The sequence below is a fragment of the Agromyces sp. Y558 genome (genome assembly GCF_059445415.1).
Genome location: NZ_JCAIUH010000002.1, coordinates 282,647 through 374,649, shown reverse-complemented (window position 1 = coordinate 374,649; position 92,003 = coordinate 282,647). Strand labels below are relative to the sequence as shown.

At 68.2% G+C, this 92,003-nt stretch carries 84 protein-coding genes, 4 tRNA genes and 1 other RNA gene (1 of these 89 cut by a window edge); 25 read left to right on the top strand and 64 right to left on the bottom strand.

The window, feature by feature from the left end; translation table 11 throughout:
* Window positions 1-200: 200 nt before the first annotated feature.
* The 16 genes from AC1C2T_RS13555 to AC1C2T_RS13480 all read right to left on the bottom strand — a co-directional run bounded on the left by AC1C2T_RS13555 (window position 201) and on the right by AC1C2T_RS13480 (window position 23,375).
* Complete coding sequence (locus tag AC1C2T_RS13555; RefSeq protein WP_495385660.1) at window positions 201-1,325, bottom strand: D-alanine--D-alanine ligase family protein; 1,125 nt, start codon at window positions 1,323-1,325, stop codon at window positions 201-203.
* Window positions 1,225-2,364, bottom strand: a complete 1,140-nt coding sequence (locus tag AC1C2T_RS13550) for an NAD(P)H-dependent glycerol-3-phosphate dehydrogenase (RefSeq protein ID WP_495360464.1) — start codon at window positions 2,362-2,364, stop codon at window positions 1,225-1,227. The genes AC1C2T_RS13555 and AC1C2T_RS13550 overlap by 101 nt, the downstream gene beginning before the upstream one ends.
* The gene (locus AC1C2T_RS13545) at window positions 2,354-3,130 is read right to left on the bottom strand and encodes a lysophospholipid acyltransferase family protein (RefSeq protein ID WP_495385659.1); all 777 of its coding nucleotides are present in this window, start codon (window positions 3,128-3,130) and stop codon (window positions 2,354-2,356) included. The genes AC1C2T_RS13550 and AC1C2T_RS13545 overlap by 11 nt, the downstream gene beginning before the upstream one ends.
* A gap of 7 nt (window positions 3,131-3,137) precedes the next feature.
* Complete coding sequence (gene murA, locus AC1C2T_RS13540) at window positions 3,138-4,508, bottom strand: UDP-N-acetylglucosamine 1-carboxyvinyltransferase (RefSeq protein WP_495360466.1); 1,371 nt, start codon at window positions 4,506-4,508, stop codon at window positions 3,138-3,140.
* Window positions 4,505-5,125 (bottom strand): 3-isopropylmalate dehydratase small subunit, encoded by a 621-nt coding sequence (leuD, locus tag AC1C2T_RS13535; protein ID WP_495353612.1) that lies wholly within the window; start codon window positions 5,123-5,125, stop codon window positions 4,505-4,507. Before leuD ends, murA begins: the two co-directional genes overlap by 4 nt.
* A gap of 2 nt (window positions 5,126-5,127) precedes the next feature.
* Window positions 5,128-6,711, bottom strand: coding sequence for a 3-isopropylmalate dehydratase large subunit (gene leuC / locus AC1C2T_RS13530; protein WP_495385658.1), 1,584 nt, complete (start codon window positions 6,709-6,711; stop codon window positions 5,128-5,130).
* 165 nt (window positions 6,712-6,876) lie between these two features.
* Window positions 6,877-7,380: an FHA domain-containing protein gene (locus AC1C2T_RS13525; RefSeq protein ID WP_495360468.1), complete on the bottom strand. Its 504-nt coding sequence runs from the start codon at window positions 7,378-7,380 to the stop codon at window positions 6,877-6,879.
* Window positions 7,381-7,423: 43 nt separating this feature from the next.
* Complete coding sequence (locus AC1C2T_RS13520; protein WP_495385657.1) at window positions 7,424-9,946, bottom strand: transglutaminase TgpA family protein; 2,523 nt, start codon at window positions 9,944-9,946, stop codon at window positions 7,424-7,426.
* Window positions 9,943-11,256 carry a DUF58 domain-containing protein gene (locus tag AC1C2T_RS13515; RefSeq protein ID WP_495385656.1) on the bottom strand — a complete coding sequence of 438 codons (1,314 nt, stop codon included), beginning with the start codon at window positions 11,254-11,256 and terminating at the stop codon, window positions 9,943-9,945. The genes AC1C2T_RS13520 and AC1C2T_RS13515 overlap by 4 nt, the downstream gene beginning before the upstream one ends.
* Window positions 11,253-12,221 carry an AAA family ATPase gene (locus AC1C2T_RS13510; RefSeq protein WP_495360471.1) on the bottom strand — a complete coding sequence of 323 codons (969 nt, stop codon included), beginning with the start codon at window positions 12,219-12,221 and terminating at the stop codon, window positions 11,253-11,255. Before AC1C2T_RS13510 ends, AC1C2T_RS13515 begins: the two co-directional genes overlap by 4 nt.
* 26 nt (window positions 12,222-12,247) lie before the next feature.
* Window positions 12,248-17,569 carry an Ig-like domain-containing protein gene (locus tag AC1C2T_RS13505; RefSeq protein WP_495385655.1) on the bottom strand — a complete coding sequence of 1,774 codons (5,322 nt, stop codon included), beginning with the start codon at window positions 17,567-17,569 and terminating at the stop codon, window positions 12,248-12,250.
* 165 nt (window positions 17,570-17,734) lie between these two features.
* Window positions 17,735-18,451: a hypothetical protein gene (locus tag AC1C2T_RS13500; protein ID WP_495360473.1), complete on the bottom strand. Its 717-nt coding sequence runs from the start codon at window positions 18,449-18,451 to the stop codon at window positions 17,735-17,737.
* Window positions 18,448-20,115, bottom strand: a complete 1,668-nt coding sequence (locus tag AC1C2T_RS13495) for a serine/threonine-protein kinase (RefSeq protein WP_495385654.1) — start codon at window positions 20,113-20,115, stop codon at window positions 18,448-18,450. Before AC1C2T_RS13495 ends, AC1C2T_RS13500 begins: the two co-directional genes overlap by 4 nt.
* Window positions 20,115-21,353, bottom strand: a complete 1,239-nt coding sequence (locus AC1C2T_RS13490) for an FHA domain-containing protein (protein WP_495385653.1) — start codon at window positions 21,351-21,353, stop codon at window positions 20,115-20,117. Before AC1C2T_RS13490 ends, AC1C2T_RS13495 begins: the two co-directional genes overlap by 1 nt.
* The gene (locus AC1C2T_RS13485) at window positions 21,334-22,227 is read right to left on the bottom strand and encodes a PP2C family protein-serine/threonine phosphatase (protein ID WP_495385652.1); all 894 of its coding nucleotides are present in this window, start codon (window positions 22,225-22,227) and stop codon (window positions 21,334-21,336) included. Before AC1C2T_RS13485 ends, AC1C2T_RS13490 begins: the two co-directional genes overlap by 20 nt.
* 110 nt (window positions 22,228-22,337) lie before the next feature.
* Window positions 22,338-23,375 (bottom strand): TerC family protein, encoded by a 1,038-nt coding sequence (locus AC1C2T_RS13480; protein ID WP_495360477.1) that lies wholly within the window; start codon window positions 23,373-23,375, stop codon window positions 22,338-22,340.
* A gap of 250 nt (window positions 23,376-23,625) precedes the next feature.
* Between AC1C2T_RS13480 and AC1C2T_RS13475 the strand changes: the two genes are divergently transcribed.
* Window positions 23,626-24,315, top strand: a complete 690-nt coding sequence (locus AC1C2T_RS13475) for a TIGR00645 family protein (protein WP_495385651.1) — start codon at window positions 23,626-23,628, stop codon at window positions 24,313-24,315.
* Window positions 24,316-24,457: 142 nt separating this feature from the next.
* Here AC1C2T_RS13475 and AC1C2T_RS13470 read toward each other — a convergent pair.
* Window positions 24,458-24,530 (bottom strand) — tRNA-Glu (locus AC1C2T_RS13470).
* A 98-nt stretch (window positions 24,531-24,628) separates the two neighbouring features.
* Window positions 24,629-25,531: a diacylglycerol/lipid kinase family protein gene (locus AC1C2T_RS13465; protein WP_495360479.1), complete on the bottom strand. Its 903-nt coding sequence runs from the start codon at window positions 25,529-25,531 to the stop codon at window positions 24,629-24,631.
* 60 nt (window positions 25,532-25,591) lie between these two features.
* Between AC1C2T_RS13465 and AC1C2T_RS13460 the strand changes: the two genes are divergently transcribed.
* Window positions 25,592-26,227, top strand: coding sequence for an MBL fold metallo-hydrolase (locus AC1C2T_RS13460; RefSeq protein ID WP_495385650.1), 636 nt, complete (start codon window positions 25,592-25,594; stop codon window positions 26,225-26,227).
* Here AC1C2T_RS13460 and AC1C2T_RS13455 read toward each other — a convergent pair whose 3' ends face one another.
* From AC1C2T_RS13455 to AC1C2T_RS13435, 5 genes are all read right to left on the bottom strand, one after another.
* On the bottom strand, window positions 26,228-27,697 hold the full coding sequence (locus AC1C2T_RS13455; RefSeq protein WP_495385649.1) for a serine hydrolase domain-containing protein: 1,470 nt from the start codon (window positions 27,695-27,697) through the stop codon (window positions 26,228-26,230).
* Window positions 27,698-27,795: 98 nt separating this feature from the next.
* Window positions 27,796-30,168 (bottom strand): transglycosylase domain-containing protein, encoded by a 2,373-nt coding sequence (locus tag AC1C2T_RS13450; RefSeq protein WP_495385648.1) that lies wholly within the window; start codon window positions 30,166-30,168, stop codon window positions 27,796-27,798.
* 199 nt (window positions 30,169-30,367) lie between these two features.
* Window positions 30,368-30,442: transfer RNA gene (locus tag AC1C2T_RS13445), tRNA-Gln, on the bottom strand.
* A gap of 96 nt (window positions 30,443-30,538) precedes the next feature.
* Complete coding sequence (gene gltX / locus AC1C2T_RS13440) at window positions 30,539-32,053, bottom strand: glutamate--tRNA ligase (protein ID WP_495360483.1); 1,515 nt, start codon at window positions 32,051-32,053, stop codon at window positions 30,539-30,541.
* 11 nt (window positions 32,054-32,064) lie between these two features.
* On the bottom strand, window positions 32,065-33,006 hold the full coding sequence (locus AC1C2T_RS13435) for a LysR family transcriptional regulator (RefSeq protein ID WP_495385647.1): 942 nt from the start codon (window positions 33,004-33,006) through the stop codon (window positions 32,065-32,067).
* A gap of 82 nt (window positions 33,007-33,088) precedes the next feature.
* On the opposite strand from AC1C2T_RS13435, the gene AC1C2T_RS13430 reads away from it, so the two are divergent.
* Window positions 33,089-34,165, top strand: coding sequence for an aminotransferase class V-fold PLP-dependent enzyme (locus tag AC1C2T_RS13430; RefSeq protein WP_495385646.1), 1,077 nt, complete (start codon window positions 33,089-33,091; stop codon window positions 34,163-34,165).
* A 58-nt stretch (window positions 34,166-34,223) separates the two neighbouring features.
* Here the strand turns inward: AC1C2T_RS13430 and AC1C2T_RS13425 are convergent, their stop codons facing one another.
* On the bottom strand, window positions 34,224-34,943 hold the full coding sequence (locus AC1C2T_RS13425) for a helix-turn-helix transcriptional regulator (RefSeq protein ID WP_495385645.1): 720 nt from the start codon (window positions 34,941-34,943) through the stop codon (window positions 34,224-34,226).
* Complete coding sequence (locus AC1C2T_RS13420) at window positions 34,924-35,394, bottom strand: group III truncated hemoglobin (protein ID WP_495360488.1); 471 nt, start codon at window positions 35,392-35,394, stop codon at window positions 34,924-34,926. The genes AC1C2T_RS13425 and AC1C2T_RS13420 overlap by 20 nt, the downstream gene beginning before the upstream one ends.
* A 106-nt stretch (window positions 35,395-35,500) precedes the next feature.
* On the opposite strand from AC1C2T_RS13420, the gene AC1C2T_RS13415 reads away from it, so the two are divergent.
* A complete protein-coding gene (locus tag AC1C2T_RS13415; RefSeq protein WP_495385644.1) occupies window positions 35,501-36,004 on the top strand; it encodes a hypothetical protein in 504 nt (167 codons plus the stop codon).
* A 57-nt stretch (window positions 36,005-36,061) separates the two neighbouring features.
* On the opposite strand, the gene AC1C2T_RS13410 is transcribed toward AC1C2T_RS13415, so the two are convergent.
* The 4 genes from AC1C2T_RS13410 to AC1C2T_RS13395 form a co-directional block, all read right to left on the bottom strand.
* A complete protein-coding gene (locus AC1C2T_RS13410; protein ID WP_495360490.1) occupies window positions 36,062-36,832 on the bottom strand; it encodes a fumarylacetoacetate hydrolase family protein in 771 nt (256 codons plus the stop codon).
* A 46-nt stretch (window positions 36,833-36,878) separates the two neighbouring features.
* Complete coding sequence (locus AC1C2T_RS13405; RefSeq protein WP_495360491.1) at window positions 36,879-37,994, bottom strand: branched-chain amino acid aminotransferase; 1,116 nt, start codon at window positions 37,992-37,994, stop codon at window positions 36,879-36,881.
* 25 nt (window positions 37,995-38,019) lie between these two features.
* A complete protein-coding gene (locus tag AC1C2T_RS13400) occupies window positions 38,020-39,081 on the bottom strand; it encodes a 3-isopropylmalate dehydrogenase (protein WP_495385643.1) in 1,062 nt (353 codons plus the stop codon).
* Window positions 39,082-39,160: 79 nt separating this feature from the next.
* The gene (locus tag AC1C2T_RS13395) at window positions 39,161-40,714 is read right to left on the bottom strand and encodes an MFS transporter (RefSeq protein WP_495385642.1); all 1,554 of its coding nucleotides are present in this window, start codon (window positions 40,712-40,714) and stop codon (window positions 39,161-39,163) included.
* Between the two features lie 104 nt (window positions 40,715-40,818).
* Here AC1C2T_RS13395 and AC1C2T_RS13390 point away from each other — a divergent pair, with 104 nt between their 5' ends.
* Window positions 40,819-41,394 carry a TetR/AcrR family transcriptional regulator gene (locus tag AC1C2T_RS13390; protein ID WP_495360494.1) on the top strand — a complete coding sequence of 192 codons (576 nt, stop codon included), beginning with the start codon at window positions 40,819-40,821 and terminating at the stop codon, window positions 41,392-41,394.
* On the opposite strand, the gene serA is transcribed toward AC1C2T_RS13390, so the two are convergent.
* The 14 genes from serA to AC1C2T_RS13320 form a co-directional block, all read right to left on the bottom strand.
* Window positions 41,384-42,973, bottom strand: coding sequence for a phosphoglycerate dehydrogenase (serA, locus tag AC1C2T_RS13385; RefSeq protein ID WP_495385641.1), 1,590 nt, complete (start codon window positions 42,971-42,973; stop codon window positions 41,384-41,386). The genes AC1C2T_RS13390 and serA overlap by 11 nt on opposite strands.
* A gap of 120 nt (window positions 42,974-43,093) precedes the next feature.
* Window positions 43,094-43,465, bottom strand: coding sequence for a hypothetical protein (locus tag AC1C2T_RS13380; RefSeq protein ID WP_495385640.1), 372 nt, complete (start codon window positions 43,463-43,465; stop codon window positions 43,094-43,096).
* Complete coding sequence (locus AC1C2T_RS13375; protein ID WP_495385639.1) at window positions 43,462-43,923, bottom strand: DNA polymerase III subunit gamma/tau; 462 nt, start codon at window positions 43,921-43,923, stop codon at window positions 43,462-43,464. Before AC1C2T_RS13375 ends, AC1C2T_RS13380 begins: the two co-directional genes overlap by 4 nt.
* A gap of 25 nt (window positions 43,924-43,948) precedes the next feature.
* Window positions 43,949-45,196: a hypothetical protein gene (locus AC1C2T_RS13370; RefSeq protein ID WP_495385638.1), complete on the bottom strand. Its 1,248-nt coding sequence runs from the start codon at window positions 45,194-45,196 to the stop codon at window positions 43,949-43,951.
* Window positions 45,193-45,933 carry a copper homeostasis protein CutC gene (locus tag AC1C2T_RS13365; RefSeq protein WP_495385637.1) on the bottom strand — a complete coding sequence of 247 codons (741 nt, stop codon included), beginning with the start codon at window positions 45,931-45,933 and terminating at the stop codon, window positions 45,193-45,195. The genes AC1C2T_RS13370 and AC1C2T_RS13365 overlap by 4 nt, the downstream gene beginning before the upstream one ends.
* Before the next feature lie 25 nt (window positions 45,934-45,958).
* A complete protein-coding gene (locus tag AC1C2T_RS13360; RefSeq protein ID WP_495385636.1) occupies window positions 45,959-47,839 on the bottom strand; it encodes a 5'-nucleotidase C-terminal domain-containing protein in 1,881 nt (626 codons plus the stop codon).
* Window positions 47,840-48,203: 364 nt separating this feature from the next.
* Window positions 48,204-49,232, bottom strand: coding sequence for a ketol-acid reductoisomerase (gene ilvC / locus AC1C2T_RS13355; protein WP_495360501.1), 1,029 nt, complete (start codon window positions 49,230-49,232; stop codon window positions 48,204-48,206).
* Between the two features lie 109 nt (window positions 49,233-49,341).
* On the bottom strand, window positions 49,342-49,851 hold the full coding sequence (gene ilvN, locus AC1C2T_RS13350; RefSeq protein ID WP_495353574.1) for an acetolactate synthase small subunit: 510 nt from the start codon (window positions 49,849-49,851) through the stop codon (window positions 49,342-49,344).
* 3 nt (window positions 49,852-49,854) lie between these two features.
* On the bottom strand, window positions 49,855-51,660 hold the full coding sequence (locus tag AC1C2T_RS13345; RefSeq protein ID WP_495385635.1) for an acetolactate synthase large subunit: 1,806 nt from the start codon (window positions 51,658-51,660) through the stop codon (window positions 49,855-49,857).
* Between the two features lie 44 nt (window positions 51,661-51,704).
* On the bottom strand, window positions 51,705-53,399 hold the full coding sequence (gene ilvD, locus AC1C2T_RS13340) for a dihydroxy-acid dehydratase (protein WP_495360503.1): 1,695 nt from the start codon (window positions 53,397-53,399) through the stop codon (window positions 51,705-51,707).
* Window positions 53,400-53,408: 9 nt separating this feature from the next.
* Window positions 53,409-55,655, bottom strand: coding sequence for a bifunctional alpha,alpha-trehalose-phosphate synthase (UDP-forming)/trehalose-phosphatase (locus AC1C2T_RS13335; protein WP_495385634.1), 2,247 nt, complete (start codon window positions 55,653-55,655; stop codon window positions 53,409-53,411).
* Between the two features lie 106 nt (window positions 55,656-55,761).
* On the bottom strand, window positions 55,762-57,708 hold the full coding sequence (locus AC1C2T_RS13330) for a YhgE/Pip family protein (RefSeq protein ID WP_495385633.1): 1,947 nt from the start codon (window positions 57,706-57,708) through the stop codon (window positions 55,762-55,764).
* A complete protein-coding gene (locus AC1C2T_RS13325; RefSeq protein WP_495385632.1) occupies window positions 57,705-60,590 on the bottom strand; it encodes an MMPL family transporter in 2,886 nt (961 codons plus the stop codon). The genes AC1C2T_RS13330 and AC1C2T_RS13325 overlap by 4 nt, the downstream gene beginning before the upstream one ends.
* A gap of 8 nt (window positions 60,591-60,598) precedes the next feature.
* Window positions 60,599-61,198, bottom strand: coding sequence for a TetR/AcrR family transcriptional regulator (locus tag AC1C2T_RS13320; protein WP_495385631.1), 600 nt, complete (start codon window positions 61,196-61,198; stop codon window positions 60,599-60,601).
* A gap of 97 nt (window positions 61,199-61,295) precedes the next feature.
* Between AC1C2T_RS13320 and AC1C2T_RS13315 the strand changes: the two genes are divergently transcribed.
* From AC1C2T_RS13315 to AC1C2T_RS13295, 5 genes are all read left to right on the top strand, one after another.
* Window positions 61,296-61,484 carry a hypothetical protein gene (locus tag AC1C2T_RS13315; RefSeq protein WP_495360508.1) on the top strand — a complete coding sequence of 63 codons (189 nt, stop codon included), beginning with the start codon at window positions 61,296-61,298 and terminating at the stop codon, window positions 61,482-61,484.
* Between the two features lie 102 nt (window positions 61,485-61,586).
* A complete protein-coding gene (locus AC1C2T_RS13310; protein ID WP_495385630.1) occupies window positions 61,587-62,108 on the top strand; it encodes a hypothetical protein in 522 nt (173 codons plus the stop codon).
* Window positions 62,109-62,282: 174 nt separating this feature from the next.
* Complete coding sequence (locus tag AC1C2T_RS13305; RefSeq protein ID WP_495385629.1) at window positions 62,283-62,996, top strand: biotin transporter BioY; 714 nt, start codon at window positions 62,283-62,285, stop codon at window positions 62,994-62,996.
* A complete protein-coding gene (locus AC1C2T_RS13300) occupies window positions 62,993-63,673 on the top strand; it encodes an energy-coupling factor ABC transporter ATP-binding protein (RefSeq protein WP_495385628.1) in 681 nt (226 codons plus the stop codon). Before AC1C2T_RS13305 ends, AC1C2T_RS13300 begins: the two co-directional genes overlap by 4 nt.
* Before the next feature lie 28 nt (window positions 63,674-63,701).
* A complete protein-coding gene (locus AC1C2T_RS13295; protein ID WP_495385627.1) occupies window positions 63,702-64,295 on the top strand; it encodes an energy-coupling factor transporter transmembrane component T family protein in 594 nt (197 codons plus the stop codon).
* Between the two features lie 82 nt (window positions 64,296-64,377).
* Here AC1C2T_RS13295 and AC1C2T_RS13290 read toward each other — a convergent pair.
* Window positions 64,378-64,450, bottom strand: a tRNA-Lys gene (locus AC1C2T_RS13290).
* A 141-nt stretch (window positions 64,451-64,591) separates the two neighbouring features.
* Between AC1C2T_RS13290 and AC1C2T_RS13285 the strand changes: the two genes are divergently transcribed.
* The 3 genes from AC1C2T_RS13285 (at window position 64,592) to AC1C2T_RS13275 (ending at window position 67,022) form a co-directional block, all read left to right on the top strand.
* Window positions 64,592-65,446, top strand: a complete 855-nt coding sequence (locus tag AC1C2T_RS13285; protein WP_495385626.1) for an inositol monophosphatase family protein — start codon at window positions 64,592-64,594, stop codon at window positions 65,444-65,446.
* Between the two features lie 2 nt (window positions 65,447-65,448).
* Entirely contained in the window at window positions 65,449-66,372 is a 924-nt protein-coding gene (locus AC1C2T_RS13280) for an LLM class F420-dependent oxidoreductase (RefSeq protein ID WP_495385625.1), read from the top strand.
* Between the two features lie 125 nt (window positions 66,373-66,497).
* Entirely contained in the window at window positions 66,498-67,022 is a 525-nt protein-coding gene (locus AC1C2T_RS13275) for a septum formation family protein (RefSeq protein ID WP_495360531.1), read from the top strand.
* A gap of 57 nt (window positions 67,023-67,079) precedes the next feature.
* Here the strand turns inward: AC1C2T_RS13275 and AC1C2T_RS13270 are convergent, their stop codons facing one another.
* The gene (locus AC1C2T_RS13270; RefSeq protein WP_495385624.1) at window positions 67,080-68,003 is read right to left on the bottom strand and encodes a DMT family transporter; all 924 of its coding nucleotides are present in this window, start codon (window positions 68,001-68,003) and stop codon (window positions 67,080-67,082) included.
* A gap of 81 nt (window positions 68,004-68,084) precedes the next feature.
* On the opposite strand from AC1C2T_RS13270, the gene AC1C2T_RS13265 reads away from it, so the two are divergent.
* Window positions 68,085-68,996 (top strand): LysR family transcriptional regulator, encoded by a 912-nt coding sequence (locus AC1C2T_RS13265; protein WP_495385623.1) that lies wholly within the window; start codon window positions 68,085-68,087, stop codon window positions 68,994-68,996.
* 56 nt (window positions 68,997-69,052) lie between these two features.
* On the opposite strand, the gene ssrA is transcribed toward AC1C2T_RS13265, so the two are convergent.
* Window positions 69,053-69,424, bottom strand: a transfer-messenger RNA (tmRNA) gene (gene ssrA / locus AC1C2T_RS13260).
* A 180-nt stretch (window positions 69,425-69,604) separates the two neighbouring features.
* Here ssrA and AC1C2T_RS13255 point away from each other — a divergent pair.
* Window positions 69,605-70,288 carry an SIMPL domain-containing protein gene (locus AC1C2T_RS13255; protein WP_495385622.1) on the top strand — a complete coding sequence of 228 codons (684 nt, stop codon included), beginning with the start codon at window positions 69,605-69,607 and terminating at the stop codon, window positions 70,286-70,288.
* 38 nt (window positions 70,289-70,326) lie between these two features.
* On the opposite strand, the gene AC1C2T_RS13250 is transcribed toward AC1C2T_RS13255, so the two are convergent.
* The 5 genes from AC1C2T_RS13250 to prfB all read right to left on the bottom strand — a co-directional run bounded on the left by AC1C2T_RS13250 (window position 70,327) and on the right by prfB (window position 74,892).
* Entirely contained in the window at window positions 70,327-71,064 is a 738-nt protein-coding gene (locus AC1C2T_RS13250; RefSeq protein WP_495360535.1) for a tyrosine-protein phosphatase, read from the bottom strand.
* 83 nt (window positions 71,065-71,147) lie between these two features.
* Window positions 71,148-71,624, bottom strand: a complete 477-nt coding sequence (gene smpB, locus AC1C2T_RS13245) for an SsrA-binding protein SmpB (protein ID WP_495360536.1) — start codon at window positions 71,622-71,624, stop codon at window positions 71,148-71,150.
* Between the two features lie 118 nt (window positions 71,625-71,742).
* The gene (gene ftsX / locus AC1C2T_RS13240; protein WP_495385621.1) at window positions 71,743-72,654 is read right to left on the bottom strand and encodes a permease-like cell division protein FtsX; all 912 of its coding nucleotides are present in this window, start codon (window positions 72,652-72,654) and stop codon (window positions 71,743-71,745) included.
* Window positions 72,651-73,706, bottom strand: coding sequence for a cell division ATP-binding protein FtsE (ftsE, locus tag AC1C2T_RS13235; RefSeq protein WP_495360538.1), 1,056 nt, complete (start codon window positions 73,704-73,706; stop codon window positions 72,651-72,653). Before ftsE ends, ftsX begins: the two co-directional genes overlap by 4 nt.
* 79 nt (window positions 73,707-73,785) lie before the next feature.
* Window positions 73,786-74,892, bottom strand: a complete 1,107-nt coding sequence (gene prfB / locus AC1C2T_RS13230; protein ID WP_495360539.1) for a peptide chain release factor 2 — start codon at window positions 74,890-74,892, stop codon at window positions 73,786-73,788.
* A 109-nt stretch (window positions 74,893-75,001) separates the two neighbouring features.
* Here prfB and AC1C2T_RS13225 point away from each other — a divergent pair, with 109 nt between their 5' ends.
* Window positions 75,002-76,303: an MFS transporter gene (locus AC1C2T_RS13225; RefSeq protein WP_495385620.1), complete on the top strand. Its 1,302-nt coding sequence runs from the start codon at window positions 75,002-75,004 to the stop codon at window positions 76,301-76,303.
* A 102-nt stretch (window positions 76,304-76,405) separates the two neighbouring features.
* Here the strand turns inward: AC1C2T_RS13225 and AC1C2T_RS13220 are convergent, their stop codons facing one another.
* The 9 genes from AC1C2T_RS13220 to AC1C2T_RS13180 all read right to left on the bottom strand — a co-directional run bounded on the left by AC1C2T_RS13220 (window position 76,406) and on the right by AC1C2T_RS13180 (window position 81,766).
* A complete protein-coding gene (locus AC1C2T_RS13220) occupies window positions 76,406-76,699 on the bottom strand; it encodes a hypothetical protein (protein ID WP_495385619.1) in 294 nt (97 codons plus the stop codon).
* A gap of 3 nt (window positions 76,700-76,702) precedes the next feature.
* The gene (locus AC1C2T_RS13215) at window positions 76,703-77,101 is read right to left on the bottom strand and encodes a PPOX class F420-dependent oxidoreductase (protein WP_495360542.1); all 399 of its coding nucleotides are present in this window, start codon (window positions 77,099-77,101) and stop codon (window positions 76,703-76,705) included.
* 78 nt (window positions 77,102-77,179) lie between these two features.
* On the bottom strand, window positions 77,180-77,617 hold the full coding sequence (locus tag AC1C2T_RS13210) for a pilus assembly protein TadG-related protein (protein ID WP_495385618.1): 438 nt from the start codon (window positions 77,615-77,617) through the stop codon (window positions 77,180-77,182).
* Between the two features lie 8 nt (window positions 77,618-77,625).
* Window positions 77,626-78,093 carry a TadE family protein gene (locus AC1C2T_RS13205; protein ID WP_495360544.1) on the bottom strand — a complete coding sequence of 156 codons (468 nt, stop codon included), beginning with the start codon at window positions 78,091-78,093 and terminating at the stop codon, window positions 77,626-77,628.
* The gene (locus AC1C2T_RS13200) at window positions 78,068-78,496 is read right to left on the bottom strand and encodes a TadE/TadG family type IV pilus assembly protein (RefSeq protein ID WP_495360837.1); all 429 of its coding nucleotides are present in this window, start codon (window positions 78,494-78,496) and stop codon (window positions 78,068-78,070) included. The genes AC1C2T_RS13205 and AC1C2T_RS13200 overlap by 26 nt, the downstream gene beginning before the upstream one ends.
* A complete protein-coding gene (locus AC1C2T_RS13195) occupies window positions 78,493-78,660 on the bottom strand; it encodes a hypothetical protein (RefSeq protein ID WP_495360545.1) in 168 nt (55 codons plus the stop codon). The genes AC1C2T_RS13200 and AC1C2T_RS13195 overlap by 4 nt, the downstream gene beginning before the upstream one ends.
* A gap of 75 nt (window positions 78,661-78,735) precedes the next feature.
* Window positions 78,736-79,689 (bottom strand): type II secretion system F family protein, encoded by a 954-nt coding sequence (locus AC1C2T_RS13190; protein ID WP_495360546.1) that lies wholly within the window; start codon window positions 79,687-79,689, stop codon window positions 78,736-78,738.
* Window positions 79,677-80,537, bottom strand: a complete 861-nt coding sequence (locus AC1C2T_RS13185) for a type II secretion system F family protein (protein WP_495385617.1) — start codon at window positions 80,535-80,537, stop codon at window positions 79,677-79,679. The genes AC1C2T_RS13190 and AC1C2T_RS13185 overlap by 13 nt, the downstream gene beginning before the upstream one ends.
* A complete protein-coding gene (locus tag AC1C2T_RS13180; RefSeq protein WP_495385616.1) occupies window positions 80,534-81,766 on the bottom strand; it encodes a TadA family conjugal transfer-associated ATPase in 1,233 nt (410 codons plus the stop codon). Before AC1C2T_RS13180 ends, AC1C2T_RS13185 begins: the two co-directional genes overlap by 4 nt.
* A gap of 139 nt (window positions 81,767-81,905) precedes the next feature.
* On the opposite strand from AC1C2T_RS13180, the gene AC1C2T_RS13175 reads away from it, so the two are divergent.
* The 3 genes from AC1C2T_RS13175 (at window position 81,906) to AC1C2T_RS13165 (ending at window position 83,538) form a co-directional block, all read left to right on the top strand.
* Window positions 81,906-83,183 (top strand): acyltransferase family protein, encoded by a 1,278-nt coding sequence (locus tag AC1C2T_RS13175; protein ID WP_495385615.1) that lies wholly within the window; start codon window positions 81,906-81,908, stop codon window positions 83,181-83,183.
* Between the two features lie 16 nt (window positions 83,184-83,199).
* Window positions 83,200-83,281 (top strand) — tRNA-Leu (locus AC1C2T_RS13170).
* 107 nt (window positions 83,282-83,388) lie between these two features.
* Window positions 83,389-83,538: a hypothetical protein gene (locus AC1C2T_RS13165; protein ID WP_495360550.1), complete on the top strand. Its 150-nt coding sequence runs from the start codon at window positions 83,389-83,391 to the stop codon at window positions 83,536-83,538.
* A gap of 2 nt (window positions 83,539-83,540) precedes the next feature.
* On the opposite strand, the gene AC1C2T_RS13160 is transcribed toward AC1C2T_RS13165, so the two are convergent.
* Together AC1C2T_RS13160 and AC1C2T_RS13155 are read right to left on the bottom strand one after the other, a co-directional pair.
* The gene (locus AC1C2T_RS13160; RefSeq protein WP_495385614.1) at window positions 83,541-84,407 is read right to left on the bottom strand and encodes an LLM class flavin-dependent oxidoreductase; all 867 of its coding nucleotides are present in this window, start codon (window positions 84,405-84,407) and stop codon (window positions 83,541-83,543) included.
* Between the two features lie 10 nt (window positions 84,408-84,417).
* Window positions 84,418-85,632 (bottom strand): FAD-dependent oxidoreductase, encoded by a 1,215-nt coding sequence (locus AC1C2T_RS13155; protein ID WP_495385613.1) that lies wholly within the window; start codon window positions 85,630-85,632, stop codon window positions 84,418-84,420.
* Between the two features lie 76 nt (window positions 85,633-85,708).
* Here AC1C2T_RS13155 and AC1C2T_RS13150 point away from each other — a divergent pair, with 76 nt between their 5' ends.
* The 5 genes from AC1C2T_RS13150 to AC1C2T_RS13130 all read left to right on the top strand — a co-directional run bounded on the left by AC1C2T_RS13150 (window position 85,709) and on the right by AC1C2T_RS13130 (window position 89,792).
* The gene (locus AC1C2T_RS13150; protein WP_495385612.1) at window positions 85,709-86,182 is read left to right on the top strand and encodes a MarR family transcriptional regulator; all 474 of its coding nucleotides are present in this window, start codon (window positions 85,709-85,711) and stop codon (window positions 86,180-86,182) included.
* 76 nt (window positions 86,183-86,258) lie between these two features.
* A complete protein-coding gene (locus tag AC1C2T_RS13145) occupies window positions 86,259-86,912 on the top strand; it encodes a biliverdin-producing heme oxygenase (RefSeq protein WP_495385611.1) in 654 nt (217 codons plus the stop codon).
* Window positions 86,913-87,090: 178 nt separating this feature from the next.
* Window positions 87,091-87,831, top strand: coding sequence for a DedA family protein (locus tag AC1C2T_RS13140; RefSeq protein WP_495385787.1), 741 nt, complete (start codon window positions 87,091-87,093; stop codon window positions 87,829-87,831).
* Window positions 87,832-87,889: 58 nt separating this feature from the next.
* Window positions 87,890-88,567, top strand: a complete 678-nt coding sequence (locus AC1C2T_RS13135) for a helix-turn-helix domain-containing protein (RefSeq protein WP_495385610.1) — start codon at window positions 87,890-87,892, stop codon at window positions 88,565-88,567.
* 10 nt (window positions 88,568-88,577) lie between these two features.
* The gene (locus tag AC1C2T_RS13130) at window positions 88,578-89,792 is read left to right on the top strand and encodes an epoxide hydrolase family protein (protein WP_495385609.1); all 1,215 of its coding nucleotides are present in this window, start codon (window positions 88,578-88,580) and stop codon (window positions 89,790-89,792) included.
* 73 nt (window positions 89,793-89,865) lie between these two features.
* On the opposite strand, the gene AC1C2T_RS13125 is transcribed toward AC1C2T_RS13130, so the two are convergent.
* Window positions 89,866-90,786, bottom strand: coding sequence for a cation diffusion facilitator family transporter (locus AC1C2T_RS13125; protein WP_495385608.1), 921 nt, complete (start codon window positions 90,784-90,786; stop codon window positions 89,866-89,868).
* 80 nt (window positions 90,787-90,866) lie between these two features.
* Window positions 90,867-91,802, bottom strand: coding sequence for an NAD-dependent epimerase/dehydratase family protein (locus AC1C2T_RS13120; RefSeq protein WP_495385607.1), 936 nt, complete (start codon window positions 91,800-91,802; stop codon window positions 90,867-90,869).
* A 98-nt stretch (window positions 91,803-91,900) separates the two neighbouring features.
* Between AC1C2T_RS13120 and AC1C2T_RS13115 the strand changes: the two genes are divergently transcribed.
* A protein-coding gene (locus AC1C2T_RS13115; RefSeq protein ID WP_495385606.1) for an RNA polymerase sigma-70 factor crosses the window boundary here: on the top strand, window positions 91,901-92,003 show its beginning. Its footprint extends 818 nt past the window's final position; 103 of the gene's 921 nt are visible here — the first part of the coding sequence; it begins with the start codon at window positions 91,901-91,903; its stop codon lies off the right edge, out of view.

Sequence of the window (92,003 nt, the reverse complement as noted above, 5' to 3'; positions counted from 1 at the left end):
CGTCTGCAGGTTGAGCCCGCCGAAACCCACCTGACGTCTGCAGGTTGAGCCCGCCGAAACCCACCTGACGTCTGCAGGTTGAGCCCGCCGAAACCCACCCGGGCGTCTGCAGGTTGAGCCCGCCGAAACCCACCCGGGCGTCTGCAGGTTGAGCCTGCCGAAACCCACCCGGGCGTCGACGGGCTCAACCCTCGACGCCGCTACCGACTGCCGCGCGCGTGGCCTCCATCGATCAGTTCGGCGATCAGATCGGTGTAGCTGAGTCCCGTCTGCTGCCAGCACGTCGGGAACATCGAGATCGGAGTGAAGCCCGGCATCGTGTTGATCTCGTTGACCACGTACCCCTCACCCGTGAGGAAGACGTCGACACGTGCGAGCCCTTCGGCGCCGATCGCCTCGAACGCCCGCCGCGCGGTGCGCTGCAATTCAAAGAGCTCACCGTCGCCGAGATCTGCCGGGCAGATCAGCTCGACGCCCGGGGCGTCGAGGTACTTCGCGTCGAAGTCGTAGAACTCGCGGCCGCTGACGACGACCTCGCCGGCGACGCTCACACGAACGGATGCTCCGCCGCCGCCGCCGCCGCCGAGCACACCGCACTCGATTTCGCGGCCGACGACCGCCGCCTCGACGAGCACGGTGCCGTCTTCGGCGAAGGCGACCTCGAGCGCGTCGTCGAGGCTCGCCCAGTCGCTCACCTTGGTGACGCCGACGGACGAGCCTGCACGGGCGGGCTTGACGAACACGGGCAGGCCGAGCGCCTTGGTGCGACGCTCCCAGAGCTCACGGTCGTCGTTCCATGCCGGCCGGGTCAGCGTGACCCACGGCGCCACAGCGATGCCAGCGCCCTCGAGCACCGTCTTCGTGAAGTGCTTGTCCATGCCGATCGCCGAGGCGAGCACGCCGTTGCCGACATACGGCAGGCCGAGCAGCTCCAGCAGCCCCTGGATCGTGCCGTCTTCGCCGAACCGCCCGTGCAGGATGGGGAAGACCACGTCGACGTCGCCGAGCGAGCGCTCGCCTGAAGAGGCAGTCCCACTGAGCTCCGTCGAAGTGTCCGTCACCCGCAACTCTCGCGACGACGCGCTCTCTGGCCAGTGCACGCGGCTTCCATTGTCGGCGACCTCCGGCAGGCGCGCCGGATCGAGCGCGAAGCGATCGGGGTCGTCGGACTCGAGCACGAAGGCGCCGTCACGGGTGATGCCGACCGGGATCACCTCGTAGCGACTACGGTCGATCGCCCGGAGCACTCCGCCCGCCGTGGCGCAGCTGATCGAGTGCTCGCTGGAACGCCCGCCGAACAGGAGAACCACCCTGAGCTTGTCCATCGATCGTCCTTTCGCCTTGCGGCTCGTCATCGGTCGTGAGGTGGGGCGCGATGTCCTTCGGGTCGAGGGTGCCCGCGAGCACCTGTCGCACCTGTTCGACGATGGGCATCTCCACGCCCATCGCTCGCGCCAGTTCGAGGATCGGCCCGACGGATGCGAGCCCCTCGGTGGTCTGCTGCATCTGATTGACGACGTCGTTCAGGTGGTACCCCTGGCCGAGGAGCCGGCCCGCCGTGTTGTTTCGCGAGAGCGGTGACTGGCTCGTCGCGATGAGGTCGCCGAGCCCGGCGAGCCCCGCGAGAGTCTCGGGGTGCGCTCCGTAGGCGACCGCGAAGTCCGTCATCTCGACGAGACCTCGGGTGATGATCGAAGCCTTCGTGTTCTCGCCGTAGCCGACGCCGTCGACGATGCCGATCGCCACGGCGATGAGGTTCTTCAGCACGCCGCCGAACTCGGTGCCGATCACATCGGTGTTCACGAACGAGCGGAAGTAACGGTTGCGGGCGACGGATGCCACGGCCTGCGCCGTCTCGAGACTCGTCGAGGAGACCACGGCCGCCGTCGGCTGCTCCTTCGCGATCTCGAGTGCGAGGTTCGGCCCCGAGATCACGGCGATCTGCGACGGTTCGATGCGCAGCACCTCGGCGATGACCTCGCTCATGCGCTTGCCCGTCGACTTCTCGACGCCTTTCATGAGCGAGACGACGGTGGATGCCGCGTGCAGGTGCGGCGCCATCGTGGTGAGGTTCTCGCGCAGCGACTGGCTCGGCACCGAGATGTACACCTGCTCGGCCCCCGCAAGCGCGAGGTCGAGTCGACTCGTCGCCCGCAGGCCGAGCGGCAGGTTGACCCCCGGGAGGTAGTCGCTGTTGCGCTTGGCCTCTTGGATCTCCCGCGCGAGTTCTGGGCGCCGCGCCCAGATGACGACGTCGGCACCGCCATCGGCGAGAATCTTCGCGAACGTGGTTCCCCAGCTGCCCGCGCCGAGCACCGCGACGCGCTTGCCTGCGGTCTTCCTGGCCGGAGTTCTAGTCTTCAATGCGACCTGTCTCCTTCTGGCCGTGCGCCGTCGGATCCCAGCGCTGCTCGGGAGCAGCTTCACCGCGCACTTCGGAGAGGAGCTCCGCGATGGCGTTCATCAGCTGCTCGGTGGCCGCGAGCAGCGTGCGCTGGTCGAGCGGCTTGCCGCGGTACGCGCTGAGGTCGAGCGGTTCGCCGATGATGACGTCGATGGTATTGCGGGGGAAGACGCTGATCTTCTTGCTGTAGCGCGGCATGAGCCCCTGCGTGCCCCAGTGCGCAGCGGGGATGATCGGGATGTCGCGTTCGAGCGCGATGCGCACCGCGCCGGTCTTGCCCCGCATCGGCCAGAGATCGGGGTCGCGAGTCAGCGAGCCCTCGGGGTAGACGACGACCAGCCGCCCCTTCTCGACGAGCTCTTCGGCCGCACGGAGCGCCGTGTGGGTCTTGCCGCCCGCGCGCTCCACGGGGATCTGGCCGGAGGTGCGCAGAAGCCAGCCGAGCACCGGGTTCTTGAACAACGAGGCCTTCGCGAGGAAGCGCGGCGCTCGGCCGAGCTTCCATGCCGCAGCACCCATCACGAGCGGGTCGATCTCGCTGTAGTGGTTCGGCGCCAGCACGAAGGCGCCGGACTGCGGCATCCGCTCGGGGTAATGGAACCGGAAGCGGGTCGCGAGGTTCAGCGGTGGCAGCGCGATGCCGGCGAGGAGCCAGAAGAACGAGGGGCGGCGGGTCTCCGAACGTGCCTTCACCGAGGTGTTCGAAGACGGGTCGTCGTGTGGCACTCCCCCATTATCCTTCGAGTTCGAAATCCGCCCCGAGCAACTCGAGCTTCGTGATGAAGTCCTCGTAGCCGCGCGCGATGATTCCGACGTTCGACACGGTCGACCGGCCTTCGGCGGTGAGCGCCGCGATGAGGTGGCTGAAGCCGCCGCGCAGGTCGGGCACCTCGATGTCGGCTCCGGTGAGCTTCGTCGGGCCCGAGATGACCGCGGAGTGCTTGAAGTTGCGCTGACCGAATCGGCACGGGCGGCCGCCGAGGCACTCTTTGTGCACCTCGATCGATGCACCCATCTCGACGAGCGCGTCGACGAAGCCGAAGCGCTGCTCGTAGACCGTCTCGTGCACGATCGAGACGCCCTTCGCCTTCGTGAGGGCGATCACGAGTGGCTGCTGCCAGTCGGTCATGAACCCGGGGTGCACGTCGGTCTCGATGATGACGGGCGAGAGTTCGCCGCCGGGGTGGAAGAAGCGGATGCCGTCTTCCTGGATCTCGAAGTCGCCGCCGACCTTGCGGAAGACGTTCAGGAAGGTGAGCATCTCGGCCTGGCGCGCACCGCCGACGAAGATGTCGCCGTCGGTGGCGAGGGCGGCCGCGGCCCAGCTCGCGGCCTCGTTGCGGTCGAAAAGCGCTCGGTGCGTGTATCCGTCGAGTTTCTCGACGCCCTCGATACGGATGACGCGGTCGGTGTCGACCGTGATGATCGCACCCATCTTCTGCAAGATGTTGATGAGATCCATGATCTCGGGCTCGATGGCCGCGCCAGAGAGTTCGGTGATGCCGTCGGCGAGCACCGCGGTGAGCAGCACCTGCTCGGTCGCACCGACGCTCGGGTACGGCAGCGACACCTTCGCCCCGTGCAGACCGCCGGGGGCGGACATGCGGATGCCACTCGGCAGCTTCTCGACGATGGCGCCGAAATTGCGCAGCACCTCGAGGTGGAAGTCGATCGGGCGGTCGCCGATGCGGCAGCCGCCGAGATCGGGGATGAACGCCTCGCCCAGACGGTGCAGGAGCGGACCGCAGAACAGGATCGGGATGCGCGAAGAACCCGCGTGCGCGTCGATGTCGGCCATGTGCGCCGTCTCGACCGCAGACGGGTCGAGGATGAGCTCGCCTTCGACGGGGCCGTCGGTGACGGTCACGCCGTGCACCTCGAGGAGGCCTCGTACGATGCGCACATCACTGATGTTCGGAACGTCTTTCAACACGCTGGGGGTGTCGCCGAGGATCGCTGCCACCATCGCCTTGGTGACGAGGTTCTTCGCGCCCTTCAACTCGATGCGGCCGCGAAGCGGTTTGCCTCCGTTGATCGTGATCTTGTCGACGTTCAACCCGACTGCCGTTCCGTGGTTCTTTGCATCCTGCCCGATCGTGTTCACAGACTCCCTGATTCCGCCGGCTCCCGGATGGGGAGCGTTTTCGGCCGCCACGATTCTCGATGAGACTCGAATTCGGCGATTGCTGGTTCATCTCTGAGGGTGAGCCCGATGTCATCGAGCCCCTCGAGCAGCCTCCACCGAGTGTAGTCGTCGAGGTCGAACGGCACTCTGAGCGACCCTACGGCCACAGTTCGCTCAACGAGATCGACCGTCACGGCTATTCCCGGATCGGCCTCGACGACCTCCCAGAGCCGTTCGACGTCTTCGTAGGCGACTTGCGCTGCGAGGAGGCCTTGCTTGCCCGAGTTGCCACGGAATATGTCGCCGAATCGCGAGCTGATGACGACGTCGAAGCCGAAGTCGCGCAGCGCCCACACGGCGTGCTCGCGACTCGAGCCCGTGCCGAAGTCGGGGCCCGCGATGAGCACCCTCGCTCCCTGGAACTCGGGGCGGTTCAGCACGAACTCGGGGTCTTGACGCCAGGCGTGGAAGAGCGCGTCTTCGAAGCCGGTCTTCGTGACGCGCTTCAGGAACACCGCGGGGATGATCTGGTCGGTGTCGACGTTCGAACGGCGCAGCGGGGCTGCAGTGCCCGTGACGGTGGTGATCTTCTCCATGACTACGCCTCGTTCTCTGAGTTCGCTGAGCTCGCTGAGCTCGCCGAAGCTGAGCTCCCTTCGCTCCCCAGCGGCACCGCAGCCACGTCGCTGCGCGACGCGCCGGAACCGGCCACTGTGGGCCCAGGCTCAGGGAACTGCTCGGCGAGATCCCACGGGCTCGACAGGGTTCCCCGGATCGCCGTGGCCGCAGCGACGAGCGGGGACACGAGGTGGGTGCGGCCGCCTTTGCCCTGCCGGCCCTCGAAGTTCCGATTCGAGGTCGAGGCGCAACGCTCGCCGGGGGCGAGTTGGTCGGGGTTCATGCCGAGGCACATCGAACAGCCCGCGAAGCGCCATTCGGCCCCGAACTCGGTGATGATCTTGTCGAGACCCTCGGCCTCAGCCTCGAGGCGTACGCGGGCCGAACCCGGCACGACCATGACGCGCACGCCGTCGGCCTTCTGCTTGCCCTGGATGATCGAGGCGAATGCACGCAGGTCTTCGATGCGGCTATTGGTGCACGAGCCCATGAAAACCGCGTCGACCCTGATCTCTTTCAACGGAGTGCCCGGCTCGAGAGCCATGTATTCGAGCGCACGCTCGGCTGCCGCACGTTCGTGCTGGTCGGCGATCGCCGCGGGGTCGGGAACCGCTTCTGAGAGCGCGACGCCCTGGCCGGGGTTCGTGCCCCACGTGACGAACGGCTCCAGCGCGTCGGCGTCGATGAAGACCTCCGCGTCGAATTGCGCGCCCTCGTCGGTCGCGAGGGTCTCCCAGTATTCGACGGCCGCCTGCCAATCGGCGCCTTCCGGCGCGTGGGCGCGACCCTTGAGGTAGTCGTACGTCGTGGCATCCGGTGCGACCATACCGGCGCGTGCACCCGCCTCGATCGACATGTTGCAGATCGTCATGCGACCGTCCATCGAGAGGGCGCGGATCGCGCTCCCTCGATATTCGAGCACGTAACCCTGCCCGCCGCCGGTGCCGATCTTCGCGATGACCGCGAGGATGATGTCTTTCGCGGTGACGCCCGGGCGCAGAGCCCCCTCGACGTTGATGGCCATCGTCTTGAACGGCTTCAAGGGGAGGGTCTGGGTGGCGAGCACATGTTCGACCTCGCTCGTGCCGATGCCGAAGGCCATCGCACCGAATGCGCCGTGCGTCGACGTGTGCGAGTCGCCGCACACCACCGTGATGCCGGGCTGCGTGAGACCGAGCTGCGGCCCCACGACGTGGACGATGCCCTGCTCCTTGTCGCCGAGCGAGTGCAGGCGGATGCCGAACTCGGCTGCGTTGCGTCGCAGAGTCTCGATCTGCGTACGGCTCGTGAGGTCGGCGATCGGCTTGTCGATCTCGAGAGTCGGCGTGTTGTGGTCTTCTGTGGCGATCGTGAGATCGGGCCGGCGCACCGGGCGACCGGCCACTCGCAAGCCGTCGAAGGCCTGGGGGCTCGTGACCTCGTGCACGAGGTGCAGGTCGATGTAGATGAGGTCGGGAGTGCCGTCTTCGCCCTGCGTGACCAGGTGCGCGTTCCAGACCTTCTCGGCCAGGGTGCGCGGGCGCTCGCCCGTCGCGATGGCGCTGTTCGAGCGTGCTGCATTCATGCGATCTTCTTCCTCAGTTCCAAGGGTCAGCCGACGACGAACTCCGCGACGGGGAAGGCCTTAGAACGAGGCCCCATCGCGGCACCGAAGGAGAAGAAGTCGTCGTGCGCGCACCACTTCAGGCTAACACTTCGGAATCGCCGGGCTCGCCACGCACGACACCGGTCACGCTCGGTCGATCGTCACCGCGAACGACCCGAGATCGACGCGGGAACCGGGCGCCAGCACGACGCGTTGGCCGGGAGCGAGGTCGTGTTCGATGCCGTGCGGGTCGGTGAAGAGCACGCCGTTCGTCGAATGCAGGTCGGTGATCGAGAGTTCGGCACCCTCGAGGTCGATGATCGCGTGGGTCTTCGAAACCGACTTCGCGGGATCGACGACGGGCACGAGCGCGGCGTGCGGCCGCACCGCAACGGGCGATGGGTCACGACCCAGTACGAGCGACCCACCGACCTGGAACCGCTGCCCGTCGGCGAGGCTGAGCACCCACGGCCCGTGCGGAGTCGCCTCGGCGGCGGGCACGACCGGGTCAGGGGGCGCAGTCGGGGCGCCCGCGGGTACGAACACGGGGAACTTCGCCGACCGCACCGTCTGGGCAGGATCGGGCGCAACCTCGACCGGGGCAGGGATCAGACCGGGAGGCGGAACGATGAACCCCTCGTGTTCCACGACACCACTCTAAGCGAGCTTGTCAATCCTCACGGTGAGCATTTCACCCTGTTGCGGGCGCAGCGGGTGGTGCTGTCGCGGGGTTCGCGCCCTTCGTGCCCTTCGCCCTCTTCGCCGGCTTCGCACCTGAGATGTCGACCTTCGACCAGTCGCGTTTCGAACGGATGCGGAACCGGCTGAAGAATCGTCGCAAGCGACCGGATGCCGCGCGCGCAAGCCCGACAGATTCGAGCGCCTCGTTCCAGCTCTGCTCCACGACGGCCTCGTCGACGACCTGACCGCCGAAGACGGCGCGATCGGTGGCGTCGGCCAACGGCGTGACTCGGATGCTGCTCGCCGGTGAATCTGCCCGCACCACACGTACCGGACCCGTGTCCGTGTGTGCTGCTCGCGCATCGCCGAGTCCCTGCTCTCGCAGCTGCCGTTCGATCGAAGCAGCGACCTGCCGGCGACTACCGATGCGCGGCACCTCGAAGCCGAGCTCGGCGAACTCATCGGTCAATTCGTCCCACGCACCGGCGGCGCGCCGATCGCCCGGTCCGCGAGTGCGACGACGCCGACGACGACGCGTCTTGATCGCGGCGATGACGAACATCGTTCCGAAGAAGAGGAGGAGCGGGATGCCCACTGCGCCGGCGGTGACCCACGCCCACGCCGGGATCACGAAGCCCTGGTCCTTCTTCTCGTCGTCGCTGTCGTCGATCTCCACAGCCGTCAGCAGGTCTTCGTCCTCGTTGTCGCTGCGCGGGGGCTGGCGCACCTGCGGCTGCGGCTCGGACTTCGGCTTCGGCGTCTGATCCTGCGGGATGTCGGTCTCATCGGGTGTCGGGTGGAATGCCACCCAGCCTGTCTTGTCGAACGCGACCTCGACCCAGGCGGTGACGTCGTCGCCGACGACCTCGACCGATTCGGCGTCTTCGCCCACTGCGGGGGCGAAGCCCATCACCACACGAGACGGGTATCCGAGATACCGCGCCATCAACGCCATCGCCGAGGCGTACTGCTCTTCGTCGCCGACCATCTGCGATCGGGTGAAGAGCTCGATCATGCGGTCGGCGCCGTGGCCAGCGCGTGACGGCACCGAGTCCGAGGCGAGGCCGTGGCTGAGGAAACCCTGCGTCTTCAGGGCGGTCTCGATGGCGCGGAGCTGCTCGATCGGCGTCTCGGCCGTGCCCGCGAACTCCTGAGCCTTCGCGACGACGACGTCGGGCGTGTTCTCGACGGGCGCCAGGTCGATCTGCGCGGGTGGCGTGTTGATCAGGTCTTCATCGTCGATGCTCCGCTGCACGGTCGCGTCGATCGAATACCGGTACCCCTCGGTGACCCCGCTCGTGAGCACCGCCGTTCCCGTGGCCGGGTTGTACCGGAGGTCGCCGGCCCGGTCGGAACTCGTGCGGTCGTCGAAGACCAGGCGGGTCGGGTACCCGACCCCCGGCAGCCACACGTCGTCGTAGGCGCTGACCTCGACCTCTGCCCGACGTTCGCCACCCTCCCGCATGAGCCCCGGCAACGGGATGCTCTCGCCGACGAGCGTGAATCCGCCGTCGGTCGAGGTCATGTCGTCGGGTCCGGCGACGTTCCAGAGCTTGCCGTCGTACGAGTCCATGCTCGCGAGCCGGATGACATCACCGGGCTCGAGACCGGTCGCGGTGAAGAGCGGCGTGTCGGCGAGGTCTTTCGTGTACGCGCGGAAGCCCGCGAGGGGGCTCGGGAAGGCCAGCGGGTCGAACGGGGGCGTGATCTCCTCCCTGAGCACGAAGCGGTCGGGCTGCGTCGGCGCGAGCGCCGTGCCGGCGAGTGCGCCGACGAGCACGGCGCCCGTGACGAGGATGCCCGTTCCCATGACCTTGCGCCGGCGCAGCCGGGCGGCACCCTCGTCGTTCGCCGACGGCGCGGCATGCCGTCGCCATCCGAGCCAGATGAGTGCGATCACCGCGAACGCGACACCGCGAACGCCCGCGAAGTACGCCTCGTCGGTGCCGAGCAGAATGCCCGACAGGAAGAGCAACGCCGGACCGATGAGCAGCACGCTCGCTCGAAGCGGCGTGCGCCGCTCGACGAGCCAACGGCTCGCGAGCATCGTGCCGACCAGCGCGACGAGCCAGGTCGCGAAGTACGGCACGACCGGAATGTAATAGGGCGCCTCGACGGGTGTCTGCAGGGTGACGATGTCGGCCCAGCCCCAGACCGCGCCGAGCGCGAGCCCCGCGAGGCTCTCGAGGCTCGGCACGAAGCCGAGCAGCGACTGGCCAGACATGGTGAGTACGCTGCCGAAGAGGAAGTAGCCGAGCAGCGCGGCGAGCACGTTCGTCACGACGCCGAGCCGCAGTATGTAGCCGAGCACGCCGAATGCGGTGCCGACGACGAGTCCGCCGATCCCGGCGATCAGGAAGTTGTGGTCACCGAACGACGTCTCGTAGCCGATGACGCCGAGGAGCGAGAGGATCGAGAGGAACGCGACATCCGGCCAGGCACGCACCGGGAACGCACGGGTGGCCTTCTCGGTCGCGGGCGATGGCGAGGGCGCGCCGGGCACGGCCGGCGCGGGAGTCAGGGTCTCGGTCACGGCCGCACCCTTCGCAGCACGCGAGGCAGATCGCCGATCTGTCCGATCGTGACGACCGTGAGCCCGGATACCTTCGCGATGCGCGACGGTGCGCCGAACTCGGCGCGGAACCCGATGGTCTGCGTGTCGAGTCCGAAGACCGTCTCGGCTGCGCGGAAGTCCGCCAGCGGCACCAAGGAGCCGCCCACGATCATGACGACGCTCGGCGAAGGCAGTCGCTTCGTCGCGTCCCGCGTGAAGTCGCGCAGATTCGCGTGGTCGCCGGATGTCTCGGTGAGCCGCGACGAGTCATCGAGCAGTGCCATCGGGGTAGCAGTGGAGAGGGGCATCCGTTCGCTCACGATGCTCATGTTCGTGCCGTCGCGCACCACCTGCACGCCGATGGACGCGGTAATGGAGATGGCGAGCTCGAATTCGTCTTCGGAGGCGTATGCCGCGCGGTCGGTCGTGTGCACGATGGTGAGCTGTGAGCGGCGCGTCTCTTCGAACTGACGCACCATGAGCTGGCCGGTGCGCGCCGAGGTGCGCCAGTGCACGTTGCGCAGCGCGTCACCGGGCTCGTACGAGCGCAGCGCGTGGAAGGAGATGTCGTCGTTCGTGATGGTCTTCGTGATCTCCCCTTCGAGGTCGCGCACGAGGCCCGACGCGCTGGGGGCGAGGCGCGCGGTCACGGGGTGCACGAAGAGCTCGACCTCATCGGTCCAGCGCACGGTTCGGCGCAGCAGCCCGAGCTGGTCGCCGCGAACGGTGATCGCCGGTCCGGCGACGATGACGGCGCGCCGATGCGTGGGCACGGCGAAGAGCTCGTCGTGCTCGGTGTTCGGGGCGAGCACTGGGATGACGAACTCGGCGGTCGCACCGCCGACCGGCAGTTCCATGCGCGAGGGGATGGACGAGTTCGCGGCCACGTTGGTCACGACCATTCGGCCGAGTGCCCGCTCCCCCGCGACCACGCGGCGCGGATTCAATTCGATGCGCACGCCGAAGTTCGTGCGGCCGAAGACGAAGGCGACCGCCACGAGGAGCGCGGCGATGAGCGTCGCGCCGACGTAGCCGAACTCGACCCAACCGAAGATGCGGCTGAGAGCGAATGCCACGACGGCGCCGGCGAGCACGAGCCAGCCGGTCGGTGAGACGACCCTGGTGACGGGCGCAGCGAAGCCGAAGACGCGCGCGAGCGCTTGTCCGGCCAGACGCACGGCGTTGCTCGCGCCGCCGACGATGGCGCGCCACAGACCCCGCACCGCGATGGCGGTCTGCGATGGCGTGCGCGGTGGAGCGTCCGGGCGTTCGGCGGCGTTGCGACTCATGCCGCGCGGTACGCCGGGGGTTCGATGTCGACCAGCACGCGGCTCACGATGTCTTCGGCGGTCACCCCGGCGAAGTCGGACTCGGGGTCGACGATGATGCGGTGCGAGAGCACCGGCACCGCGAGTTCGCGAACGTCGTCGGGGGTCACGTAGGTGCGCCCCTGCGAGAGGGCCCAGGTCTTCACCGCACGGGCGAGGGCGAGGGCGCCGCGCATGCTGACGCCGAGGGTGGAGTCTTTGTGACTGCGCGTCGCGGTCACGATGTGGTTCAGGTAGGCGAGCACGGATGCGTCGACGAACACCTCTGAGGCGAGCTGTGCCATGGCCGACACCGAGCCGGGGGCGATGATCGGCGCTACCTTCGACGCGCGGGCACGGTTCGAGGAGTCGAGGAGCAGGGCGACGGCGGTGTTGTGGTCGGGGTAGCCGAGCGAGGTCTTGATCAGGAAGCGGTCGAGCTGGGCTTCGGGCAACGTGTAGGTGCCAGCCTGCTCGACGGGGTTCTGCGTCGCGATGACCATGAAGGGGCTGCCGACGTCGTGGCTCACGCCGTCGACGGTCACTCGAGCCTCTTCCATGACCTCGAGGAGTGCAGACTGCGTCTTCGGGCTCGCACGGTTGATCTCGTCGGCGAGCACGATGGACGCGAAGATCGGCCCCTTGTGGAACTCGAAGACGCCCTTGCCCTGGTCGTAGATCGTCACACCCGTGACGTCGGAGGGCAGCAGGTCGGGGGTGAACTGGATGCGCGAGTTCGTTCCGTCGAGCGTGTTCGCCAGTGCCTTGGCGAGCACGGTCTTTCCGGTGCCCGGCACATCCTCGAGCAGCACGTGACCGTCGCTCAGGAGCGCCATCACGACGAGCCTGATGACGTCGCGTTTGCCGAGGATCGCCTGGTCGACGTTGTCGACGAGCTTCGCGAAGGCGTCGGAGAACCAATCCGCCTGTTCTTGGGTCACTGCCATCGGGTCATCTCTCTGTATCAGGGGTTTCAGGGTTTGCCGCCGCGAACCGGAAGGCCGTCCCAGTTGCTCGTGCTGGCGGAGTACTTCGTCGCGCCGCCGCCGACCGGGCTGAATCGGACGCGGATCGAATCACTGTTGCGTTGGCCGAGTCCGTTCTCGAGCACGAGCGAGCCCGAGCTGCCGAGGTTGTAGCGGCCGACGTAGAAGGAGTCGGAGCTGCCGTTCACCTCGGTGACGACGTCGTAGGTGCCCGCGGTCAGATTCGAGAAGTCGACGCCGACATAGTGGCACCCGGAGCAGTACGACGCCGAGCCGGCCTTGAACACGTCCGCCGAGAACTGCGGCGGTGGCTTGCTCTCAACACCGAACGTCGTACTTGCAACTGGGCCCGTGCTCCCGCTGCCGTTGTTCTTCGCCTGCACTTCGACGGTGTGATTGCCTGCAGCGAGATTGCTGAAGGTCTTCGATTCACCGCTCTGGTATCCCGACCAGCCGCCACCGTCGAGCCTGGTCCTGTACACCACCGCGCCACCGCCCGTGTCGGACGGCGCATTCCAAGTGACGGAGACGTCGGCCGGCGCATAGCCGATCGAACCGTGACCGACGCTGCGCGGCGCGGTCGGTTTGCCATACGGCGTCTCGCTCTTCGAGTTGGACGCATCGGATGTGCCCTTCTCGTTCACTGCTCGGACCGTGAAGCTGTACGCGGTGCCGTTCGTGAGCCCAGTGATGGGCTGAGTGGTGCCCGCAGCATCCGCACCGAAGTTCCACGGTCCGCCTGCTGCCGGCGAAGCCGACACGATGTACCCGGTGATCGGTGAGTTGTTCGTGGCGTTGGCCTTCCACGCCAATCTCACGGAGCTGTCGCCGCTCGAGATGCTCGTGATGCTCGGCGCGTCGGGCCGGTCGCGAACGATCACGGTAACCCTGCCTGTCACCTCGCGCAACGGGTCCTTCGTGCCGTCTTGCACACGGTAGACGACGCTCAACTCGCCCGTGAAGCTCGGGCCGGTCTTCACGGTGATGCCCGTCGACGTGAAGGTCACATTCGCCGTCGAACCCACCGACGCCTGGTCGATCTGCGCGTCGATGACGCGGAGCGGCGTGCCCTCGGCCTCGAACGGGTTGATGTCGTTGGCGAGCACATCGATCAGCTTCGACTTCGCGGGCTCCATCTCGAACGGACCGTCGTCACGGGCCTGCGCCTTCGGCCGCGACGAGCTCACGACCTCGACGTCGATCGAACCGGGAACCGAGAACTCCTTGTAGTCCACCGTGAACGTCAGCGTCGTCTTCGTACCGGGTTGCACGCCGAGCGGCGAACCCACCGTCAACATCGAACCGCCGATACCGGCGTTGAAATCGGCACTCTGCCCCTGCAACCCGTTGTACGAGAGCTCCTGCAGCACCTTGTCGCTCGGGTGGCCGCTCGATTGACGCAGATCGATCTCCTGCGCGGCCTCGCCGGCCTCAACCTTCACCGTGCGCGGAGTGAAGGTCGGCGGCACGTCTTCGAAGTTCGGATCGCCGACCGTGACCGGAATCGTCAGGAACGCCTTCCTGCCCTTCGGGTCGTTGGCGTTCTCTCCGTCGGTGACCTCGAACGTCACTGCGGATTGTCCACGGAAGTCCTTCGCCGGGGTGTAGGTCAGCGTCGAGGCATCCGTCATCGCGGACGACCCGTCGCCGTTGGTCGAGGTCGCCGAGAGGATGCGTGCGGGCTTGCCCGACGGCACGATCACGATGTCGCCCACGCTCCACGAGATCGTGCCGTTCATGCGCACGATCTGCGGGCCGAGCTCGGCGAGGTAGGGCGGCGGGAAGGCCTCCTCCTCTGCCTTCTCGTCGTCGTCGGGGTCGGTGCTCGGGGGAACGATGATGAAGGCCATCGCCGAGAGTTCGTCGATTTCGTTCGTGAGACGGTAGGCGATCGCCTGGCGCTTCGAGGTCGGCGTGACCTTGACGGTGCCGTCGGTCTTGACCTCGGCGTTCCCGGCATTGGGCCCCTCGAGGCTCACCACGAGATCTTCGACGAGCCCGCCGGGATTCTGCGCGTCGCTCAAGGGGTCGACGGTCACGGTGGCCTTGTCGACGACCTGTTTCGGCTCGACGACCTGATCATGCGCGGTCGGCGGCTCGATCTTCGCATCTTCGGTCACGAGCACCTGGATGAACGCACCATCGGCGCCGCCGTGGCCGTTCGTGATCTCGTAGCGCACCGAGTTGCCGCCCTCGGCGTCGGGTGCCTCGACCAGCACCCGATTGTTCTTCACGCTCGCGGTGAGGCCCTCACCGACCTCGGGCAGCTTATTCTGCACCTTGATCGGGTAGCCGCTCGGATCGGAGTCGTTCGCGAGCACGTCGATCGCCGCACGGCGACCCGGACGAAGCTCGACGACATCATCGACGGCGTTCGGCGGAAGCGTCTCGGTCGGTCGCGGGATCACGCCGATGCGGATCGTGCCCGTCGCCGACTTGCCGCCCGTGTCGGCGAGCTCGTATGCGAACGACTCGGTGCCCGCCGAACCGGCATATGCCTCGTAGCTGATGTGCGTGCTGCCGATGTCGACGATCTTGCCGAGTGACGGCGGCGTCGTGATGCCGACGAGAGAGACGGAATCGCCGTCGGGGTCGAGACCGTCGAGCGGGATGTCGATCTTCACCGCGGTGCCCTCGAAGGTGCGCGAGGTCAACGGAAGCGGGAGGGGCGCGCGATTGTTCTTCGCGTCGGGAGCCACGACCGTGAAGCGCACCGCGGCAGTCGCCGACTGCTCGTAGTCATCGGTGACGCGGTACGAGACGGAGTACACGCCTGGTTCGTCGGGCGCCTGGAAGCGCACCGTGTCATCGGCGGCGAAGGCGAGGCCACCGGCGCCGCCGACTTCGACTTCGACGAGCTCGGGGTCGAGGGTGAGCGGTGCGGCATCGGGGTGGTAGTCGTTGTCGAGCACCGGCACGGTCACGATGTCTCCGGCGCGCACCGTGACCGCGTCATCGGTGGCGACGGGCGGTTGGTGCTTGACGAGCGGCGGCACGGGCACGACCGTCACGGTCGTCGTCGAACTCGCGATGCCGTCGGAGACGGTGTATCCGAACTGGAGCTGCTCGGTGAGCGCCTCGGACGCCGTGATGCGGGCGACCGAGTTGTTCAGCACCTCGACCGAGAGGAGGTCACCGGATGCCTCGGTGTCGACCGTCTGCACTGCGAGCACCCGACCGCTCGGCGACACGTCGTTGGTCAGCATCGCGAGCGTCGTCGGCTCGCCCGGGCGAAGGTAGGCGGTGTCTTTCACGGCGATCGGCGGCGGCGACTCCTTGGGCGCCTCTTTCACGTCGACCCGTACGAGACCCACGCTCGTCGAGGCCCCGGCACCCAGGTTGTAGATGAAGATGTGACTGCCGACCTGGTCGGAGGAGAAGGCGATGGCCCCGCGCTCGAGGTTCGGTGCAACCGATGCCCCCGTCGGCGTCTGCTCGATGCCGAGCAGCGCCAGTGGTTCGCCCGAAGGGCTGAGATCGTTGACGAGCGGCTCGATCATCACCGTCTCGCCGGCGAACACCTCGGCGAAGTCGGGAGTGCCGACCGGGTTCAACGCACCCGTCTCTTTGACATCGACCGTCAGCACCCCGGCAGACGTCACGGTGCCATCGGAGACGACGAACTGCACCTCTTTCGTGCCGAGTTCGCCGGTATTGTGCTCGAAGGTCACGAACCCATCGGGCGCGAACCGCACCGAGTCGCCGCTCGTCGGCGACGCGCTCACGAGGTACACGTCGTCGCCGTCGGGGTCGAGCCAGTCGCTGAGCACGTTGTAGCCCATCGACTTGCCCTGCTCGACACTGATCGCGCCCTCACGCAGCGCGACCGGGGCGTTGTTCTCGGCGGCCGGCCGGATCGTGACATCGACGTGGGCCTGCGCGACGCCGAGACGGCCGTCGTCGGCCGTGTACTGGAACGACACCGTGCCTGCGGCATCCGGCGCCGGAGTGAACTGCAGTGCACGGCCGCCGTCGATGACCTCGAGTCGGCCCGACTGCTCTCCGATCTCACTCACGTTCGTCACGGTCAGCACGTCACCGTCGGGGTCGGTGTCGTTCTCGAGCACCTCGAGCAGGGTGGTGCGGCCGGGCCGCGCTCCGAAGGTGTCATCGCGCGCCGTCGGGGGCCGATTGGTCTCGCTGCGTTCGGCGAGCGTGTCTTCGAAGGTCTGCTGCGAGGCCTTCTCTTCGCCCTCTTCGGCGTCCGTCTCATCGGGCGGAGTCACCTCGTCCCAATTGTCGACGAGGCGCATGTTCGAGTCGACGAGCCAGACGTTGCCGTTCGACAGGTTGTTCAGGGCGATCACGTTGCGGTTCACCCGGAACTCGAGATGCGAACCCTTGGTGGCTTGTTCGATCGACTGGGTCGACGGCTCGCCGTCGTCGCACGCGTTCACGTACTGGCCCGCCCCCGCCCACGCGCCGTGGGCGCATCCGTCGAGCCAGACCGGACTCGACACCTCATCGGGGGAACTGATGGGCACGTCGATGTCGGCCGGGATGAACTCGGGGTCGCCGCCACCGAGTGGTACTTGCAAGAGCCCGGCACCCGTGGCGAGCAAGACGGAGTCGTTCTCGGCACCGACCTGCTGGAGCTTCAGCGCGTTCTCGGTGAGTTCTCGCGGCGAACCGTCGACGATCAGCCGGTTCTGGTCGAGATCGAGCACGACGGGTTCGTCGCCGACGACCGAGAGCTGGTGTTCGTCCATCGAAGGGAGGTCGCTCAGCTCGGGTTTCGCACCGGGTGCCGCGATGCGCGCGAGCCGATCCTCTTTCGCCGAGCTCGCGTACACGACGCCGTCTTTCGACACCGCAACGTGCGAGCCCTCACCGAGCTTCACCGAGGGCTTGGTCTCTGCCGGGTTCAACTGCAGTTCGCCGGCGGCACCCGTGACCCAGAGCTCACCCTTCGGCGACAGGATCGCGAGCGTGTCGCCGCCGTACGCCACCTCTGAACCGGGCGGCACTGCAATGCCCTGACCGAGTGTCGTGAATGCCGGATCGATGCGCTCGATCGACCCGAGGCTCTCGTCGTAGAGGAAGACGTCATCGCCGTCTTGCAACACGTCGAACGAGTTGGAGGCGGTGTTCACCGCAGCGTTCAACTCTTCGATCTGCCGGTTCAATCGACCCGCGAGCAACTCTTTACCGTTGGTGACCCACACCTCACGCGCATCGAGATCGACATCGGTGACCGGGAACCCCTGGTGCAGCACCGCGAATGTGAGCGGAACACCGGCGAGCAAAGCGATCGCGACAGTGGATGCGGCGGCTTTGCGCGTGCGCACCCACGATGTGAAGGTACCCAACGCACGCTCCCTGAACTCGGCCGACCACGGACGGGCGCCGAGTCTGACCCCACACCGGGGTACACGGTAACACGATCGACCTGCGACAACACATGGGGAGAACTCCCCGTGACGCTCGTTGGCGTCAGGCGAAGTCGTGGCGTCCTCAGGTGAAGATCGGTGGCGTCACTCGCCGGTCTTCTGCTCGGCGTCGCGCCGAGCTGCATCGATGAGGGTGAGGTCGTCAGCGTTCACGAGCCGCGTCGCGACCGCGTACTCGACGAGTCGCGCGCGACGGTTCGTGGCCAGTTTGCCCCGCCCACCCCGCAGGCCGTCGACGCCGATGCGGTCGAGCTTCTCGCAGACGTTGTCGAGCTTGCGGTTGAACGTCGTCATGCTCCAGCCGAGTCTCGCCGCAGCTTCAGCCGAACTCGGCACGAGTGCACGACCACCGGCTGGCTGGGCCAGCACGTTCTCGGCGAGTGCGACAACGAGCAGCCGCTGACTCGAAGTGAGTGTCACGGGCAGAATCGTCGTGCCGCCGTCGGCCGGTGCAGCGGTGAGGGAGGTGTTGTAGAAGTCCTCTTCAGCGTGCACCGTGAAGTCGTACGTCGTCGCGCCGGCGCTGAACATCACGTGAACCGTCTGGAAGACGAGCGGCAGCTTCGCACCCGGAGCAAGCCACGCCTGCACGCTACCCGTCGAGTCCGAGATCGTCGCAGACAGGATCTGGCCGACGTTCGAAAGCCACCAGAGGCCGAACTCCGAGGAGAGCGTGAGGAAGGTTCGATGCAGATACGGATTGTCGTCGATCGTGAGGTCTGATTCACGCCCGATCGTGAACGGGGCGCCCATCTCGACGGTGTACGACTCCCCGCAGTACTCGACGCGAAGCGGTCTCATGGCGTGCAACCTCTCGTGGGGTCGGAGGTCTTGCTGCCGCGCTGCACCTGCACGTCGATGCACGTGCGCGCGCCTGCCGCTGCGCGTTCGACGACGATGGACGGACCATCTGCGACCTGCGGATCCCCTGACCCATCGGACAGGGTCCAGCGGTACCTGTCGCCTTCAGCGGAGTCGCTATGGGAGACCTGGAAGGTCACGCTGGTGCCGTCTGAACTCGCGACACCGGTCGAGACGACTGCTGTCGGCACCGTCCCGGCTATCACGGCATTCTCTCCGGGGTTCGATGTCTCGGCCACCGGTGGGGGGTTCACCGTTCCCGACAGCGCGATCGCGATGCCGATGACCGCCGCGATCACGACGGCGGCGGCGATGCCCACGATGAGACCGAGTCGATTCCGGCGTGGCATCGTCGAGGCGACAGACGCGGGCGTCGCGCCGGCCGGTCGCACAATCGTCGAGTCCTGGATGGTATCGCGGACGACGCCGCGAACCACGGTTCCCTCATCCGGCAACTCGCCGGCCGTGCCCGCTGCGGCGCTGCTCGACGGCGTCTGGGCATTGATCTGCTGCGGCGAACGAGCGCGCGTCGCATCGTCGTCGGCGACAGTCGGCACGCCGCGCACCGGAGTCGGAGTCACCGGCGTGGCCGACCGCGATGCCTGCGCGTCGACCGTGCGCACCGAGCGCGCCCGCGTCGCATCGTCGTCGTCATCGTCTGGCTCGGCCTCACTTCGAGCGCTCGCGAGGTTCGGCACCTCGATCGTCGTGGCCGCGTACCCGAGTTCGAGCTCGACACGCTGCAGCGCGCGAGCGAATTCGACGGCGCTCGGGTAACGGTCGTCGCGGCGTGTGGACATGCCCTTGGCGAGCACCGCGGCGAGACTGCGCGGAACGTCGGACCGGTCCATCGGCGTGATCGCGCCGCGCTCGATGCGACCGATGAGATCGAGCGATCCGTTCGAGCGTCCGGGGATCTCGAAAGGCGTGCGACCTGCGACGAGCGTGTGCACCGTCGCGGCGAGCGAGAACACATCGCTGCGGGTATCGGGTCTCGGGTCGTCTTCGAACATCTCGGGCGGCGACCACGGCACACTCATGCCCACGGCCGACTGGCCGGACGCGGTCGACGACGACTCGGACGGCAACGTCATCGTGTGCACGGGCAGCTCGCCCTCGAGGTTCGAGGAGATGCCGAAGTCGGTCAGCGCGGGCCAGCCGTAGTCGTTAGTGAGCACGTTCGCCGGCTTGATGTCACGGTGCAGGATGCCCGCCGCGTGTGCCGTGGCGATCGCGCCCGCCAGACGCACGCCGGTGCGCAGGGCGTCCTCGATCGAGAGCGGCTGGCGCTTGTATCGTTCGGCGAGACTCGGACCCGAGCAGTACTCCATGACGAAGTACGGGCGGCCGTCGCCGGAGACGTCGGCGTGAAAGATCGTGACGATGAATGGATGCGCCGACAACTGCGCCATCAAGTTCGCCTCGGCGACGAACTGCGCCTTGGTGTCGCGACCGAGGCCCTCGGCGAGCAGCACCTTCACGGCGACCTTGCGTCGCGGCAGTTTCTGTTCGAAGAGGAAGACGTCGGCGAAGCCGCCCGATCCGAGCAGCCCGAGCGGGGCGTAGCCCGGAAGCTCGGGCGGCGTCGATGGGGCTCGACGCATCAGCCGCCCACGATCTGAATGGTCCAGCCGCCGCCGAGATCGACGACGGTGCCGGTGAGCACCGGGGTCGGTTCACCCGAACGCAACTTCACGGGCGGCTTGCCCGGGGCCACGACATGGGTTCCATTTCGCGAGTGCAGGTCTGTGATGACCACCGTGTCACCTTCGAGGGCGAGTCGCACATGGCTGCGTGAGATGTCGGGGTCGCCGAGGCCGATGGTGATGAGGCGCGGGATACGGCCGCCCGACACCTTGCTGACGCTCGGCGCGCGCCCGAGCACGACCTCGTGCCCGATCGATTCGAGCGTTCCATCAGGCATCCTGATGCTCGCCTGCGCCTGCGCCTGCGCCTGCGCAATCGCTGTGGCGGTGGCCCCGCCCGCGGGAGTCGCGACCGCCCCACGGGCCGCACGCTCCTCGCGAAGGCGGCGGATGTCGATACTCGCAACCGTCATGCCATCGTGGTCGCCGTCGACCTCGGCGACCGGCGCCGCTGGGGCTGCGACCGGTGCCGCTGGGGCTGCGACCGGTGCCGCTGGGGCTGGCGCAGCTGGGGCCGGGGCAGGCGGAGGGCCGGCGGGCAAGCCCTGCGCAAACGTGGACGACACCCCGGCGACGGTCTCTTCGTCGGGTACCATCGTGAGCTCGACGGGCGCGGTCACCCGCACTGGCGCTATCGGAACAGGCGGGGCAAGCAGCGGGAGGTCGGGTCGCACGGCCGGCGCAGCGCTCGGGGCGGGGCGGGGAACGGGGACTGCTCCGGATGCCGACGCCGAAGGTGTGCTCGGCCGCTCAGGGGCGACCGGCTCGACGCCCTCGGAGACCACCGATCGCACGGGCACCACGGCCTCGATGACGGGCAACGGCTCGGACGCGGCATCCGTGTCGCCTTCGACGACGATTGAGATCTCGGAAGCCCCGTCGAGGACGCGTTCGACCCAAGTGGACACTCCTGCATCGTGGATCTCACCCGAAGCCGAGCGCACGGTGATCGGTCCGCGCACCACGACGCGTGCTGAGCCCGTCGATTCGTCGCGCACCACGAGCGCGAACGAGGGGGTCGCCGCGAGTCCCTTCGCGGTGAGGCGATCGAGCACGAGCGGTGTCGGGTCACCCGTGCCGAACACGGGCCAGAGCTCGGCGAGGTGCCCCGCGGCATCGGCCGGAAGGACGAGGATCACGCCGCCGCGAACCGCCGCGAACCACTCGCCAGCTGGATCATGCCGATACGTCGCCATCTCCGCCTCCCTCGGTGCGCGGCCGTGTGTCTTCAGCTGCCCTCGAAAGTCTGCCCCGCCGGTCGCGCGTCGTCTCGTCATCGTCGTCGTCGGATCCGAGCACCGACTCGACGACGATCGCGGTCACGTTGTCGCGACCGCCGTGGGCGAGGGCTGCGTCGACGAGCTCACCGGCGAGCCCCGCCGCGTGTCCGGTGTCGCCCGCGAGGATGTGGGCGATCGACTGGTCGTCGACCTCTTTCGAGAGGCCGTCGCTGCACACCAGGAAGACCTGCCGGCCTGCCGCTGGGATCAACCACACGTCGGGGTCGACGAACTCGTCGGCTCCGAGGGCGCGCGTGATCACGTTGCGCTCGGGGTGCCGTTCCGCTTCTTCGGGGCGGATGAGACCTGCATCGACGAGCTCTTGCACCGCCGAGTGGTCGACGCTCATCTGCTCGAGCGTGCGGCCGTCCCACGCGTAGACCCGCGAGTCACCGATGTTGAAGACCATCCAGTGGAACCCTGCACCGTCGCCGGCGTCGACCAACGCGATGCCCGAGAGTGTCGTGCCCGCGACCGCGGTGCCCTCTTCGCCGGCCTCGCTCAGCGCACGCACCGCGTCGTTGGAACTGTGGATCGCATCGAGCACCTGCTCGGGCGACGAAGGCACACCGAACTCGAGATGACGCGAGAACGTGTCGATCACCGCACGACTCGCCGCGTCACCACGGGCGTGCCCGCCCATGCCGTCGGCCACGAGATAGACGGGAGCCTCGGCGAGGAACGAATCCTCGTTGACGCTTCGCACGCGCCCGACATCTGTGCGCGCGCTATGCGCGATGAGCGCAGCACCGTGCGTCAGGGCGACGACGCCCTCGCCATCACCTGACACGGTTCTCCTCGATCGAGTGGGAAAGCGGGCGGCGGCCACGACGATGCGTCCCGGTGCCGACCACAACGCTAGCAACTCCGGCGCCATGCTGACGACGCCTGTGGAGAGTCTCAGCGACCGTCGGTGTGCGAATCCTCCGTGAAGTGGGGCACCTCGTCCATGAGCTTGTGGCCCCGGGACTTGGCGTCGTGACGGGCCTTCACGAGGCTCGCGACCGTGGCCACCGCCATCGCCGCGAGGATGACGATGAGCGAGGTCCACGTGGAGATCTCGGGCGCCCACTCGATGTGCTCGCCGCCGTTGATGAATGGCAATTCGTTGACGTGCATCGCGTGCAGCACGAGTTTGACGCCGATGAAGGCGAGGATGAACGCGATGCCGTACTTGAGGTACTCGAGGCGCTCGAGCAGCCCGCCGAGCAGGAAGTACAGCTGGCGCAGGCCCATGAGCGCGAACACGTTCGCCGTGAACACGATGAACGGACTCTGCGTGATGCCGAAGATCGCCGGAATCGAGTCGAGGGCGAAGAGCAGGTCGGTCGTGCCGATCGCGACGAAGACGATGAGCATCGGCGTGAAGAACCGCTTGCCGTCGATGACCGTGCGGAGCTTGACGCCGTCGTACTCGTCGGTGATCGCCACCCGCCGGCGGAGGATCCGCACGATGAAGGTGTCTTTGTCCTCCTCATCGTCGTCGCCGCGCACCTGTTGGATCGCGGTCCACACGAGCCACGCGCCGAAGATGTAGAAGATCCACGAGAAGTTCTCGATGAGCGAGGCGCCGAGGAGGATGAAGATGCCGCGCAGCACGAGGGCGATGATGATGCCCACCATGAGCACCTCCTGCTGCAGCTTTCTCGGCACCGAGAACTTCGCCATGATGATGACGAATACGAAGAGGTTGTCGATCGAGAGGCTGTACTCCGTCAGCCAGCCGGCGAGGAACTGCCCGCCGTGCTCTGCGTCGCCGAGCACGAACATGAATCCAGCGAAGACGAGCGCCAGGCCGACGTAGAACGCGACCCAGAGCGTCGACTCCTTCATCGAGGGCACGTGGGGTCGTTTCAGCACGAGCAGGAGGTCGCCGACGAGGATCAGCGTCAGGATGACCAGGGAGCCGACTTCGAACCAGATGGGGAGATCGAGCACGTTGTGCCTTTCGGAATGCGGGGACGGCGGACTCCGAAAGTCTCTCCCACTGCTGCTCTCGCAGGTCCCACGCCCGGAGCGGCAACGACGGCGCTCGTACTGACGATCGTGGGTCGAGGCCGGGCCTCGCGGGATACTCCCCTTCGCTGTGGCGAGTCTAGCCGAACACGTCGCCCGGCGGCCCGGGGCACGCACATCGTGGCGACGATTCGCGCCCGTAGAATCAGGGTCCGCACGAGAAGGAGTATCTGTGAGCCCGACACCCCCCGCCCGCCAGTACCGCAAAACCCCGGGCTCTGCCCTGGTCGGGTACGCGATCTTCGCGAGCCGCTGGTTGCAGGCGCCGCTCTACCTCGGGCTCATCGTCGCCCAGGCGATCTACGTGCTCGTCTTCGTGGTCGAGCTCTGGCACCTCGCCGAAGAGGTCGCGACCGATATGGGTCATCTCGATGAAGCGGCGATCATGCTCGCCGTGCTCGGCCTCATCGACGTCGTCATGATCGCGAATCTGCTCATCATGGTGATCATCGGCGGCTACGAGACGTTCGTCTCACGCATCAACGTCGACGGTCACCCCGACCAGCCCGAGTGGCTGAGCCACGTCAACGCGAACGTGCTCAAGGTCAAGCTCGCGATGGCCATCGTCGGCATCTCCTCGATCCACCTGCTGAAGACCTTCATCGAGATCGGCGGCATGACCGATAACGGCGTGGTCGAAGAGGACGTGAAGTACACGCCCACGGGCGTCATGTGGCAGGTCATCATCCACTGCGTCTTCATCCTGTCGGCACTCGCGCTCGCCCTCATCGATCGGATGTCCTACCACAAGGTCGGCCCGCACGAGGTGCACGACGGCGTCACCGTTCCCTACCCCGACGCCCGCCCAGGGCTCGACGACGACGCGATGCCCGAGCTCGTCGACAGCGTCCACCACCGCTGACGGCCTCTGCGGTGCGGCATCGAGCGGATGCCGCACCGCAGCGCCGAACACCTCGTCGCCGCGTCTCGGCGCGTACGACCGGAAACGCCGAATGCCCTCGCGGAAGCGAGGGCATTCGAGTGGTTGTCGCTTGTCACATGCGTGACCCCAGCGGGATTTGAACCCGCGCTGCCGCCGTGAGAGGGCGGTGTCCTAGGCCGCTAAACGATGGGGCCGAATCGACAACTTGAAGAGTATGACACAGCTTCAGGGCCGCCGCAAAATCGCGACAGCACCGACATCCGCTCGATCGACGGGGTCGTTCGCTGCCCTCTCAAGCGAAGACGGAGACGGCGCCGGGCATGATCTCGATGTCGATCGGCAGCGGCCCGATGCGTTCGCCGTCGGCGTAGGCGACGATGTCGTCTGCCTCGATGCGCACCGTGCGGGCGGTGAGGAACTCGACCGCCGGATGATCGGCGTGCCGGCCCGCGAACACCTTGGGGAAGACGGCGACGAGCCCCGCCCTCGACAGCGGATGCACGATGAACACGTCGAGCAGTCCGTCGGTGTGGTCGGCGTGCGGCACGATGCGCATGCCCCCGCCGATCGAGGAATTGTTCGCGACGGAGACGAGCATCGCGCGTTGCTCGCGGCGCACTCCGTCGACCGTGATCGTGTAGTTGCGGGGTCGAAAGGTCACGAGTTCGCGCACCATGGCGAGCGTGTACCGGCTCGGGCCTCTGGGCGCGACCATGCCGTTCGCACGTTCATTGACGGCGGCGTCGAAGCCGGCCGAGACGACGCTGGCGAACCAGGTCGTCAATTCGCCGTGGCGGATGACACCGGCGTCGATCGTCCGCGGCGTTCGGCCGAGCGCCTCGACGAGCGCTTCGGTCGCCGCTGCCGGATCGTCGAACGGCAGTCCGAGGCCGCGTGCCAGGTCGTTGCCCGTGCCGGCCGCGACGATGCCGAGCGGCACGCCGGTGCCCGCGACGAGGTTCACGCCGAGCGATACCATGCCGTCGCCGCCGACCACGATCACGCCATCGGTGCCGAGTGCGAACCCCGACTCGGCCTCGCGCCGGAGCAGTTCGAAGTTGGCCTCACGGAGCACCGAGACCTCGTACCCCTCTCCGATCAGTCGCTCCGCCACGGCCGGTCCGACCGCGCGATTACGACCGAACGAGGCCGCGGGATTGATCGCGACGAGAAGTCGCCTGGGAGCACTGGGCATGGAGCGATTCTGGCAGGCATACGGCTTGCGCGCCGACCCTGCGCAGTGTTGGCTCGGACCATGCGTCTCACGAAACTCGAACATGCCGCGCTCGTCATCGAACACTCGGGCGACAAGCTCTACATCGACCCGGGCAAGTTCACGACGCCGATCACCGAGTCGGCCGGCACCGTCGCGGTCGTGATCACGCACCAGCACGACGACCACTGGACGCCGGATCAGCTGGCACGCATCGTCGAGGCCGACCCGGAGGTACGCATCTTCGGCCCTGCTGGCGTCGCTGCCGCGGCCGCCGACTTTCCGATCGAGGTCGTCGCTGCGGGCGACACCATCGAGGTCGGGCCGTTCCGGCTTCAGTTCTTCGGCGGGCGCCACGCGCTCATCCATGCGTCGATCCCCTTGATCGACAACCTCGGCGTGCTCGTGAACGACGCCCTCTACTACGGCGGCGATTCGTTCACAGTGCCCGGTGTACCCGTCGACGTGCTCGCCGCGCCCGCCGGCGCTCCATGGATGAAGATCGGCGAGTCGATGGACTACGTCGTCGAGATCGCGCCGCGGCGGGCATTCCCGACCCACGAGATGGTGCTCTCGCGCGCCGGCAAGGCACTCTCGAACGCGCGTCTGGCCTGGGCGACCCAGCAGGGCGGCGGCGAGTACCTAGCGCTCGAGCCGGGCGACACGCTCGACTTCTGATCAGGCGACGGATGCCTCTGGATCTTCAATCCGAACGATGAATGTCTGCGCCCTCGGCGCGGCGAGCGGGGTCATCCGCACCTCGAGCCTCAGCCGCCCGGTCTCGCCGGGCAGGAACCACACGAGGTGATCGGGCGAGTCGCACGTCGCATCAACCGGCGTCGCGCTCCCCTCGGTGCGCCCCCCGACTGCTGCCCAGGCGGTTTCGATCGCCCTGCGGCGTTCGTCGTACGGCACGTCGAGCGCGACGTTCGTCGCGAGCACGGCCGAGGCCGCGGCATCCGACCATTCGTTCACGAGCGTACTGAGCGCAACGGATGCATCGACGGTTTCGGGCCACGGCACCGGTGACGCCGTCACGGGGCTCGCACCGTCGATCGCTTCGAGCAGCATCGCAAGCGCGACCTCGGCACCCTGGGAGACCCTGGCATACGTCGCGTTCTCGAAGGCGATGACCCCCAGGCCGGATGCGGCGTGCCAGCGCATGTGCGCACTGAATCCCGGATAACCGCCCGAATGCGACACGATCGCGCCGAACCGCTCATCGAGTTCGACGAAGAGCCCGAAACCGTAGCCGTACACCTTCGGCGTCGGCGCGACCTGCGTGCCCGGCATCGCCGGAGGGCCGTGACGTTTCGCGGCGACTCGCATGAGCTGCTGCATCTCGCGCCGGCTAGCCGCGCTGAGCGGGCCGCGTTCATCACCTTCCCATGCCGATGCGAGCCAGGCCGCCCACGCCGCCAGGCTGCTTGCCGAGGCGAACAGTCCGCCGATGGCCGAGAAGACGCCCGGCCCCGTGAACGGGAGTGCGCGCCATCCTTCGCCATCGACATTGCGGTAGCCGACCGCGACCGAGGGCTTGGCACCCTCTGGCCGCTCGAATCGAACGTCGAGCCCGAGCGGCTCGATGAGCTCGCGTTCGATGAACTCGGTGAACGCCACCCCCGACACCCGTTCGACGACCTGACCGAGCACCGCGTAGCCCAAGTTCGAGTACTCGAGCGCGGTGCCGGGGATCGTGACGCAGCGGATGCCGGCGGCGAGCGTCCCACGGAACTCTGCGCGTGACATCGCCTCCTCACGGTCGGCCCACGGGTCGTCGGTGGGCAGTCCACCCGACATCGTCATGAGCATGCGAACGGTCGGGGCGGCGTCGATGCCGCCCGGGATCTCAGGCGAGAACTCGGGCACGAATGCGTTCGCCGGGGTGTCGAGGTCGATGAGGCCTCGATCGCGAAGCAGCAGCAGGGCTGCGGCAGTGAAACTCTTGGTGCAGCTCGCGATGCGGAAGAGCGTGTCGGGGCCGGATGCCGCGGCCGTTCCGTCAATCTCCGCGGCGCCGGAACCCCCCGCTGCGATCAGGCCACCGCGATCGAACACGGCCCAGCTCGAACCGGGGGCGGTGCCAGCGGCGAGTCGCTCGGTGAAGACGGATTCGACAGCCCGAACGGTGTCGGCGGCGACGCGCATGTTTCTCCCTCGTGATCGTCCCGCCGACGCGGGGCCTCCCCCAGCGTACAAGTCGGTTTCGCACCAACCGGTGAATAGCGCCGGGAGCCTGCCGGCCGTCAGCCGCGACCGCGGTCGCCGCCGCGATCGCCGTCGTCGCGATCACCTCGACCCGGGCCGCCGTCGCCGTCGCCACCGGGCCCGTCGTCGGGCGGCTCGACCTCGGGTGCCGGCGCATCGCCCGTAGCCGGAGCGGTCGTCGGTGGCGCAGCCGGCCCGGGCGCCGCAACCGTGAACGGGTCGCCGCCGTACTTGGCAGCCGCGACCGACATGACGATCGGCCACATCCGGTGTCGGGCAGTCGCCGCCTGACCGCTCTCGAATGAGATTCCACGCTGGTTCGCGTCACCCGTGAGGCTCATCACGCCGGCCACTGTCGCAACCTTCGAGCTCGCTCCCGCCATCCAGGTGTCTTTGTTGCCGTCAGTCGTGCCCGTCTTGCCGATCATCGGAACGCGCGGTTGTACGCCGCCGTTCGAGACCGTGGCAGTGCCGCTCGTCATCACGAGCTGCATCGCGTAGTGCATGGCGGCGGCCACTTCGGGTGAGACGGCCGGGGTACAGGTCGACGCAGGCACCGCGATCTCATTGCCGTCGCGGTCGACGATGCGGTCGATCGCGATCGGAGTGCAGGCCACGCCGTTGTTCGCGATGCCGGCGAAGGCGACGGCGAGGCTGAGCGGTGCCACCTCATTCGTGCCGATCACGCTCGACGGACCCTGTTGCAGCGGATCGCCATCGGCGCGGTGCATCCCGAATGCCTCCGCGGTCTTGCGGATGCCGCAGAGATCGAGCTGCTTTGCCATGCCGATGAACCCGGTGTTGATCGAGTTGACGGTCGACTCGAGAGCCGTGTAATTGGCGCCGGCCTCGTTCGCGTCGTTCTTCGGATTCCACGGCCCGGCATTCTGCGGGCCGAAACAACTGTCTCGGAATGTGCCCCAGTTCGACTTCGGCTTGGAATCGACGCGCTGGGCGAGCGAATGGCCCTCGTTGAGCCACTGCGCGAGCGTGAATACCTTGTAGGTCGACCCGGGCTGGAAGCCGCTCGAGCCGCCCTGCGAATAGTCGGTGTTGTAGTTGATGCTCGTGTACTGCGGGCCGGTTTCGAGCACCTTGGGGTCTTGGCTGTATTGCTTGTTCTGCGCCATGGCGAGCACACGCCCGGTGCCGACCTGCACACTCGAGATCACGCTCCCGACGTCCCAACCCGGATAGGTCTGGGGCACGTTCTGGGCGATCGCACCAACGGCGGCGTTCTGCAGGTCGAGGTCGAGCGTCGTGTAGACGTCATAGCCGCCGCGCCGGAAGTTCTGCATGCGCGTCTCGGCGTCTTCCCCGAACGTCGGGTCGGTCTGCAGGATGTTCTTCACGTAGTCGCAGAAATACGCCGACTCCACGGCGGTCTGGCAACCGGTGCTCGGTTCGGCGATTACCGGCTGCACCGGAGTGGCCACCGCCGCGTCGTACTCCTCCTGCGTGATCTTCCTCTCGTCGAGCATGTGGAACAGGATGTAGTCACGACGAGACTGGTTTCTCGCGTACCCGTTCGCCGCGCCGTTCGTCTCGCTCTCGGGCTTGTCGAGCTGGAACTCCACCGGGTTGTTGACGATCGCCATCAACGAGGCGGCTTGGGCGAGCGTCAGGTTCGCCGCTGTTGTGGTGTAGTAGTAGTTCGCCGCCGCCTCGATGCCGTAGACGGTGCCGCCGAAGCCGGCGATGTTCAGGTATCCGAGCAGGATGTCGTTCTTGGAGTAGCGCTTCTCGACGCCGATCGCGAGGCGCATCTCTTTCAGCTTGCGTTCGATGCCGGAGGTGCCGTCGGAGTCCGTCGCGGCCTCGTAGCACTCCGCCTTCTCCTCGTCGATGAGAGCCCGGCGTCCGTCGATGCCGAGTGCCTCTATCTCCTCCTCCGACATGTCCTCGAACGCCGTCACGTTCGCCTCGCCCTCGCACTCCTGCACGCGCACGTTCTTCACGTACTGCTGCGCGATCGACGACCCGCCCTGGGTCTCCCCGCCGCTCGCAGTCGTCACCGCGGCGCGGAGCGTGCCCTGCAGGTCGACGCCGCCGTGTTCGTAGAACCGCGGATCTTCACCGGCGATCGCGGCATCCTTGACGTACTGGCTGACGGCGTCCCAGCCGACCTCGACCCGATTCTGGTCGTAGAACGAGGCGAGCAGCACCGGGTTGCCGTCACTGGCGGTCGCGTAGATGTTGCTCTTCTCGGAGAGCTCGTCGATCTCGAGATAGCCGGGGAGATTGTCGAACATTCCGATGGATCCGGATGCCGCGATGCCGACGGTCGCGAGCGCGGGTGTGACACCGGCGACGACGAGCAGCGCGGCACCCACGCTCGCCGCGATGAATCCGATGAAACCGCCGATCACCCCGATGGGTGTTCGCGTCTCCTGGAAGTCACGATTCCGCATGTTTCCAGAAACCATGGCTCACCATTCCCTTGTCGGCGTCTCTTGATTCACCAGGAGCCTGTAGGGAGGCTCGAACGGTGCCGACACTCAATGCAAGCGCAGCGCGCCACCGAAGTCCAGCCCACACGAATACCGCTTCGCGGCTCGGTATTCGGGAAAAGAAGAAGGCCCGCGTGACCGGGCCTTTTTCACAAAATATTGGCTGGGGTACCTGGACTCGAACCAAGAACAACGGTACCAGAAACCGCCGTGTTGCCAATTACACCATACCCCAATGGCCGAAACCGAAGTCCCCGGCCGACATGTAACTCTAGCCTACGAGCACACCCCCGCCAAACCGAGCTGCGCTCAGCGGGAGCATCTCGGGCACTCAGGCGATGAGCGCCGCGAGCCGATCGATGCGCTCGAGAGAGTCGACCTTTCCGAGGATCTGCATCGACTCGAAGAGCGGCGGCGAAACCCGTCGACCGGAGATCGCCGTGCGTACGGCACCGAAGGCCACGCGCGGCTTCAGTGCGAGGCCGTCGACGAGAGCGGCGCGAAGCGCCTCTTCGATCTGCTCGTGCGTCCACTCTTCGGCGGGCAATCGGTCGAGCGCTTCACGAGCGGTCGCGAGCACGGTGGCGGCGTCGGCGGTGAGCGCGGCGACGGCCGATTCATCGAACTCGAGCCCCGCGGCGTCAGTGAACAGGAATCCCAGCATGCCGGGGGCCTCGCCCAGCAGCGAGATACGCTCCTGCACGAGCGGCGCGCCCTCGGCGAGCACGGCCTCCTCACCGGGAGTGATCGGTGTCGAGACGGCGCCGGCAGCCTGCAGGTACGGCACAGTGCGGCCGGCGAAGTCGCCGATGTCGAGTTGGCGGATGTGGTCGCCGTTGATCGACTCGGCCTTCTTCAGGTCGAAACGCGCGGGGTTCGGGTTCACGTTCTCGACATCGAAGGCGGCGACGAGTTCGTCGCGGCTGAACACGTCGCGGTCGGCGGAGTAGCCCCAGCCGAGGAGCGCCAAATAGTTCAGGAGTCCTTCGGGGATGAACCCGCGATCGCGGTGGTGGAAGAGGTTCGACTCGGGGTCGCGCTTGGAGAGTTTCTTGTTGCCCTCGCCCATGACGTAGGGCAAGTGGCCGAAGCGCGGGACGAACGTGGTCACACCGATGTCGATGAGCGCGTGGTACAGCGCGATCTGACGGGGCGTCGACGAGAGCAGGTCTTCGCCGCGAAGCACGTGCGTGATGCCCATGAGGGCGTCGTCGACGGGGTTCACGAGCGTGTACAGCGGGGCACCGTTCGGGCGCACGACGACGAAGTCGATCGTGTTGCCGGCCGGGAAGGTGATCTCGCCGCGCACGAGGTCGTCGAACCCGAGGTCGGCCTCGGGCACCCGCAGTCGCAGCGCCGGCTCGCGACCCTCGGCGCGAAACGCCGCACGCTGCTCGTCGGTGAGATCGCGATCGAAGTTGTCGTAGCCGAGCTGTTTCGGCCGGCCGGCGGCCTCGTTGCGGGCGTCGATCTCTTCAGCGTTCGAGAAGCTCTCGTAGACGTGGCCCGAGGCCTTCAGCCGTTCGATGACGTCGGCGTAGATGCCGGCGCGCTGCGACTGCCGGTAGGGCTCATGAGGTCCGCCGGCGCCGACGCCTTCGTCCCAGTCGAGGCCGAGCCACGTGAGCGCGTCGAGGATCTGCTCGTAGCTCTCTTCGCTGTCGCGCGCGGCATCGGTGTCTTCGATGCGGAACACGAACGTGCCCCCGGTGTGGCGCGCGTACGCCCAGTTGAAGAGGGCGGTGCGTATGAGGCCGACGTGCGGCGTGCCGGTCGGCGATGGGCAGAAGCGCACACGGATGTCGCTGCCGGTGGCCTGGGTCGTGGGGTGAGCTGTCTCAGACATACCCCTCAATGCTATCGAGCGGTGAGGGTCGCGAGTACGGCGAGTGTCGCGGCCACGGCCGGCACCCGTTCGGCGCCGCGCGCCGTGACGAGATGGAGAGAACGCACATCGGCCCTGGCAGTGGGCCTGGCGACGACGTCGGCATGCCGCGGCGATGCAGCGAGCGCGAGCGCCGGCAACAGTGCCACCCCGAGGCGTTGCGCGACCATGCCCTCGACGGCGACGAAGTTGTCGGTCTCGAAGGCGATGCGCGGCGTGAACCCGGCGGCGCCGGCCAGCTCGAGCAAGTGGCCGCGGCACCGCGGGCAACCCGCGATCCAGGGCTCGTCGCGCAGCGCCTCGAGCGCGACGACGTCGGATGCCGCTGCAGGATGGCTCGACGGGAGCACGAGTCGCATCGGCTCATCGCCGAACCCCCGCACCTCGAGCCCGCGCGCGCTCGCCCGGTGCGGGTCGTCGCGGTCACCCGGGTAGCTGAACGTGATCGCAAGGTCGGCGCCGTCGACTCGCACCGCGTGCACCGCTTCGGGCGGCTCGGCCTCGACGTAGGTGACATCGATGCCCGGGTGGGCGGCGGCGAGCGCCGCGATCACGCGCGGCACGAGGGTCGCCGACGCCGAGGGGAAGGCGACGAGACGCACACGGCCGGCTCGGAGCCCGCGGATCTCGGCGAGTTCGCCGGCCGCGGTTTCCAGAACCGTGGCGACTCCGTGAGCATGCCGGGCGAGCACCCGACCGGACTCCGTCAGGCGGATGCCGCGACCGACGCGCTCCACGAGAGCGATGCCGGTGCGCTCCTCGAACCGGCGCAGCTGCTGGCTCACCGCGGGCTGGCTGTAGCCGAGGGATTCGGCGGCCGCCGTGAGCGAACCGCGCTCCGCGATCTGCCGCACGACCCGCACGGTCTGCAGGTCGAGCGCGGCGGCGAGAGCGTTGATCGCGGCATCCGGCATATTCAAATCATAAGACAGCGGCATGTATATGATCGATCACTAGGTCTTGTCGAATGAATTCGCGCGTTCGAAACTGGATCGCATGCACCCGACTCGTGATCGCTTCGCTGCCGGACGCGGCTATCTCGCCGCTTGCACCCTCGGCCTGCCGGCCGACGTCACCCGCGACGCAGTGCGACGCGACCTCGAGTCCTGGTCGTCGGGCACGGCGAACGGAGCCGACTACACGGCGGTGCACGAACGGGCGCGCGGCCATGCGGCAACCCTGCTCGGCCGCACACCTGCCGACCTCGCCACCGGGTCGCAGGTCTCGGTGTTCACCGGCATGGTCGCGGCATCCGCGCCCTCGGGCGCCGAGGTGATCTGCGTCGACGGCGACTTCTCCTCGGTCGTCGCACCGTTCCTCGCCCGTGGCGACCTGCGAGTGCGGCACGTTCCCCTCTCTGCGCTCGCCGACGCTGTCGGCCCGTCGACGTGGCTGGTCTCCTACTCGCTCGTGCAATCAGCCACCGGCGAGGTCGCCGACGCGGCATCCGTCGCTCGCGCCGTGCGCTCGGCCGGCGCACTCAGCCTCGTCGACACCACACAGGCCACAGGGTGGATGGCGACCGACGCACTCGAGGCCGACGTCGTCGTCTGCCACGCCTACAAGTGGCTGTCGGCACCGCGCGGCGCCGCCTTCGCCGCGTTCTCGCCACGCGCCGTCGCCGAGATCACCCCGCACGCCGCCGGCTGGTACTCGGGCGACAACCCGTGGGCCTCGTGCTACGGGCCGGGCCTGTACCTCGCCGACGACGCGCATCGATTCGACGTCTCCCCCGCCTGGCACGCCTGGGCCGGCGCCGAGGCGGCGCTCGAATTCGCCGCCTCGCTCGACATGACAGGCGTGCGCGACCACGACGTCGCCCTCGCGAACGCGTTCCGTGAGCGTCTCGGGCTCGAGGCATCCGACAGTGCGATCGTGGCCTGGCCCGACGCAGATGGCACCGCTTTGGCCGAGCTCGGCGCAGCTGGCATCACGGCATCGGGTCGAGCAGGCAGGGCCAGGGTGGCGTTCCACCTCTGGAACGACGACGAGGACGTCGAGCTCGCCGCCAGCGCCCTCGACATCGGCATCGACATCGGCCGCACCCGATCGCCGCTCAGCGCACGGCGCTGAGCGCAACAGGCCAGCGCCCTCGACATCGGCATCGACATCGGCCGCACCCGATCGCCGCTCAGCGCACGGCGCTGAGCACGACGAGGCACCGGTCGGGCGCGGCGAACGGCAGCAGCCGGGCTTCGACAGCCGATTCCGATGCCTCGCCCGAGAGCACTTCGCGGATGAGACTCTCATGCACGGCGCAGATGACATCGCGGTGACGTCGCGCCGCATCGCGGAACGGGCAGGCGTGGAGCGAGAGCCCTTCGGGTGCCGGTTCGGGCTCGAAGCCGAGCTCGTCGAGCACCCGGACGAGTCGTTCGGTCGACGATGCCCGGGTCGACGCGATCTCGTCGGGCGAGGGTTCGACGGGCGAAACGCCCTCGTCGGGCGGGATCGACAGGCTCGAGGCCCAGCTTCGGCCCGCCTCACGAGCGAGCATCGCCCGCGTCTCGACTCCCTGCCCCTCGAGTGCGGCCGCGAGCAACTCGATCAGCCGTTCGCGGGAGCGTTCGTCTCGTGCGCGTGTCGCAACGGTGTCGACGAGCGCGTAGCGCAGGCGCGGTCGCCCTCGACGCGAGGGACGCTCGGCCGTCGTGGCGACGACGCCAGCCCCGACGAGCTGGTCGAGGTGGAAACGCGCGGTTGTGATGTGCACGCCGATCGAGTCGGCGAGCTCCGCGGCCTCGACGGGCTCTCCGGCCCGATGCAACGCGTCGAGCACCCGCCGCCTGGCCGGTGACGCAAGTGCGAGTGCCCAGCGGTCGGTGCCGGACTCAGCTTCCGCCGATTGCATCGATCGCCCCCTCCGCCTCGAGCCGAGCGCGCGTCGAGATTGTCTCGAACGCGCTGCCCGAACCGCCCGACAGCCGAAGGCCGATCGATCCGGCGATGCGGCGCGCCTGGATCTTCGCGCGCTCGGCCGACTCGCCGGCGAACTGCGCGTCGACGTTCGCGACCCAGAGTTCGAGCCATCGGTTGAAGTGCGCCGCGCCGAGCGGGGACTTCGCGTGAAGTGCGACGTGCATGGCGAGCGCGTTTCGACGGTAGCTGCCGGTGCGGAAGAGTACCGTCTCCCAGAAATCGCACATGATCGGCAGGTGGTGATCGAGATTCATGTGCGCGACATCGGTGAAGATCGGTCCGATGAGCGGATCGGCGAAGGCGCGACGGTAGAAGGATTCGACGAGCCGCCTCACGTCGACACGGTCACGGATGTCGCGGAGCTCTCGCGGGTGTTCGGCCATGCGCCCACGGTACCCGTCCTGCCAAATAAACCGCAATCTGTTACGTTCAATTCGACGGTCTCCGCCCAGGCGGGTGTCCGGGCGAATCGACGTCGAAGGGATCGAAATGGGTTCGGGCTATCAGATCGTCGCCGCAGACGGACACCTCCGCGACGCGGGGCCGGCTCCGAGGCTCGGACCGACTACCGTCGGCAACGCCCTCGGCATTGCGTTCATCGTCATCGGCGGACTCGTTGCCGCACTGACCGGGCCGCTGCAGCTGGAACGGGGCAGTTGGCTCGCGGCCTATCTCGTGCTCGTGGGCGGCGCCACCCAGTGCCTCATCGCTCGCGTGCTCGAACACGCCCCGTGGGCCACCGGCCGTGGCGGCTGGTTCACCTTCGCCGCTTGGAACCTCGGCAACCTGCTCGTCGTCGTCGGGGCGCTCGCACGGGTGCCGCTCATCGCCGACTCCGGCGGTCTGCTGATCGCGGTGCCCCTCGTCCTGGCATTGCGGACTCCCGGCGGATCGGGGCCTGCTCGGCGTGCTGTCACGGCGCTCGCGCTAATTGTCGTGCTTGTCGGAGTGCCGGTCGGGCTCGTGCTCACCCACCTCCGTTCGGTGGGCTGACCGGGCGCGTTCGAATGCCTCGCCGCGCCGCCACGCCACGACTCCCCCGCCGCCGGCTCAGGCGGAACGCACGGAATTCGACAGTGTGCCGAGGCCCGAGATCGTGACCTCGACGGTGTCGCCGTCGACGATCGGACCGACGCCCGCCGGAGTGCCGGTGAGGATGACGTCGCCCGGCAGCAGGGTGAACACGCTCGACGCGTAGGCGATGATGGCGGGCACCGAGTGCACGAGGTCGGCGAGCCGGCCCTCTTGTTTGCGAACCCCGTTGACGCTCGTCTCGATCGTTCCGTTCTCGAAGTCCACCTCGGTGTCGATGACGGGGCCGAGGGGGCAGAACGAGTCGAAGCCCTTCGCCCGCGCCCACTGCCCGTCGCGCTTCTGCAGGTCACGGGCCGTGACGTCGTTGGCGATCGTGTAACCGAAGATGTACTCGTCGGCATCGGCTTCGGCGACGTTCTTCGCGATGCGGCCGATCACGACGGCGAGCTCACCCTCGTGCTCGACGCGCTCGCTCTGCTTCGGCAGCACGATCGTGTCGCCCGGGCCGATGACCGAGGTGTTCGGCTTCAGGAACAGCAGCGGCTCAGCCGGCGCCTCGCCGCCCATCTCGGCGGCATGGTCGTGGTAGTTCTTGCCGACCGCGACGACCTTCGACCTCGGGATCACGGGCGCGAGCAGCTTCGCCTCGGCGAGCGGCACGCGCGCACCGGTCGGCTCGAAGCCCGCGAACATCGGGTCGGCCTTCAGTACGACGAGCTCGTCTTCCTCTTCGTCGACGATGCCGAACGAGATGGCTTCACCATGGCTGAACCGCGCGATCTTCATGCAAGACAGCCTACTGAGCGGCGAGGCCCGCTCGTTTGCACCGCACTTACGCGTCGAGCCGGAGCATCCAGCCGTGGCGGTCTTCGACTCGGCCGTACTGGATGCCTGTCAGTTCCCCGCGAAGCGACAACGCCAGCTCGGAGGCGGTATCGCCGTCGTGCACGATCTCGAAGTCGTCGCCGAGCAGGCGCCCGATGGGCACGACGACCGCGGCGGTACCGCAGGCGAACGCCCCGACGATGTCACCGGATGCCGCACCGGCACGCCACTCGTCGAGCGAGACGCTCCGCCGCTCGACCACGTGACCGCGGTCTGTCGCAAGCTGCAGGATCGAGTCGCGCGTGATGCCCTCGAGGATCGACTCCGATTCTGGCGTGACGAGGGTGCCGTCGCGCTTGACGAGCACGATGTTCATGCCACCCAGCTCTTCGAGGTTGCCCTCGCTGTCAAGGAACGCGACCTGCTGGCATCCCTTCTCATACGCCTCCGCCTGAGGCAACAGGCTCGACGCGTAGTTGCCGCCGGTCTTCGCAGCACCCGTGCCGCCCTTGCCCGCCCGCGAATACTGCGTCGAGAGCCAGATGCTGACGGGCTCCACGCCGCCCGGGAAGTAGGCGCCCGCAGGGCTCGCGATGACGTAGTAGTTGACCTTCTTCGCTGGGCGCACGCCGAGGAACGCCTCTTTCGCGAACATGAACGGCCGCAGGTACAGGCTCGTCTCGGCGGCGCTCGGCACCCAGTCGGCGTCGACGGCGATGATCTGCTTCAGCGACTCGATGAAGTACTCGCTCGGCAGCTCGGGAAGCGCCATCCGATGCGCTGAGCGCTGCATGCGAGCCGCGTTCTCGTAGGGCCGGAAGGTGTGGATCGACCCGTCGGCGTGCCGATACGCCTTCATGCCCTCGAAGATCTCTTGCGCATAGTGCAGCACCGCGGCAGCGGGGTCGAGCGCGATCGGCCCATAGGGCGAGACGCGCGGGCGGTGCCAGCCGCCCTTCTCCGACCAGCAGATGTCGACCATGTGGTCGGTGAAGTGGTTGCCGAAACCGGGGTCGGCGAGGATCGCCTCGCGTTCGGCGGGCGTCTTCGCCTGCTCGTTGCGGGTGACCTGCCAGATGAGTCCGGCGGCGGATGGGGCCTGGAGCGGGAGGTTGATCGTCATGATGTGTGTCCTTCGATGCGCTGGATCAGTCGAGTGCGCCGATACGGTCGGCGATGGCGTCGCCGACCTCTGAGGTCGTGCGCCGACGGTCGCCGCGTTCGGCCACATCGGCGACGACGGCCCGCTGCACCCTCGCCGCGGCATCCGCCCTGCCGAGGTGGCTGAGCAGCAGTGCAACGGAGAGGATCGCGGCGGTGGGGTCGGCGATGCTTTTGCCGGCGATGTCGGGTGCTGAGCCATGGACCGGCTCGAACATGCTGGGGAATCGGCCGTCGGGGTTGATGTTGCCCGAAGCCGCGAGCCCGATGCCGCCGCTGATCGCGCCGGCCAGGTCGGTGAGGATGTCGCCGAAGAGGTTGTCGGTGACCAAGACGTCGAACCGCGCCGGGTCGGTGACGAGGAAGATCGTCGCCGCATCGACGTGCAGGTAGTCGACGGCGACGTCGGGGAATTCGGCGGCGACGGCGTCGACCGTGCGTTTCCAGAGAGAGCCGGCGAAGACGAGCACGTTCGTCTTGTGCACGAGAGTGAGTTTCTTGCGCGGGCGAGCGGATGCCGCGGCGAACGCGTAGCGTACGACCCGCTCGACCCCGTAGGCGGTGTTGACGGAGACCTCGTTCGCGACCTCGTGCGGCGTGCCAGCACGGATCGCGCCGCCGTTGCCGACGTACGGACCTTCTGTGCCTTCGCGCACGACGACGAAGTCGACCTCGCCGGGATCGGCGAGCGGGCTCGCGACCCCCGGGTAGAGCACCGACGGGCGCAGGTTCACGTAGTGGTCGAGTTCGAAGCGGAGCTTCAGCAGCAGGCCGCGCTCGATGTTGGCGCCCGCGAGCCGGGGGTCGCCGGGAAGCCCGCCGACCGCGCCGAGCAGGATCGCGTCGTGGCTCTTGATCGACTCGAGGTCGTCGTCGGTCAGAACGTCGCCGGTCTCGAGATAGCGGGCGGCGCCCAGGGCGAACTCGGTCTGCTCGAACGAGACATCCGTTCCCCGGGTTGCGGCAGCGAGCGCTTTCAACGCCTCGCCGACGACTTCGGGTCCGATCCCGTCGCCGGGAATCACCGCGAGCTTGACCGTGTCCACCATGAATGCTCCTTCGTGCGTCAGCTCTCCCAGAGTACTGGCCGCATTGCCGAGTGACACCCGGCGTGTCACGAGCCCGTGGTCAGTCGCGAGCGACCGGGGCGGGGTTGCGCAAGGCGAGCGCGGCGATGAGGGCGGCTGCGACCATGAGTGCGACGCCGATGAGCGAGGTCACCACGACCCCCTCGTCGAAAGCGAGCGCAGCGGATGCCACGAGCTGATCGCCGATCGAGGCTGGCAGCTGCTCGGCGACGGTGACCGCGCCGGCGAGCGTCTCTTGCGCGGTGGACGCCTGTTCGGTGCTGAGCACGGCGGGCAGCTCGATCGCAGCCCGGAAGTGCGCCGCGAGGATGGATCCGAGCACCGCGGTTCCGAGCACCGCGCCGAGCTCGTATGCCGTCTCCGACACCGCCGACGCTGCGCCCGCCTTCTCGGGCGCAGCGCTCGAGAGGATGAGCTCGTTGGAGACCGTCTCGGCGGCGCCGATGCCGACGCCGAGCAGCACGAACGCGATCACGACGGGTGCGATCGACTCGGCGGTTGCGGTGAACGCGATGACCGCATATCCCGACGCCGAGAGCAGGAGCGCCACGGGCACGAGCACTCGGGGTCGCACTCGCCGTGCGATCGGCACGACGACGAGTCCGGCGATGATCATCGCAACGAGCCCTGGCAGCAGAGCGAGGCCCGCTGCGACCGGAGAGAGGCCCGCGATGAGTTGCAGGTGCTGCGAGACGAAATACAGGAACCCGACGAGAGCGATGACGCTGAAGAGGTTCACGAGCACGGCTCCGCCGAACGATCCCTGCCGGAACAGTCGCACGTCGAGCATCGGGGACTCGGCCTTCAGCTGCCGTCGCACGAACCAGACACCGCAGACGATACCGAGGATGATCGCCGGGATGCCGATGCCCGAGACGCCCTCGGTCGCGATGGACTTGATGCCGAAGACGACGGGCACCATCGCGGCGAGCGAGAGGAGCGTGCTCGGAATGTCGATGCGCCCGGGCGCGGGGTCGCGGCTCTCGGGAATCAGGAGCGGCACGAGGACCAGCATCGGCACGAGCACGGGCACGGCGAGCAGGAAGACGGCGCCCCAGTGGAAGTGCTCGAGCAGGATGCCGCCGACGAGCGGGCCGAGGGCACTGCCCGCTGCGAAACCCGACGCCCAGATGGCGATCGCGAGCCGGCGCTGTTCGCGGTCGACGAAGACGGTGCGCAGGAGCGACAGGGTCGACGGCATGAGCATCGCGCCGAAGAAGCCGAGGGCCGCACGGGCGGTGATGAGTGCCTCGGCGGTCGGTGCGAAGGCGGCGACGATCGAGATCACGGCGAAGCCGACGGAACCGATGAGCAGCATGCGGCGGCGCCCGAAGCGGTCGCCGGCGCTGCCCATCGCCACGAGGAGGCCCGCGAGCACGAGTGGATAGGCGTCGATGATCCAGAGTTGCCCTGCCGCGCTCGGGGCGAGATCGCGCGAGATCGCCGGCAGCGCGAAGCTCAGCACGGTGTTGTCGACCGAGACGAGCAGCACGGGCAGCATGAGCACGGCGAGCGCGACCCAGGCGCGACGGGGCGCTCGGGTCGTGACGTGCGTGGTCGTTGGGATCTGGTCGGTGTCGGTCGTTTCAGTCATCTCTGGCTCGTTCGTCTGAGACGATTACTATACCGTCCAGCTGGTATAGTAACAGACATGTCACGAGCCATATCACTCATCAGCTCATCGACCGCGCCGAGCTCATGAGTCGCCCGCCCGTCGCCCACGAGGCGGTGCTCGACGCGTTCGAGCGCATCATCATCGCCGACGGCGAGCGCACCGCGACCCTCGACGCCACCGCTCGTGGCGCCGGCGTCTCCAAAGGCGGACTGCTCTACCACTTCGGCTCACGGCACGCGTTGATCGCCGGGCTCATCGAACGTCTGCACCGACTCGTCGACGAAGACGTCGCCCGCATCCACGCCGCCCCCGAGGGCGCGATCTCCTACTTCGTGCGATCGTCGGTCGACCTCGCGTCACCGCTCGACCACAGCTTCGTCGCCACCGTGCGGCTCGCACAGGGCGGCGACCGGCAGGCGGCGCAGGCGATCGACGCCGTGCGGTCGCGCTGGCTCGAGGTGATCAGCCGGCACGTCGACGACCCCTCGCTCTCCCTCGCGATCACGCTCATCGGCGACGGGCTCTACTACCATTCGGCGCTTCGCGCCGAGGTCGAGGCGAGCACCTCAGACGACGCCGCTGACATCGGCCCTGCCGCGATGGACGGGCTCGTCGCACTACTCGAGCGCATCGCCCAGACACCGACCGCTACTCCGTGATGTCGACCTCGACGAAGAGGGTCGCGTCGATCGCCGATCGCACGCGCTCGAGCACCTCGGCGGGCACCGGCGAGTCGACGGTCAGCACGCTGAGCGCGTCGCCACCGGCTTCGCGGCGTGCGATCTGCATGCCGGCGATGTTGATGCCGGCCTCGCCGAATTCCTGCCCGTAGACCGCGACGATGCCGGGGCGATCGGCGTACTCCATGACGATGTGGGTCGTCGCGATCGGCACCTCGAGCTCGTAGCCGTTGACGCCGACGAGCTTCTCGATCTGCTTCGGCCCAGTGAGCGTGCCCGACACCGACACCTGGCGGCCGTCGGCGAGCGCACCCGTGAGAGTGATGACATTGCGGTACTCGGGCGACTCGGGAGCCGTGATGAGGCGCACGTCGAGACCACGCTGCTCGGCGAGGAGCGGGGCGTTCACGTACGACACGGTCTCGCTGACGACGTTCGTGAAGACGCCCTTCAATGCCGCGAGCTTCAGCGCGCTCACATCGAAGTCGGCGAGCTCGCCACGCACCTCGACATCGAGACTCGTGAGGGGGCCGTTCGCGATGCCGGCGAACAGTTGGCCGAGCTTCTCGACGAGCGGGATGCCCGGGCGGACATAGGGGTCGATGACCCCGCCGGCGACGTTGACCGCGTCGGGCACGAGCTCGCCGGCGAGCGCGAGCCGCACGGACTTCGCGACCGAGACGCCTGCCTTCTCTTGAGCCTCGTCGGTCGAGCCGCCGAGGTGCGGCGTGACGATGATGTTGTCGAGCTGCAGCAACCGCGACTCGGTGGGCGGCTCGGTGACGAAGACGTCGAGCGCCGCGCCGGCGATCTCGCCGGTCGACAGCGCGTCGAAGAGCGCGTCTTCGTCGATGAGTCCGCCGCGCGCGACATTCACGACGAAGGCCGTCGGCTTCATGCGCCGCAATTGCTCGACGCCGATCATGCCGAGCGTCTCGGGGGTGCGCGGCATGTGGATCGTGATGAAGTCGGACTGCTCGATGAGTTCGTCGAGGGTCACGGTCTGCACACCCAGCTGCTGGGCGCGGGCTGCGGTGATGTACGGGTCGTACGCGATGACGTTGGTGCCGAAGGCCTGCAGGCGAGCCGCGATGAGGGCGCCGATTCGACCGAGGCCGATGATGCCGACCGTCTTCTCGTAGAGCTCGACGCCCGTGTACTTCGAGCGCTTCCACTCCCCCGCCCCGAGCGACGCGCGGGCCGCAGGAATGTGACGAGCGAGGCTCAGGATGTGGCCGACCGTGAGCTCTGCCGCCGAGATGATGTTCGACGTCGGAGCATTCACGACCATGACGCCTGCGGCGGTCGCGGCCTTGATGTCGACGTTGTCGAGGCCGACGCCTGCACGGGCGATGACTTTCAGCTTCGGAGCTGCGGTGATCGCCTCGGCGTCGACCTTGGTCGCCGACCGCACGAGGACCGCGTCTGCGTCGGCCAGCGCCGCGAGCAACGCGGGCCGGTCGGTGCCGTCGACGGACCTGACGTCGAAGTCGGGGCCGAGGGCCTCGACGGTGGCGGGCGAGAGTTCTTCGGCGATCAGCACGATCGGCTTTGACACGAACGATTCCTTCGGAGCGACGCGCGGCGGGGCGCGCTGACGGGAGCACCTACGCCAGTGGGGGCGCCATTATCCCGTCAACCCTAATGGAGCAGTGCCGCCACCTCGTGCCGTGTGACCTCACACGACGACTCCGCCGAGTCGGCCGAGCAGCACCGACAGGCTGAGGAAGAGGGCGGCCGAGACGCAGAGCCCAGTGAAGTACAGGGCGATGCCCACGAGCAGGCCGCGACGACGGCCCAGCATGAACGCGGCCGCGAAGCAGCCGAACGGCGCGAGGAACGCGACCGCCATGACCACCCAACCGCCCGCGGTGAACGAGAGTCCGATGCCGAGCAACTGCACGACGCTCTCGACGACCTCCCACACGTCGTAGGCGTAGAACAGGCCGAACACGACCGCGAGGGTGACGGTCAGCCACATGGGCAGCTTCGATGTGCCAAAGACCCCGGTGACGACGGATACCTCGGGCTCGGTGTACTCCGCGCTCATACAGCTACCCCCAGGATGAACGGCATGGGTGCGAGCACGACGACTCCGACGATGAGCCAGACGAGACGAGAGCGCATGCCCGCCGTGGCCCGCAGCGCAAGGAGGAACCAGCACGGTGCGGCGAGCACCGCGAGCCATAGCCCGAGTGCGTACATGAAATCGCCGACGATACTGGTGCCCGGCGTGCTCGTGCGCAACGCGGTGATGATCCACCCGATCGTGTAGAGCAGGTAGACGCCGCCCAGCACCCCGAGCACGACGAGCTCGACCGAGCCCGTCTGCCCAGCGGCATCCGGCCCCTGGTGCTGCTCGGACGCCTCGCCGACGTTCGCGTCGACGCCGGCGTGGGACTCGGACTCGGCGGGCGCAGGAGCGCCGACCGCCTTCCACCCCGGCGCCAAGGTCGGGTCGTCGTCGCCCTCCCAGCGCAGTGCGTCGTCGTCGGGCTCGCGGCTCATGTTCACCACACTAGCGACCGACGGCTCAGGCAACCGGCACGCACTTCCCGTCGACGCTCGGCAGCACGATGCCGAACTCGAAGTCGATCCGCGCGGAGTCGACGGCGCCCAGCGAACCGCCGCCGACCAACGGTTCGTCGTGAATGCGCTCGACCGTGCCGAGGCCCGCCGCGTGCCAGGCCGCGACGATGCGATCGGCGGCCGCGACGTTGCCCTCGGTGACCTCGCGATCGTGTTCGTCGCTCGTCGTGTCCGTGATCACTCCCGTCGTGAACTCGCCGTTCAGGCTCAGCTGGATGCCGCCGTCGCACGCCGTCTCGACGACGGCGAAGGGCGCAGCCGCCGACCACATCGCCGAGGGGCCGGCGGCCGCCCGGGCCGCGTCAGCGAGCGTGGCGAACTGTCGTCGCGCCTCGTCGAGCGACGGGATCGGGACGTCGGGCAGCACGGCTTCGTCGGCTTGGTCGGGACCGCCGGCCGGCATCCCGTCTTCGGGAATGAGGCTCGGGGCCGGCTCGGCGAGCGGCGGCGACGGCGGGGTCGTCGGCACCGAGGTGGTGATCATCGCCGCAGCCAGGCACGCGGTCAGCAGGTAGGCGCCCGCCCAGGTGACCACCGCCCGGCCGCGAGTCCGGAACGGCCCGAACGAAACGAGAAGTCCGCTGAGCCCCAGTGCGCCGGCCAACACGAGCAGAACGAACGCGGACGATTGCCCGGACCAGACGCCGCCCGCGGGAAACGACGAGGAGTCGGCACGGGTCAGCAGCACGAGCGCGAGCGTGCCAAGGGCGATCCCGAGTGCGAAGAGCAGTCGAATTGCCACGGGCCGCCAGCGCTCGAGCGGGTGCGCGAGTTCCTGGCGATGCGAGACCAGCGGTGCGATGAGCGCGGTCGGGACCCAGAGCCATCCCGCGATCGGCACCACCGCGCCGGCGAAGGTCGAGAACGCGATGAGCGCCGGGATCGAGAGCAGGAACCCGCCCGCCGGCACCGCGAACGCCTCGACACCGAGACGCCAGCGCAGCGCGCGACTCACTACGAGCATCGCTGCCGCTCCGACCCCACCCGCCGCGGCAGCCGACGGAAGCATCAGCCACAGGGGGCCGATGAAGAACAGGAGCGGCAGCGCGAGGCCGAGCATGAAGAAGCCGGCGGCGCCGATACCTCCGATGAGGATGCTGCGTGCCACGAGCTGCGCGGCCGCACGAAGAATGCCGTCGGCGCTGAGGTCGCGCGGCAGCCGCACCGGTATCGGCGGCGGCGCGATGGTCATCGCATCGCCACGGTCGCGGCCGCGACGGCCGCGCGTACGAGGCCCGGATCGGTCACGTCGAACCCGTCGACGCCCCCGCCGGGTCCGCTCACTCCGCCTCGAGTCGTCGTGCCCCGCGCCGACAGGTGCACGGCGTCCACGCCCGCTGCAGCGATCTCGGCGATGTCGGCGATGCGCACCCCGCCGCCCGCCATGACCTCGAGTGCGCCGGATCCGGCGGCCATCAGTCGCAGCGCTGCGAGCCCGGTTCGACAGTCGGATGCTCCGCCAGAGGTGAGCACTCGGCGCACGCCGAGTTCCTCGAGAGCTGCGACCGAGGCCCGAGGGTCGGCACTCGCGTCGACGGCGCGGTGCACCGTCACGTCGCCGCCGGATGCCGCATCGACGAAACGTCGAATGGCCGGTAGGTCGAGGTCACCGGCGTCGGTGAGCGCACCCACGACGACCCCGTCGGCACCGTGAGCGAAGGCCGCACGGATGTCGCGCTCGATCGTGTCGAGTTCATCGGAGTCGTACGCGAAGCCGCCGCCGCGCGGGCGAACGAGGACGTGCACGAATCCGGGCATCGAGGCGTCGAGCGACGCGGCTGCTGCGGCCTCGATCAGCCCCGCGGACGGGGTCAACCCGCCAAGCCCGAGCGCCTGGCAGAGCTCGACACGGGTGGCACCCGCCGTCAGTGCGATGCGCACTCCCGCGACATCCTGGACCGCGATCTCGACGGGGAGGGTTCCTGACATTCCCGATACGCTACCGGTTTCGGACTCAGAACACCGGAGCGCCGTTTCGAACAAGCCGCCAGTTCACGACGTGGAAGGTCGCCGGGTCGATCGTGCCGGCCGCCGAGGCATACGAGACGATCGCCTCGCGGATGGCGACTTGAGCGTTGTACACGACCGGCGCGGTCGCGATGTGCGGGAAACCGCCGCCTCCGGACTGCCGATAGTTGTTGATGGCGACGAGGAACTGCTGCCCGGCCGTGACCGGTGCTCCCTCGAACGAGAGCCCCGTGATGCGCGATCCCACCGGCCGCGAGAGGTCGACGTCGTAGACGATGCCCGAGAACTGGTCGTAGTTGTAGTCGGGCGTCGTCGGCGATTCGGGGTTCGGCCACGGCGCGTTGGTCCAGCTTGCGGGGTCGACCGCGGCATCCGGGGCGACCTGCCTGAAGTACTTCGCCGAGAACTCGAGGTAGTCCTTCAGTTGCGCACCCGTCAGCACCGAGGCCATGAGGGTGTTGTCGTAGATGTAGAGGCCCGCGACGTCCTTGATCGTGACCGGGCCGGCCGGGAAGCTCGCGGCGCGATTGAACGGCGCGGCGATCGAGATGATCGGCAGGGATGCCTCGGGGCTGCCCGCGACCGCGGCAGCGACCGTCGCCGTCTGCACCTCGTTGACGTAGTCGAGTATGGCCGTGTCCTTCCAACACGCCTCGGCGGCCGACATCACCTCGGTCGAGTTCGCGACCGCGGTGTTCATGTACGTGACGACCGCATCGTGCTGATCGCGCACGAGGGCGACGAACGCAGGATCGTCGACGACCGTGTTGGTGTTGACCGTCATCGCACGGCTCTGCGCGACCCGCCAGCTACCGCGCGCGAACTCGAGCTGCAGGTCGAAGACGCTGACCCGCTGCCCCCAGTTCTTCGGCTCGCTCATGATGACCCGCTTGCGGGTCTTGAGATTCGTGACGAAGCGCTCCGGCACCTCGAGGTGCGCGTGGCCGAAGAGGATCGCGTCGATGCCGGGCACCTGCTCGGCGACGAGCGCCGCCGCATTCTCGACGGGGAGATCGCCCGAGTACGAGGAGGTGCCGCTGTCGCCCGAGTGCGCGCTCACGACGACGATGTCGGCGCCCTCCGAGCGCATGACGGGCACCCACCGCGCGGCCGCCTCGACGAGCCCCTGCACCTCCAGCGCGCCCTCGACGTTGGCCTCGTCCCAGATGACGACGCCGGGGTTGGTGAGGCCGAGCACGCCCACGCGGATCGGCGGCCGGCCCTTCACCTTCATCCTCGTGATCGTGTACGGCCGGAACCTCGGCACCTTCGTGCCGGCGTGCACGGCGTTCGCCGCGAGCACGGGCGCGTCCATCTGCGAGATCCAGTGGTCGAGGAATTCGAGGCCGTAGTTGAACTCGTGGTTTCCGAGGGCGACGGCGTCGTAGCCGAGGGCGTTCATCTGCGCGGCCATCGGGTGGATCGCACCGGTCTCGGTGACGGGTTCGACGGTCGCGTAGTAGAAGCCGAGTGGCGTGCCCTGGATCGTGTCGCCCGCGTCGAAGAGCAGGGTCCTGTCGCGACCCCGGTCGGCGCGGATCTGCTTCACGACGCTCGCGACGCGGGCGAGGCCGACGGCGTTGCCCGCACTGTCGCTGTAGCCCGCGTCCTTGTAGTAGTCCCAGTTGACGACGTTCGAGTGCAGGTCGGAGGTGCCCATGATCGTGATGGTCACGGACTTTCCGCCGGGGGTGGCATGGGCGGCGCCTGGCCAGCCGACCGCCGCGAGGGCGCCGGCAGCGGACATGCCGACGAGGACGTTTCGTCGTGAGAACCCTGAGCACACAGGCGCGACATCATCGTCGGGCGCGGCGCACGAGCACCAGCGAGGGGCGGGTTCGGTGTGGCGGTGTGTGAGTTCGCTCATGGCACCACATGCGACCACAACTCCGGCCCCGACGACAAGAGGCCGACGATGAATTCGTCGTGCTCATTCGCGCACGACGACGAACGTCCCGCCGCGAAACTCCGGGACGGGACGTTCGTGGTGTCGATGGCGCTCGAGCGGGCGACCTCGACCGCGGTGACGCGCCTTAGCGCGCGACCTCGCCGTCGGACTGGGCCGGACGAAGTCCAGCGCAGCATCAGCGCAGTGTCGTTTGACGACTGCGTCGACGGCGCAGGGCCGCGCTTTAGCGCGCGACCTCGCCGTCGGACTGGGCCGGACGAAGTCCGGCGCAGCATCAGCGCAGTGTCGTTTGACGACTGCGTCGACGGCGCAGGGCCGCGCTTTAGCGCGCGACCTCGCCGTCGACGTAGTCGTCGTCGTTCGAAGCGTTCCAGGCGAAGAGCTTGCGGAGCTCGCGGCCGGTTGCTTCGATCGGGTGCGCCTCGCCCTTCGCGCGGAGCTCGAGGAACTCGGGGGCACCGGCATCCTGGTCGGCGATGAACCGCTCGGCGAACGCGCCCGACTGGATGTCGGCGAGCACGGCCTTCATGTTCTCCTTGACGTGCGGGTCGATGACACGCGGGCCCGAGACGTAGTCGCCGTACTCGGCCGTGTCGGAGACCGACCAGCGCTGCTTGGCGATGCCGCCCTCCCACATGAGGTCGACGATGAGCTTCAGCTCGTGCAGCACCTCGAAGTACGCGACCTGCGGCTGGTAGCCGGCCTCGGTGAGAGTCTCGAAGCCGTACTGCACGAGCTGCGAGACGCCGCCGCAGAGCACGGCCTGCTCACCGAACAGGTCGGTCTCGGTCTCTTCGGTGAAGGTCGTCTTGATGCCGCCGGCACGCAGACCGCCGATGGCCTTGGCGTACGAGAGCACGAGCGGCCAGGCATTGCCCGAGGCATCCTTCTCGACGGCGACGATCACGGGAACGCCGCGACCGGCCTCGTACTCACGGCGCACCGTGTGGCCGGGGCCCTTCGGTGCGACCATGATCACGTCGACGCCCTCGGGGGCCTCGATGTAGCCGAAGCGGATGTTGAAGCCGTGACCGAAGACGAGGGCCTTGCCCTCTGCGAGGTTGTCCTTGATGGACTCCGCGTAGATGTGGCGCTGGTACTGGTCGGGCGCGAGGATGACGATGACGTCGGCGGATGCCGCGGCATCGGCGACGCTCAGCACCTCGAAGCCGGCCTCTTCGGCCTTCGGCTTCGACTTCGAACCCTCCTTGAGTCCGATGACGACCTCGACGCCCGAATCACGAAGGTTCTGCGCGTGCGCGTGGCCCTGCGAACCGTAGCCGATGACAGCGACCTTCTTGCTCTGGATGAGCGCGAGGTCGGCGTCCTTGTCGTAGTAGATCTCAGCCATTTGCTGTTCTTTCTCCTTGTGTCCCGCTCCCTGAGTCTGTCGAAGGGAGCTTGTCGGTCTCGGTCCCTGAGCCTGTCGAAGGGTCGACGAGTTCAGGGAACGATTCTGGTCAGTTCTTGAAGACGCGTTCGGTGATGGACTTGCCCCCGCGGCCGATCGCGAGAAGGCCCGACTGGGCGATCTCCTTGATGCCGTAGGGCTCGAGCACCTTGAGGAACGCAGTGGTCTTGCCCGAATCGCCCGTGACCTCGATCACGACCGCGTCGGTCGAGACGTCGACGACGCGAGCACGGAAGAGGTTCACGGCTTCGAGCACTTGCGAGCGGGTGGTGTTGTCGACGCGCACCTTGATCAGCAGGTGCTCGCGGTGCACCGACTGGTTCGGGTCGAGCTCCACGATCTTGATGACGTTGATGAGTTTGTTGAGTTGCTTGGTGACTTGCTCGAGCGGCAGTTCCTCGACGTCGACGACGACCGTGATGCGACTGAGTCCGTCGATCTCGGAGTGGCCGACGGCGAGGCTCTCGATGTTGAAGCCGCGCCGGGCGAAGAGACCTGCCACTCGGGTGAGCAGGCCCGGCTTGTCCTCCACGAGGAGGGAGAGAACGTGGGTCGACATGTCTTAGTCCTCCTCGGAGAATGCCGGCGAGTGATCGCGTGCGTACTGGACGTAGCTGTTCGAGACGCCCTGCGGCACCATCGGCCAGACCATCGCGTCAGCGGACACGACGAAGTCGATGACGACGGGGCGGTCGTTGGTCTCGAGGGCCAGCTTGATCGCGTCGTCGATCTCCTCCTCTTTCGTGACCCGGATGCCGAGTGCACCGTATGCCTCGGCGAGTGCCACGAAGTCGGGGATGCGCACAGTGTCGTGTCCGGTGTTCAGGTCGGTGTTCGAGTACCGGCCGTTGTAGAACAGCGTCTGCCACTGGCGCACCATGCCGAGTGAGGAATTGTTGATGATCGCGACCTTGATGGGGATGTTGTTCAAGGTGCAGGTCGCGAGCTCCTGATTCGTCATCTGGAAGCATCCGTCGCCGTCGATCGCCCAGACCACCCGGTCGGGCTCGGCCACCTTCGCGCCCATCGCGGCCGGAACCGCGTAGCCCATCGTGCCGGCGCCGCCGGAATTCAGCCAGGAGTTGGGCCGCTCGTACTTGATGAACTGCGCCGCCCACATCTGGTGTTGGCCGACACCCGCGGCGTAGATACCCTCAGGCCCGGTGAGCTCACCGATGCGCTGGATGACCTGCTGGGGTGCGAGCAAGCCGTCGGACGGCGTCGAGTACCCGAGTGGAAACTCCGCCCGCAGGCCGTCGAGCGTGGCCCACCATTCGCTGAGGTCGCTGGCGACGCCACCGGTGATCTCGGCGTAGGCGGTGTTGAGGTCGACGAGCACGTCTTTCGCATCGCCGACGATCGGCACGTCGGCGACGCGGATCTTCGAGATCTCCGCAGGATCGATGTCGACGTGCACGACCTTCGCGTTGGGTGCGAAGAGCGCGGCCTTACCGGTGACGCGGTCATCGAAGCGCGCGCCGAGCGCGATGAGGAGGTCAGCCTCTTGCAGGGCGATCACCGCGGGCACCGTGCCGTGCATGCCGGGCATGCCGAGTTGCTGCTGGTGAGAGTCGGGGAACGCACCCCTCGCCATGAGCGTGGTGACGACCGGGGCGTTCGTTGCCTCGGCGAACGTGAGCAGCTCTGCAGATGCGCCCGAGCGGATGACTCCGCCACCGACGTAGAGCACCGGGCGCTTCGCCTCGGCGAGCATCTGCGCCGCCGCGGCGACCTGCTTGCCGTGCGCCTTCATGATCGGACGGTAGCCGGGTAGATCGAGCTTCGGCGGCCAACGGAACGGTGCGGTCGCCTGCTGCGCGTCTTTCGTGATGTCGACGAGCACTGGACCGGGCCGGCCGGTGGAGGCGATGTGCGCCGCCGCCGCGATGGTCGCCGGAATCTCGGCGGGATCCTTCACGAGGAACGAGTGCTTCGTGATGGGCATCGTGATGCCGACGATGTCGGCCTCCTGGAAGGCATCCGTGCCCATGAGGTTCGAGAACACCTGTCCGGTGATCGCGAGCAGCGGTACGGAGTCCATGTGCGCGTCGGCGATGGCGGTGACGAGGTTCGTCGCCCCGGGGCCGGATGTCGCGATGGTGACGCCGAGCTTGCCCGACGACGAGGCGTAGCCCTCAGCAGCGTGCCCGGCGCCCTGTTCGTGGCGCACGAGGATGTGGCGGAGCTTCTTGCTGTCGAGCAGTGGGTCGTAGACGGGGAGGATCGCACCGCCGGGCAGGCCGAACACGTCGGTGATGCCGAGCATCTCGAGAGAGCGCACGACGGCTTGAGCACCGGTGAGCTGTTCGGGGACGCCGGAGGATGGCACTGCAGCGGGCGATGGCACGGGGTTGGATTCCGTGGTCATTCGGTTCCTGTTCTGGTGGACGGTGTGTGCGGGAAGCGCAGCACTCAGCCCGTCGTGGCGCCTTCTGCGGCGGAACGCACGAGCTTCGAGTACTTCGCGAGGACGCCACGGGTATAGCGCGGGGGAAGCGGAGCCCAGCCTTCACGGCGGGCAGCCAGCTCGGCATCGTCGACCAGTAGGTCGATGGAACGAGCTGCGATATCGACCCGTATGAGATCACCATCGCGCACGAAGGCGATGGGACCTGCGTCCACCGCTTCGGGTGCCAGATGGCCGATGCAGAGGCCGGTTGTGCCGCCTGAGAATCGACCGTCCGTCAAGAGTAGTACATCTTTTCCGAGGCCCGCGCCCTTGATGGCGGCGGTGATGGCGAGCATCTCGCGCATGCCGGGCCCGCCCTTGGGGCCCTCGTAGCGGATCACGACGACGTCGCCGTGCTTGATCTCGCCCTCAGTGAGGGCGTCCATCGCATCGCGTTCGCGTTCGAACACGCGCGCCGGACCCTCGAACGTCGCCGCATCGAAGCCTGCTGTCTTCACGACCGCGCCCTCGGGGGCGAGCGAGCCGTGCAGGATCGTGAGCCCGCCGGTCTCGTGGATCGGGTTGTCGAGTGTGCGCAGCACCTCGCCGTCGAGCGGCTCGATGTCCATCTCGGCGAGGTTCTCTGCGAGGGTCTTGCCCGTCACGGTGAGCGCGTCACCGTGCATGAGGCCGGCGTCGAGGAGTGCCTTCATGAGCACGGGGAGCCCGCCGCGGCGGTCGACGTCGTTCATGACGTATTTGCCGAAGGGCTTGAGGTCGCCGATGTGCGGCACCTTCGAGCCGATGCGGTTGAAGTCGTCGAGCGTGAGGTCGACCTCGGCCTCGTGCGCGATCGCGAGCAGGTGCAGCACGATGTTGGTCGAGCCGCCGAGGGCCATGCCGACGGCGATGGCGTTCTCGAACGCCTTCTTGGTGAGGATCTGACGGGCCGTGATGCCGTGCCTCAGCAGGTTCACGACGGCTTCGCCCGAGCGGTGCGCGTAGTAGTCGCGCCGGCGGTCGGCGGACGCCGGTGAGGCCGAACCCGGCAGTGACAGCCCGAGCGCTTCGGCGACCGAGGCCATGGTGTTCGCCGTGTACATGCCGCCGCAGGCACCCTCGCCCGGGGCGAAGGCGCACTCGATGCGCTTCGCATCGGCCTCGCTCATCGTGCCGGCCTTGACGGCGCCGACCGCTTCGAACGAGTCGATGATCGTGATGTCTTTCTCGGTGCCGTCGGAGAGACGCACCCAGCCCGGCGCGATGGAGCCGGCGTAGAGGAAGACCGAGGCGAGGTCGAGTCGGGCAGCCGCCATGAGCATTCCGGGGATCGACTTGTCGCAACCGGCGAGCAGCACCGAGCCGTCGAGGCGTTCGGCCTGCATGACGACCTCGACCGAGTCGGCGATGACCTCGCGGGAGACGAGGGAGAAGTGCATGCCCTCGTGGCCCATCGAGATGCCATCGGAGACGGAGACCGTGCCGAACTGCAGCGGGTACCCGCCGCCGCCGTGCACACCCTCTTTCGCAGCCTGAGCGAGGCGGCCGAGCGAGAGGTTGCAGGGAGTGATCTCGTTCCAGGACGACGCGATGCCGATCTGCGGCTTGTCCCAATCGGCATCTCCCATGCCGACGGCGCGGAGCATGCCCCGGCTCGTCATGGCTTCGATGCCGTCGGTGACGGTGCGGCTACGCGGTTTGGGATCGATCTCCGACATGCATCGAGTCTATGGCCAGCGCGACGGGCCCCCGCGCGCCGTGTCACGGGCATCGGCGAGGTGCTCGAGGAGGTCGGCGACGTCTTCGGGGCTGCGCACGCGATGGGTGGCGAGCGACCTTCCCTGGCCCACTTTCACGCCGAGGTCGTCGGACTCGAGAACGGCGAACGCGTCTTCGTCGGTGATGTCGTCGCCGACGTAGACCACTGCGCTGGCACCCGAGTGCTGACGGAGTCGCGTGAGCGCTTCTCCCTTGTCGCTCGGGCGCACCGAGAATTCGAGCACCCCCTTGCCGCTGCGCACCGTCAGCTCGGGAATCTCCGACTCCACACGCTCTCGCGCAGCACGCTGCAGCTCGACGGCCGTCGCGGGGGCCACCTTGCGGGTGTGCAGTGCGAGGCCCGCCGGCTTCCACTCCACCCACGCGCCCTCCGCACCGGACGCGACCTCTTCGAGGATGCGCGTGAGGTGCTCGAGCGCGGCGAGTTCGGCATCGCGCAGGTCGATCGTCACGCCACCGGTGTCGAGCTGCAGTTCGACGCCGTGCGAGCCGCTGAGCAGTGCGCCCTGCGGCGGATCCGCGACCTTGCGGAGGCTCTCGAGTGCACGACCCGAGACGATCGCCACCCTCGTGTCGTCGATGGCCGCAAGCCGTTCGATCGCGGCGCGTGCACGATTGGTCGCTCGCGCATCGTCGGGTCGATCGACGAGCGGGGCGAGCGTGCCGTCGAAGTCGAGTGCGACGAGTAGTCGGTCGGTGGTGGAGATGCGCATGATCGCGGCGTCGAGGCTCTCTGGAACACCCGACGCGATGATGCCCGCGCCGGTCAATGTCTTCAGGAACGTCGCCGACCACTTGGCCACATCGTTCTCCCGCACACGCTTGCGGAGTGCCCGCATGCGGCGGGCGCGTTCCTTTCGGGGCATCCGCGCCGCCTCGACCATCGCATCTTTCAAGCCCTCGATGTCGTGCGGGTTCACCAGCACTGCCTGCCGCAGCTCGTCGGACGCACCGGTGAACTCGCTCAGCACGAGCACGCCGTCATCGTCGAAGCTGCAGGCGACGAACTCTTTCGCGACGAGGTTCATGCCGTCGCGGAGCGCGGTCACGAGCATGACGTCGGCGGCGAGGTAGAGGGCGACCATCTCTTCACGCGGGTAACCGTGGTGCAGGTAGGTGATGGCCTGGTGGCCGAGGGTCGAGTGGTCGCCGTTGAGGCGTCCGACCATGAGCTCGATCTCGTCGCGCAACTGCCGGTACGTCTCGACGCGTTCGCGCGATGGGCTCGCGACCTGCACGAGCGTGACGTCTTCGACCGAGAGGCGGCCGTCGCGCAGGAGCTCGCCGAACGCCTTCAGCCGGTGCCGGATGCCCTTCGTGTAGTCGAGCCGGTCGACACCCAGCATGATCGTCTCGGGGTTGCCGAGGCTCTCACGGATCTCATGGGCGCGCGCCTGCACTTCGGGTCGGCGTGCGATCTCTTCGAAGCCGGCCGCGTCGATGGAGATCGGGAACTGGCGGGCGACGACATGACGCACATCTCCGTCGGGGCCGGGCACGTCGATGACGCTGCCACGGGTCGCGTAGCCGAACAATCGGCGCACCGCGCGGGTGAAGTTGCCGGCGTCTGCGGCGCGTTGGAAGCCGATGACGTCGGCGCCGAGCAGTCCGTCGATGACCTGACGTCGCCATGGCAGTTGCGAGTAGATGCCATATGCCGGAAACGGGATGTGATTGAAGAATCCGATGACGAGGTCGGGGCGTTTCTCGCGCAGCATCCGCGGCACCAATTGCAGTTGGTAGTCGTGCACCCAGACGACCGCACCGTCGGATGCCGCGCGCGCGGCGGCCTCGGCGAAGCGACGGTTGACCCGCACATAGGCATCCCACCACTCGCGGTGGAACGAGGGCGGCGCGATGACATCGTGGTACAGCGGCCACAGGGTGTCGTTCGAGAAGCCCTCGTAGTACTCCTCGAGCTCCGACTCGGACAGCGGCACGGGGATGATGTTGATGCCGTCGTATTCGAACGGATCGAACTCCCGGTCGGCGACGCCGGCCCAGCCGATCCACGCTCCGTCTGCAGCGCGCATGACCGGTTCGAGCGCGGTGACGAGCCCGCCCGGTGAGCTCTTCCACCCGGTCTCGCCGTCGGGGCCGCGTTCGTAGTCGACCGGTAGCCGGTTCGAGATCACGATCATGTCGTAGGCGGCGTCGACGTAGAGCTCGTCGCCTGTGAGTTCAGGGGCGTGCATGGCGGGTGTCCCTCCTGGCGCTTCACTCAGGCTAACAGTCGCCCGTCTCGCACTCAGGCGGCGATCCAGGGCGGCGGGCCGGGCGCGGCGGCGCCCGGCCTGCAAATCAGCCCAGCGCGGCGGCCGCGAAGCCGATCGAGCGGATGCCGCGGCGCCGACCCACCACGATGGCGGTGCCGATCACGCCGACGACACCGAAGAGCGCGAGCATTCCAGCAGCCATCGCCACTGCTCCCCCGGCTGCGCCCGAGACGATGAGCTGCATACCCTGCACCGCCCAGGTCAGCGGCAGGAACGGGCTGATCGCCTGGAACGGCCCGCTCAGCACCTCGATCGGGTAGAGACCGCCGGATGCGGTGAGTTGCAGCGCGACGAGCACGAGCGAGACGAGCAGGCCCGCGCGTCCGAGCCACACCGTGAGGAAGGCGTGCAACGACGTGAACGCGAGCGCGAGCAGCGCCGCGAACGCGAGGGTCTGCGGCAGCAGGCTCCAGGCAACGCCCATAGTGCCGTGCAGGAGCAGCACGACGGAGACGGCCTGCGCGAGGGCGAGGAGTCCGGCGCGAGCGAGCGTGCGCCAGACGAGGCCGCCCGTCGACGCCGTGCTGCGCAGCGCTTCGCGCCCGAACGGGCGGAACACGAGGAAGAGCGCCATCGCGCCGAGCCAGAGCCCGATCGGCACGAACAGCATACCGATCACCTCGCCGATGCCCGCGATCTCGTGATCGCGGGTGGCGTCGACCGTCACAGGCTCGGCTACCACGTCGGCGGTTGCTGCGCTGTCGATGTCGGTGAGCGCCTTCGCACTCTCGGCACCGGAGGTGAGGCCGGTTGCGAGAGTGTTCGCGCCGCCCGCGAGGTCTGTCGCTCCGGTCGCCGCATCCGCTGCGCCGGTCGAGAGCTGGCCGAGGCCGACCGCGAGTTCGTCGACGCCGGTCGCCAGGCCGCTCGCCCCCTCGCTGATGCCGCTCGAGCCGCCGGAGAGCGCCGCGGCGCCGCCCGAGAGTTGGGAGATGCCGCCCTGAACCCCGTCGATGCCGCTGCGGGTTCCGGCTGCAAGCTGCTGACCGGAAGTCGCCATGGTCGTCAGACCGTCGAGCGTGCCTTGGATGCGCCCAATGGCTTCGTCGACCCGGGGCTTGAGCTCGGGCTGATCGATCGCCAACTGGGTGAGCTGGGCGATCAGCGGCGTCGTGCCCGTCTCCACCTGGGCGACACCCGCGGCGATGCCGCCGACGTACTGGTCCCAGCCGGCGGAGAGCCCGTCGAGCTGTGCAGCTTGCGCATCGAGTTGAGCGAGCCCACTCGCGATGCCGTCGACGCCCTCGGTGTACTGCGCGACGCCATCGGCGTACGTGTCGGCACCGTTCGCGGCCTCCGTCGCGCCCGACGCCGCCGTTGCGACGCCGCTCGAGAGTGTGCCGAGCCCGCCCGCAAGGGCGCCTGCCCCCGTCGAGAGCTGGGTCGCGCCGTCGGCGGCGTCGCCGAGCGAGCCGCCCATCACCGCGAGATTCGTGTAGAAGCCCTCGAGGTACTGCGCGGTGAGCGCGCGGCCGAACGTCGTCGACATGGCATCGCCCACCGACTGGGCGACGGATCCGGCGAGGTAGCCGTGCGCATCGTCGGTGCGGATGTCGAGGTTCGCCTTCGTGGGCGTCTGACCCGAGAGGGAGGTCACCGACTTGGAGAAGTCCGCGGGAATCGTCAGCACCGCGTAGGCGTCGCCTGAAGCGAGGAGGTCGGCCGCCTCTTCGTCGTTGGAGATCTTCCACTGGAACCCGGCGGTGTCGGGGTCGCTCAGTTCGGTCACCAATTGGCGGCCGGCCAGCACGGGCTGGTCGGTGCCGTCGGGCAGGGTCATCGTCACCATCTCGTCGTTGTTCACGACGACGGCGGGGATCTGCTCGAGGTTGTCGCCGGCGCCGCCGAGCGCGCCGGAGACGAGCCCGGAGACAGCGAGCGGCACCGCGATGACCGCGGCGACCAGCACGCCATAGCGCACGCGGCGCTGCACGGGCGTCGAGCCGAAGAGTTGGGAGAGTCGAGTGCTCATCGGAGTGCCTCCAGGGTGTCTGAGACGGGTTCGAGGGTACGGATGCCGCGAGCGGCGAATTCTGGCGAGATCGCAGGTGAAACGGCCGAAGGCCCGAGGCCCACGATCGTCGTGACCTGGGAGGGCACGAGCACGGCGAGGGCGCGCCACAGCTCACCGCTGGCTGATCCGGGATCGTCGTCGAGGTCGATCACGAGGGCTTTCGGGCGTTCGGCGAGCGCGGCCGCGACCGCCACGAGGATGCGCGCCTCCACACCGAGCCCGGCGAGCGGGGTGTCGGCGGTGAAGCGCGGCCCGTCGGGGCCGTGGCCCGCGGCGTCCGCCGCCCGCACCACCCACGACTGCACGAGGGTGTTCGACGGAGCGAGCCGGTACCAGGGGCGAGTGGCATCGAGGCGTCGGGCGATGAGTTCACCGACCGTGCCGCCCGGCGAGGCATCCGCTGCGACCTCGGCGATCGCGACGCCGCGCATGACGGTGCCGGCGTCTGAGGGCAGGGGGGAACCGAGCACGGCGAGGCGACCGTCGACCGGGTCGAGGCGCCCCGCGAGAGTTGCAGCGACGACGCGCCGATCGACCGTCTCTCCGCGCACGACGAGCACGCCGCCGACGGGAACCTCGACGGAGAGCGGACCGATTCGCCGTTCGGGCAGGCCGAACACGGCGTCGTCGGCGTTGACCGCCGCAGGGTGTGCGGCCGCCCATGCCTCCTGGTCGAGGTGGGCGCGCAGTCCCTCGCCTTCGATGTCGACGTTCGGCAGCGCTTTCGCAAGCCAGTTCGGCAGCCACCACGCGGCCTTGCCTGCGAGGGCCATCGCGGCGGGCACGAGGGTCATGCGCACGAGGAAGGCGTCGAAGGCGACACCGACGGCGAGAGCGAAGGCGATGCCCTTGATCACCCCAGAGCCTTCGGGCACGAAGGCGAAGAAGACGAAGAACATGATGAGCGCTGCCGCGGTGACGACCCGGGCGGCGTGCTGGAAGCCGTGCACGACGGCCTTGCGGGCGTCCCGGTTCTTCACGAACTCTTCACGCATGCCCGACACGAGGAACACCTCGTAATCCATCGCGAGGCCGAACAACACGGCCATGAGCAGGATCGGCAGGAAGCTCAGGATCGGGCCCGGCTCGACGTGCAGGAGGTCGGCGAACCACCCCCATTGGAAGATCGCGACGGTGACGCCGATGGCGCCGAACGCAGAGAGCAGGAATCCGAGGGCGGCCTTGATGGGCACGAACACCGATCGGAACACCATGAGCAGCAGCACGATCGAGAGCCCGACCACGATGAGGGCGAACGGAATGAGCGCGTCGGCGAGTCGGTTGGAGATGTCGATCGCGACGGCCGTGTAGCCGGTCACCGCGATGGGGGTGCCGAGGTCGGCGCTGATCGAGGGCTCGAGATCGCGGATGTTCTCGACGAGCACCTTGGTCTCAGGAGCATCCGGAGCACTCTCGGGGATGACCTGGATGATCGCCGTGTCGACCGTCGCGTTGGGCAGGCCTGCGCCGACGTAGGCGACGTCGTCGAGTTCGTCGATGCGCGCGCCGATGGTGTCGAGGTCGCCGAAGATGTCGGTCGTCTGAGTGATGTCGACGGTCACGATGAGCGGTCCGTTGTAGCCCGGCCCGAAGCCGTTCTCGATCATCTCGTAGGCCTCGCGCTGGCTGGATCCCTCGGTCCCCGATCCGTTCGGAAGATTCAGGTCGAGGCTCGCCGCCGGAATCGCCGCGGCGCCCAGCAGTCCGACCACGAGCACTACGAACACGACGGGCGCCTTCAGCACGAGGTCGACCCAGCGGCGACCCAGAGTGCGCTTGCCGCTGTCGTCATCGGCGTTGGCGCGGCGATACGCCCGACTCCCGGGTTTCGGGATGAGGCGGCGCCCGAACACGCCGAGCAGCGCGGGCAGGAGCGTGACGGCGCCGGCCACCGCGATGAGCACGGCGAAGGCGGCGCCGACGCCCATCACGCTGAGGAACGGGATGCCGACGACGAGCAGTCCGAGCAGCGCGATGATCACGGTCAAGCCCGCGAAGACGACGGCCCCGCCCGCGGTCGCGACCGCCTCGGCGGCGCTCTCCTCGGGATCTTCCCCGCGCGCGAGTTGGTTTCGATGGCGCGACAGGATGAAGAGGGCGTAGTCGATGCCCACCGCAAGGCCGATCATGACCGCGAGCATCGGCGCCGTCGACGACACCGTCGCGAACGCCGCGACGATCGAGATTCCGCCGAACGCTGCACCGACACCGACGAGTGCGGTCAGTAGCGGCATACCCGCAGCGAGCAGCGAGCCGAAAGTGATGATGAGCACCACGGCGGCGAACAGTACGCCGAAGACCTCGGTGAGCGTGAGCCCGAAGCTCGTCTCCTGGAAGACGTCGCCGCCGAAGGCGACCGTGAGCCCGGCGTCGCGGCCGAGTTCACCTGCGGCCGTCACCTCGTCGAGCGATTCCGCCGTGACATCCGTGACCGGTCCGTCGAACTGCAGCTGGATGTAGGCGGTGCGGCCGTCGCCGGAGATCTGGTCGCCCGCGTACTCGTCGAACGGACCGAGCACACTCGCGACCCCGTCGACCTGCTCGATCTCAGCCTCCATCGACTCGATCGCGTCGCGGAACGAGTCGGACTCGACGGTTGCGCCGTCGGGCGCCTCGACGACGGCCTTCGCCGACGCACCCGCGGTCTCGGGGAAGACGGCGGCGAGCTGGTCGATCGCGGTCTGCGACTCGGTGCCGGGAATCGCGAAGGAGTCCTGCAGCTGACCGCCGAGTCCGATGCCCGCACCGAGGAGCGCGCCGAGCGCGAGCACCCACGCGGCGATGACGTACCAGGCGCGGCGGAAGGCGAAGCGGCCGATGCGGTGGAGGAGCAGTGCCATGGGCGGGCCTATCGGGTCGGGCGGCCGTCGGCCGTCAGCAGGAGTTCGGAGAGCACGGAGATGAGGGCGTCGCGCACGTCTTCATCGGGGATCTTCTGGTCATCGTCGAGGAAGGTCGCACCGGCCACGAGCGTGTAGGTGGCGCCGGCGAGCGCGACGCTGAAACGCATCTGCTCGGCGATGGACGCGTCGTCTTCGCAGATCGAGTCGGCGAGACCGCGAATGGCGATGTTGGCGCGTTCGATCACGGGTAGGCCGCGCAGCGACTGGCCCTGGTTGACGAAGGTGTGCACCGCGAGCCGGTTGCCGAGCAGGAAGTCGACGAAGCGCTCGATGAATACGGCGCGGGCCGTCCCCGTGCGCCCTCCCGCGACGAAGTCGCGGAGCAGGGTCTCGAGCAGGTCGATGGCCGGGCCGATGGCCGCCTCGAGCAGGGCCTCTTTCGACGCGTAGTGGTAGAGCACGCTCGACTTCGAGTACCCGGCCTGGTCGGCGATCTGCTGCAGAGAGCTCGCGGCGAAGCCGACGGTGGCGAACTGTTCGAGGGCGACCTGGCGCAGCTCATCGCTGGCGCGCACGCGGGACGGCACGAGTGCTTCGTTGGGCATGCCTCCACGATAATTGACCGATCGGTCAGCTTCTGCACGATCGGTCAGTTTCACGGATGTCTCCCAGCCCGGCGATACCAGACGGTAGCGTTGCGGCATGCGCAAGTACCTGTTCAGCGGAGCCGTGATCGGCGCCATCTTCAGCGGCATCGGCGTCGTGCGGGCGACCGCGTCGGGCCCCCGCGACTGGCGCCTGCTGCTCATGTGGGTGTCGTGGGCGGCGAGCCTCGCGATCGCGATCGGCACGGTCGCCGACGAGACGAAGCAAGGCGAACTCGGCGAATAGTTTCACCGCCCGCGGGTTGCGCGGCGTGTCATTGGCGATCCGCAACGCCGTACCCGAAACTGGGACGAACGACCCGAAACGATCCCACCGAGAGGGGCCACGATGTTCCGCCGCTGGCGCCGTGCACGGCTTGCCGCTCAGGCCTCCGCCCATGTTGCCGCCCAGACGCCGCGCCCTTCCGCGGCCGATCTTCGGGGTGAGCACATCTTCGATCTCCTGAACACGAGGTTGTCCGAGTTCATCGGCCCGGGCGGCGGCTGGTCGCTCGTGCGCAAGTCCGATGGCGACACCGATCGCATCTTCCACGCGATGCTGACCCACCAGATCGCGGGCGAACTGACCCGCGCCATCCTCGAAGAGCGTGACTCAGTCGCCGTCGTCGTGCCGGCCGGTGAAGAGACCCTCGCGCTCGGCTGGGAGCCCGCGCCGCTCATCGTCTGGGCCGACCCCGTCGAGACGTCGGCGCCCGCCGATGTGCTCATCGTCGAGGCATCCGCCGATTTCGAAACCGCCGATTTCGAATCCGCCGATTTCGAAACCGCCGATTTCGAATCCGCAGACGTCGAGGCCGCCGCCCTGCCGACGATCGGCGCGGCCACCGCGCTCGAGGCCCGCGCCGCCTGAGGCCCCTGCGGGTTGAGTCTGCCGAAACGCGTTTCGACAAGCTCAACCGGCAGCTTCGATCACGCTGGTCCAAGATCGACCCGTGATTCTTGTACGGCTGAGCCGACGAGCGTCACCGCCTCCCTCGTAACGTGATTTCCGGGCAACAGCCCGCACGCCACGAGAGGGGACCCGATGAGCTCCGCCCACAGCACGACCTCGAGCGACACCGCCGCGAACGAGGCGCCCGCGTCGCGCCCGCGTCGCAGCACCGCACGCGACCTCGCGCAGATCGCCGTCTTCGCCGCACTCATCGCCGCACTCACTCTGCCGGGCGCGATCCCCCTCGGCTTCGGTGTGCCGATCACCCTGCAGACCCTCGGCGTGATGCTCGCCGGCGCGATCCTCGGCGCCCGCAAGGGCACCCTCGCCGTCACCGTCTACGTCGCACTCGGCCTCGCCGGCCTGCCGATCCTCGCCGGCGGCGCCGCCGGCCTCGGGACCCTCGCCGGACCGACGGGCGGGTTCCTGCTCGGCTTCATCCCCGGTGCATTCGTCATCGGCTGGTTCGTGGAACGCTTCGCACCGAAGCTGCCATTCTGGTCGCTGCTCGTCGCGAGCCTGGTCGGCGGCGTGCTCGTCGTCTACCTCGTCGGCATCCCGTGGTTCGCGGTCGTGACCGGCATGCCTGTCGGCGGCGCGATCGCGGCGATGTCCCCGTTCCTGATCGGCGACGTCGCGAAGGCCGTCGTGACGGCCATCGTCGCGGCCGGCGTGCACCGCGCCTGGCCCGGCCTCATCACCGCGCGCCCGTGGCCGTGGGCCCGCCACGTCGCTGCATCCGACACCGTGGCCGCCGACGCCGTGGCATCCGACGCTGCTGCCGCCCCGGAGTCGCCCGCCGCATGAGTGAGATCGTCTTCGACCACGTCACGCACCGCTACGACGGCGAGGCGGTGCTGAGCGACGTCTCGCTCCGCCTCACCGAGCGGCGCATCGGCGTGGTCGGGGCGAACGGCTCGGGCAAGTCGACGCTCGCCCGCCTGGTGAACGGACTCGTCACACCCAGCACCGGCCGGGTGAGCGTCGACGGTCTCGACGTCGCACGCAACGGTCGCGACGTGCGGCGCAGGGTGGGCTTCGTCTTCACGAACCCCGACAACCAGATCGTCATGCCGACAGTGCGCGAAGATGTCGCGTTCTCCCTACGGCGGCTTCGGCTGAGCGCAGCGGATGCCGCGGCGCGCGTCGACGGTGCACTCGAGCGCTTCGGACTCACCGAGCTCGCCGACCGCCCGGCGCACCGCCTCTCGGGCGGGCAGAAGCAACTGCTCGCCCTCGCCGCCGTGCTCGTGATGCGACCCGCGGTCGTCGTCGCCGACGAGCCGACGACACTCCTCGATGCGCGGAACGCAGCGCTCGTCGAACGGCACTTCGCCGAGCTCGACGAGCAGCTCATCGTCGTCACCCATCGGCTCGAAGCCGTTGCCGAGTTCGACCGTGTGCTCGTCGTCGAGCACGGTCGCATCATCGCCGATGACGTGCCGTCGGTCGCCCTCGACGCGTATCGGGCGCTCATCTCATGATCGGCCCGACTCTCACGAACGGAGCGACGTGATCGGCGCGTACTTCGCGGGCGACTCGTTGCTGCATCGCACGCCGGCGGGTGCGAAACTCGTGGGGCTCGCGGCATCGGTCATCGTGATCGCATTGCTCCCGGCCTGGTGGATGCTCGCCATCGCGCTCCTTGTCGTGTTCGCCGGCTTCGCGCTCGCGCAGATACCGTCTCGCCTCGCGCTGCGCCAGCTCGTGCCCGTGCTCTGGATCCTCGCAATCGCCGCGCCGCTGAACGCGCTCTTCTCCGGGTGGGAATCGGCACTCGTCATGTCGATGCGACTCGCGGCGTGCGTCGCCCTCGCGGCCCTCGTGACGCTGACCACCAAGGTCTCGGCGATCCTCGACGCCGTGCAGCGTGGGCTCCGCCCCTTCGGATCGCGCGTCGACGCCGACCGGGTCGGCATCGTGCTGGCGATGACCATCAGGGCGGTGCCGCTCATGGCCGAGATCGTGCGCGCGGTGCTCGAAGCTCGCAAGGCGCGCGGTGCCGAGGGATCCCTCCGCGCCGTTGCGGTTCCGGTCGTCGTACGGGCGCTGCAGACGGCCGATGCGATGGGCGAAGCCCTCGTCGCCCGCGGCTTCGACGACTGATTCGGCGTCGCCGGGGCGGCCAGCGCCCGCTCTCAGAACATGAAAAAGCCCCGAACCCGGCGAGAGGTTCGAGGCTTAATCGTGCACCCCCTGGGACTTGAACCCAGAACCCACTGATTAAGAGTCAGTTGCTCTGCCGATTGAGCTAGAGGTGCATGCTTTCGCATGTCGAAGTTCGGATTTTTCAGCAACCCGAACCGAGGAACCACGTTATCAGGAGAACCCGCGGTTGCACCAATCGGGTCCGGAATCGGCGCGTCGCGGTCCCGGCGCGACATGCCGGTAGCCTGAACGACGTGACCGATGCCGACGCCAACGACCTCGCCGCCGAACTCGCGCTCGCCCTCGAACTCGCCGAATTGGCCGATGCAGTCTCCCTCGCGAGATTCCGTGCGATCGACCTCGACGTGCAGACGAAGCCCGACCGCTCCCCCGTGACCGAGGCCGATCTCGCGGTCGAACGCGCGATTCGCGATCGCATCGCCGAGGCCCGCCCCGGTGACGGCATCCTCGGCGAGGAGTTCGGCACCGAGGGCGAGAGCACCCGGCAGTGGATCATCGACCCGATCGACGGCACCGCCAACTTTCTGCGCGGCGTGCCGGTGTGGGGCACGCTCATCGCGCTGGCCGTCGATGGCGTGCCGGTCGTCGGCGTCGCCTCCTCGCCCGCGATGGGCCGCCGCTGGTGGGCCGCGACGGGTCTGGGCGCATGGACGACGGGTTCGGCCGCCGAGGCCGGTGCCAGCGAGCAGGGCACGGATGCCGCGTCCGGCCCCTTCCCCGGTGCCAGGCGCCTTCGGGTCTCCGGCGTCGAGACGCTCTCCGACGCCGTCTTGAGCTTCCAGAGCATCGCGCAGTGGCGCGACGCTGGCTACCTCGACCGGCTCCTCTCGCTCGCCGAACGCGTCTGGCGCGACCGGGCCTACGGCGACCTCTGGTCGTACATGCTGCTCGCCGAAGGCCTCATCGACATCACAGGAGAGTTCGATGTGAAGCCGTTCGACCTCGCCGCGCTCATTCCGATCGTCGAGGAGGCGGGAGGGCGGTTCACCTCCATCAACGGTGAATCCGGACCGTGGCATGGCAGCGCCTTGGCCACGAACGGGTTGCTTCACGACGACGTTCTCGCGGCGCTCGACGGGAAGGCGTAGTCATGGAACTCTGCATCTTCACCGAGCCGCAGCAGGGCGCGAGCTACGACGACCAACTCGCGCAGGCGAGCGCGACCGAGCGGCTGGGCTTCGACGGCTGGTTCCGCTCCGACCACTACCTCGCGATGGACGACGCCGATCCGCTGCCCGGCCCCACCGACGCCTGGGTCACCCTCGCCGGCCTCGCGCGTGAGACCAGCCGCATCCGACTCGGCACGCTCGTCTCTTCGGCGACCTTCCGGCACCCGTCGGTGCTCGCGATCCAGGTCGCACAGGTCGATGCCATGTCGGGCGGCCGGGTCGAGCTCGGCCTCGGAACGGGATGGTTCGCCGAGGAGCACGAGGCCTACGGCATCCCGTTCCCGCCCAAGCGCTTCGGCATTCTCGAAGAGCAGCTCGAGGTCGTGACGGGCCTCTGGTCGACTCCGGTCGGCGAGCACTACGACTTCGCGGGCGAGCACTATCGTCTTGTGCACTCACCAGCCCTGCCGAAGCCCGCACAGTCGCCACTGCCGATCATCGTCGGCGGCGCCGGGCCGCGCCGCACACCGGCTATAGCCGCACGGTTCGCGAGCGAGTTCAACATCGGCTTCCGCGACGAGCACACCATCGCCGAGACGTTCGAGGGAGTGCGGCGTGCGTGCGAAGAACTCGGCCGCGACCCGGGTTCGATTCGCACAAGCGTCGCGTTGCCCGCTGTGGTCGCGACATCCGACGCGGAGTACCTGCGCCGTCTCGCCGCCATCGGTGCCGATCCCGACGACTTCGCCGAGGTCAACATCGCCGGATCCCCGGCCGCGGCCGTAGAGAAGTTGTTGCGCCTCCGCGACCTCGGCGCCGAGCGGGTCTACCTGCAGCTCGTCGACATGCGCGATCTCGAACACCTCGAGCTCATCGCCGCCGAGGTGGCACCGCACTTGCGCTGAACCGGCAAGCGGCGCGTTCCCGAGTCCCGCTATGCTGACAGCGAATCACCCGGATGAGGCGGGCGCCGGTGTGTGACGGCCCTCTCGCGATCATCGATCCCCACCCCAACTGAGAGGCCCTACCCGTGAACTCTGCCACGCGCCGCCCCCTGACGCGCGCACTCGTCGCCATTGCCGCTGTCGCGGTCGCGATCCCGCTCTCCGGATGCAGCATCGTCGGAAACCTCCTCGGCGGCTCTGCACCGCAACCCGAACGCGACGAGACCACCCAAGAGATCGTCGAAGAGGGTGACGCCGATGTCTTCGCGCTCCAGGTCGGCGACTGCATGAACGAGGTCACCGAAGAGCTCGTCTCCGAGGTGCCCGTCGTTCCCTGCGGCCAGTCCCACGACGAAGAGGTGTTCTTCGACCTCACCCTCGATGGCGAGGAGTACCCCGGCGACGACGTCGTGGAGACTCAGTCCGACGAGGCCTGCCTCGCGCAGTTCGAGCCGTTCGTCGGCCTCGCCTACGAAACCTCGACGCTCGACATGTACGCGTACCGCCCGTCGCAGGAGAGCTGGGAGAGCCTCGACGACCGTGTGGTCTCGTGCGTGATCTACGACCCGGCCGGCCAGGTCACGGGCACCCTCGCGGGCGCCGCACGCTGATCAGCTGAGCCACGGATGCCGCGTGGTGCGCCTCCGGGCCGCACCACGCGGCATTTCTCATGCCGACCGGGGTTTGCGGCGGCTCCACGCGACGCCGGCGAGGCACAGCACGCCGCCGATCATGCCGAGCACGGTCGGCAGCTCGCCGAGCAGCAACCACGAGAGCACGACGACGATCGCCGGCACGGCGAGCGTGGCTGAGGCTGTCGCACCGGCGGAGCTGCGCTTGAGCACGTACGCCCAGAGCAGGAACGCTACAGCGGTGGGGAAGACCCCGAGGTATACGACCGCCAGCACGGCCGGCGTCGGGGCATCGGCGAGTTCACCGATGGTCTGCGGGAGAAATGGCAGCAGCGCCACGGCGCCGACCACGCAACCGATCCAAGTCGCGCTCAGCGCGTCGGCCTCTCGCAGGGCGACCTTCTGCACGAGCACCCCGGCGGCATAGAGCACTGCGGCGAGGATGCCGAGCACGATGCCGAGCGGATCGCTGTGCGCGCCGATGCCGCCCGTCGCGATGATCACGACGCCGGTGAACGCGATGCCGATTCCGACCATGAGCGGGCGCGGGAATCCCTCTTTCAGCAGCGCACCGGCGGCGAGCGCCACGAGGAGCGGCGCGATGTTCACGAGCATCGCGGCGGTGCCCGCGTCGAGGTGGCGCTCGGCGAGATTGAGCACGAGAGTGTAGCCAGCGAACCAGAGCAGACCGTAGATCGCGATGAGCACGAGCGCGCGTGGTCGAGGCAGCGGCGGGCGGCGCCAGATGGCGATCGCGACGAGCACGGTGGCACCGACGAGCTGTCGGCCGAGCGCGAGCGGCCCGGGCGAGATCGTATCCCCGACCCCTCGGATGGCGATGAATGCCGAGGCCCAGAGCACCAGCACGATGAGCATCGCGGTCAGCACCTTCCAGCCGATCGTGGCTGGTGGCACCGGTGATTGCAGCGCGTCGGGCGCGGGCGCTGAAGGGAGTCGCATTCGTACAGCCTGACGTGCAAATCACCTCAGTACAAGCGAACGATTATTCCTATTCGTTCAGTAACACTGTACGATCGCGGCATGGTAGACCCGCATCGACTCCGCGTGTTCCGTGCCGTGGTGCAGACCGGCTCGATCAATCAGGCCGCGACCCGGCTCGGCTACACGCCCTCGGCGGTCAGCCAGCACGTGAGCTCGCTGCAGCGCGAGACCGGGCTGACGCTCATCGAGAAGCGCGGGCGCGGCATCGTGCCGACGTCGGCCGGCATCGCCGTCGCCGACCGTGCCGCTCGAGTGCTCGACCAACTCGCCGATTTCGACTCCATGGCCGACGACCTGCGCTCCGGCCGCAGCGGCACGCTGCGCATCAGTTGCTTCATGTCGTCGAACCGCGCCTGGATGCCGGCGATCGCCGCCACACTCTTGAGCGAATTCCCGACACTGCGGCTCGAGCTCAGCCTCGTCGAGCTGAGCGGACAACACGCCGGCGAGCCCGACATCGAGCTGTACGTCGCCGAATCGGTTCGCGGCGACCGGGATCCTGCTGTCGCAGATGGCGCAGCAGACGGCTACGAGATCGAAGAGCTTCGCACCGAGGGCTACGTCGTCGTCGTGCCGAACGGGCATCCGCTCACGGTGCAGCGCTCGGTGACGCTGCGCGAGCTCGCCGACGAACCTTGGATCGACAATGACCACGCTCACGGACCATGCCGTGAGATCGCGCTGTCGGCCTGCGCCGCTCACGGGTTCGCACCGCAGTTCCGCATCCAGGCCCCCGACTATGCGACCGCCTTCGATTACGTCGCCCACAACGTCGGCGTCACCGTGCTGCCTCGCCTCGGCGTGCTCGACCTACCCGACGGCGTCACCGTACTGCCCGTCGACGATGTCGACGTGCAGCGGCGCATCATGTTGCGAGTGAAGCGCTCGATGCGAACGCACCCCGCGGTTCTGCGCATCACGGCGCTGCTGCGCGACGCAGCACGCACCTGAGACACGGATGCATGATGCAGCGCTGAACTGCTCCGACAGTGTGCGACAACGGCCGATGGTGGAGATGGGGGGAATTGAACCCCCGTCCATCGCTGTGATTCCACGCCTTCTCCGGGCGCAGCCTGTGCAAGCGTTCTACTCGGCCCCGACCTTTGCCACAGGCGCCTAGGTCGACGAGCCCAGCCTGAGTAAAGTCCCGCGTGTCGCTCAGGCGACCACACGCAGCAAGTTCCCTAGATGACGCCAGCTACCGGGGCGGGAACAGACCCGCGGGCTGACGGACTATCGAGCTCGCTTAAGCAGCGAGGGCGAAGTCAGTGCGCTTTGAATTGGCACTTATTGTTTTCCAGAGATCGTTAACGAGATAACCCTGGATCCTCGGCCCGCTTCTCGTGGGTTCGCAGACGATGTCGAAACCGATCATCCCCATGAATCGCCGTGACTGTCGCTCAGTCGGAACTGAGTGATGAGCCTGGCGGGCCGTTGTCGCACACTGTGGAGTTTTCAAACCGGAGCGCCGATCTTTGAATCGGTGGGTGCCCGGCCTTACAGTCTAGAACAGGCGCGGCCGCTCCGCCATTCCCGAGCGGATGAATCCGGAGGTCCATGTGGCTACCGTCATCGCCGTGCGCGGCAACGCCGAAGAACGCATCCTTCCCGAACTCGGCGCCGTCTCGTTGAGCGTCGGCGCGTCGGGGGCCGAGCGCGACTCGACACTGGCGAGTACGACGGCCGCCCACGAGCAGCTCATCGCCGAGGTGCGCGAGCTCGAGGCATCCGGCGCCCTCGAAACGTGGTCCGCGGGGCAGCTCCACGTCTCCTCGCATCGCCCGTGGAACAACGAAGGCAAGCAATTGCCGGTCGTGCATCAGGTGAGCGCCGACGTCGAGGTCGTCTTCACCGATCTCGACAAGCTCGGCGAATGGGTCAGCGCCGTCTCCGTCAACGGTCGGGTCTCCGTTGGCGGTATCGAGTGGCGACTGACAGATGCCACCCGCAAGCGCACCCAGGAACTCGCGCAGCGCGGCGCTGTCGCCGACGCCGTCGCGAAAGCGACCGTCTACGCCGCGGCGCTCGGTCTCGGGGATCCCGCGCCCGTCGAACTCGCCGACACGGGCCTGCTCACCGCGCAGCCGGTCGTGCCGGGCGGTGGCGGCGCTGAGCGGATGTACGCGATGCTCGATGCAACGATCGACTCGTCGGGCGGCGGCCCGTCGCAGTTCACGCCGGCGCAACTCGTGATCGCGGCATCCGTCGACGCCAGGTTCGCGGCCGCCGCCGCGACTGCGTAGCCGGGTCGGTTCGGCCGACGTCGAGAAGCCGACCGAGATCAGCTGGGGTCGATCAGCAGCGTCTCGAGGGCGGCGAGCTCGGAGAGCCCGAGGCCTGAGGCGAGCAGGTATTCCCTTGTCGAGCCGTGGTCGCGTTCGATGATCTCGATCACGCCTTCGATCGCCTCCCGCGGGCTGCCGCCCATGAGGATGCGCAGTTCGGGGCTGTCGGGCACGCCGTACTGCACGACGAGGCCCACCATCTCTTCGAGCCACTCCCCCGCGAGGTTCGCCTCGGTCGAGGCGTAGTCGACGATGACGGCCTCTCGGTCGACACCGACGGCGAGGAGCGCGAGTGCGATGACGATGCCCGTGCGGTCTTTGCCGGCGGTGCAATGCACGACGACGGCGCGGTCACCGGCGCTCGAGATCTCGCGCAGGGCTGCGACGACGACCGAGGCGTGCTGGGTGACGATGCGCTCGTACAACGCCTCGAGCGAGATGCCGGCCGGGCCTTGCGAGGCGCCGGACCCCTCGAAGACGGGAAGCCGGAGCACCTCGACCTCGAGATCGCCGAGATCATCGGGCATGAACTGCGCCTCGTTGTCGTCGCGCAGGTCGATGACGATGCCGACGCCGAGTTCGCGGAGTTCGGCCCTGCCCGCCGCGCCGAGCCGGTGCAGTCCGTCGGAGCGGTAGAGCACGCCATCGCGCACCGTGCCGGTCGGTGCCGGCAAGCCGCCGACGTCGCGGAAGTTGTACGTGCCGGGCACCGGGATGCGGGTCGAGGTCTCCATCGCGAAGAGCCTACATCGCGCACCCCTTCGACAGGCTCAGGGAACTCGACAGGCTCAGGGAACTCGACAGGCTCAGGGAATGATCAGTCGCCGAGGTTGCGCCGGCTCGCCATGGCCCGGTCGGCCTCGCGCTTGTCTTGACGCTCGCGCAGCGCCTGCCGTTTGTCGAACTCCCGCTTGCCCTTCGCAATCGCGATCTCGACCTTCGCGCGCCCGTTCGAGAAATAGATCCGCAACGGCACGAGGGTGTAGCCACCCTGGCTCGTGCGGTGGCTGATCTTCACGATCTCCTGCTTGTGCAGCAGCAGCTTGCGCTTGCGCCGCGGAGCGTGGTTGTTCCAGGTGCCCTCGGTGTACTCGGGGATGTGCACCGCGTCGAGCCACATCTCGCCGCCTTCGAGGAACGCGTAGCCGTCTACGAGCGACGCCCGACCTTCACGCAGCGACTTCACCTCGGTGCCGGTCAGCACGATGCCGGCCTCATAGGTGTCCTCGATCGTGTAGTCGTGGCGCGCCTTGCGGTTGGTCGCCACGACCTTCTGACCGGTCTCCCTGGGCACGAGCGGCTCCTTGCCTCGAAATGGATGCCCCGGGGCATCCGAAGCAGCCGTTCAGTCTAACGGATGCCGCGGCATCCGTTTCGCCGGACCCGGAAGCTGCGAACTCGAAATCTGCGAACTAGACCTTCAGATACCTCGTGATCGCGATGCCCGCCGATGCGGCCGCGAGCAGCACCCCCACGAGGATGAGCAACGGCACCACGATGAGCGCATCGCCGAGGTCGACGAAGGTGAACGACAGGTTGTCGGCGAGGTAGCCCTGCACGAAGAAGTGCACGATCGCGACCACCGCCCCGCCCGCGAGCACGGAGCCGATGAGCCCCGCGAACACGCCCTCGAGTATGAACGGGGTCTGGATGAACCGGTTCGACGCACCCACCAGCCGCATGATGCCGAGCTCTCGCCGGCGCGAGAACGCCGAGAGCCTGATAGTCGTGGCGATGAGCAGGGCGGCGGCGACGAGCATGATCGCCGCGATCGCGATCGCCGTATAGCTCGCGGAGTTCAAGACGTCGAAGATCTGATCGAGATACCGGCGCTGGTCGACCACCCCCTCGACGCCGGCCATGCCCGCAAGACTCTCGACGAGCACAGCTGCCTGCGATGGATCGACGAGGTTCACCCAGAACGTCTCGTTCAGCACCTCGGGCGTCACGTAGTCGGCCGCGGGGGTGCCCTCGAACTGCTCCTGGAAGTTCGCGAACGCCTGCTCGTGGTCCTCGAAGTAGAACTCGTCGATGAAGGGCTTCAGCGTGTCAGAGCCCAGTTGCTCCTCGATCGCGGCCTTCTGCTCTTCAGTCGCCTCGCCGTCGGTGCAGCCGGCTGTGGTCAACACGCCCGTGCAGAGATAGACGGCGACCTGGGCTCGGTCGTACCAGTAGTTCTTCATCTGGCCGATCTGCAGCTGCAGCAACGCCGCGGTGCCGACGAAGGTCAGTGAGATGAACGTGACGAGCACGACGGAGACCACCATCGAGGCATTCCGGCGAAGGCCGTTCGCCGCCTCGGAGAGCACGAGACCGATCCTCATTTCGTCGGCCCCACTTCTTGGTCGTCGTCGCCTTCCCGGGGGCCTCCCGGAGCGCGCAGTCCAAGCCGTTCGGCGAGGGTCAAATGTTGGGATGCTGCGCTCCCGGGTTTCTTCGTCTTCGACGCGTCGCCCTGGCCCTGCCCGTCGCCGGCCACGGGCACGGCAGCCGTCGCTGCGGCGGTGATCGCCGCCGCGGCATCCGTCACCTCGTCGCGCTCTTCGGGCTCGACGTAGAGCGGCTGGGCTTCACGCATGACCTCGGTCGTGACCTTCGGCGCCGCACTCGTGATCGGTTCGCCGGTCGGCTGGGGGCCGGTGCCGCTGCCGGTGCCGGCGCCGTTGTCTGCATGCGTGCGGGACTCGCGAAGCGCAGCACCGTAGCCGGAGCTGCGCTCGTCGCGCACGATGTCACCGGCCGAGAGCTCGATCACCCGGCGCTGCATCTGGTCGACGATGCCGGCCTCGTGCGTGGCCATGACGACGGTCGTGCCGCTCGAGTTGATGCGCTCGAGCAAGGTCATGATGCCGGCGCTCGTCACGGGGTCGAGGTTTCCGGTCGGCTCGTCGGCCAACAGGATCTGCGGGTTGTTCACGATGGCGCGAGCGATGGCGACCCGCTGCTGCTCACCGCCCGAGAGTTCGTGGGGCATGCGCTTGCCCTTGCCGTCGAGGCCGACGAGCTTCAGCGTCTCGGGCACGGCCGACTGCACGAAACCGCGCGACTTGCCGATGACCCGCAGGGTGAACGCCACGTTCTCATAGACCGACTTGTTCGCCAGCAGCCGGAAGTCCTGGAAGACGACGCCGAGATCGCGCCGGAAGTAGGGCACCTTGCGACTCGAGATCGAGCCGAGGTCTTGCCCGAGCACATGGATCGCACCCTTCGACGGCTTCTCCTCTTTCAGGATCAGCCGGAGGAAACTCGACTTGCCGGAGCCCGAAGCGCCGACGAGGAAGACGAACTCACCGCGGAGGATCTCAACCCCGATGTCGTTCAGGGCGGGCCTCGCTTGGCCGGGGTAGGTCTTGGTGACGGAATCGAAGCGGATCATCGCCATCGAGCCTAAGCAGGGACGGGGTGAATCGGCGCAACGACTCGCCCATCGACAGGCTCAGGGACCGCCTCTGCCCCTACTCGGCGGGGCGCTTGCGCCACTTGATGCCGGCCGCGATGAAGCCGTCGAGGTCGCCGTCGAAGACGTGGCTCGGGTTGCCGACCTCGTAGTCGGTGCGCAGGTCTTTGACCATCTGGTACGGCGCGAGCACGTACGAACGCATCTGGTCGCCCCAGCTCGCGGTGATGACGCCGGCGAGTTCCTTCTTCTGCGCGGCTTCCTGCTCCTTCTGCAGCAGCAGCAGTCGCGACTGCAGCACCCGCATAGCGGCTGCGCGGTTCTGAATCTGCGACTTCTCGTTCTGCATCGACACGACCGTGCCGGTCGGCAGGTGCGTGATGCGTACGGCGGAGTCGGTCGTGTTGACCGACTGGCCACCGGGGCCGCTCGAGCGGAACACGTCGACGCGGATGTCGTTCTCGGGGATCTCGACCGACTGCGCCTCTTCCATGAGCGGGATGACCTCGACCGCGGCGAAGCTCGTCTGACGCTTGCCTGCCGCACCGAACGGGCTCATGCGCACGAGGCGGTGCGTGCCTGCCTCGACACTCAGGGTGCCGAACGCGTAGGGCGCGTCGATCTCGAAGGTCGCCGACTTGATGCCCGCCTCTTCGGCGTAGCTCGTGTCCATGACGGTGGCCTTGTAGCCGTGCTGCTCGGCCCATCGCAGGTACATGCGCATGAGCATCTCGGCGAAGTCGGCGGCATCGACGCCGCCGGCACCGGCACGGATGGTGATGACCGCAGGGCGATCGTCCCATTCGCCGTCGAGCAGGGTCTGCACCTCGAGGTCGCCGATGGCCTTCTGCAGCGACTCGAGTTCGGCGCGCGCCTCTGCGGCGCTCTCTTCGTCGCCCATCTCGTTGGCGAGCTCGATGAGCACCTCGAGGTCGTCGAGCCGCGAGTCGATGCTCTTCACCCGGGCGAGCTCGGTCTGACGGTGGCTGAGCGCACTCGTCACCTTCTGGGCGTTCTCGGTGTCATCCCAGAGGTCGGGAGCGCCGGCCTGCTCTGAGAGCCGCTCGATCTCCGACTGGAGGCCGTCGACGTCGACGACGGAACGGATGTCGCGGAATGTGGATCGCAGCGCGGCGATCTCCTGTGTGAGGTCAAGATCCAACATGGCCTCCCAGCCTACGCGAGTCGCCCTTCCCATGACTGATGGAGCATCCGCTCGCCTGCTCGTGCGTGACGGCTCCGGGCGGTGGCGGTGCGGGTGTAGCGTCGAATCGATGTCCGATTCAGCGTCCCGATTCTCATGGCGCTCGATCATCCTCCCGGTCTACCTGCCGACGCTCGTCTTCTCGCTCGGCGAGGGGGCGATGATCCCGATCATCCCGCTCGTAGCGACCGAACGTGGCGCCCCACTCGCGCTCGCGGGCCTCATCGCGGCGATGCTGATGGTCGGCGAGCTCGCCGGTGACCTGCCCGCCGGCTGGCTCGTGGCGCGCATCGGCGAGCGCAACGCGATGATCGGCGCCGCGCTGCTCGCCGTCATCGGGGTGCTCATCGCGCTCGTCTCCCCGACCGTCGCGGCGCTCGGCATCGGCGTGTTCCTGCTGGGTCTCGCGACCGCGGTGTTCGGGCTCGCCCGGCACGCGTTCCTCACGAGCTACGTGCCGGTGCGCATCCGCGCGCGAGCTCTCTCGACGCTCGGCGGCGTGTTCCGCGCAGGCTGGGCGGTCGGACCGTTCGTCGCGGCCGCGATCATCGCGGCGACGGGCTCGAGCGAGATCGTCTTCTGGGTGCTCGTCGCAGCGTGCTTCGCGGTGATCGGCGTGCTCGTGTTGTTGCCCGACCCCGAGCGGGTCTTCGGTGTGGCGAGGCTCGCGCGTGCGGCATCCGCTGCTGAACTTCCCGATACCGCGACGGATGCTTCCGGTGAGCCGCGCACGGCCGGTGAGGCCGAGGCCGCGGCCGAGTCGTCGTCGAGCGTGTTCCGCGCGATCCGCGAGAACAGCGCAGTACTCGCCCGCATCGGCACGGGAGTGGGTCTGCTCTCGGCGCTCCGCGCGAGCCGCACGGTCGTGCTCCCCCTCTGGTCGGTCTCGATCGGCATGCCTGCCGAGCAGGCTGCGCTCGTGATCGGCATCTCGGGCACGATCGACTTCGCGCTGTTCTACGTGAGCGGCCAGATCATGGACCGTTTCGGCAGGCTCTGGAGCGCGATTCCCGGCTTGCTCGGCATGGCCGTCGGCCACATCGCGCTCGCGTTCACGCACGACCTGCCCAATGCCGCCCTCTGGTTCACGGTCATCGCCATCTGGCTCGGCCTCGCGAACGGCGTCACGAGCGGCATCATCATGACCCTCGGCGCCGACCTCGCACCGAAGCAGAACCCCGCGCCGTTCCTCGGCGCGTTCCGAATGATCGGCGACACCGGCGGGGCCGGGGCGCCGCTCATGATCGCTGCCGTGACCTCGCTCGTGTCGATCATGGCCGCGAACGTCGTGGTCGGAGGGCTCGGCCTCATCGGCGCCGCGGTGCTCTGGCGCTGGATTCCCCGCTACGTGCCGCACCGGCGACGGCGCTGAGGCACCGGTTCGAGCGTCGCGTCGCGCACCGGTTCGCGCGTCGCGTCGCGCACCGGTTCGCGCGTTGTCGGCGACCACTCATCGCGCCGCGTTCGGCGGGCTTCAGCCAGTCGTCGCGAGCGACAGTACGACGAGAATGAGCTGCGAGACGAACACGAAGCCTCCGACGGCGACGGCGCCGATCCAGAGCCATCCGGCGACGAGTGTCGGATCGTTCTTCACTTCACGCCGCGCACGCAACCCGAGCACGATGGCGAGCCCCGAGAGGGGCAGCGAGGCGATCGCGGGCGTGAAGAGTGCGACCGCGACGATCACGACCGCGACGATCGCCGTCCACGCGTATCCTCGCCCGTCAGCTCGTGCTGCCGGGCCTCGACCCGAGTTGCCGTCGCTCATGGGTCAGCGTCCGTTGACCTTCTCGATCTGCATCACGAGGATGACCCGGTCGGCCTTGTCGGCCGGGGCCTGCTGGTCGGCGTTGCCGTAACGCTGGCCGAGGTGAACGTAGAAGGCGCCTTCCGGGTCGGGGATGACCTCGGCGAGTGTGCCGCGCAGCTCGACGTACTTCTGCGGGTTCTCGGGGTCGGTCATCTCGAGGGTCATGCGGGGGTTCGCCTGCAGGTTGCGGAACTTCGCGCGCTTCGTCGTGTGCGTGAACCGGATCGTCTGCGTCTCGGCGTCGAACTCGAACCACATCGGGTTGACCTGCACTTCGCCGTTGGGGCGCACGGTGCCGAGGTGGGCGAACACCGGTGCGGTGAGGATGCGGGTGAAGTGGTCTGAGATCTCAAGGGTCATGTTCCCAGTCAATCGCACGATGAGCTGTCAGCGGAACGCGCCGTCAACGGAACGAACCGTCAATGAGACAACGAGCCGTCAATGGAACACGGAACGGGCCGTCGCCGTCACCTCGATCGGCACCGACAACGGCACGAGTTCGGTGTGGATGGGCGCGTACCAGACGGCCCGCATCGTGATCGTCGCGCTCTGCCCATCGTCGGATGCCGCGCGCACGAGTTCGACGTCGTGCAGACCGTGCACCGCGTCTCCGAGATATTCACCGGCGACCTGCTGCACCTCTGCATCGTCGAGGCTGAGCGAGAGGTGGTCGCCATCGACCTGCACGGTGTCGAGGCTCCACGCCTCGGCTGCGGCGAGCGCGGCGCCGTCGGCGAGGGTGAACAGCCGTTTTCGCTCGAGGTAGAGCGAGGTCGCCGAGACGACGACGAGCACGAGCGAGAGGCCGAGGAAGCAGTAGAAGATCGTGAGTAACAGGGTCGAGCCCTGCTCGTCGCGATCGAGACACGCTCGCACACACCGAGTCATGGGCGGGTGCCGCCTGTTGTCGTGGTCGCCGCGAAGCGCGACACTGTCTGGGTGGCGCTCGCCTCGAGAGGCACGCTCGTGGCCCGGTCGAGCGAGAGGAAGTCGGGCACGAGGGGCAGCGCCACGGTGGCCGTGACGGACACTCGGACTCGCTCGCCCGGAGCGAGGCAGTCGCCGGAGGGCGAGCACGAGACGGTAACGGATGCCGCGTCGGCATCGACCCCATAGTCGTCGAGCGTCACTCGCACGGCACGTTCGACCGCGGCATCCGCTGCCCCTGCATCGATCGCTTGCACGGCGACCCGCGCCGCCTGCCTGGCCGCGCCCTCGACTGCGAGCGCACCGCCCTGAATCGCCGCGACGGCGAGCACGAGGTAGACGAGCGGCACGAGCAGGATGATGCCGACCGTGAGGAACTCGAGCGAGGCCGATCCCGACTCATTCGAGAACTTCGAGCGCAGCATGCCCCGTCACCTCCAGCGCACGGTCGACGCCGAGCAACCCCACGACGGGCAGCGGGGCACGAACTGTCACCGACACGATGGGAACGCCGCCCACAGTGGTGATGCCCGCCTCGATGTCCTTCGCGTAGTCGGTCGATACGGCAGCGGCGATGAGTTCGCGCGTGCGGGCGATGCCTGCGCCTTCGCTCGAGCCGGCGAGCGCGGCGTATCTGGCTCCCTCGGCTGCGGCATCGAGCACGGTGTTTCGCACGTGAAGGGCCAACGCCAGCTGCACCACGGCGAGCGCGAGCACCGTGAGCAGGATGCCCACGAGAGTGAACTCGGCGACCGCTGAGCCCCGCTCCTGCCTCGCAAGTCGCTGCGCGGACTCCCGGAGCCGTGCAGGAAGCGCCCGGCTGCTCAGACCCCGAGCACGCGGTTGATCGCCTGGTCGAAGACGCCGGACAGGGCCGGACCGGCGAGCCCCCAGATTACGATGACCAGTCCAGCCGTCATGAGCGTGATGAGCACCCAGCCGGGTACGTCGCCTCGTTCGTCGCGGATCCGTTGCTCGATCCATCTGCGCATTGGGTTTCCTTTCGTCGGTGCACCTGACTTCGGTGCACGGGGTTGAACGGTCGTCGTCATCGGTGCTGCGGTTCATCAGAATCCCGTCTGCAGCACGAGGTAGCCCGGGAACAGCGCGTACGCGACCGTGACGGGCAGGATCAGGAAGATGAGGGGCACGAGCATCGCGACCTCTTTGCGGCCGGCGAGCTCGATGATCGTGCGTTTGGCCTCCTCACGGGCATCACCGGCTTGCGAACGAAGCACGGCCGCGAGCGGCGCGCCGCGATCGAGCGCGCCGAGCACCTGGTCGAGGGCACGGGAGAGAGCCGGATGCTCCAGATCGTCCCGAAGCTGCGCGAGCGCCTGACCGAGCGGAACCCCTGTGCCGACCGCTGCAACGACTCCGGCGAACTCTCGCGGCAGTTCACCCGAGCGAGAGCCGACGCTCGCGAGACGACGGATCGCATCGAACATGCCTTCGCCGGCGGTGAGACTGAGCGTCAGGAACTCGAGCACTGTCGGCAGTTCGGCCGAGATTCGGGCGAGGCGCCGTCGGGCAGCGCGCTGCAGCACCCAATCGCGTGCGACCGCACCGAGCGCCGCCGCGAGGAACGGTGTGGCGATGCGAACGACCGCGGGGAGCGATCCGAACGCGGGTGAGAGGAGGGCGAGCGCGGAGGCCATGGCGAACGCCCCGGCACTCCACGCCAATTGCTCACCTCTGAACCGTTCGACCGTCGCAGTCGACCCTGCTTGTCTGAGGCGTCGCGCGATCGTGTCGGCACCGCCGAGCCACTCCGAGACGAGCGTTCGGAGCGCGCGGGCAGCAGGGCCGATGAGGAATCCCAGCACCGGCGTCGGGTCGGCCGGACGTCTCGCGAGCAATGCCCGCGCCTCGGCTGAGATGTCGGCGACGTACGGAGCGACACGATCGACCAGCCTGGGGCGGCCCACACGCGGCACAGCCGAGACGACGAGCCAGAGTCCGAGGCCGAGCACTGCGCCGAAGACGAGTCCGAGCGCCGAGACACCGTTCAGTGGAACCATCGGCGCTCCTCGGGCAGTCTGCCGAGGGCGACCATCGCCTGGTAGGCCACGATGGTCACGACCACTCCGGCGATGATCAGGGCGGTGCCGGCGGCGGAGTCGTAGGCGACGATCGTCTCGGGTCGCGAAGCGAGAACGAGCAGCAGCAGCCAGGGCGCTGCGACGCCGAGGCGGGCCGCGTTGCGGATCCAGGACTGCCTGGCGACGACTTCGCCGCGAAGCGCCGCGTCTTCGCGGAGATAGCCCGCGAGGCCTCGGAGCACCGCCGTGACGTCACTGCCGCCGACCTCACGAGCCATGCGGAGGGTCTCGAAGATGCGGTCGGCGACGGGATCGGCCAGCGAATCCTTCAGACGGTCGAGGCATGCACCGAAGTTGCCCGTGCGCCGGTATTCGTCGTCGAAGGCGGCGAAGGCCGAGCGGGTCGGTGCCGGACCGAGGTCGGCGAGAGCGCCGAGGCTGTCGGGCAACGACATGCCGGCTCGCACCGATGCAACGAGGTGGTCGACGACATCGGGCCATACCGCGCGATTGGTCGCCCGCCGGCGTGCGGCCCGCGCGCGCACGAGCAGCGGGACGATGGCCGCGCCCAGCATCGTCGCAACCACGGTGAGCACGGGCACCATGAAGACCGCCTGTGCGATCGCGCCGCACACGATCGCAAGCACGGCGACGACGACCACGATGACGGCGACCGGCACCCCGCCGAGCCCGGCGAGGGCGAGCTCGTCGCGGACCCGTCCGCTCCCGGCACGGCCCTCGGCACGCGCACCCCTGGCCGGCCACATGAGCGGGGAGAAGGCCAGCAGCACACCGAGGCCCAACAGCGCCCCGAGCACGAGGCTCATCGGTGGGCCGCCGTGAGCACGATGCCGGGGTCCAGCCCCATGGCACGGTACTTCTCGAGTCGTGCCGGCGGCGCGCCTGTAGCGACGAGCTCGCCATTGCGCGAGACGAAGACCGCGTCGGCGTCGACGGACGCCCCGGTGCATACGCCGGTCGGTGCGGTGATCTCGGAGACCCGACGATGACCGTCACGATCGATCGCGAGATGCACGACAAGGTCGATGCAGCTTGCGACGGTCGGCACGACGAACGAGGAGTCGATGTTGCGCCCCGCGAGCAGAGGCAGCGTGCAGAGCTTCGCGAGCGCGTCGCGCGCAGAGTTGGCGTGGATCGTGCACATGCCAGGCAGGCCCGAGTTCAACGCGATGAGCAGGTCGAGACTCTCGGCTTCACGCACTTCGCCGACGATGAGCCGGTCGGGCCGCATGCGCAGCGCCTCTTTGATGAGCCGGCGCAGCGTGATCTCACCAGTGCCCTCGAGGCTCGGTTGACGGCATTGCAACGCCACGAGGTCACGCACATCGAGATCGAGCTCGAACGTCTCTTCAACGGTGACGACCCGGTCACTCGCGCGCGCTCCGGACATGAGTGCGTTGAGCATGGTGGTCTTGCCCGTGTGCGTCGCACCCGATACGAGGATGTTGGTGCCGGCGAGCACACTCATGCGCAGGAACTCGGAGGCGTGCGGCGTGAGGGAGCCGAGCTCGATGAGCTGCGTGAGCGAGCGGATGCGGCGCTGGAACTTTCGGATGTTCACGGCCCAATGCGCCCGCGCGACATCTGGGATGGCGACGTGCAGCCGCGAGCCGTCGGGCAGCGAGGCATCGACGAAGGGCGACGAGAGGTCGACGCGGCGACCCGAGTGCTGCAGCATCCGTTCGACGAGCTCTCGCACCTCGCGATCCGAGAGCACGACGGTCGTCAGCTCTGACACGCCGTGGCGGGCTACGAACACCTTGGTGGGCGCATTGATCCAGATCTCTTCGACCTCGGGGTCGTCGAAGTAGGGCTGCAGCTGACCGTAACCGGTGATCGAGGCGACCACGTCGCGAGCGATGCCGTGCTCGTCGCCGAGCTGGGCATGCGCGCCGGCGAGTGCGCGCTCGCTGTAGCGCCGTACCTCTTCATGCGCGTAGCGCGCGGCCGCCGACTCATCGCGCGTGAGATCGACCCCGTCGCGGAGCACCCGTGTGCGCACCCGGTCGGCGATGGTGCGCACGGGATCGGTCATGGCATCCATCATGCGGTGCAGCGGATGCCCCGACCCGAAGTTATCCACAGGCGCGGACTTCGCTCCCACAAGGCTGCCCGCGCCGTCATCGCAGCCGACGCCCCGCTCACTATGATCGACACACCCGAATGGAGAACCCATGAGCATCGCCCTCGATCCCGACGTCGCCCGCGCCGCGCTCGCCAAGCGCGACCTGGTCGTCGATCTCGCCCGCGTCGCGTGCGTGCTGTTCGTCGTGGTGATCCACTTGCTCATGATCGGCGTCGGATTCGGCCCTGACGGGGCGATCATCGCCTCGCGCCCGCTCGAGGCGCAGCCGTGGTTCGCGGGCGCGACATGGGTGGGGCAGATCATGCCGCTCTTCTTCGCGCTCGGCGGCTTCACAGCGCTGACCGCTTGGCGCAGCCTCGAGAAGCGCGGGGGCGACCAGGTCGACTTCGTCCGCGGTCGCGTGCTGCGTCTCGCCCGACCCGCTCTGCCGCTCTTCATCTTCTTCTCGGTCGCCCTCGGAGCTGCGACGGTCGCCGGCGGCGACCCCGCACTGCTCGACACTGTGGCGACGGGCGTCGGTACCCCGCTCTGGTTCATCGCGGCGTTCCTGCTCGCGCAGGCGTTCGCTCCGACGATGCTTCGGCTGCATACCATCGCACCCGCACGCACCATGCTGATTCTCTTCATCGGCGCTGTCGTGATCGATGCCGTCCGCATCACGATCGGCGTCACCGCGATCGGCCTCGTGAACCTCGTCTTCGTGTGGTTCTTCGTGCAGCAACTCGGGTTCTGGTACGCCGATGGCTGGTTCCGGGCGCAGCGCCTTACCTCTCTCCTCGGCGTCGTCGTGATCGCGTACGCGATGATCGGTGCGCTCGTGGCCCTCGGGCTGTACTCCCCCGATATGCTCGCAAACCTCAACCCGCCGACGTTGCCGCTCGCGCTGCTCGGCATCGCCCAGGTGTGCCTCCTCGCGGTGTTCCACCGCCCTCTCGCGGCCCTGATGCGGCGATCGTCGATGCAGAAGGCGGTGTTCCTCGTGGGCGCTCGCGCCATGACGGTCTACCTCTGGCATCTGCCGGTGATCATCGCGGTGTCGGGCGTCGCCTTGCTGCTTCCATCGCTCTCGCCGGTTCCCGGCAGCGACGCCTGGTGGGCGACGCGGCCGATCGTGCTCGTCATCGTGCTGGCGATCGTGTTGCTCATCACCGTGCCGCTCGCCCGATTCGAGACGGCGTCGACGGCCATCCCAGACGGCCTCCGGCGTCCCGATGCCGCGGCGACGTGGACTGCAGCCGCGCTCGCCTTCCTCCCGGCGTTCGCCGTCATGGAGTTCTTCCTCGACCTCCCCATCGCCCTCGCGGGCGCCGCGTCACTCGCTACGGCAGTGTGGTTGCTCCGAGGGCGGCGCCCGCTACACGCCTAGACTGATCGGGCACTTCGCGGGAGTGGTGAAATCGGTAGACACGCAGGATTTAGGTTCCTGTGCCTTCGGGCGTGTGGGTTCGAGTCCCACCTTCCGCACGATCGATCGTGCGAGCCGGCGAACACGGATGTCGCAGCTCGCGTTGTCGCGCTACGTTCGTCTCAGGGCCGTCATTCCGACGGCGTCAGACGAGAGGAAGCTGGCCATGACTGATTTCGTCGATCCCCTTGAAGAGCCGCTCGGTCTCGACCGCGATCCCAATCGCCCGCAGCAACAGTCGCCAGAGATCGACGACGACTGGATCGAGTACGACGCCGACGGCAATGAGATCGCGAAGGACGAACCCTCCGACTGAGCTCAGCCTCTCGGCGGCCCGGCGGCGATGCGCTCGCGAGCGGACGCTTCGATGCGCTCGGCCGGCACCGACCAATCGGACTCGAGCCACCAGGTGGCGCCCGCGTCGGCCCACTGCTGCACGATGGCAGCGTCGGCCGCGGTATCGGTGCCGCTCGTCGTGCCCTCTTGGATCACGTCGAACGGCTGATCTGCGAGACCCAGCGCTTCACGCTCAGCATGTATCCACGCGATCGCTTCGGCCGCGATCTTGGGAGTGAAGAGCCGCGCCTGCTCTTCGGGGCTCGCGGGCGACGCCCCCGGCGGCGCGTAGTTCGGAATCCACCCGTCGTACGCCACGACACGGCGCATCGACTTCATGCGCGGCCAGAGCCCGACGACCCACGTCGGAATGCGGGGCTGCTGCACGATCGCCGGCGGCAGCATCGACTCGGTGCGCGCGGCCCGATAGTGCTGCCCCTCGTACTCGAACGGCTCGCCGCGCCACAGCTGCTGCATGAGCTCGAGCGACTCGTCGAGCAGTTCGGCGCGATGCTTGCGGCCGGGGTCGTCTTCGAAGATCCAGAATCGGGGCTCGGCCTCGGAGACGCCGAGCCCGGCTGAGAGGATGACGCGGCCGCCCGAGAGCCGGTCGACGGTCATGGTCTGCCCGGCGAGCTCCCACGGGCGGCGGCGTGGCACCGGCGTGAGCATCGTGCCGAGGCGGATGCGCTCGGTGACCATCGCCGCTGCCGCGAGCGTGGCCCAGGGGTCGGTGGCCCAGATGCCCTCCCACACGAAGAAGCCGTGCCAGCCGGCCGCTTCAGCGAGCGGCGCGAGCTCGACCGCGAGGTTCGGATCGGTACCGGTGAAGATGAACCCGTGCTTCATGCGGGCGACGCTACAGCCGGCCTCCGACAACAGGTTCGCTCGGTTCGCTCCACGCGATCTCGTGGTTGTAGAGCCAGTCGTTGCGGGTGTCATCGCGGGCCTTCTTCAGGAACATCGGCAGCATTGCATCGCGCATGGCGATGCCGAGCCGCGACTTCGTGACGCGCTTCTGCTTGTTGATCGCCCGCGCGTACCCGACGACGGCCTCGGCGCGGGGCTGCCGCAGCCGTTGGTATTCGGTGAACGCCGCCGCACGGTCGGGCGCATCGCGCAGGCAGCGTGCGAGCGTGATCGCGTCTTCGAGGGCGAGGGATGCCCCCTGGCCGGCGCTCGGCGAGATGGCGTGCACCGCGTCGCCGACGGCGACGACGCGCCCTCGACTCCAGTGCGGCACGTGCGCGAGATCGTCGATCGGGTAGCCGCGCAGCTCGCCGTTCACGTGCTCGAGGATCTGCGGCACGGGAGCGGGGTCGTCGGCGTGCAGTTCGCGCAGCTGGGCGAGCCATTCCTCGCCCGTCACGGATCGCAGCTCGGCCCGATCGACATCGGCTCGGGTGACGTTCGCGAACCAGTAGACCTCGCCGTCGTCGCGCACGAGGTACCCGAAGAACGAGCGCCGCCCGAACACCATGTGTTGTGCGCTCGGCGTGGGCGCGAGACCGGGCACCTGGGCGAAGCCGCCGAGACCGACGAGTCCTGAATACAGGGGTGCCGGGGCATCCGAGTCGATATGACGACGGGTGGGCGAGCCGACGCCATCGGCTCCGATGAGCACGTCGCCCGTCACGGTGCGGCCGTCGGCGAAGATCGCCCGCACCGAGGCATCCGTCTGTTCGATGCGTTCGAGCCGCGCACCGAAGGTGAAGGCGATGCCGGCTGCCTGTGCGGCCTCGCGCAGCACACGGTGCAGGATACCGCGGCGCACCACCACGCTTCCCCGTTCGGGTTCGCGGGCGGGGCCGTTCGGCACGGTGCCGAGCTCTCGACCCGTGCTCGACCACATGACCATCTGGGGCGAGAGATGCCCCTCGGCCACGAGCTGATCGCGCAGGCCGAGCTCGTCGAGGACGGCGAGCCCGTTGGTTGCGACGTTCAGGAAGAGCCCCGCGTACGCGTCGGGCTCGGCGGCGGCCTCGAAGATCTCGATCTCCCACCCCGCACGCTGCAGGAAGAGGGCAGTGGCGGGGCCCGCGACGCCGCCTCCGATGATGAGCGCGCGTGGCATGGGATGCTCCTTCAGTAGACTGTGATGCGAGAGTCTCGATTTCCGAGTCTCTCGATAGTAGAGAGAATACGCGATGATGGCACAGGCGTCAACACGGGCGCGAGAGATGGAGCGCGCCGGCGAGGTGATGCGCGAATTCATGGCCCGCGCCGTGCTCTTCCAAGACGCCGTCGCGAAATGGGGCGGTCTGAACGGCACCGACCTGCAGTGCGCGAGCCTGCTGATCAGCGAGGGTCCGGCGACCCCCGGCGAGCTGGCCGATCGCGCCGGACTCACCGCCGGCGGCGCCATCACGACCGCGATCGACCGACTCGAGCGCGAGGGCTTCGTCACGCGCGACCGCGATCCGAACGACCGGCGCCGCGTCATCGTCACCGCGAACCCCGTCGCGATCTACACGCGATTCGGGGAGGTCTACGGCCGCGTCGGGGCCCGCTGGAACGCGTACCTCGACACCCTGAGCGACGAACAGCTCGCTTTCGCGAACGACCTCTTCGCGCGCGCGGCCGAGGTGAATCGCGAGGAGATCGAGTTGCTCCGCGGTCGCTGAAGCTTCCCACCGAGCCGTTCGCCCCGTAGGCTTGTGAGGCAACCCTTACCTAACTCACCTCCCCCGAAGGGTCGTCATGCCGATCGCTCCCCCGACTGCGCCACGCCCCGGCACCGAACCCATCGACGTCGCTGCACTCGTGCGCGCGGCATCCGCCGACGACCACCGTGCCGCCGAATCACGCGGATACATCGTGCAACTCATGGGCGGCGAACTCTCGCTTGCGGAGTACACGCGCTATCTCGCACAGTTCGGCTGGGTGTACCAAGCACTCGAGGAGCGCGGTAGTCGCGACGGTGACCCCGCGGTCTTCGACCCCGCGCTCGCACGTCTCGCCGCGATCGAGACCGACCTCGCCGCACTCGGCGCCGCCGACTGGCGCACCACGCATCCGCCGCTGCTTGCAACAGCCGAGTACGTCGCCCATCTCCGCGCCATCGCCGACGACGACGTGCGCTTCCTCGCCCACCACTACACCCGCTACCTCGGCGATCTCTCGGGTGGCCAGGCCATCGCACGGCTCGTCGCGCGACACTACGGCGCGACCCCCGAGCAACTCGGCTTCTACCGGTTCGAGATCGCCGAAGACAGCGTAGTCCGCTACAAGCGCGGCTACCGCGAGGCGATGAACGACCTCGCTCTCTCGCCCGAGCAGGTCGACGAGCTGATCGCCGAGGTACGCGAGTCATTCCGGCTCAATGGCGCGATCTTCGAGGCGCTCGCCGGCTGACCGGGCCTACACGCCGCCCCTACCCGGGAGCTACGGCCGCCTCGCCGGGTCATCCTCCAGTCGGATGTCGCCCGCATCCGCCCTCGGTAGACTGCAACGAAACCACGCCGCCTGCTGAGAACGCCACCATCATCAACGCTGCGCTGTGCCCGACGACGACAGGAGATCCCTCCCCGTGATCCATACCGCGCTCATCCCGTGGCTCGACCCCGAGACGATCATCTCCGGCGCCGGCCCATGGGCACTCGTCGTGGTCTGCGCGATCGTGTTCGCCGAGACCGGTCTGCTCTTCGGGTTCCTGTTGCCGGGCGACACGCTGCTCGTGATCTCGGGCCTGCTCACGCACACCTCGCTCGTCTTCGGCGTCGACATCTGGTGGGTCTGCCTCGCGATCAGCATCGCCGCGTTCCTCGGCGGCGAGGTCGGCTATCTCATCGGCCACAAGTTCGGTCCGAGCATATTCGAACGCAAGGAATCCGGCCTGTTCAGCGTGAGGAACGTCGAACGCACGAACGCGTTCTTCGAGCGGTTCGGCGCGCTCGCGATCATCCTCGCCCGTTTCGTGCCGATCGTGCGCACGTTCGCGCCCGTCGCCGCGGGCGTCGGGCACATGAACTACAAGAAGTACTCGCTGTACAACCTCATCGGCGCGCTCATCTGGGGCGCCGGGCTCACCTACTTCGGCTTCCTCGTCGGTTACATCGAACCGCTCTCCCTCTTCGTGCAGGAGTACATCGACGTCATCCTCATCGGCGCAGTTGTGCTCACCCTCATCCCCACGCTCTGGCATTACTTCGCCTCCGCGCGCAAGGCGAAAAAGGCTGCTGCGGCCGGCGCCGATGTCGTGACCGACCACGAGGAGGCGGAGCAGCTCGTGCTCGACCCCGAGGTCTTCGAACGCGGCCCCGAAGAGCGTTAGGCACCGGCGCAGGGCAGAGACTCGGCGGCACACCGCCGACGGGGCTACACTCGGCCGCATGAGCTTCCTCTACGAGGAGAAAGCCTCACGCTCCACCTTCGTCGACGTCATCTGGCAGACGCTCGATACAAGTGACGGCGTCTATCTCGCCGCCGCCGATGCGTGCTGGGACATGATCTTCTCGCGTCTCGCCGATGGCCCGCGAACCCTCTTGAGCGGCCCGTCATCGCAACCGACCTCAGTGCCGTACCACGCGGGCGGGCGGAACGTCGGCGTGCGGTTCGTGCAGGGCAGCTACTTCACGCACGTGCCCGCGTGCGAGATGTGCGACCGCACGATCGTGCTCCGGATGCCAGAGCCGACGGTCTTCGAATTCGCGGGCATCGCGTGGCCGTTCCCCGACTACGCCGCCGTCGACGACCTCGTCGACGGCTTCGCCGACCATGGCCTGCTCGCCCACGACCGCGTCGTCGAGGCCGCACTTCGCGGAGTCCCGTCACGGGTGTCCGCCCGATCCGTGCAGCGCCATTTCGCGAAGGCCACCGGGTTCAGCCCGAGACACGTACGACAGATCACGCGAGCCCGCGAGGCGGTCGCCCGGCTGCAGGCCGGCGCGGCGATCGCCGACGTCGCCTACGCCCTCGGGTACGCCGACCAGCCGCATCTCAGCCGCGATGTGAAGCGCCTCACGGGGTACACACCGGCGCAGTCGCGCGGGCGCAGCGAACCGGTCTGACCACCGCGGCGTGTCGCTCCGGTTCAAGACGTGCGCCGCGGCATCCGCTTCACTCGGCTGGTACCGACCGAACGGAGCCGCCATGGATGTCTTGCCGTACACGATCGCGATTCCCGAGACGGATCTCGCCGAATTGCGGGATCGGCTCGAACGCACCCGATATCCGGCCACGCTCTCCGACGACTGGCGACGCGGCACCCCGGTGCCGTACGCACGCCGGCTCGCACGCTACTGGCGCGACGACTTCGACTGGCGGGCCGCAGAGGCGCGCCTGAACGAGCTGCCGCAGTTCCGCGTCGAGGTCGACGGTCAGCCGATCCACGGCCTGCACGTGCGCTCGCCACACCCCGATGCGGTGCCGCTCCTGCTGTGTCACGGCTACCCGACATCGTTCGCCGAGTTCGCGGGCATCGCGGCCGAACTGGCCGGTCTGAACGGCACGGATGTCGCAGGGCCGGCCTTCCACGTGGTCGCCCCGTCGATGCCGGGGTTCGGGTTCTCGACGCCGCTCACCGGCCATGGCTGGGACATCGCACGCACCGCATCGGCCTTCGACCGCATCATGATGGCGCTCGGTTACGAGCGATACGGCGTGTTCGGCGAGGACGTCGGTGCCGGAGTGAGCGATCAGCTCTGCCTCGACGCGGGTGAACGCGTGCTCGGATCGATCATCGCAACCGATCCGGGGGCCATCGCGACGCAGTACACGCCGTCGACGAGCCACCTCGCGGATGAGGAGCGCGAGCGGCACGAACAGTTGAAGGCTGCGCGCGGCGAGGACTTCGGCTACCTGCAGGTGCAGGCGACCAGGCCGCTCAGCATCGCGTACGGACTCACCGACTCGCCGATGATGCAGGCGACGTGGATCGTCGAGAAGTTCCAGGAGTGGACGGATCCCGCACGCCCCCTGCCCGAGGACGCGGTCGATCTCGATGCCCTCCTCACGCTCGTCGCGGTGTCGTGGTTCGGCCGCGCAGGCGACGGTGCCGCCAACATGATCTACGAGGCGGCGCACGCCCAGGTCGCCTGGGGGCGCAGTCACGACCGCCCCGTCGGCATGTCGGCGTTCGGCGAGGAGCCGCTCATGCGGCGGATCCTCGACCCCGACGGGCATCTGCAGTACTGGAACGAGCACGCCGCCGGCGGGCATTTCCCGGCCATGGAGGTGCCGGCCGAGCTGATCGGCGACATCCGGGCGTTCTTCGCACGACTGCTCACCGTCTGACCGCCGGTCGACGGGCCGCCGGTCGACGGGGCCGCCGGTCGACGGGGCCGGCGAGCTGCGCAGGTCGCGCCCGTCACGGATGCTGCGGCTGCTCCCGCTCGGCACGACCCGCCGGCTCGAGCTGGAACGTCGAGTGCGCGACGTCGAAGTGATCACTGAGACATCCGCCGAGCTCATCGAGCATTTCGCCGGCTCGGCCGGAGGCGAACACCTCGGGCTCCACCTCGACGTGTGCACTGAACACGTGCGAGCCCGAGGTGATCGCCCAGACGTGCACGTCGTGCACCGCCACGACGCCCTTCGTGCGCAGGATGTGCGCCCGGATCTCGGCGACGTCGGTGTCGGCGGGTGCAGATTCGAAGAGCACGCGCGCCACGTCGCGCAGCAGTGAGAGGGCCCGTGGCACGATGAGCGCCGCGATGGCCAGCGACGCGATCGGGTCGGCCACGTCGAACCCCGTGAACACGATCACGAGCGCGGCCGCGATGACCATGACCGAGCCGATCATGTCGCCGAGCACCTCGAGATATGCGCCACGAAGGTTGATCGAGTCCTTCGCACCGCCGCGGAGCACGAGCATCGCGGCGACGTTCGCGGCGAGGCCGATGACCGCCACGACGAGCATCGGCACCCCCTGCACCTCGTGCGCCTCGCCCTCAGCGCCAGTCACCAGACGACCGATCGCGCCGATCGCCACTGAGACCGCCACGACGACGAGGATCACGCCATTCACGAGCGCGCCGAACACCTCGGCCCGACGGTATCCGTAGGTCTGCCGATCGGTCGCCGGACGGGCCGCGACGACCGCGGCCACGAGCGCGACGACGAGCCCGATGAGGTCACTCGTCATGTGGCCCGCGTCGGCGAGGAGTGCGAGCGAGCCGCTGATGAGCGCACCGATCACCTGCACGACGAGGAACGCGCCGATGATCGCGATCGCCACCCAGAGCCGGGTGCGATTCGCGGTGCCCGCGTGATCGTGATCGTGTGCCATGTCATTCCAGCGTAAGCCGGGAACCGGGGACCCGGCCCAGATAGGAATGAGTCGCGTTCTCAGGCCCGCAGGCGGTGCCGTCAGCCGAGTCCGCTGCGGAATCCTTCCCGCCAGCTCGGCCATGCCGGAGCCCACCCGAGCTCTCGCTTCGCCTTCGCGTTCGACGAGCCGCGCACCTTCGTCATCATCGACACGCCGTGTTCGCCGATGAGCGCCTTGGCGACCCACGAGGGCACGTGCATCGGCGGCTTCGCACCGACCGCGCGTGCGAACTCCGGCAGCCACACCGATACAGGCGCGGGGTCGTCGTCGACGATGTTGTAGACGCCCGGCGCGCCGCGTGTGACGGCCGCAGCCGCCGCGGATGCCGCGTCGTCGATGTGGCAGAACGACCATATCCCCGTGCCGCCTCCCACGACGGGCAGCTTGCGTGCCTTGACCATCTCGACGATCGAGCCGCCACGACCGATGTCGTTGCCCGGGCCGTACAGGGTGCCGTAGCGGAGCGCGAGGCCCCCGGCATCCGTCGTCCGCTGCTCGACGTACCGGATCCCGGCGAGCGTCTCGCGCGACGCCTTCGTCGGGTTCGAGTCGAGCGGGTCCTCCTCGGTCTTCACCCGCCCGCCCGTGCGCTCGTTCGGCCAGCCCGTGTAGCTCTGCGCGATGAAGCGCCCGACACCCGCCTCTGCTGCGGCGGCGAGCAGGTGGTCGGTGCCCCGCGTGCGCAAGGCGTTCGTCGCCGCGAAGCCCTGATCGAAGTGCTTCATGTCGCCGGCCTGCCCGCTGAGGGCGGTCAGCTGGTGGACGATCACGTCGGGCCGCGCATCGACCACGGCGGTACGCACGGATGCCTCGTCGAGGCCGTCCATCACGACGGCGCGTGCTCCGGCCGCCTCGATCGCCGAGAGCCGGTCGGGCTTCCTCGACGTACCGATGACCTCGTGCCCCTCAGCGACGAGCAGCGGTACCAGTCTCGATCCGATGGCGCCCGTGGCGCCGGCGATGAACACTCGCATGTCGATCTCCTTCTCTCTCACCCCCTTCGACGATCGATCACCCGCATCTGTGACAGCGGGGGTCTGTGATAGCCGGAGTTCTGTGCCATCCTCGAACCATGGCGGTCACCGGCGAGGCGCAGAACGCACTGCGCCCGCTCATGTTCTCCATCGCCTACCGAATGCTCGGCAGCGTGGTGGAAGCCGAAGACGTCGTGCAAG

Bases quoted from the DNA above. Each gene is read 5' to 3' on its own strand.
- AC1C2T_RS13555 (WP_495385660.1), bottom strand. From the start codon at position 1,325: ATGGACAAGCTCAGGGTGGTTCTCCTGTTCGGCGGGCGTTCCAGCGAG.
- leuD (WP_495353612.1), bottom strand. From the start codon at position 5,125: ATGGAGAAGATCACCACCGTCACGGGCACTGCAGCCCCGCTGCGCCGT.
- leuC (WP_495385658.1), bottom strand. From the start codon at position 6,711: ATGAATGCAGCACGCTCGAACAGCGCCATCGCGACGGGCGAGCGCCCG.
- AC1C2T_RS13515 (WP_495385656.1), bottom strand. From the start codon at position 11,256: ATGAGTCGCAACGCCGCCGAACGCCCGGACGCTCCACCGCGCACGCCA.
- AC1C2T_RS13510 (WP_495360471.1), bottom strand. From the start codon at position 12,221: ATGGCAGTGACCCAAGAACAGGCGGATTGGTTCTCCGACGCCTTCGCG.
- AC1C2T_RS13500 (WP_495360473.1), bottom strand. From the start codon at position 18,451: ATGAGACCGCTTCGCGTCGAGTACTGCGGGGAGTCGTACACCGTCGAG.
- AC1C2T_RS13495 (WP_495385654.1), bottom strand. From the start codon at position 20,115: ATGCGTCGAGCCCCATCGACGCCGCCCGAGCTTCCGGGCTACGCCCCG.
- AC1C2T_RS13490 (WP_495385653.1), bottom strand. From the start codon at position 21,353: ATGGCGACGTATCGGCATGATCCAGCTGGCGAGTGGTTCGCGGCGGTT.
- AC1C2T_RS13465 (WP_495360479.1), bottom strand. From the start codon at position 25,531: ATGCCCAGTGCTCCCAGGCGACTTCTCGTCGCGATCAATCCCGCGGCC.
- AC1C2T_RS13460 (WP_495385650.1), top strand. From the start codon at position 25,592: ATGCGTCTCACGAAACTCGAACATGCCGCGCTCGTCATCGAACACTCG.
- AC1C2T_RS13455 (WP_495385649.1), bottom strand. From the start codon at position 27,697: ATGCGCGTCGCCGCCGACACCGTTCGGGCTGTCGAATCCGTCTTCACC.
- AC1C2T_RS13450 (WP_495385648.1), bottom strand. From the start codon at position 30,168: ATGCGGAATCGTGACTTCCAGGAGACGCGAACACCCATCGGGGTGATC.
- gltX (WP_495360483.1), bottom strand. From the start codon at position 32,053: ATGTCTGAGACAGCTCACCCCACGACCCAGGCCACCGGCAGCGACATC.
- AC1C2T_RS13435 (WP_495385647.1), bottom strand. From the start codon at position 33,006: ATGCCGGATGCCGCGATCAACGCTCTCGCCGCCGCGCTCGACCTGCAG.
- AC1C2T_RS13430 (WP_495385646.1), top strand. From the start codon at position 33,089: ATGCACCCGACTCGTGATCGCTTCGCTGCCGGACGCGGCTATCTCGCC.
- AC1C2T_RS13425 (WP_495385645.1), bottom strand. From the start codon at position 34,943: ATGCAATCGGCGGAAGCTGAGTCCGGCACCGACCGCTGGGCACTCGCA.
- AC1C2T_RS13420 (WP_495360488.1), bottom strand. From the start codon at position 35,394: ATGGCCGAACACCCGCGAGAGCTCCGCGACATCCGTGACCGTGTCGAC.
- AC1C2T_RS13415 (WP_495385644.1), top strand. From the start codon at position 35,501: ATGGGTTCGGGCTATCAGATCGTCGCCGCAGACGGACACCTCCGCGAC.
- AC1C2T_RS13410 (WP_495360490.1), bottom strand. From the start codon at position 36,832: ATGAAGATCGCGCGGTTCAGCCATGGTGAAGCCATCTCGTTCGGCATC.
- AC1C2T_RS13405 (WP_495360491.1), bottom strand. From the start codon at position 37,994: ATGACGATCAACCTCCCGCTCCAGGCCCCATCCGCCGCCGGACTCATC.
- AC1C2T_RS13400 (WP_495385643.1), bottom strand. From the start codon at position 39,081: ATGGTGGACACGGTCAAGCTCGCGGTGATTCCCGGCGACGGGATCGGA.
- AC1C2T_RS13395 (WP_495385642.1), bottom strand. From the start codon at position 40,714: ATGACTGAAACGACCGACACCGACCAGATCCCAACGACCACGCACGTC.
- AC1C2T_RS13390 (WP_495360494.1), top strand. From the start codon at position 40,819: ATGAGTCGCCCGCCCGTCGCCCACGAGGCGGTGCTCGACGCGTTCGAG.
- AC1C2T_RS13380 (WP_495385640.1), bottom strand. From the start codon at position 43,465: ATGAGCGCGGAGTACACCGAGCCCGAGGTATCCGTCGTCACCGGGGTC.
- AC1C2T_RS13375 (WP_495385639.1), bottom strand. From the start codon at position 43,923: ATGAGCCGCGAGCCCGACGACGACGCACTGCGCTGGGAGGGCGACGAC.
- AC1C2T_RS13370 (WP_495385638.1), bottom strand. From the start codon at position 45,196: ATGACCATCGCGCCGCCGCCGATACCGGTGCGGCTGCCGCGCGACCTC.
- AC1C2T_RS13365 (WP_495385637.1), bottom strand. From the start codon at position 45,933: ATGTCAGGAACCCTCCCCGTCGAGATCGCGGTCCAGGATGTCGCGGGA.
- AC1C2T_RS13360 (WP_495385636.1), bottom strand. From the start codon at position 47,839: ATGAGCGAACTCACACACCGCCACACCGAACCCGCCCCTCGCTGGTGC.
- ilvC (WP_495360501.1), bottom strand. From the start codon at position 49,232: ATGGCTGAGATCTACTACGACAAGGACGCCGACCTCGCGCTCATCCAG.
- ilvN (WP_495353574.1), bottom strand. From the start codon at position 49,851: ATGTCGACCCACGTTCTCTCCCTCCTCGTGGAGGACAAGCCGGGCCTG.
- AC1C2T_RS13345 (WP_495385635.1), bottom strand. From the start codon at position 51,660: ATGACCACGGAATCCAACCCCGTGCCATCGCCCGCTGCAGTGCCATCC.
- ilvD (WP_495360503.1), bottom strand. From the start codon at position 53,399: ATGTCGGAGATCGATCCCAAACCGCGTAGCCGCACCGTCACCGACGGC.
- AC1C2T_RS13335 (WP_495385634.1), bottom strand. From the start codon at position 55,655: ATGCACGCCCCTGAACTCACAGGCGACGAGCTCTACGTCGACGCCGCC.
- AC1C2T_RS13330 (WP_495385633.1), bottom strand. From the start codon at position 57,708: ATGAGCACTCGACTCTCCCAACTCTTCGGCTCGACGCCCGTGCAGCGC.
- AC1C2T_RS13325 (WP_495385632.1), bottom strand. From the start codon at position 60,590: ATGGCACTGCTCCTCCACCGCATCGGCCGCTTCGCCTTCCGCCGCGCC.
- AC1C2T_RS13320 (WP_495385631.1), bottom strand. From the start codon at position 61,198: ATGCCCAACGAAGCACTCGTGCCGTCCCGCGTGCGCGCCAGCGATGAG.
- AC1C2T_RS13315 (WP_495360508.1), top strand. From the start codon at position 61,296: ATGCGCAAGTACCTGTTCAGCGGAGCCGTGATCGGCGCCATCTTCAGC.
- AC1C2T_RS13310 (WP_495385630.1), top strand. From the start codon at position 61,587: ATGTTCCGCCGCTGGCGCCGTGCACGGCTTGCCGCTCAGGCCTCCGCC.
- AC1C2T_RS13305 (WP_495385629.1), top strand. From the start codon at position 62,283: ATGAGCTCCGCCCACAGCACGACCTCGAGCGACACCGCCGCGAACGAG.
- AC1C2T_RS13300 (WP_495385628.1), top strand. From the start codon at position 62,993: ATGAGTGAGATCGTCTTCGACCACGTCACGCACCGCTACGACGGCGAG.
- AC1C2T_RS13280 (WP_495385625.1), top strand. From the start codon at position 65,449: ATGGAACTCTGCATCTTCACCGAGCCGCAGCAGGGCGCGAGCTACGAC.
- AC1C2T_RS13270 (WP_495385624.1), bottom strand. From the start codon at position 68,003: ATGCGACTCCCTTCAGCGCCCGCGCCCGACGCGCTGCAATCACCGGTG.
- AC1C2T_RS13265 (WP_495385623.1), top strand. From the start codon at position 68,085: ATGGTAGACCCGCATCGACTCCGCGTGTTCCGTGCCGTGGTGCAGACC.
- AC1C2T_RS13250 (WP_495360535.1), bottom strand. From the start codon at position 71,064: ATGGAGACCTCGACCCGCATCCCGGTGCCCGGCACGTACAACTTCCGC.
- ftsX (WP_495385621.1), bottom strand. From the start codon at position 72,654: ATGAGGATCGGTCTCGTGCTCTCCGAGGCGGCGAACGGCCTTCGCCGG.
- ftsE (WP_495360538.1), bottom strand. From the start codon at position 73,706: ATGATCCGCTTCGATTCCGTCACCAAGACCTACCCCGGCCAAGCGAGG.
- prfB (WP_495360539.1), bottom strand. From the start codon at position 74,892: ATGTTGGATCTTGACCTCACACAGGAGATCGCCGCGCTGCGATCCACA.
- AC1C2T_RS13225 (WP_495385620.1), top strand. From the start codon at position 75,002: ATGTCCGATTCAGCGTCCCGATTCTCATGGCGCTCGATCATCCTCCCG.
- AC1C2T_RS13220 (WP_495385619.1), bottom strand. From the start codon at position 76,699: ATGAGCGACGGCAACTCGGGTCGAGGCCCGGCAGCACGAGCTGACGGG.
- AC1C2T_RS13215 (WP_495360542.1), bottom strand. From the start codon at position 77,101: ATGACCCTTGAGATCTCAGACCACTTCACCCGCATCCTCACCGCACCG.
- AC1C2T_RS13205 (WP_495360544.1), bottom strand. From the start codon at position 78,093: ATGCTGCGCTCGAAGTTCTCGAATGAGTCGGGATCGGCCTCGCTCGAG.
- AC1C2T_RS13195 (WP_495360545.1), bottom strand. From the start codon at position 78,660: ATGCGCAGATGGATCGAGCAACGGATCCGCGACGAACGAGGCGACGTA.
- AC1C2T_RS13190 (WP_495360546.1), bottom strand. From the start codon at position 79,689: ATGGTTCCACTGAACGGTGTCTCGGCGCTCGGACTCGTCTTCGGCGCA.
- AC1C2T_RS13185 (WP_495385617.1), bottom strand. From the start codon at position 80,537: ATGAGCCTCGTGCTCGGGGCGCTGTTGGGCCTCGGTGTGCTGCTGGCC.
- AC1C2T_RS13180 (WP_495385616.1), bottom strand. From the start codon at position 81,766: ATGACCGATCCCGTGCGCACCATCGCCGACCGGGTGCGCACACGGGTG.
- AC1C2T_RS13175 (WP_495385615.1), top strand. From the start codon at position 81,906: ATGAGCATCGCCCTCGATCCCGACGTCGCCCGCGCCGCGCTCGCCAAG.
- AC1C2T_RS13165 (WP_495360550.1), top strand. From the start codon at position 83,389: ATGACTGATTTCGTCGATCCCCTTGAAGAGCCGCTCGGTCTCGACCGC.
- AC1C2T_RS13160 (WP_495385614.1), bottom strand. From the start codon at position 84,407: ATGAAGCACGGGTTCATCTTCACCGGTACCGATCCGAACCTCGCGGTC.
- AC1C2T_RS13155 (WP_495385613.1), bottom strand. From the start codon at position 85,632: ATGCCACGCGCGCTCATCATCGGAGGCGGCGTCGCGGGCCCCGCCACT.
- AC1C2T_RS13150 (WP_495385612.1), top strand. From the start codon at position 85,709: ATGGCACAGGCGTCAACACGGGCGCGAGAGATGGAGCGCGCCGGCGAG.
- AC1C2T_RS13145 (WP_495385611.1), top strand. From the start codon at position 86,259: ATGCCGATCGCTCCCCCGACTGCGCCACGCCCCGGCACCGAACCCATC.
- AC1C2T_RS13135 (WP_495385610.1), top strand. From the start codon at position 87,890: ATGAGCTTCCTCTACGAGGAGAAAGCCTCACGCTCCACCTTCGTCGAC.
- AC1C2T_RS13125 (WP_495385608.1), bottom strand. From the start codon at position 90,786: ATGGCACACGATCACGATCACGCGGGCACCGCGAATCGCACCCGGCTC.
- AC1C2T_RS13120 (WP_495385607.1), bottom strand. From the start codon at position 91,802: ATGCGAGTGTTCATCGCCGGCGCCACGGGCGCCATCGGATCGAGACTG.